Genomic DNA, 115,343 nt, shown 5'->3' with positions numbered 1-115,343 from the left:
GCCTTTCAGGGTCCCTTTCATGTGAATCGCCTGTTTGTTGTGGAATTCGCCTTCCGGAGTTTCGATCACCCAGTACAGCCAGGACTCGCCTTGAACGCCGTCCGCCATTTTTTTGTTGAACGGGATTGTGGCTTTAGCTTTCATGGCCGCGCCTTGTCCGTGCAGACCACCGCGGACGCGGATGGTTTGTCCCGGCCAGATCACGCTCGAAGTTGCGACAAGATCGACATTTTTGATGCCCAGTTCCACATTGATGCCGGATTTCAGGCTGAACTCGGAATCGTTGACGGTGAACTCGGTCGGTGCTACCTGAGTGAATTGAAGCTCTTCGGAACGTCCGTCCAGCAGCTCCAGATAAGTTTTGCTGTTGGAGTTCTCCAGCGTCATGGTCACTTGCTTGGCATTCTTTTTGGACGATGCGGTTTTCATGGGTTTGCCTCCTTGAGTGGCTGTTTTTTTTGTTTCCCCGGGGTACTTTTACTATCTCATATCCCCCGGCCGGTTACTCTGCTTTTGACCATGACCTCTTCGTCTTCTGTTGGCGTGCGTTCCGTCCGGTTCACTGTTTACTGTCCAGGCATTTCTGAATGAGGTTCCGGATCGTTTCCACACTGGTAAAATTCTCAAGTAGAATTTCCTCGTCTTCGATCACGATGTTGAAAGCTTCCTCCAGCAACACCACAAGCCGGATAAAACTCATGGAGTCGATTCCCGTTTCGAGAAGCTTGGTGGTCGGTTCAATCTCGATCTGCTGGGGCAAAATCTGTTTCACATGTTCAATAATCACAGCTTCCATGGCTGTTTGGTTCATGCTTACACCTCGACGATTCAGATTTTCATTTCAAGTGAGACAAGGTAAGAAACTCCATCAGCATGGCGGAAGCCCGTTTCTCAAGCTCATACAGGGTCTGGAAATTGTCCGCAAGCTGATGCAGGTATACGGATGCTTTCGTCCGCTGATATTTGATGCTCGTCCACTTGGCCCGGTCCATCTCCGTTTTGGCCTTGATATACACATTCTTCAACAGGTCCAGCTGACTGGAATCCGTCCCGGTCTGAAGATAAACAATCCTTTGCAGCATCAGGCTTTTGTGGAGAATCATTTTGTGAACGATAATGTTCCAGTAAATGAATTCCTTAGCCTGAAGAGGTCTTCCCTCCGCAAGCTGCCGGAAATACAGGGACAGAACCTCGTTGACGTAATGGCCCATCGCAAACGTCTCATCCTGCGAACCGTTCCCCCGCACCCTGCCTCTCTCCAGGGCAAAGTACATGTTACGGGTATCGGGACGGGACGCGAGCGCATCTTTGAGCCGGATAACCGACGCGGGAAACCCGTAGAAAGCAAACCAGCGCTGGGCATGCAAATCTTCATCGGCCAGTCTGGTCATCTCCCGGCCGAACAGGCCGTAGGGGACCTCCGAGCTTCCGTATCCTTTGCCGTTCACGTCGAAAGCGAGAAAGTGAAAAACCTTGCGCTCATCGTCGAAGCCGTACACAAGCGCTTCATGAAACATATCCTGCTTGTTGTAATAACGGGAGCAGGGGATGTTTCTCCAGTTAAAATACACGATCATATAGCGGCCTTCGCCCAGCGTCTTCCGCGCCGTCTCCACCCAGTCCTCACAGCGGACAAGGGGCGTTTCCTCGAGAACTTCCGAATAGACGTCGAGATGCTCTTCAAAGCGGACGACGGGAAACAGATCGGCCCCCGTCGATTTGAGGGTCAGGTTCATAAAGTGGCTGTGGTACCAGGGCAGCGTCCGGGCATGCGCAAGCAGAAGACTCAACCGGATGTTGTGGTAGCATTCGGTCTCGAAACCCGGCGATTCCGCGACAGGAAGCAGGTGTCTCGTATCCATCCTTACAGATGCTCCCTGATGAGCTGCGGCCAGCTTCCGGCCTCGTATCCGTGCGTTTCGGCCAAGGCCTGCACCCATCGGTCCACTCCGAAGGCGGTGCAGCCCGAATGAAGGGGCGCGCCCTTGCCCGCCTCGCCCGCTTCACCGGAGTCTCCGTATTCCTCTGCTTCTCCGGTTATGCCGAACGCTTTGCACAACACGTCTCCGCATACATTGAAAGACGTGACCGCATAATCGCTTGCGCTCCCTCCGCCGGGTGCGAACCGCAGCTCGAATTTGGACTCCGCAGCGAGCTGGAACAGCCGGCGGTCCGTGTCCTCCGGCAGGAAGAAGGGGTCCGACGCCGTCTCCACGTATCCCTCCAGCCCCAATTGCCCGAAGAGGAGCCACGTGTCCTCCAGCAGCTTTAGCCGCATATCCCTTACCTCCTGCGCTCCGCCGATGTACACGATCTCGAACATCCCGAACTCGCGCAGCCGGGAATCGTCTATCCGGCTGGTGTGCTCATGCCTGAAGCAAGGTCCGTAAGCGGAGTAAAGCGCGAGCTTCGGGCCGGACGAAACCGCCCCCGCCGCCCCGGGGCCGCTCCCGTTCCCCGCAGGGCCGCCGCTTCTTGTCCCGCTCCGTTCCTCGTACACGTGGTAGCAGACGCAGGGCTGCAGATACATGCCGCTCGGCTGCAGCAGCTCGTGCAGCGGCGCGTTGTCCTCGAGCCGGGCACGGATCTCCTGCATCGTGTCAAATTGATGCCGGAATTCCCCTACGGCATAAACATTCTGCGGGAAATTCCGGATATATCCGCTCTTCTGAAGGACGGATTCCGGCATCATCGCCGGGTATCTGCGGAGAGCCGCCCCGTACGCATGCGCCCGGCTCCGCAGAAGCTTCACAAGCGCCTGCTCCAGCAACACATGAGCCTCCTTGGCACTTTCACTGCTTTCACTGCTTTCACTGCTTTCACTGTTTTCGCTATCCCGCTCCCGTGACGGTGACGCTCCTGTTCGCGCTCGAGCGCGTCCGGCCTCCCCATACCTGCGGTTATCCTTCACCTTCCGGTAGGGAAGCTTCCGGCGTCCGGACAGAGATGCGCATAAGACATCCAGACGGCGGACGACCTCTTCTTCGTCCGAACCCCCGTACTCGATCGTCAAAGCCGCCTCATCCCGGCTGACGTTCGTAATGCGATCGGACAGATAATAAATTTTTTCCATGAGCTGAATCAGATCTCCGGCCTGCCCCACCTTATCGAGCGGTACTCGAATCAGCATCCTGTCACCTGCTTTCTCCACGCCTCTTTCTACCTCCACCCGGCAAAATAATCCGCTTCCTGAATGGAAAACACCGATTCCTGGCCTTCGGTAATTTTCGTATCCGTATTGAGCCTTCTGCGCACTCTGGCGCCCGTTTTATCCATCAGATTGTTAAAATTAAGCGCAAGCTTCTCCACGCTCACCCCGGTAAAATGAATGAGCAGCGACCTGCGGAAGCGGTGTCTGGACAAGTTGTCCGAAGAGCCGTGGACAATATTCCCGTTGAAAAAAATAACATCTCCCGGATTCGTGGCAACCTTCACCATCTCAGCCGTTTCGTAATCCTTCAGCCACTGGCCTTCATCGGAAAAATACCGGCGGACGTCGGAAGTGTCGCCTTCGGGCACCTGCAGGTCCAACGAGTGGGTACCGGGCACGAAAGTCATGCCCCCGTTTCCCTCGTCCGAACCGTCCAGCGATATCCATGCGGCATAAGTCGTTCCCGGCGACACGCCGAAAGCGTAATTATCCTGGTGCATGGGAAGACCTCTCGTCGAAGGAGACTTAAAATAATAGCTGGTCGAAATAATGAGCGCCTCTTCGCCGATGAGCTGCTCCAGATAAGCGAACAGCTGCGGTTTGAGGGATAACCGCTTAATGATTTCATTCTTCCGGTGGTAATCCCGGAGGCGGGGGTACAGACTTTCGAGCGGACGGTTCCCGTTCTGGATGATCTGCCCGGAAGCGGTGAGCTGCACCCAATGCAGATCAAACTGACGGATTAACTCGTTGACTTCCTCCGGTGTATACACGTCGCTCAGGACGAGATAGCCCTCGCCGGCGAACGTGGTAAGCTTGTCGTCCGTTAGCTTCTCATTCATCGGTCACTCCCCCTTTCTGCCCAAGTTGGCGCCCGCGTTCATCCGCTTGCGCACCCGCTGGCCTTCTTTGTTCATCAGATAATTGAAATTAAGCGTCGTCTTCTCGGCGCTCGTCCCGGCGAAATGACTGATAATCGAATGGCGGAAAAGAACCTCGCTCCCATTGTCCGCCGAATCGTGGATCAAATTCCCGTGATAAATCACGATATCGCCCGGCTCTGTCCGCAGCTCGATAAGCTCATGTTCCTCCGGAACCGCCAAAGTCTGAACATAGCCGCCGAAGGTATCCTCGGCCGTTGTGTACACTTTCTCCGGAACCTGAAGATCCGACGTATGGGTCCTCCGCACAATCCGCATGCCGCCGTTGGACACATCCGCCGGATCGAGGCCCGCCCATATCGCATAACAGGTGCCCGGAAGGACGCCGATTCCATAGTTGTCCTGATGAAACGGCATGCCCGTCGAACCCGGAGGCTTGAAATAAAAGTTGGTCGATACCAGAAGAGCTTCCTCCCCGGTCAACTCTTCCAGGGCGGCTAAAGCCTCCTCTTTAAAAACAAACTCGTGTACAAGGGCATGATCTTTATGCAGATCCTTCATGCGCGGAAACAAGCTCATTAACGGCTTCTCCGGGTCCTGTACGATTTTCTTGTCGAGAATCGAATCCAGCCAGGCCTTATGGTATTCCTCCTTCAAAGCGTTCACTTCTTCCGGCGAATACACGCCTTTCAGCACCAGATAGCCTTCCTCGGCAAAAAATTGTTTCTCCTGCACGCTTAATGAATATGCCGTCATAAACAGCCTCCTTCGGATGAATAAAATGACTAGGCTTCAGGATCGCAAAATTCCCGTTCTCCCGGCCTCGACCGGTGCAGCTGGACCTCCCGGATCAGCCGGCGGGCCTGCTTCGGATCGGTCAGATCGTAGCGCTTGATGCCGCCTCTTTCGATCCGTTCCATATAAAACTTCAGGATCTCCAGGGGAATTCGGTGAGGATTGTGCCGCAGCATCGCAGCATCTCTCTCTTCGGGACTCATCGGGCTGAATTCGATTTGTCGCGGAAAAGCGGCGTTCCCCGCCCGGGCCCGGTAGCTGCCATGGTTGACCAACTGAACGCGCCTGCCGTTGATATACGCCACTTCGATGCCCTTCACCAGAGCGAAATGCAGCGCTTCCCCGATATCCTGGATGATCGGTTCTCCTTTGCCGTTCAGGGAAGTATTGCACAGAACCGGAACGCCGGTCGCTTCCTTAAAAGCCCGGAGCAGCCTGTACAGATTCCGGGTAGGGGGAGCATCTTCCACCGTCTGAACCCTTGCCGTGCCGTCCAGATGAATAACGGCCGGGATTAGCTCCCGCTTCTCCGCCTTTACGCGGAAAGTATGGAGCATATAGGGCGACGGGCAGCCTTCCTCGAACCACTCCCCTACCTCGCCGGCAAGAATAACGGGCGCGACCGGGCGCCACCATTCTCTCTGCTTGACGGTATTCAGCGCATCCTTCGCCGCCGATGTCCTCGGGTCCCCGAGAAGAGAACGGGCGCCAAGCGCTCTGGGCCCCATTTCCGCCGGTCCGTCGAACCAGACGACAGGCGCATGGCACAGATCTTCGGCCGCCCGGCTTTCTTCCAGCGGGGTTACGCTCCCGATGCAGCCGGCGAAGGCGCCGGACTGGAGGACTTCCTCCAGCGCGGACCCTGATGCGCCATGGTAGGCGTGACCGAGCCGGAACCGGATGCGCGCCGGGGACATTTTGCGGTAAAACGCATACAGGCCCATGCCGAGCGACAGACCCGAATCGTTTACGCAGGGCGGTGCAATCATGCCTTTAAACCCGTACTTGCGCATGAGGTGGCTGTTCGTCGGGCAATTCAGCGCATAACCGCCGGCCAGAGCGAGATAGGTCTCTTCCGGCTTGACGCCGTATGAGTCGAGAATGGCTTCCACATTCCGCTCCATCAGGGCGATGGATGCCGCCTGCACCTGCTTCATCACGGCGGAAATCTTGTTCTCTCTCTCCGTGAAGCGGGGATCGAAGCCCGTATAAGCAGGGTTTTCCCGCGCATCCCTCTCGCAAAGCTTGTCCGCAGCTTCGATGAGAGGCCGTAAATAATCATGCTCCCAGATGTTGAAATTCCGGTCGTAGGCCGGTGGAAGCTCCAGAGGAACAGGATTTACGGCGCTTTCGGAAGCATAGGCAAGCGCCATCAGCGTGCCTTCTCTCAGGTTGTAATACGTGCTGGACCAATCCCACAGCGGACCGGGGGACTGCACCGGAAACAGCTCCAGCTTCCCGCTGCGCACCAGGCATCCGGCAAAAAACGGTTTGTTCCCTGTCTCCCTGTCCACCACGTCATCCGGGATGCCGTCGACGGCCAGCCCGAGCACATTTCCTTCATAGAACAGCCTGCTGTCCGCCATTACGGCCGAGAACAGATGGGAGATGCTGTGATAGGACAAGTCCGGGTAATCGTCCAGGGAGTGGTAATCCGAACACGTAGCCAGCCCGGGCGTGCCCCACACTTCCGTCATGTCTTCCAAGGACAGGCCGAGCGGGCCGAGCAATTCGTCGACGACTCCTGCGGCATGCTCAAGACTGTAGAAAGACTGCCTGTGCTGCTTGCGCCCCGTGAATCTCTCCAGCTCCCAATAGCGAATAAGCCGGATATCGCCGCCCTCCTTGCGGAACAGGGCCATATTGGGGTCGTGCCGGATACAAGTCCCCGTCAAATAATCCAGGGGGCCGATATGAAAATAGGTGGAAAGATAGTAACCGTCCTGCATGCTTTCACCTCGCCACATGAACTTATTTCCATTCTAACAACGCCGTGGAACGGACAATCTGATCTTCTTGCTCGTTAATCGGACATTCTTTCCCGTTTCGTTTTTACGGCGTCAACCGGACAAGAAAACCTGAGGCCCGGAACGGACCGGATTTTATAATAGAAAAAAAGTAAACGCGCACAAGGAGGTATTCAGTTGGAATCCGAATCCGCAAACAAAGTCCTGCCGGATTTATCGTCCGGTTACACGCTGACGCAGGAGCAGATCCGTTATTTCAGAGCCAATGGGCATATCTGTTTGAAAGAGGTTCTCACCCCTGCGGAAATTACGGCCTACCGGCCCTGCATTCTGGAAGCCATCCGCGATTACATGACCAATACGATCCCTTCCTCCGGTCCGGACGATTCCGGCACGGTCAATTTGCGTCTCCGCCACCCCGATGTCGGGCGCTTCACCGCTTCCCGCCGGCTAGCCAAGATCGCCGCCGACCTGATGGGCGTGGAAGGCGTCCGGATTTACCGGGACTCCGCCTTCTTCAAACAGCCCGGTGCGGCCGCAACGCCCATGCATCAAGATAACAACTACATGCTTCTCGACACGGACCGATCCATTACAGCCTGGATTCCTCTCCGGGAGGTTACCGCTTCCACGGGTTCGCTTCACTTTATTTCGCGGTCCCATACGCTCGATAATCGCGGAAAAACCGCCAAGCAGAACCTGAAAGCGGCGTACAGACTCGGGCTGGAAGAGATGACTTACGGCGGAATCGGACTCGGAGACGTGACCTTTCACGCGGGCTGGACGCTTCACAATGCCCCGCCCAACGATACGCGCGATACCCGTGAAGCCATGACGATGATGTATTACGAGGACGGAGCCGTGATCGTCAACCCTTTCGGGACCGATCCTACCGGACATCTCAACCAATACTTCGGGGGGCAGAAGACGGGCGAGACGGCGGACACCCCTTTTAACCCGCTCGTGTATACAAAAGACAGCTAAGGAGCCGTCCCCGAAGTCAATCTGTGATCCTTTTCAACGGATGCCTTTAACACGGATTCGAACCTAAAAGAAGCTTCCCGTCCCGCTGCGCGATGCGGGCCTGGAAGCTTCTTTGTTCTGGCTTCGGGACTTCTCCCTCAGGGCTGCCCTGCCGGGAGAAGTCCCGAGGAGAAGCCCTTTAACGAAGGAGAACGGGCGTTTCAGACGAAACCCCGGACGAGTTTTCCGTACAGCTCCTCAATCCCTTCTTTCAGCGAATACGAGGCTTTCCAGCCCAGCACCCCGCCGATCTTATCCGCATTGATCCGGTAGGACCTCGGATCGGCGGGTCCCTCCCGTCTGATCTCGACGGGAATCGGCAGTACGGCCGCAACAAGCTCCGCCAGATCCCGGATCCGGATGTTCTGCCCGCCGGAGCCGATGTTGAATATCTCGGCGGTCACCTTCTCCGCAGGAGCTTCCAGCAGACAGCAGACGGCCTCGACGGCATCCTTCAGATGGACGAACGGCCTCCACTGCCCGCCACCGCCCTGGAGAGTGATCGCACCGGTCTGCCACGCCGCCCGGACCATCGCGTTAACGGCGAGATCGAATCTCATTCTCGGAGAGTATCCGTAAAGGATGGCCGGACGCGCCACCGTAACGTCGAACCCTTCCCTGCCGAGAAGAAGAATATCCCGCTCCGACCGGCAGGCCGCTTTGGCGTAAGTCGTCAGCGGGTTCGGAACCGCCTTCTCGTCCGCACCGCGCGGATCGTCCCGGAATCCGTACACGCCGCAGGTGGACATAAACAGATACCGCCCGGCCCCCGCTTCCCTGGATCTCTTCGCAGTCCGGTAACGCGCAAACTGATTGATGTCCAGCGTCTCGTGCGGAGTGATTTCCCCCCTGCGGTCATGGGAAATGGCTGCCAGATCGACCACGGCGTCTACGCCTTCAAGCCCTTCGCCGCTCCATGTTCTCGTATCCGCATAAATCCGGGTTACGCCGGAATGACTAAAGTGCCTGTCCTGGCCCCGGGTATACTTGTCCAAAGCCCGGACTTCATACCCCCGCTTGACCAGCTCGGGCACCAGGCTGCACCCGATATACCCGCCCGCTCCGGTAACAAGGACTCTGCGTACGGCTTTGCTCATACAGGGCCCCCGCAGATGCGTTCGGCCGCTTCCCGGCTCATGCCCTGACCGGTCAGCTTTTTTATAGCTTCTTCCTTCACATGTTCGGAAGATATGCCTAGCCGTTTGATATCCCGTTCCAGCATTCTGCGGTAAACGGAGTAAGCTCTGGGCAGACGCCGTTCAAATTGGCTGACTATCGTATAGTCCAGCAGCAGGACTCTTTCATAGATTTCGTTGTATCGGGCCCGTTCTTCCCCGCTCACCACCTCATAGCCGGGATCCGCAAAAGAACGGTAATAAGAGACCGAACCGATATGCACGACTTCGTCCGACAAAGCGGTCTCGTCTTCATCCAGACATCTTACGCGATGAATGGGATATCCCCGGGAATGTGCCAGGAGCTGATACAGAACCAGCGTGTCCAGATGTCGGGTCACGACCCCGTCCTTCTTTATGATCTGCGCGGGAAATACCGGCGTCCCGTCGCCGTTTTCCGGAAGGATTCGGGCCAGTGTACGTTTATGCGCATCGTCCAGCACGTGGAACGTATCGTACCTTTTGAACGAGGAAAAGGCAGGCGGCGCATCAAGCAGAAACGGACGGGGCGACCACGGTAGACTCCCCCCGTCCAGTTCCCGCATAACCTTCCGGTTAACAAACAGGAAGAACGTCCGGAGAACCCGAAACTCAAAACGCGCCGGAGGGACCGTTCTTTTTCCGTACTCATACGACCACACGCAGTTCATGGAAGCCGAGTGCGGTACGCGGGCCATTTCGCCGAACAGCCGGTCGTTCAAAACGAAACAGTCGATATCCAGCCATCCGAAATCCTCGCTGTTTACGGCCGCCAGGTAATGCCACACCATTCCCTCGTCCACTTTTTCCACGAAACAAAAGAAAGGGCGCCGGAGCTCCTGCCGGACCCAGATTTGCTCTTCTTCGGTAAGTCCCGCCCCGATTAAGACGACCGGAACCGTGTCCGGTACGAATTGAAGCGATTTGGCCGCCCAGTGAAGAAGTCCCGTCGTGAAGAACAAATAATACACGCCGTTCTTATCGGGAATGCTTTCGTAAAAACAGCGGAAATCTTGCAGCAGCTTGTCGTCCAAATGATTCACGCCTTTGCCTCCCCTTCCGTTCTTTTCCGCCTATACAGCTTGTTTCCCATCAGGAGAACATCCAGCTCCGCTTGCAGGAAACAGCGGACGGCCTCCGCCGGAGTCTCCACCATCGGCTCCCCATCCAGATTGAACGAGGTGTTAAGGAGCAGGGAGCAGCCGGTTATGCGCTTGTAGTTTTCCAGAAGAGCGGCCATTTCCGCATTTAATCCGGGAGAGATGGGATGCAGCTGCGGCGGGACCGCCTTACCGGCATCCCCTTCCAGCAGAATGTAACCGAAGGGACGGAAAGCTTCCCGCTTTTTGGCCGAGTTCAGCCGCGAGATGTTTCCGGGAAATCGGGCATCCGCAAGGATGCTCCGGTTGCCCAGCGCCTTCGGCCCAAACTCCGCGCCTCCCCGGAAAACGGCGACCAGACTTCCTTCGGAAAGCAGCCGGGCCGCTTGCTCGTTGACATCCTCGGCCTTCACTTCCTCCAGGAAATCCCCGGCCTTGCGAGCGGCTTCTTCCATGGCTTCCGCCGGATACGGCTTCCCCAGGTATGGAGTGGCCGGGAGAAGCGCTTCTCTGCCGTGCCCGCCCAGCACATAATGGCCGTACAGCGCGCTTCCCGCGGCGGCTCCGGCATCGCCTGCAGCCGGCGGCAGATACAGCCGCTTGAAGGGCGTCTCCCGCAGCAGCCTGTTTACGGCCGCATGATTCAGAAATACGCTGCCGGCCAGGCACAGGTTGTCCGAGCCCGTCCGCTTATGCAAATACCGGCAGGCATGGATCAATATCCGCTCCAGATGAACCTGCACGGCATAAGCCGCATCCGCCTTCGCCCGGAACAGTTCGCCGCCGCTTTCCGAGCGGCCGAGCTCCGCGCGGATAAGACTCCGGAGCTCGTTCATCTGCCCGAGAGTTTGGGTGAAACCGCCCTCGTCGTCCAGAGAATAGAGGGAGTGGAACGGCTCCACCAGCCGGGCGGTTCCATAAGCGGAGACGGCCAGCGTCTTCTCGTCGTACATCGGCCCGAACCCGATTTCCTCCGTCACGGCCAAGTAGAAGAGGCCTGCGGAGTTGGATACATTGCGGAAATCGCCGCTCTCCCGGCCCGTCACCTTTCGGATTTCCCGGATTTCCGTACCTCCGGCCGCATAGTAAGTAACGGTTTCCACGATCTTGTTCTCCCGGTCCAGGTAACTGCCCCGGCCATCGGCCACGAGTACCGCCGCTTCGGTAAAGGGCGACGGATAGAACGCACTCGCCGCATGAGCGAGATGATGGTTCATCAGCCGGATTCCCGGGACATACCGGGCGTAATACCGGCTTTCGATATTGTCCGCGCCGATGATAAGATCGACTTCTTTTTCGGTCACGCCCGCGTAATCCAGACAGTACCGGGCCGCTTTGCAGCGGAAGGTCGAGGCATCGACGAAAGCCTGCTTGGAGCGGGACAGCCTCTCTTCCTCGATCGCGCATACGATTTTTCCGTTATGCAACAGACAAGCGGAAAAATCGTGGATGGAACCTCCCAATCCCAATATGAGCATCGTTATTCACGCCTTTACGCCAGTTTAGATCGTGCGGAACAATTTCTTATGCCGCTGCACGAGCCGGACCTCCCTGCACAGCCGCTCGGCATCTTCCCGGCTGCGGATGTCGTAAATACCCGCCGGTTCCTGCTCGTTGGGGTCCCGGTAATGGTAGAGCACGTCGCGGGGAACGTCCCACGGGTTCAGCTCCTTCCACGCCGCCTCCTTTTCCCGGTCGCTCAGGGCACTCATGCCGATCCGGCGGGGATACGGGCCTTCATGGGCGTAGCCGCCATGATTCCGCAGCCGGATGCGCATCCCGTTGATATAAGCCACCGATATGCCTTTGCGGAGGGCGAAATTGAGCGCCTCATGGATCGTATTGACGATCGGCTCGCCCCGGTCGTTCAGCGACGTATTGCAAATGACGGGAACGCCGGTCTGCTTCCGAAACTCACCGATGACTCCGTACAGGCGGGGATTCTCCAGACGGCCGATGCTCTGCACGCGGGCGCTTCCGTCCAGATGCAGCACCCCCGGAAGAAGAGGGGCCTTGTCCGGCCTCGCCTTGAACGTATGCAGCATAAACCGCGACGGATAATCCGTCTCGAACCATGCGGCCGTCTCCTCTTCCAGAATGATCGGCGCTACCGGCCTCCACCACTCCCGCTGCTTGACCTCGTTCACCAGGCGCTTCGATTCTTCCGTCCGCGGGTCTCCCAGAAGAGAACGGTGTCCCAGCGCGCGGGGGCCGATTTCCGACTCGCCGTCGAACCACAGGACCAGGCTCCGCTGAATATCCCGCGCCGCCTGCTGTTCGGTCATCGGTTCGGCACGCTCGATAAACGGGGCATAGGCTTCACTCGAAAGAATGTCCGGGAGGGAAGAGTCCGGTTCCCCGAAATAAGCGTGAGCCAGCTTAAAATCGAACGGTTCTCCCCCGAGCTTTTTGTGGAAAGCATAGAGCCCCATCCCAAGCGAAAGCCCGGAATCTCCGACGCATGGAGGCGCGATAAATCCGGCGAACCCGTATTTATTCATCAGATGCCTGTTCGTCGGGCAGTTCAGCGCGAAGCCGCCGGCCAGCGCCAGATAAGTTTCCGACGGATCGATGGAATACGCCTGAAGACTGCGGTCGATATTGGCGTCCATCACCTCCATGGAGACTCGCTGGACGATTTTCATAATCATGCTGATCTTGTTCTCCCGCCGGGAGAAACGGGGATCGAATCCGTTGAACAACCGGCCGGCATCCTCGTCGGTCAACTGCTCGACCCGGTTGACGAGGTCACGGATGCAGTCCGATTCCCACATGTCATGCCGGCCGTCGAGCACGGGAAAGCCGGCCGTCCTCTCCCCGTAGATCTCGCTCGTGCTTGCCGAAGCGAGCGCCATGAGCGTGCCCTCCCGCATCCGGAAATAAAACTTGGCCCAGCCCCAGAGCATACCCGGCGATTCCGCCGGAAACAGGTTAAGCCGGCCTTCGTTTATATAGCCTCCGGTGAAGAAATATTTCTCCGTCCGTTCCCTCGTATCCACGACCCCGTCGGGACCGCCGTCAACGGCAAAACCGAGAATGCGTTTGTTATAAAACAGGTCCGAATCCGCCATAACCGCAGAAAACAGATGGGAAATGCTGTGATAAGAAAGAGTCCGATACTCCTGAACGCTGTGATAATCATCCGTCGTCTGCAAGCCCGGAGTTCCCCATATTTCCACCATGTCCCGGAGCGACAGGCCAAGCGGCCGCAAAAGCTCGTTCAGAACGCGCTTCGCCTGCTCCGCACTATGGAAGGAGACATAGTGCTCCTTAATCCCCGTCACACGCTCCAGCTCCCACAGCCGGATCAGCTTCACCGTTCTGCCGCTCTTCTGAAACAAAGCCGCGTTCTGATCGTGACGGATAATCGTTCCCAGCAAATGATCCAGAGGATCGATGTGCAAATAAGCGGACAAATAATAGCCGTCTTGCATGCTATCCCTCCGTTTCCGATTCCGGTCCGAAAAACTCCTCTTCCAGCATGAGGCAGAGGGTATGGTACATCTTCACGTGGTCCTCCTGGATTTCATCCGTTACGGAAGACGGGGAGGCGAGCACCACATCGCTCCAGGCCCTTATCCGGCCCTCGCCCGCTCCCGTCAGCGCAACGGTCGCGAGTCCCAGCGTCCGGGCGACTTCCATGGCCCGCGCCACGTTGGCCGTCTGTCCGGAAGTGCTGATGCCCAGAAGCACATCGCCCGGATTCCCGTAGCCCAGAACCTGCTGGGCGAAAACGGCATCCGCCGCCAGATCGTTCAGAACGGCCGTGACGAGAGCGGTCTGGCTGACAAGCGAGATGGCGGGCAGCCCGAGCTGAAGCCGGTCCAGACAGGATGGCGCCGGCTCACCCGGAAGGCCTGCCGTATCCGGCAGCCGCCCTTTCAGCCGTCTGAGGGACGCGGCTTCCGGCGGACGCTTCAAGCGGAAGCCCTTCATCAGCTCGCCGACAATATGCTCGGCATCCGAGGCGCTGCCTCCGTTCCCGCATACGAGAAGCTTGCCCCCGCTCCGGAAGCTGCCTTCCATCACGGCAAACGCTTGCTCGAGCGCGGTCCGGCTGCCTTCAAAACGGGCATGCTTCCGAACCAGCGTGTCCAGATGGCGTTTCACCGCTTTTTTCACGGCCGGCACCTCCTTCCTTGCGCTTCTTATAAATCGTCCCGTTCAGGACCAGGTAATCCAGATCAATCCGCAGGAAACAGGAGATGGCGTCGTACGGCGTCTCGACTATCGGCTCTCCGTTGTCGTTGAACGAAGTGTTTAACAGCACGGGGGTTCCGGTCAGGCTCTCGAAATGTACGAGCAGCTCATGGAAGCGGGGATTCAGCCTGCGCGAAACGGTTTGGACCCTGCCGGTCCGGTCCTCGTGACACACCGCCGCCGTCTCCTCTCCTTTGCCCGGCAGGAAAGGAGGAACCAGCAGCATATAATAGGAAGGACAGCCGAGGTCAAAAAAATCGGCCTGTCTCTCCTCCAGAACGGCAGGCGCGAACGGGCGGAAATGCTCCCGGTGCTTGATGCGGGCATTGATCGTATCCTTCATGGCCGCCTGCCTGGGGTCCGCCAGAATACTCCGGTTGCCGAGCGCTCTCGGACCGATTTCCGAGCGGCCCTGAAACCAGCCGACAATACGGCCTTCGGCAAGCAGCTCGGCGGTTTTCCCGGAGACGTCGGCGGCTTCCACTCGTTCGATGCGGTCCTCAAATGCCCCGGCCGCCTTCGCGCACTCGTCCGGCCCGTAGCTTTTGCCCTGATAGGGCGAGAAAGGAATGTTCACTGCCGTGCGGGGCCTGCCGCCGAGTACGTGGAAGCCGTACAGCGCGCTCCCGATAGCGGTACCCGCGTCCCCGGCCGCCGGCTGGACGAAAATATGCTCGAACGGCGTCTGCCGCAATATTTCGTAGTTGGCGACACTGTTGAGAAACACCCCTCCGGCCAGGCACAGATTTCGGCTGCCCGTTACGTTGTACAGATACCGGCAGGCCTTCACAAGGATGCGCTCCATATGATGCTGGACCGCATAAGCCAAATCCGCCTTGGCCTGAAACTTTTCCGGGTCTTCCGCAGCTTCCAGCGTCCGGCGGATATACGTCCGGAGTTCTTTTACCTGATCCAGAGTCTGACGGAAATTACCCTCGTCATCCATCGAGTAGAAGCTTCCGAAAGCGTCGGTATGCCGTGCGGTTCCGTAGGGCGACAGCCCCATCGTTTTGCCTTCCTGCAGCAGCCCGAAGCCGATCTCCGTCGTGACCCGTTCATAGAACCCCCCGACCGAGTTGGACATGTCCGCATCCGTCAGACCGGATTCGGAATCGTGGGCGGCACCGAAATCCAGCGTGTCCGTTCCCGACACTTTCTTGATCTCGGTAAGCTCTGAGCCGTTTCCAAAATAGTAACTGACCGTCTCCCGCTCGGCCGGAAAACACGTGAAGCTGCCTCTTCCGTCCGCAACCAGCACAGCCGCGCTTAGATACGGAGACGGATAAAACCCGCTTGCCGCATGGGCCAAATGATGATTGATCAATTGAATCCTATCCGCGTACTTCATATAGTAGACGGGGTCGATCAGATCGTTTCCCACCACGAGATCGAGCGACCCGGCATCCAAGCCCTCCGCCTGCAGACAGTAATCGGCGGCTCTGCACCGGAACACTTTTCCCCCGAGACCCAGACAATGCTTGACCCGCGCAAGCCTTTCTTCTTCCATCATGCAGCGGACTTCCCCATCGCGGACCAGACAGGCCGAATAATCGTGAATAGAGCCGCCCAAGCCCAGTATGTTCATAAAAACCTCCTTTCGCCCCGCAAAATAGAGCGCAGCCGGGAGGAAGAAGCTTTCTTATCCTCTCCGGCAATCTTGATTTCACAGCCCATTTCGCGGGCGGCCGCCATTTCGGGAAACGTTTTGTCCTTGTAATCCCAGCCTTTGACGAAAAAATCGGGTCGGATGGCTCTCAGCGATTCGCAGCAGTCGTCCTCCCCGAAAATAAACACATGGTCCACGGCCTCAAGAGCGGCTATGATGCCCGCCCTCTGCCCCTCTTCGAAAACCGGCGGACGGCTTTTGATTCTGCGGACGGAAGCATCCGAATTGACGGCTACGACGAGAATATCGCCCATACCGCGGGCGACCTGCAAATAATCCAGATGCCCGATATGAAAAATATCAAAGCAGCCTCCGGCCATGACGACGGTCTTAGTCCTCTCTCCGGCTTTTCCGGTCCTTGCCCGAGCAAGCTCCGCTTTCAATTCCGGCAGTTCTGCCATCTTATTCCTCATCGTTCACCGGACCTTTCTGCCGGATTTATGTATCCAATACGAAACGAGCCGGTGATACGACAAGGAACGGGACGGAACGTGAACGAGGCACATGGGAGAATAGGAAAAGCCCGTAAACCGGTAGGCAAACCCGCGAATCTCGCCAAGCAGCACGACCCCTCCGACATCGAAAGGCGTCTTCCAGATCTCCTCCGCGCTCCGGTAACAAACCGAATCGGACAAAATCTCCTCATCGTCGGTTACGATCAGGACGGATTTATTTTCCGCGTTCCCTTCCGTCATCTCCGTCTCGGACAGGAGCAGAAAATCGGCCAGCCCTTCGTTACCGGAAGCTGCGGAAACGGAATAGCCGTACTCCCGGATCGTCCGGGCCAGTTCCAGACGCAGATTTTCAAGATCCGCTCCGTCCCTCGTCCGGTCCCAGATATACACGATTCTGCTCATCGCCCGCTCACCCACTCTATCCCCTGTCCTTCCAGCGTGTCCTCTACTGTATGAAGTTCCTTTCCGAGCGGGAGTCTTCCCTCCAAAATATCCGTGAGCCTGGCAAATGCCAGCTCCGCCGGGATATCCGCGATATCTGCGCTCCGGGGGACTAGGCTGTAATTGGCTCTCAGTGTCCGGAAGCTGACGTGGGACTCGTCGGACGTGAAAGGAAACTGCAGATGGGGAAAGCTTCTGCCCCAGAGCGTGATATGAGCCACGCCGAGAAAGCCCGCCATGTGCCCGCAGACGCTGTCGATTCCGACTACCGCGTCGAGTTCGCCGATTGCGGCAAACAACCGCTCCACCGGCAGCCGGCTCCAGTCGCTGCACCCTTCCGCCGGATAAGGAAGCGGCGTCAAATTGACCAGCGCGAGTCCCCGTTCCCGGCACAGGGCGATAAACCTCCCGGCTCTGGCTTCGGGCCAGGAGCGCTTCGCGTCCCCGGTGTGGAACTGGATGCCCACGACCTTGCATCCCGCCGCCCGCAGCCCCGCCAGCTCTTCAGCCTGTTCGGCAGGCAGAGGCGGGTAGAAGACGGGAACCGGTTCCGGAAGCGCGTAGGGCCGCTTAAAGCCGAGCGCCGCGCCGAACAGTCCGCTTATGTGCCGCGTAGGAGGCGAAGAAACGGAAACCGGCAGAAGAACGGCTTTGCGGTACAGGGAGGACCGCAGCACCGCCTCGTACACGGCCGGGCTTTCCGGACTCCGGTAAATGCGGCAGCCCTGCAGGAAAGTCCCGAAGAACCACGCCAGCTTCTCCTTGGCTATGAGATGCACCTCATGCCCGAGGCGGGCTTGCTTGTCTATAAATTTCCGCAGCAGGGGAAGCAGAATGACGCCGTCCCCGTATCCGAGAAACCAGTCGGCTATAACGGCCTTCGGTTTGGGCTTGCCGGGAACCGCGGTGCCGACGTCCAGCTTCTCGGCCGATTCGGCCTCCCGGAAGTAGAACGGGAAGCAGAACCGGTCCCTGTAGACGTACAGCTCCGCAGGCTCATACTGCTTGGGAATGTCCCCGATCAGGTGGGCGTAATCCGCCCCGGCCTCCGATCCGGCTCCCATTCCGGTTACGGTTCCTGTCTTGGGCGCATGAAAAACGAAGGCCGTCACAATCCCGCCGGAGTCCGCTGCTGCGGAAAGACATGCGCCGGAATCGGATTCGATCTCTGCACGGCCGCGCTCCCCTTGCAAATACCGTGCAAGAGCCTCCAGCCCGTTACGGTCACGGACGGGCAGCACCGTAAATCCTCCCGCCCGGAACAAGGCGAGATCCGGCATACGCAGACGGATGGCCGCCAGATCGGGCGTTTTCTCCGAAAGGAGCCTCATTACGTCTTCCTCCCGTTCGGCGGCTGTCCATACGAGAATTTTGCTGCGGGACGCCCGGAGGTAGTCCCTTCTATTTTTCACCTGCTGCCGAAAAGCTTCGTCCGCCATAACTCCACCTCCTCACGGGCGCCTGTCGTCCCTTTGTTTCAATTGTCCGATAAATGCGGTCAATTCCCGGGTGCTCACCGTCGAGGTATACCCCTTGGAAACCGAAACGGCAGCCGACGCATTGCTCAGCATAAAGCTCTCTTCCAGCGGCAGACCGTGAGCAATCCCGACCGCAAAAGCCGCGAGGAAAGAGTCTCCCGCACCCACCTCGCAAGCCGGCTCCTTGCAATAGGCAGGAACATGGCGGATTTCTTCTGCGGTAATCAGATAGCTGCCCGCCTCCGCCGCCTTTAGAACGAGGGCGCCGATCTCCCATTCGGCCAGCTTTCCTCGGGCGTACCGCGCCGCCTCCGCCGGATTTGCACAGCTGCACGAGGTCAGCTTGTTGAACTCGGCGAGGTTCGGGAACAGCACGGAGGCGTGCGCGTAGCGCCGTATGTTCTCCCCGGCCGGATCGACGAGAACCGGGATGCCTTTGTCCGCCGCCCGGCGAATATAACCGGCGATCAGGGAATCCGGCAGCACGCCTTTGCCCAGGTCGGACAGCACGGCGCAGTTGACGGCGGGCAAGCTGTCCGCATGCTTCAGCAAAAGCCCCGCAACCGATGCGGACAACGGCGTATTGTCCTCCCTGTCCACGCGGAGCAGCCGCCCGTTTCCGTCCGACAACCGGGTTTTCAGCGTCGTTTGTCTGCCGGTCTCCCCGATCAGGCCGCCAGAATCAATCCGGTCCCCGGCCAGGCTGCGCAGCTTGTCCGCCTCCGTATCGGTGCCGAGCGCGCCGAGAATGGCCGCGTTCCCGTCCAATGCCGCGATATTCAAGGAGACGTTCAGGGCATTCCCCGGAAAAAACAGGCTCGGTCCTTTACGCAGGACGACACAGTGTTCGTTGGCGGAATAATCCCGGGTACAAGCCGTGTATTCATCAAGCAGAATATCGCCGAGAACGATCGTGGTTCCCGGCGGCTTGCGCCCCAGGCGGTTCAGCAGCTTCTCTTTGCAGCTCGGTTCCAATCCATCACCTTCTCTTCTGTTCGGAAAAAGCCGCTTGTTGCAGCCAAAGCCAAATCAGTTCTTCTATACGTCCAGTGTAAGAAGCACGGAGTCGGAGCACTCGGCTTTTTAAGGACGATTCACCGGTAAAGTGCCGCCGGCTTCATCCAATAGCGCTCTGAATTCCTCCGAAGCGAGGGTCAGCTCCCGGAAGGTGCCCTGGGCTTCAATTTCCCCGTCCTTCATAACGATAATATGGTCGGCCCGCCGCAGCGCCTCTCTCCGGTGAGAAACGACCAGGCAGGTCGCTTCCTCGCGGGCGTTCAGACGCTCCCACAGCCTGCTTTCCGTCTCGGCGTCCAGGGCGCTCGACATGTCGTCGACGACAAGAACCTCGCTGTCGCGGACAAACATCCGGGCGGCGGCGGAGCGCTGGATTTGACCGTTCGACAATTTCACGCCGCGGACTCCGACCGCCGTATCGAGCCCGTTTTCCAGCAGACGTACATCTTCTTCCAGCACGGCGTCATAAACGGCTTGCTCCAAGCCCTCTTCAGGCAGGCCGAGCAAAATATTTTCCCTCAGCGTTCCGTTGTACAGCTTAGGCACTTGAGGCGTATAAGCGGTGCGCGGAGGGATAAAAAATTCTCCCGGGTTCGCGATCCGTCGGTTATTCCAGCGGATCTCTCCGGCCCCCGCCGGCAGCAGACCCAGTATCGTTCTGAGCAGCGTCGTTTTACCCGAGCCGACTCGTCCTACGATGACGACAAAAGAACCGCGGGAGATCTGAAGATCGATCCGCTTGATTCCTTTGGAGCTGCCGGGGTAAAAATAGGTCAGGGATTTCGTCTGAAGCTGTTTGAACTGTCTAGATTCCGAAACGGCAGGCGGCGGGGCGGCCGGGGGCGTCTCCGCCAGATCCAGGGGCTTGAAGTCGATCATCCTGTCCAGGGACGAACCCTGCAGCAGCCAGTTCAGGCGCCTTAGATATCCTTTTACCTGCTTGATCTGAGTGATGCTGGTTCCGCTGTACTCAATAAACTTGCTCATGTGCAGCAGCAGATGAACGAACAAAGCGTAATCTCCGACGGTAAACTCCCCCGGTCCAAGCAGGCGTGCACCGGCCAACAGAAGGATGCCCGATCCGATCTGGACCAGATTCGGCAGCAGCGCGTACATGAGCTGGCTCATGACTCTATCGCGGGAAACCTGCTTTCGCCGTTCATCGGAAAGACGCGAGAATTCTTCCACTACACTGTCCTCGGCTCCGGCTGCTTTGACCGCCAGCACCGATTGGAATACCTCGCTCATAAAGCCGGACAATTCCCGCCGCCCGTTGCCCTTCGGCCGGAGCCGGACGTTCATCCGGATGATGATCGTCTGCACGAGAGCAAATACGGCAATCAGCGGAAGAATGACGCCCAGCGTTACCGGTACGTTTACCGCGAGTAACACGGCCAGTGCCGTAAAGAAAAAGACCGTTTTGACAACGAGAAGGTTCACGTTCCTTATCGTATCGGCCAGTTGATCCACATCGTCCCGGAACTGGCTGACGGCCTCGCCCGGCGACCCCGGAATAGCTCTTGCTCCCGGCTGGCCGAGGATGTGATTCAGCAGATTTTGGCGGATAAGTCCCTTGATGCGGAAATTAAGCGCGGTTTCGGTGCGGGACGCAAACCGGATCGATCCCAGCGTTGCGGCCGCATTGACAGCCAGCAGGGCCACGACGAACCAGGTGACGTCGGACGATGCCGAATGACCCGTAAGCTGGTCGAAAAACACTTTCATCAGAAGGCCGGCGGCAACCGGAGCCAGGTTAAAGGGAAGCCATTGAAAGATACCCTTCCAAAACAATCCGGGATGGTAAGCGGCCATCCTCCATAAAAACTGCCTCGTGTTCATATAGTCTCCTTTCCGGATGCTTGTCTTAGTAGCCGGGAATAACGGGAACCCGGCTGTTCCGTCAATGCTTGACGGCTCCCCTGTTCCGCGATCCGGCCTCCGTCCATCACGAGAATGCGGTCCACGCCGCGCAGCGTGTTCAGCCGATGCGCGATGACGATGGCCGTTCTGCCTTGCAGGAGCCGGTTTGTGGCCTGCTGTACTTTTTCCTCGGTAGAAGGGTCCAGCCTGGAAGAAGCTTCGTCCAGAATGACCAGCGAAGGATTCCGCAGAAAAATGCGGGCAAGAGCGAGCAGTTGGGCCTCGCCTGCGGATAATCCTTCTCCCTGCGCCCAGATCTCCGTATCCAGTCCCGAGGGCAGCGCGCGATACCAGCCCCCGAGCCCCAATTGATCCAATACTTCCACAATCCGTTCGTCCGGGATGTGCGGGGCGAAGAAAGTGACGTTATCCCGGACACTTCCGCTCAAAATCCGCACCTCCTGCGTTACGAGACCGACGCGCTCGCGAAGCTGCTCCAGCCGGACCCGGCGTATATCCGTTCCCCCCAGCAGAACAGCGCCCTCTGCGGGATCATACAGCCGCAGAAGCAGGCGGATCACGGAAGTTTTGCCGCTGCCCGTCCTGCCGACGATGCCGAGCGACTGGCCCGCTTGCAGGCTGAACGTAAGGTCCGAAAGAACGCTGCCGGATTCGCCTCCGTAGCCGAATGTCACTCCCCGGAAGTCCACCGAGAGTGGACCTTCCCTGAGCGGCGCTTCCTCCCCCGGCTCAGGGTCCCGGATAACCGGAACCTCGGCCAGCAGTCCGCCGATCCTTTCCAGATGGGCCTCGGCCCGCTGTAAATTTCCGATCAGATCCCGGATCTGATCAAGCGGCCCCGCAAGAAGGCCCATATAAAACAGCATCATGTACAAAGTCCCCACGGTGATCAAATGGCCGGTCCATAAATAAGTGCCCAGCGCCAGGACCAGAACGGTTCCCAGACCCAGAATGACGGTGGAAGCCGCCCACATTAGGGAAAAACCGAATCCGGCCCGCATATGCCTCGGGAACCACTGCCGCAGCATCCGTCTGAACTTATCCATGGTGTAGGCTTCGGCTCCGCTGGAGCGTGTATCTTCGGTATGAGACAACTGGTCCCCCAGATAAGCGTAGAAATCCGCGCCCGCTTCCCCCACCCGCACCCAGAACGGAAGCGTCCATTCCCGGATCCGGCCGAACGTAAGCAAAGCGGCTGCGACAAATAACGTCATAGCGGACCCCATCCAACTGTTTTCGTAAAAAAGGACGGCCAGCACCCCGGCGATAAGACCGATATTGCCGCACAACGAAACCGTCAGCATGGCGAAAAACCCGGACAATCCTCTCACGTCGCCGTCTATGCGCTCGATCAGCTCGCCGGCCGGATGCGCCTGAAAAAAAGAACCGTCCTGCCTCAAACAGTGCTCCAGCAGGTCCGCCCTGAGCCGGTTCGCCGCCGTCCAGCCGATCCATTCCCCCGCGTAGTCTGCGGCGATCGTGGCGAGCAGTTGGACCAAAGCCAGCCCGGCAAACCATACGGCCAGCCCGGCTATGCCCGAAGCGGGAGAGGACAATCCCGTATCGATCAGCACGCGCAGCACTTGAGGATTGACCAGCTGCAGGCCGATATTCAGGGCGACCAGGGCGCAAAGGGCCAGAACGGGCCCACGCAGCGCAGCCAGATAGGTGCTAAGCAGCTTGTAATAGCGGAGCACCGGAACCTTGGGTAACGATAAAAAGGCCACTCGGCTTTTCCTCCTTGCAGGATCAGATTTCACGGCAAGTCTTACGGCTGCTCCCATAAGCGCCGCATTTCACCGGAGGATCGCAGAAGTTCATCCAGGGTGCCCTGCTCCTCAACAGCGCCGTCTTTCAAGACGACGATATGATCCGCTCTCTCGAAAGCGGCCCTGCGGTGGGACACGACCAGGAAGGTCGTATCCCGGAGCCGATCCAGCCGCTTCCACAGCTCGTTTTCCGTCCGGGCGTCCAAGGCGCTGGACAAGTCGTCCAGGACGAGGAGGCTGCTCTTCCGGGCAAACATCCGGGCCGCCGCCGTCCGCTGAATCTGCCCTCCGGACAGCTTGACCCCCTTCACGCCGACAATCGTCCGGAGACCTTTTTCCAGCTGACTGACGTCCTTTTCCAGCACAGCTTGATAGACCACCTCCCCGAGCCGTTCTTCGGCCAAGCCGAGCAGAATGTTTTCCTTCAGAGAACCGTTAAAAAGGCCCGGCACCTGCGGGGTGTAAGCGGCTCGAGGCGGCGTGAAAAACCGGTCCGGCTCTTCCACTTTCTCCAGGTTCCAGCGTATTTCTCCCGCATCCGCAGGCAGTAAGCCGAGCAGCGTCCGCAGCAGCGTCGTTTTGCCCGAGCCGTTCCGCCCCGTAACGACCACGAACGATCCCCCGGGAATATGGAGGTCTATATTCCGGATTCCCTTGCCCGTGCCGCCGTGAAGGTAAGTCAGCCCTCTGGTCTCCAGCAGCTGCAGCCGGCTTGGAGAAGCGGGAAGCCCGGGAGACGGCGTCGGAACTTCTTCCTTCAGCTCCAGCGTCCTTCGCGCGAGCAGCGTATCGGGCGATGCTTCCTGCAGAAGATGGAGGAGTCTGTTTACGGACACACATGCCTGCCTGTAGGTTTTCAAGAGATAGCCGGCGTACTGGACAAACCCCGTCAACACTCCGATATAGGCGACAAACAGGGCGAAGTTCCCCACGGTCAGCTCCCCTTTTCCCGAAAGAAAAGCGGCCGCCAGCAGAATGAAACCCGTTCCGGTCTGCGTGGTGTTCGTCAAAAAAGCGGAGACGGACCGGTCCAGCAGCCTTTCTTTCAGAACGGCCCTCATGCGCATCTCTCCGAGAGACCGGAAGCGGCGGCTTACGGACGTTTCCGCATTCTGCAGCCGGATCGCCTGGGCCGCGCCGCAGACCTCTCCGATAAAGCCCGATATCCCGCTTTCGGCTTTCCGGGAAGCTTCCCGTCTTTTTTGCAGAGAAGCCGCCGCCAGTTGGCCGAGACTTAACATAAACACAAGCGGTAAAAAAACAAGCAGCGTGATGCCGGGGGAAGCCGACCATAAAATTCCGCCCGCCGCCGCCGCAAACAGGGCTTTGACGGGCAGCAGGTTGTACAAACGCAGCAGATCGGCCAGCTCTTCCACATCGTCCCGGAACGTCGAGACGGCTTCGCCCGTTGTGTAAGGGAGGGACCTGGCTCCCGGCCGCTTGAGAATATGCTCCAGCAAATTTTGCCGGATCAGGCTCTTGACGCGGAAGTTCAGCTCCGTTTCCGTCCGGGTCCCCCACACAATGGACCCCGCCGAAGCCAGCGCGTTCACGGCCAGCAGCGCGATGACAAACCACGCCCCGCCGGCCTCTTCCCCGGTGCCTGCCAGTTTGTCGAAAACCAGCTTGACCAGCAGCCCCGCGATTAGGGGCGACAAATTGAACGGCAGCCAGATCGCGGCCCCCTTCCAGAAAAGCCGGGGATGGCAGGCGGACAATCTCCACATCAGCCGAAGCGGGCTCATACCGTCCGGTTGCGCAGGCTTTGACGCAGCAGCCGCGAATAGCGCGAATCCGGATCTTCCAACAGCGCCCCCTGCAGGCCGTTCTCCGCAATCCGTCCGCTGTCCACCACCAAAATCCGATCCACATGCCGGAGCGTACTCAGCCTGTGGGCGATAAGGATAGCCGTTCTTCCCCGGAGCAGCTTCCTTACGGCGCGGTCTAGCTTCTCCTCCGTCGCCGGGTCGAGACGGGACGAAGCTTCATCCAGGATAATCAGACCGGGGTCCTTGAGAAAAACGCGTGCGAACGCCAGCAGCTGCGCCTCGCCTGCGGACAGTCCGCCTCCGCCGGCTTCGAGCTGCGTATCCAAGCCTTGAGGAAGCGCCTGGAACCAGTTGTCCAGGCTTAATTCGGTAAGCAGGCTGACGATTTTCCCATCCGGGATGCTTTGGTTAAAGAAGGTCAAATTGTCCCGGACCGTGCCTTTAAAAATTTGCACGTCCTGCGTGACGATGCCCACTCGCTCCCTCAGCCCGGACAGCTTTACGCGGCTGATGTCGGTCCCGCCCAGAGAAACAGTGCCCGACTGGGGATCGTAAAGGCGCAAAAGCAGCCTCGCGATCGAGGTTTTGCCGCTCCCCGTGCGGCCCACTATGCCGAGCGATTCGCCCGCTTCCAGCTTGAACCCGATCCCATGCAGCACAGGCTCGCCGGGCGTATAGCCGAATGAGACGCTGCTGAATTCGACGGAAAGCGCGCCGCTCTGCAGGGTGTCTCCTCCTTCCGCGGGGTCGCCCACCGACGGCCGGATTTCGAACAGCTGCCGGATTCGTTCGATATTGGCGGAAGCCCGCTGCAGGGCACCCAGCTCCAGCCGGATGGTATCGATAGGCCCGACCAGCATAACCGTGTACATCATGATCATGTAGACGGTACCGGGACCTGCCGCACCGGCATGCCACAGCCAAGAACTGACGCCGAATGTGAGGATGGTGCTTAAACCTAGCAGCAGCATGGAACTCATCCACATGACGGAGAACGCCCGGCCTGCCTCCATATGAACAGGCAGCCACTGATTCAGAAGCGCTTTAAACTTCCGCATCACGTACCCCGAAGCTCCGCTCGAACGGGTATCTTCCGTATTCGTCAGCTGTTCGCCGATAAAACCGAAGAAAGCGGAGGACGTTTCACCGACGCGGACCCAATGCGGAAGCGCGTAATCGCGAAGGAGATAATACACAAGTGCCGCGCCGGCCACAAACAAAGTCATGACGGCTCCGATACTCCAGTGGATGTTGTAAAGAACGATGAGGGTGACGCCTAAAAGCATCAGGTTGTTCGTGAACCGGACCACAAATTTATAAAAGAACTCAGCCAGCCCGTTGACTGCTCCGTCTACACGATCCAGCAGTTCTCCCGGGCTGTACTGGTGGAAGAAAGCGATGTCCTGCCCCAGACAATGCCGCATCAGCCGGCTGCGGAGCTTGTTGGCGGCCGACCAGCCGACATGTTCTCCGACATAGTCGGAAGCCAGCGAGAGAATCTGATAACACACGCCCAGCAGAATGAAAAGAAAAATGAACTTTTCCGCGGGCTCCGGAGAATTCAGTGAATCGAAGTACTTCATTAACAGCCAGGGAATGGTAAGCTGTACGGCGATATTGGCGGCCAGCAGCAGCGTCAACAGAGCGAAGCGGCTCTTGTGCTGTTTCAGATAAGGGCCGACCAGGCGAAAATAAGGGAGGATCGGTAGCTTAGTCCACATGTCCGTCTATTTTCTTCCTTTCTTGACTGAATTTCGAACTTTGATTCTTCAGAACATCCAGAGACAGACGTACGGCTTCACCCGGGGGACAGGAGACCTCGTCCATTTCCAGGGTCAGAAAACCCGAGAAGTCATGCCCGGCCAGGTCCTGCAAGAGAGAAGAAAGATCAAGCATCCCGCTTCCCAGCTCCGTAAAAACGGTTTTCCGGCTGCCCGGCCGGGCGCTCCTTGGATCGCCCTCTGCAGGACGGGCGTCCTTCACATGCAGAGCCGTTATTCTCGGGCCGTACCGCTCAAGCAGGTCCCGCATCGCGATACCGGCTTCATGAAGATGCCCCACATCCGGGACCAGCCCGAGATCGTCGGGTGCCCGCTCCATGACGTAATCGATTTCCTCCCGCGTGTAAATGCAGTGGGAAATGTGCGGATGAATGTCCGCGGCTACTCCGTAAAAGCTGTACCGCTTGTGAATTTCGGTCACCATGGCCATCATGCGGTGCCGGTCTTCCTCGGTCCAGCTCCGTTTCAGCCGAATTCCGGGGCCCAGAATTACCCGGCCGATTCCGGCCGACTCCAGCATTCTCGCCAGCCGGTCATGGTGAAGATAGATTTCCCGGCGCCGGTTCCAGCCCGCGAAATGCCCGAATTCGAACACACCGGACACGCTGTGGCCCGTTTCGTTCAGCAGCTCCCGCCATCGGTTGATTTCCCGTTCAAAAGGCAGAAGCAGCCGGCTGCCGATTTCTACATAGGCTACATCCAGCGCGGCCAGTTCCTTCAGGCCGGTCCGGTAGGCCTCCCCCCACGGAGTGAGCTGGCAAGAAACTTTCGAACGATGGAAAATCTGTGTCATCTTCACGCACCTTCATTGTCTTTGTGAGTTTCCGCGGTATAGTTTGCCATCCAGGTTCGCCGTATAGGTTTATTGTAGGTTTCCGTCGCCCCGTCTTCTCGGGTTTCCATGCGTAATGCTGCGGGATTAAGCTGTACGGCCGTCAGAGAACGCAAAAAAACCGGCCCCTTCCGGGTACCGGTTTGCCTGTCGCGTTTTTTTAAGCCTCCTTCAATTGTAAAACGCCGATAAAATTATGGTTAATGTCGTAAAATTTCAGAAACTTGGCAAAGCCGCCGTCATCGAAGCTGACGATTCTAACCTGCTCTTCTTCCAGCCTGCGGGCAAGGAGATCGATTTCGTTGCTTTTGAAGAAGATGACCGGCATGGTCTCTCCGTCTTTGTCAAAATGTGCGGAAGAATAGTCGCTGGACTGCCACAGCATTAAATTCGGACCGTTCTCCAGTTTCAGCATCGCACATTCCCCGTAGTTATCGAGCAGCGTGCAGCCGAACATTTTCCCATACCACTCAATGGACTGCTTCAGGTTAGAGACAGGCAGTTGAACATGATCTATTCCGGTCAAAGTCTGGGTCACGGGATCAGCTCCTTGATCATTTTAGGAACACACTTCCATAATTGGATAAAGCTATTTACATCTTACCTTTGCGACTGTCCGAGCGTCAAGAAATAACGGGCGCGCTCCACGGCAAAAAAGCCTGCTGGCTGCCTCCGGCGGAGACACTTCAACAGACTGCGGAACATGGTTTAGGCCATGCAGAGCACCACCTGACCGAGCGCATACTCCCCCGAATGGGAGATGCTTATGTAGATGTGAAATCCCAGACGTTTGCGGTCCTCCTCGGCCTTCCCGTGCAGGATAAGTTCAGGTTGACCGGAGGATTTGTTAACTACTTCCAGGTCTTTAAATAAGTACTTCCCGCCCAGTCCGGAACCGGTCGCCTTCAGGAACGCTTCTTTGACGGCCCACCTTGCCGCCAGATGCTGGGCGGGGCTGGTATGCCGATCGCAGTAAGCCCGCTCGCGGTCCGTGAACACCTTCTGAAGGAAGCTCTCCCCCTGCCGCTTCACCGCCTCTTCAAGCTGGGCAATGTTCTGCAAATCCACGCCGATTCCGTAGATCATAGCTCCTCCAGGGCCAGCGCCCTCCGGTTCATAAGCGACATGCACCGCTTGTAGATCTCCCTCGCTCCACCGTAATTACGGCTCCGGATCAGCAAAGCAAGTTCCCCGGCCCGTTCTTTGTAACCGTCTTCGGCTACATACATGGCAAGCTTATACAAATGATCGGCCGTAAACGTCCCCGGCAGGATATACTCCCCCGCTCCCGTTTCCTGCACCTTGCGGGCATTGAACTCCCGCTCCGTATGCGTCGGCAGGATAAGCGACGGAATTCCCTTCATGATGGCGGACAGGCAGCTTCCGTGTCCCCCATGGTGGATAAACAAACGGCAGTTCTCCAGCATATGCGAATTGAAATACGGGATGACCGTGATGTTCCCGGGAAGCCCGGCCTTCGGACGGTCCGGCAGCCCGTCGCTGGCGGCTATAACGACCGCTTCCTCTTTCCCTCCGAATGCCTCCGCAACATGGTTCAGCAGCTGCAAACCCGTAGCGCCGGCGGTATCCTGCAGCCTGCCCGGATAGACGAGGACAAACGGCTCATCCGGAAGACGGGCGCCGGCGGGACCTGCAGCCGGGTATTCGATGGGGCCCACATAACGAACGCCGTTCGTATAGACAGGGTCCATCTCCGGAATGCCCGGGATAAAGTTGAGCGTCCCCGCATTGAGCTGTTCCATGCGCCGGATGTCCGGCAGGCCCAGCCTGTCCAGTACCCGGTTGACGACTGGCGTCACTCTTGGCAGATTACGGGGAGGCCGTCCCCAGTAATGCATGGGCTGACCGTCCGGATGGAAGCAGGCCTGGGTGATCGAGGCAACCGGGATGCCCAGATAACGGGCGGCGATTGCCGTGTGGGGACTCATGTCCGTTATGACCAGATCGGCGTTGAATTTCTCCAGCATGCGGATCCGGTGATGAATCCAGGCCTGAACGAAATCCGGGTCGAGCAGGCCCGCTCCCGCATAGTAATGGTCCAGGTTATAGAAGACCGGACCACCGGCTATCATCCTCTCGGCGGACGGAACGGTCGGATCGTCGTCAGGCAGATGCTTGAAACCTCTGCTTTCAATAAAAGCCGCGCTGCCCTCCCCGTAAATGCTGAAAGCCGCAGTGTGTCCGGAACGCCGGAAATGCTCGGCTACCGGCAAACACCGGAGCACGGGGCCAAGGCCGCCGCTTAAACCGAAAAAGATCCGTTTCGTCATTCCCCATCACTCTCCCGCTTTCTGTAGTTTCTTGTAAAATAGGCAGCCTCCTCCGGCGTTCCCAGCGGAAAGCATCTGTCCGCCTGGTCCGCAACGACGGTATATCCCCGTGCGATCAGCCGGTTGTACAGCGGTGCCACGTAGGTTTCGTCTTCCGCCGTTCCAAGGCGCACCGCTTCCTCCGCCGACTCCAGAAACAGTCCGGCTTTCCGGAAATAGTACAACCCCGTCGTCGCCCGGTTTGAGATCGCCTGCTTCTCCCTGACCTCCGCAACCCGGTCCCGACCGTCTGTCCGCACATAGCTGTAAGCCGGGCTCGTGGAAGCAAACACGGAGATAATCCCGTCGGCCTCGTTTCCTCTCGTGTGGATCGTTCTGCCTATGGAGGATTCCGTATACGTATCGCAATTGTAAATGAGAAGGGGCAGCTCCGGATCGAGGCACGCTTCCGCGCTTAACACCGTCTCCGCCTGTCCTCCCGTAACTTCGGGCAGAGAGCGGATAACGGCATTCCCGCAGCAGCTTCTGATGACCGTCTCCAATTCTCCCTGCTCCAGATGATCTTCCAGACAGACGAACACGATTTTATTCCCGGGAAAATGCGGCGTCAAACTTTCCAGCGCCCATTGCAGCATCGGCTTTCCCGCAACGGGTATGAGCATCTTCGGAACGGATAGGCCCGCATCCCGGAAGCGCTGCCCCCGGCCCGCCATCGGAATTACGATTTGAAGAGGCTTCATCCGATGTTCAGCCGTTCCAGAACCTCGTCCCAACTGCGGTAGGCCAGGGCCAGATCGTCCACGTACACGTCGCCGTAAGGCTTGCCGAAAACAATTTCGTCGTAGGGGATTTCGTAGCGTTCCAGCCAGTCCAGCGTCAGGCCGCCGACCCGGGCAAGAACCTCCCCGACATTGCCCTGGCACGTTTTCATATGACGGGCCGTGTGGATGATAATCCGGTGCCCTTCTTCTTTCAGCCTGCGCAGAGCCTCGACCGAGCCCGGTAAAGGCGTAACATCGGCATACGACTCGCCTTCTTTTTTCAAAGTGCAAATAGTCCCGTCCAAATCCAATACGATCCGCATAGTATTCCTCCATTCTTTGCCTACGGCAATCGTACCAGAGCGGGCCGGACAAGAATCAGATTCCGTTGCGGGATATTAGGCGGTTGTTGATTCATCCTTGCGGACGTCATCGGACGGCCCCGCCGTCCGCCGGTCGAGCCACTGCTGCAGAAGGGCGGTATTATCGGCTTCTTTCTGCTTCACCCGCTCCATTCGGGCCAATATCCGCTCTTCGAAGGCTTGGAATTGATTGCCCGTCGCCGCCCGCATGAGCAAATTAGCCGCCACCATCCAGCTTTGATCGGCTTCCAGATAAGATTCGGCGAGCGCGTGCTCCCCGATAGCTTTAAGAAAATGGTGATGGTGGTACCGGGAGTTGGCGATCTCCCTGAATCCTTCATATAAATAACTGGCTGCCTTAAACTTGACGGAGTCTTCTTCGATCGTCTTCAGGCTTTTTATTTTCCCGCAAATGGGCACGAAAGCGGCGAGACCGGGATAACTGCCGGACGGACAATCGTAGGTGACGGCTCCCTGCATATTCGCCAGGTTGTCTTGGATTACGCTTTTACAGAATGCCGGTGTAAGCTCCTCGGGAGCGGGCCCTTCCGTTTTTTTCAGAAACCACACATACAACCGTTTATAAAACGCGCTGTCCAGCGAAGCGTCGAATACGGCCTGCAGTTCGGACTCTTCGAGAAAGCCGTGATATTCGTAATAATGATCGCAGATTTCGAACGTGCCCTCCCGGTATCCGGTAACCTCCAATGCGTGCGGAAAATGGGTCCTTCTATAAAACCCGCTGTACGGCAAATAAAAAATATCGGATTCGATGATCGCACTCTTCCCGTTCGCAAGAGTCTCTTTCAAAGTCCGCATGTAATCGTCTCCCGCCGAGGATCCCGTCTTATGGAGCCGCGCTCCGAACAGCCCGTACACAAAATCGTCCAGCAGCCGGTAATAGGGGCTGATTTGAAACTCATCCTCATCCTCCGTATCGCGATAAAACAAACCGGCCTGGTTGAACAAATAAATCAGATGGGCATCTTCAACGGGAAGCCGCTTCAGCAGAGCCGCAATATTGACGTAGAAACAATTCAACCGGGTTTCTTTGTATAACGTAAAAGTCATCCGTCGGTCCGTCCTCCTCCGTTAAGCTGTAAATCGGGGTTTTTCCTTGGCCTCGTACCGGCCTCGTAAATGAGAGAAAGAGATAAGCCGGGTTACAGCTTATCTCTTCCGGTCATCGGAGTCTGCCGCCACGCTCACCTAGCATTTCAGGGCAAAACCTGTGAAACCCGAGCTTGTAAAGGCCGGTGCCGTGTATTCTTCGCCGTGCCGTGCAACTATCCCGGCCGCAGACGGAGATGTTTGAGCACCTGCAAGGGTACTGCCGGGAAGAAACGCACAGCCCGCCGGTTTCGCCTGCAAAGAGTCCGCAGCCGTGCCTTGTGCAGTCAGCGCCTGCACAGTCGCATTCGCGTTAAGAGCCTCACTCGCAGCCGGAGAGACAAGAATGGCGGTGGCAATGACGAATTTCGCGGCCGTTTGGTTCATCCGTTTCACCTTCCTTTCCCTGGAATGGGCGATCCTTCACATGAAAAACGGGAGACTGCCCGTACGGGCTCGTCTCACCGGAGTTTTCCAGGTATTTAGGCCACACATTTTACGCACAGCGACGATACGCCTGAAACCGTATATTCTCCCGGTTCCTGCAAACGCAGATCGGACGCTTTCTTCGCTGTCCGCAAGCTTAAATAAGTATCTTCGGACGCGGATACCGCCCGGTCCTGCTGAACGTCTGCAGACGCCGTGTGCGCCTGGACAAACGCGGGCTGACCGGCGCTGACGTCCAGGGCCGTGCCCATGACGGGAGACACCAGTACAGCAGTCGCAATGAGAAACTTAGTCGTCGTTTCCTTCATTCCATCCATCCTCCTTTCTTCTAAGAGTGCCGGCTCTCTTTTAGTATAAGAGCTATCCCGGCCGGGTCCTCGGCTGTATCCCTCCCTTTATTAGGTAAATATTACCTGCCCCCCGGTGTTGATTCGCTTTCGAGCGTCAGGCCGAACACGTGCATGCAAGGGTTGTCTTCAAACGTAATCCGGTTGATCTCGGCCGGACGGTCTAGTTCAATCCCGTCATACCAGAGCCTGGCGGATCTGTGCGTAAGAGGGCCATCCATCGTATGTAGGCAGGACGTTTCGATTACACACTCGTTACGCGGGAAAGGAACCTCCGAAATAAAATGGGACAACAGGATCTTCTGCTTCGAGACCTCCTGCCCGTCCAGCATCAAATACATATAGTCCGCCATATTGGCATCGCTCGAGGTACCGAGAAGATGAATGTTGGTCACCCGCTGCCGGGGGAACTGGATGGACTGTCCTTCCGTTACGATATTATCGAAAGATTGCCGCTTAAAGAGAACGAACGGTATTTCTTTAAATTCGAAAGGAGCGTCAAACTGAAAGGCATCCTCCGGAAAGGAAGCCCTTGCCGAGCTTAAATAGCCCTCGTGATAGTTATGGCTGCCTGTCGTTCCGCAGTTATTCAAACAAGACCTCAGATCCAGACAGGTAAACATCCGTTGATTCATGTACTCCCTCCATATCCCCATAGGTGCAAAAGAGAGAAGAGAGATAAGCCTCTTCCCCGCTTATCTCTCTTTGTCCGGCTCGCTTAGGCCAATGTCTTCTTAAACACATTGATCGTAAAAGAAGGTTCCGCCTCGGCTAATTCAACGATACCGGCGGAAGCGGACGGCTGAATCTCAGCCGTTGTTTCCGCAGCGGCAGGGTTGAATTGCGGAGAAGCCGCCACAGTGACAGGGCCACCTTCGGAAATCACCGGAGGCTGGATCTGGACAGCCGCAGCGTGCGCGCTTACGTTCAGAGCCGTGGCCGCCGCAGGGGCCGCCAGAATAGCGGTGGCGATGATAAATTTAGACGTGATCTCTTTCATTCTCTTCACCTCCTTTGCTCGGATGTGACTACTTCTTCAGTATAGAAAAATAACGCCCGGCCCTCTCGGCTTTACCGGATGACTTCAACCTGCGGAAATTTCGCAATCCACGGACCTTCCCGGTCATAGCCCTGCCTGCAAACGCAAAAGAGATAAGCGTCGGGCGCTTATCTCTTTTGACCGGTCACGCTGGAGTTTTCGTCACAACTGACGGGGAGAAATTGCCGGCTCCGCCGAACTCCCGCAAAATTTCCCGGGAATCCGTCTTCACGCCGGAAATTCCGGCTTGGGATAATGTGCCGGATGGTGCCGCCTGTACAGCCTGCACACCCTGACCGGCCGGTTGAACCGCCGGCTGGGCCTGAACCGCAGCGGTGTGAGCGCTTGCCTTCAGGGCTGTTCCTGCCGCAGGCGAAACGAGAATCGCAGTTGCCATCACAAATTTTGCTGCCGTCTGATTCATTCTTGTCACTCTCCTTTTTCTGTGGGCTCCTTTTCAGTATAAAAGAATGAGCGCCCGAATCCTCGGCTTAACAAGGGGGTTCTAATCGGCGAAAATTTCATACAGCAGACGGGTTGCCACGGCGTACAAAGCCATCTGGCGCTCCGGACTCTCCCTGTGGAGAGGCAGCATCGAAAGGAACAGCAGCGCCTCAATCTTGGCGACATCCCGGAGACGGCTGCCCAGATACCGGTCCCAGTCGTGGAGAAGCCGGAGCTGCCCATCCGTAAACGGGATTTCCAGCCGGATGTCATTGCCCGCCGTTTGCAGAGAATATCGCCCGTGGACAATATGCTCGTACCCATTCAAGCTGTGTCTGATTTTCGCCAGGTCGTACCGCCGGTCGCCGTAGATCCCCGGAATGCCGAAGCTGCCCCGGGGATCTACCAGTTTGACGGCCTGTTTGTCCGGCGCATAGAGCACATTGGAGAAACAGAGGTCGCCGTGCAGAACAGCGATAGCCGGATTATCGAGCAGGGAACGGAAATCTTCGAGATGGCTCTCGAAAATCCGGAAGGGGCAGAGCACCATCGTTCCGTTCAGCCGGTAATAGCCCTGGTTATAAAACCGTCTGGCCCGCTCGTTGCCGTTTAAAAAGGCCGCCATGCGCGTTTGGGTCTTGCCGATGTACATCTCGTGCAAACAGGCTGGATCCAGCTCGGCGGGGAAGGCGGCAAACCGGCCGAAGAGCTGATCCAGCCGGGCAAAGACGCCCGCCCAGCCTTCCTGATCCAGCCGCCCGCTCATGTACAGCTCCGATAAAGTCGGGGCCTGGATATACTCCAAACACAGATACACTTGATCTTGCAGCGAGTAGCCCAGAACACCGGGGATATACGTGTGTAATTCCTCCGGCAGATTCAGGTACCAGCTGATCTCGTCGCGGAGTTTCTTGTCGCGGCGGCTCGTTTTGCGGACGGACCGCCCGTCCGGCCCGATCGTGAGCCGGTTGAAATAACGGGAGCGAATCGGCTCCGTTTCCATAAATCCCTCCCCCTTTCCCGTTATCCGCAGGACGGCGCTTCCCGCCTTTGTCCCCGGTAAACCGAAGGGTTTATCCCGACCAGCCTTTTGAAGACCCGGCCGAAATGCGTTAAATCCCCGTAGCCGACGGCATAGCATACATCCGTAACCGGCACTCCTTTTTGCAGCATGGCCTTCGCTTTCTGAATGCGTTTGTTCATTACGTATTCCTTGAAGCCGAAGCCGAAATATTCTTTAAACATCCTGGAGTAATGACACCGGCTGACGAAAATACTCGATGCCACTTTCTCCAAGGACAGGTCGTTTTCGCATAAATTTTGTTCGATATATTCAAGAGACTGATACAGCAGGGGCGAAATTTCCGGCTTGCCCGGCAAATCGGCGGACGGCTTGGATAAAAGCCCCACCGAATCGAGAAAAGAATAAAACACGAAAAGATCGCGTTTGTTCACTTTAAGCAGCACCATAATCGGGCTTTGCAGTTGAAGCTCCTCGATTTTCCATTCCTCCGGGAGCGATTCGTCGAAAGACAGGAAAACGAATAGCTTGTGAGCTTTTTCCTGCCGGCGGAGCGATCTTGCAACAGCTTTAAAATCAGATTCGGCAATGATAGACATGTGGGAAAACAACCTCTGTACTCGTTCGAACTCGTCTTCCTTAAGCTGATGGCTGATAATAAGTAGCACGTCCACTGGCACCCATTCCCCCTACACGTAATGGTTTCGGTGCCGTCATGGTATCAAACCGCAAGAAAGAAAGATCAGGTTCTCTTGCAGGACATTAGGATTTTTTTGACTATTATAGAATTATATGAAAAATATTTCTTTTAAGCGGATTGATAGTCGCGCAAAATATCGTATATCGCATCCAGCCCGTGACGAAGAAAGCCGGCGATAGCCGGCAAAGGCCGTTCTTCCTCCCGCATGCGGCGGAAGTGGCGGAGTATCCGCTGGTTATACGGAAACGGCAAACGAGAGGCGTTTCTGCACGCCTCCGGGGCTTCCAGACGAAACCATTCGTCAAGCCCTTCCAGCTTCTCCGGCGTTAGCGTTCCCCTCAGTTCCTCCGACAAGCGATCCAACTGCCGGATCAGATTCTCGGCTGCCGTCCCCATCTCCCTCCCTCCGTTCCATCGCCATCACTTTAAGTCCGGGCTTGAACGCCTTGTCCGCAGCGGACAGGGGCAGCCTGCGGTAATAGTCCAGCTCCTCGGGCGTGAGCGTATACGTCTTGACCTGGCTGTTAACCGGTTCGGACGAATCCCGTTCCATACGGGAGACGACCGTCCTCTTCTGGATATGAATCGTTGCCATACCGGCATCCTCCTTAAGATACGAAAATTAGCCTTGCAGCTGACGGATCAGGAAAAGCGGGGTCAGGTCCTGCGAGGTGCCCGCCGCTAGCAGCTCCCGCCAGCTTGCCGAGGCTCCCGGACGGAACACTTCCTTCCGCAGATGCTGCAGCGCTTCTTTCCCGTGCCATTCCTTGAAGCGAATCTGAAGCGTGTGCTGAAACTGGGAGGCGGCCGCCTCGCCGAGCAGGTAATTGTAGTAATAGACCGGGAGCGTGGACAGATGCGCCTTGGCGGCCCAGTACGGATAATCCCACTCGGCCGGCCGGGGTATGCCCTGCACGTCTTCCACGAGATCCCACCATAAGCCGTTTAACGGCTGTTCGGGATTTGCGTATAATTGCTTCTCGAATTCCACCAGAGTCAGCGTCCAATACAGCCTGACCAGCGTTTCTTTCCGAAGCCGTTCCTGACCGGACCGGACATCGGAATCGGGCTGACCCCCGAACAGCCCCTCCCTCCACTCCGCATCCCACGCCAGTCTTTCCAGCAGCAGGGCGGCGCCCTCGCTCAAGAAGGGATGGGCCGGCTGACGCAGCAGAAACGGAAGCGAAGGATCCAGCTCCTGTTCGAAAAGGGCATGTCCCGTTTCGTGGAGCAGCACCGCAAGCCCCTTCGTGTCCGGGGACAAGTTGCAGGACATGCGGATATCCCGGCTTCGGTCCAAGTTCAGGCAGCAGTTCGCCTGGCCTTTGCCCGGACGCTCCGCCAGATCCGCCTTGCGGATAACGGCGTTCAGATCGAATCCGCGTTCCAGCAGCCACCCGGATACCTTGTCCGCCATTTCATCCGCGCCCGCCGCAAGCGGCTCCTCCATCGCATCATGCATCTGGAAAAACGGATGCGCATAATGCCAGGAGCGGACCTCGCTCCGCGCGATGTGAAACCGGTCGGCCAATTCCAGGTCGATCCCGCATTTCACCTCCCGGTAGGCGAAATCCAGACCGCCGCGGATTTGCCGGATCAGCTCCGTCAGCTTGTCGAGCCCGATCCCGGCGGTCTCCAGCTTCATCGCGAAGTAATCGTCGTAGCCGAGCCGCCGGGCAGCGCGGTTGCGGAGCTTGACCAGCTCCAGAAGTTTGGGCGCGGTGAGCTCGCCCAGCCGCATTCCCGCCTGCCAGATCTGCTTGCGCTGCCGGCCGTCCTTGAGCCTGCGCATCAAGACCCGCACCGCCTGCTCCGACAACAGAGTGCCGCCCGCTTCCGCGCGGAACGTGCCGATCGTGTAATGCAGATCGTTCCACAAGGAAGCGGCGGCTTGCCGTTCGTCCGCCTCCATCCGGTGTTCCGCCATTTCAGCCTGCAATACTTGCAGTTGGCGCTCTTGGTCTGCGGGCAGGCCCGGACGGTTCAGCCAATATTCGGCCCGCTCGCGCAGGACCGGAGAGGCTAGCGCCTCCTGATAAGCCTGCTCATCTTGTTCGCACTGCTTGACGTAACGGAATTCGCCCGTCGTGATTACTTTCCAGAGCGAATTCATCATCGGGACGTATAAACCGGCCAGCTCGCGGTTCGCTTTTCTCAGAAAAGAGTCGGCGTTGGTCTGCAAACGTTGTTGTGACAATCGTCCTTCCCCCGTTTCGGTTTGGTTCATGACTTGAAATTGAGAATCCGGACGTATTCGTCGGGGGTATTTCTCCCCGCGCTGCCGAGCATGCCCGTAGAGGCCAGGTTCTCAAGCTGGATCCGGCTGATTCTGCCCATCATAAAATCATAGAAAGCCCCTACAACCGGATGAGGGTGCTTACGGAAAAACGTGTCGTGGCTCTTCCGGATAAAATCCGCATAAGAGGCGCCCTGCCGCGGATGCGCCAGATGCACATTCACCGCTTCCCGGCAGTAAGCGAAGGGAATCTGCCGGCGGTGGGCCCGGTAGCCCAGCTCCAGGTGCTCGAAGCCCCACTCGCGGAACGAGTCGTCGAAGCCCCCCAGATCCCGGAACAGCTCCAGAGGGAGGGACATATTCCCGCTCAAGGCGGCTATCCACGGAACGGGCGAAGCCGTCGATCCGCTTTCGTTAAACATCCGGTAAACGAGCCGGCAATACTGCGGAATGCGGTCATATTTCTGCTCCGCGTAGCGGGCCAGCACCAAATCCCGGTTATGCTCCGCATCCGGGACGTAGAGTTCCCGGACCTGCCCTACCACAAAGTGGCTGCCGTGCTTCCGGCCGGCTTGTTCATGCGCTTCGATGAATCCCGGCCTCGGTATCCGGTCGGCATCGCAGAACAGGACGCAGCCTTCGTCCAGAAGCCTCGCTCCGGCATTACGGGCGGCCGCCCTGCCGCTGCGGGGGATCCGTACGTAAGTGAGATTCAGCCGCCCCCTGTAAGCTTCCGCAACCGCGTGGACCGGCTCTTCGGACCCGTCGTCTACGACGATAACCGGACAGCGGTTATAAGGGGCCGCCTGCCTGGTTAACCCGTGCAAAGTCAGGGATAAGGCGTAGGCTTGATTGTAAACCGGGATAACCACATTCATTTTTGTCATAAAACACCACCTCCGGACCTGGCGGCCCAACTGAAACATACGCTTTGCCGCATTATAAAACGCTTTCCTTATCGGCCGCTCGGCTTTTTATTCCGCCTGAATGCCGATAAAAACCGATCGTTTGTTCGCACAAAAAGATAGAATAAAGGTATCTGTAACACGCGGAGGAGGACTGCTTTCGGGATGAATGCGGACAGAGGAAGAACGGTCAATTCGGTTTATATCGACGCTTCCGCGGACGAGATCTGGTGGTATGTGGCGACAGCGGAGGGCTGGAAACATTTTTTGAGCGACATTGCGACTTATTCGGGGGCACAGCCTGATATCGCCCAAGGGGACGAACTCACTCTCGTAATCGGAGAATTAACGAATCGCGCCGTCTGCACCGAATGCGTTAAACCTGAGCTCATCCGGTTCGACGAGCGCTACACGTCCATTTTGCCGGACGGCTCCCTTTGGGAATACCACTTAAGGACCTCGTTCGCTTTCGAACAAATCGGCGGCGGCACTTGTACCCAGGTGACCGTCACCGTTGAAGGCTATACGGAGGATGAAAGGATGCAGTGGGTCAGGGAATGCGGAGAAACGGGCTGGAGACAATCTCTTTTTCATCTGAAAAATACAATCGAGCTCGGCCTGGATCTGCGCAACTCGATTTTTAATTATCCCCGACTGGGGGTCATGAATTATACGGCAACCGCCGCACAACTGGAAGAGCAGGGGCTTGCCGACGCGGGCATACGGGGGAACTTCATCGCGACCGTGTACCCGAACAGTCCGGCCCACCGGGCCGGTTTGCGCGGCGGGATTATCGTGACGAGCCTCGGAGGAATACCGGTTCCGACGTATCACGATTTTGTAAAAGCTCTCTCCCGCTTTTACGGAACGAACGCGCCCGCCGACATTGTTTTCTACGAACGGGGAGAACGGCACGCCGTAACGGCGGATTTAACCTACGACGACCAGTTTACCGGCATGATCGATCCGAACGAAGTTTCATTGGATGAAATCAGCGTAAGGCGGCGCAAGCTTTCTGCCGTAAAGGAACAGGAATAAGCAAAGGGCAGCATACGGCGAGGCCGTGTACTGCCTTTTTTTGCGGATGTTCCCATTATGGCTCTACACAGAGGCTTCAAGTGGGCGGCAAATTCTTCCGTGCGTATACACTCCCCTAACATTCGGCTCGTACAATGGAAAGAGACCGGCCGCTTTTCCACCAAACGAGTAAGGAGTTCCTGCACGATGCCGTTCAACAAAACCAGACCGACCTCCCTGTTCCTCACGACGCTGATCAGTTTTCTCGTCATTATAGGATTGTTTGCCGCATTCGACCTGGCGGCCTTCGCTTATTTCAAGACCAAATATCACGGCGAAATTATCGCTCACAACCAGTCCATGCTTAAAAATACCGCCGAAAAATACAGCACGCATTTTTCCCGGATCAACACACTTCTTTTCAATACGTACAACGATCCCGGCGTGATCGCTTTCAACCGGCATCTGCAGGGCGCGACGGATGAAGAGCTCCGTTATCTGGAGGCGAAAAGCATCGTTACCCGGCTCCGATCGGATACCTCGAACCCACACCTGTTTCTCGACAACCTCGTGGTGTATTTCCTGCCGCACGGTGTCACGCTCGACAAGGACGGCAGCAGCGGTGCGGAAGACCAGTACAACCGACTGTACAAAAGCGCCGCTTATCCGCTCCCCTTCTGGGAAAACCGCCTGAAATCGGCGGATGCGTTCTCCCTGCTGCCCGCAGCGGATTTCAAGACGGTCTGGAATTCGCCCGCCGAGAAGAAGCTGCTGCCCGTCAGTTTTCATCTGAGCGGCAGCAGCTACCTCGTTACGGCTTATCTGGACGTGGACAAGACGCAGCGCGATTTTCTTGGGGAAGGCGGAAACGGGCGCCTCTTTTACGTGCTGAACGGCGATGGAAGCGTTCTTTTCGGAACGGGTGAAGGCGGAGATCCGGCAGGACCTCCCGTATTCGAAGAAAAAAGCGGAACCGCCGCTGCGGGCGGAATGGTTTATTTCCGCTATACAGGCGACGACGGTCTGACGTACATCACCGGCGTTCCCAATGCCAGCGTGGCCTCCCAGCTCCGGAAGCTGAACTGGACGCTGCTCGCGATTTTCGTCCTGTCGCTCGGCATCGCCCTTGCCGTCTCCCTGCTGAGCAGCCGCCGGATCAACCGGCCCGTCAAACAGCTGGTTTCGGCATTTATGAGCGGCAGCGGCAGCGGCGAGCCCAGCGCGATCCGGGAATTCGCGTTCATTCAGGAGAAAATTGCCGATCTGTTCAAGGAAAAGGCCGAAATCCGCAGTGAGCTGCGCAGCCGGCAGTCGCTTCTTACGAAGTACAGCTACATTAACAAGCTGAGAAGCATTCATACGGATATTCACGAATGGCAGGATTTTATCGCGAGCGATCAAAGCTTCCAGATTATCGTCTATGAACTCCGGTTCCGGCAGGCGAAACCGGGCGAGGAACCTGTCCCGCACGAGCGGCTTGCCTCCTATTACCGTGAGCATCTCGACGTGCTTCTGAGGGAACACAGTCCCGGTTCGCATACGTTCCAGATGGAGAAGAACCAGATATTAACGGTCATCAGCGGCGCAGTCGCTGCCGACACGCTTCAGGCCATGCTCGGGGACATCCGGCACCTGTTCGATTCCGACAAGGAGCAGTGCCTGGCGGCCGTGGCGGTGAGCTCGCGGTTCGAGCACGCTTCCCAGTTCAACGACGCCTACCGGCAGGCGCTGGAAAGAGCGGGCCAGGCCACCCTGGCGGAGGAGACGCAGCTCCTCCTTGAGACGCGGTCCGGCCTGCAAGCTTGCGCGCTGAGCCCCGCCCGGGAGCAGGAGCTGAACGCCTGCCTGCAGGCCGGGGACGACAAGGGCGCCCTGGAGCTGATCGGCCGCCAGCTTGCCGACATGCGCGAGTCCGGGGCCGGCGTCGTCCAGTTCAGGCAGCTTGCGGAGTCCATGGCGGGCAAGGTATGGAAGCTCATGGACATCCACAAAATCGCGCAGGATGCTGCCTGGCCCGTCAAACCGCTTATGCGGAGGCTCAGGGAATGCTGCACCTTCGAAGACTATATCGAAGGCTACCGGGAGCTGTTCTTTTCCGCGGCCGCGCTTATCTACGAGAAGAAAGACACGGAAGATCCCGTGATCCGCTTCGTCATGGACGCTCTCCGGGACGGCTACGGGGAAGAGCTTTCCCTCGAAAATCTTGCGGACCGCCTCCAGATGTCGAGCGCCTATTTATCGGTCTATATCAAAGAGAAAACGGGAGCGAATTTCAGCGACCACCTGAATGCCCTCCGGGTTTCCAAAGCGCAAGAACTGCTGACGGGGACTCAGCTCAATATTGTGGAAGTCGGTCTGCGCATCGGCTACCGGAACATCACGTCGTTCAACCGCATGTTCAAAAAGTGGACGGGGCAGACGCCCGGCGAATACCGCAGAGCCGCCAAGTTGACGGCCGAGGAATAAAAAAAGCGCCCCTCAAGGGCGCTTTTTGCGTATGCGATTGCTATTGTGATTGCGTTCGTGACTTGCGTTCGCTTACGTCAATATCCCTCAACCTGGAGAGCTTCCGTCAATTTCTCCGCCGCTTCACGCGTGCGTTCAAAAGCTTCGGTCGCTTCATGATCCGCCGCATTGGCTGCTTTGATAGCTTCCAAAGCCTTCAACGTAGCTTCCGCGGCTCTCGATGCGGCTTCGCGGCTGGCATGAATCAGCTTGGATAAGGAGCCCGATTCCGTGTTTTCCCTCACGATTTCCGCCATCAGAGCGGCATGTTCAGCCGCGGCCGTAGCTTCGAAACCTATCCGAACCGCTGTTTGCCGGAGTTCGTAGGCCCGGCTGTTTGCCCTGTTCGAAATTTCACGAGCTTCATTCATCAATTCGACATAAGCGGCAATCTTTTCATTTAAGGTCATCCGGTCCCACTCCTATAGGGCGAAATACGAGCTTATACTCCTTCTATAATAAGCTATTTAGGGGCAGGTTCAAACTCCGGCCCGCATTGCCGGTCCCCTCTGGGTTATTCCGCTGTCCCCGGGTGCGGCATTGTCTCCAAATAAGAAAAAGGACAAGCCCGGGCTTGTCCTTTTTCTTATTCTTTCCCGTCGCGCTCCGGCCGACCGGCTTCGTCTGAAGCGGGTTCCCGGGACTCTTTCGGAATCAGCTCGAAGATCTTGCCGGTTTCCATCGCCTCGATCAGCCTCAGCAGCCACTTGTAGTAGTCTATGGCATGCGCGATTTTCGCTTCGTCCGCTTCCAGCACGGCCTGGAGCTCCGGACTCTCTTCGTATTCCTTCTTCATATGCCGCAGTTCGACGAGCGATTTGTTGAGGGCATTCATATTCCCTTCCACCGCTTTACGCCATTTAATGGAGAAAAAATCGCTGAAATTCTGGTACCAGTCCGGTTCCACCTCGTACAGGTCTTTGCGTGTGCCTTTTCCCCATACCTTATCGATCATTTTCAAATCCATCAGCGTCCGGACGCCGGTGCTCATGGATGTCTTGCTCATCCCCATCGTTTTGCTCAGTTCATCCAGTGTGACGGGGCCGTTATTGAAATACATATAACCATATAAGTGCCCGATCGACAAGGTAATGCCGTATAAATCCATATTTTTGCCGATGGAATCAATGACCCGTTCACGGTTTTTTTGAATTTTCTGGCTCTGCTCTGTCGTAAAGCCGCTGAGATCGTTCATGGTTTCCCTCCTGAGGAACAAGCTGCTGCTTCTCAACCTCTAAATTGTATTGTAATCAAAGACCCCTCGATAAGTAAAGAAAACACGAAAGAAGGAATACGGCGTTATACGGAGCATACTTAACGTATTGTACGTAAAGTTAAAACTGTACAAACATTTATAAGCTTATATGGACTTTGACGGTCAAAAAAGAATGCCGTTACACTGAAACAAGTCAGCAAGCCAGTCAAAAGACCCAGGAAAGGAGGTCCACATGCCTATCATTGAGGTAAAACAACTTACCAAAGTATTCGGATCGGACCCCAAGAGAGCTTTGACCCTGCTGGATCAAGGCCGCACCAAAGAACAGATTTTGAAAGAACACAGACTGACCGTGGGGGTCAATAAAGCGGAGTTTTCAATTGAGCAAGGAGAAATCTTCGTCATTATGGGACTGTCGGGAAGCGGCAAATCGACGCTCGTCCGTCTGTTAAACCGGCTCATCGAGCCGACGGGAGGCCAGGTTCTTTTTAACGGAACCGATGTGCTTAAAATGAACCCCGAGCAGCTCCGTCAATTCAGACGGAAAAATATCGGGATGGTTTTTCAGAAATTCGCTCTTTTCCCGCACCGGACCGTACTTGAAAATGCGGAATACGGACTTGAAATTCAGGGTGTCGAACGTAAAAAAAGAACGGAAATGGCAACCGCCTCTTTGAAGTCGGTCGGCCTGGAAGGCTGGGAAAACAGCCTGCCCGACCAGCTCAGCGGCGGTATGCAGCAGCGCGTCGGCCTTGCCCGCGTGCTGGCCAACGATCCTGAAATCCTGCTTATGGATGAAGCGTTCAGCGCACTGGACCCGCTCATCCGCAAGGATATGCAGCTCGAGCTGCTGGAACTCCAGTCCAAGCTCAAGAAAACGATTGTCTTCATTACACATGACCTGGATGAAGCGCTGCGCATCGGAGACCGGATCGCCCTCATGAAAGACGGCTCCATCGTCCAGATCGGCACGCCGGAGGAAATTCTGATTCAGCCGGCCAACAAGTACGTGGAACGTTTCGTCGAAGACGTGGATTTGTCCAAAGTTCTTACGGCGGCCCATGTCATGAAAAAACCGGAAACGATCTCCCTCGAAAGGGGACCGCGGGTAGCCCTTCAGCTTATGCGCGACAGCGGCGTGTCCAGCTTGTACCTGACGAGCAAAGGGATGAAGCTGCTCGGTATCGTGACCGCGGAAGATGCCCTTCAGGCTCTCAAAGAAGGCAAGTCGCTGGAGCAGGTTATGCAGCGCTCTATTCCGACTGTTTCACCCGGAACACTGCTGAACGACCTGTTCGAAATGATGGCCGAAACCCGGCTTCCCGTTGCCGTCGTCGACGAGGAGGACCGGCTGAAAGGCATCGTCATTAAAGGAGCGGTACTTTCGGCCCTGGCCGGAAATGCGGAACCGGAAGCGGGTGCTGTGCGATGAATCTGCCTAAACTTCCGCTCGGCCGCTGGATCGAATTCCTCGAAAGCTGGCTCACCGATCATTTCGGGCCGCTTTTCGGCGCTATCAAAGCGGTCATCGCCGCCATGGTCGGCTCCATCGAGACCGCTCTGACCGCGCTCCCCGCGCTCGTTCTGATCGTTCTGATCACGGCGCTTGCCTACTGGATCGGCCGCTGGCGGATCGCGCTTTTCGCGTTTATCGGCCTGCTGCTGATCGACAACCTGGGCTTCTGGGAGCTGTCCATGCAGTCGCTTGCGCTCGTTCTGACGGCGTCCATCCTGTCCATCGTGATCGGGGTGCCGATCGGTATTCTCTGCGCGCGGCATACGCTGCTGCAAAATATCGTGACGCCGGTGCTCGACTTCATGCAGACGATGCCCGCCTTCGTCTACCTGCTTCCCGCCGTGTCGTTCTTCTCCCTCGGCGTCGTGCCGGGCGTCATCGCTTCGATTATTTTCGCGATTCCGCCTACGATCCGCCTGACCAACCTCGGCATCCGGCAGGTCCCGGAAGAGCTGGTAGAGGCGGCCGACGCCTTCGGCTCGACACCGGCGCAGAAGCTGGTCAAGCTGCAGCTGCCTATCGCGATGCCGACCATCATGGCCGGCGTGAACCAGACCATCATGCTGTCCCTGTCCATGGTCGTCATCTCCTCGATGATCGGCGCGCAGGGGGTCGGCGCTTACGTGTACCGGGCCGTCACGCAGGCCAAGACGGGCGTCGGCTTCGAAGCCGGTATCGCCATCGTCATTATGGCTATCCTGCTGGACCGTTTGACCCAGAATGTATTTAAAAAGAAAAAATTGAACTAAGGGGTGTCATCGTTATTTTTAAAAAATGGAGTTTGTTGTTGTCCGTCGTTCTCGCCGTTGCACTGGTCGCCGGTTGTTCCACCGGCGGCGGAGCGAAAGGCAAATCCGTCAAGCTGGCGTATGTAGCCTGGGATTCGGAGATTGCCAGCACGAACGTTGCCAAATACGTCCTGGAGAGCAAGCTGGGCTATAAAGTCGAAATGCTCCAGGTTGACGCCGGGCCGATGTGGGCCGGTATCGCCGACGGAAGCGCGGACGCCATGGTTGCCGCCTGGCTTCCCGGCACTCACGCCTCCTACCTGGAGAAGTATAAATCCAGCGTGGAGGATCTCGGCGCGAACCTGAAAGGCACCAAGACGGGACTGGCTGTTCCCGCTTACATGAAGATCGACTCGATTGAGGATCTCAAGAAAGCCGATGTCAGCGCGTCGCTGAACAACCAGATCATCGGGATCGAACCCGGAGCGGGCATTATGATGTCCACGGAAAAAGCGGTCGCCGACTACAGCCTCTCCGGCTACAAGCTGGTCGAAAGCTCTTCGGCCGCCATGGCTCAGGAGCTGCAAAAAGCTTATAAAGAACAGAAGCCGATCGTCATCACCGGCTGGACACCGCACTGGATGTTCGCCAAGATGGACCTGAAATATCTGGCCGATCCCAAAGGCGTCTACGGCGGCGAAGAAGAAATTCACACGCTCACCCGCAAAGGGTTGAAAGAAGACCAGCCGAACGCCTACAAGTTCCTGGACCAGTTCGAATGGACCCCGGACGACATGGCTAAGGTGATGGTCGCGATCCAGGAAGGCAAATCGCCGGAAGATGCGGCCAAAGAATGGGCCGACGCGAACGCCGACAAGGTGAACGCCTGGATCAAGGGCATCGAATAAAACCCTGGTTCCAAGGAGGCGAACGATGTGCTGTCCCCGGCAAAATCGTATAAAACCAGCCTGTATCTGAGCTGTGCCTGGAACGACAGGTCAGCCTTCCGCGAGTTGGTTGCGCTTCTGCAAACCTACCGGGGCCGGGGCTTCCGCTTCGAAACGTTTCTGCTGCCGGAAGATCATCCGGCGGCCGACGCGGATAATGAGCGGTCCCTTTACGAGGCCGTGCGCGGCAAGATGAAATACTGCCAAGCCGTGCTCATTCCGGCCGATGACCGTCCTGCCTACAGCAGGTGGATCAACAAAGAAATCATCGCGGGCACAAGCGAAATGAACAAGCCGCTTATAGCCGTCCGGCCCCCGTATTCGGGAGAACCTTCCCTGATCGTGAAGCAGAATGCCGACCGGATTGTCGGCTGGGACGCGGAAGCGATCGTGCAGGCGATCCTGGAGCTGTCCGCAAAATAAGCGCGCACGCCGAACACCACTGTCCTCCGGGACAGTGGTGTTTTTTTATGTGTAACTTTTTCGGGTGCGATGCGTGTATACAGTAAGGAGGGAGAATATGGACGGGTATTCGTTAGACCGTATTTATCAAGCTTATTTTAAGGATGTGTATCGTTATTTGTTCTCCCTCTGCCTTCATCATCACACCATTCCGCTCACGATTTCAGTTTCAAGTTGGATAGAAAACAGCATATCAGGGGTATTCACCTATCCGGTACGGGAATAACTACTCTAGTCGACCGAAGAGATGGACGGACCCCTTTAATGGGGTTGCAACAAGCTATTTGGACCAATACTTGGCATGATTTCGCTGCCTTGATAGCAAGGAGCACGAAAATACAACGTCGAATAAAAAGAGAACGAGAAATGGAAGAGGAGTGTTCCTTAATGACAACTAGTAGAACGAATCCTAAGGTTGATGAATTTTTAAGTAAGGCAAAAAAATGGAAGGAAGAATATGAGAAGCTGAGAACGATCGTTCTAGACTGCGGGCTGACCGAAGAATTTAAGTGGATGCATCCTTGCTACACGTTTCAGAATAAAAACATCGTTTTAATACACGGATTCAAAGAATACTGTGCGCTTCTGTTTCACAAAGGCGCCTTGTTAAAAGATGCCCATGGCATCCTAATCCGACAAACGGAAAATGTACAGGCGGCGCGCCAGATTCGGTTCACTACTGTTCAAGAAATCGTTGAGATGGAAACCATCTTGAAAGCCTATATTCATGAGGCTATTGAAGTGGAAAAAGCCGGTTTGGAAGTGAATTTTAAAAAGAATACAGACGTCGTCATTCCTGAAGAACTTCAAACTAAATTCGATGAAATCCCGGCCTTGAAAACCGCTTTTGAAGCATTGACGCCCGGACGACAAAGAGCATACATTCTTTATTTTTCCGAACCCAAACAATCCAAAACCCGCGTGTCGAGGATTGAAAAATATGAGCAGCAAATTCTCGACGGAAAGGGATTAAATGATTAGTATCGATTTAACGCAGCCAAAATAAAAAAGCGGCCCTCCAAACCGGATGAGGCCGCCTTTTGGCGATAAGCGCTTGCTCGTTTTTTATTCGTATTGGCTAAAAAATAGCGTGCTTGCTCTCTCAAACTCCTTACCTTGAACCGGCAGGAGGCCCCACGGGCACAGGGTTCGATTTCACGGTATAACGTACGGGCTCGCTCAGGCGGCCCAGCTTGTTCTTCGCCGTGATCTCGATCGGATTGTCGCCCGGAACGAGCTGAACCTGCTGGGAAACGCTGCCCGTCCCGGCAAGCTGCCCGTTAATATAAATTTCCGGGCTCGGATCGTTGCCGTCCTCCGCTTTAGCCGTCACGGTGACTTTAGCGGTTTTCACCGTCAATGGCGGCTGTTCCGCTTTCACCAGGGGCCGCGGCACCAGGGTCACCTTCTTGCTCACGGTTTCGGAGGCTTTGCCCGATTTGCTCACCGCTTTGAACACAAGGGGATTCTCCCCTTCGTTCAGTTTCAGCTCGATGCTCCCGTTCTCGATAACCTTGTCGTTGACGTACAGCTTTGTATTTTTATCGGGTTCCTTCAGAGAAGCTTTGACCGTCACCGTCTCGCTGCCGGTTTTCTCCTGGAGGTCTCCCACGATAACGACCGGAGTCGGAGCCATCCACCCCGATACCGGCTTCCAAAGTACGGCGATAATGGCGATAAACAGGATCAGAAAAATGGAGCCCCTGAGCACGATTTTCCGTTTGTTTTTGGCCCAAATCCGGGCCCATTTGCCGGACTGCCGCAGTCTGACGGTTTCGAACAGAGCCGCGAATGAAGGATTGCCGGTCTCCAGCAGCTTCCGGGACACCGCCTTATTGCGGAAAACCTGCGGAGCGTGCACATCGAACGCGCGGCTGAGCGCCGCTTTGTAATACGGATGAACGGCGCCCTTCTCGTCCCGGAAACGGATATCTTCCGCCGACCAGGCGGCGAAATCCGTAAACGTATCCGTTCCCTGCCCGGCCGAGGCCACAAAATTCAGCAGCCGTTCGTAATCGTAGCCGGGCTGCCGATCCGCACTTCCTCCGGTTCCCGGTTTATGGAAAGCCGTCACCAGCTGCCCGAAACGGGCCGGGGTAACCTCGTTTTGCATCAACTTCTGCAAAAGAAGCTGCGCCCGGTCCAAATCGACAGGGTCCAGACGGGCCATCACATCTTCCGCTTCGGACTGTTTCTTCCCGTCCAGCGTCAGCACTTTGTACGCCGCTTGTAAGACGTGAAGAACTCCTTCCTGATCCCGCGACGCCTGACCGTATAGATCCGGATTGACCGGATCGAGCAGAAACCCCAGGCTCTCGATATCTTCGATGCCGAGGCCGCTCGGCTTCAAGTCATCCGCCAGCTCCAGAAGCACCGCGAGCTTCATCCACCGGCTGAACTGCCTGATGCCGCGGTTCTTCTCTCCGGGTGAATTTTTCCCCAGCTGGTCAAAATACGCGGATAATGTCTGAGCCAGGGAAATTTTCTTCCTGACATCCGTCCGCATCAGCCTGCGCAGCGGATCGTAGGACTCCCGGGAGAACAATTCTTCTCCCATCAGCTCTTCGCTGTGCGACTGCCAGAAGCCGATCTCGCCGGTAAAAGCCTGCACCGACTTGACCCGCTTCATCCGATAGCGGATGTAGCCCTCGCCTAAGGCAGGGCTGTTCTTCATCAGCCCGCCGAATACTCCGGTGAAAACAGCCGGGTAAGCGGCCAGCAGGTCCAGCAGCGGAGCAGCGCCCTCGATACCGTCCCCCGCTGCCGCATCGGCGGCCCGCGAGACGAAGATGCCGAGGCAGCGGACGATCAGGGCCTTTACCTGCGGATCGGCAAATTTCTCGTAGCGGATAACGGCTTCCACGTAATCCGCCCCCGCTATGCGGTCCCGATCCGACGCCTCGCGGGTGAGAAGACCGACGAACAGCTCCTTCAGGCGCGGTTTACGCGGGTAAGATTCGGTCGTGAAGAACGACAGAATCCCGTTCATAACAGCGGCCCGGTCCTGTTCGTACAGCTCCGTGCGGCCGCGTTCGACCTCATACAGGACGCACAGCCGGGAATAGGCTGCGGCGCTCAGCACGGTCTGGGTATCCAGCCCGGAGACCGCTTCGTCGCAGAAGTCGAAGTACTTCTGCAGCTCAGCCGGATTGTTCCGGTTAGACCACACGTAATCCAAGTACGCGTGGTCCTGGGCAGGCAGCTCCGTGTTCAGGAAGCGGCCGCCGGCGAAATCGAAAATGAAATCTTTTTCGATTTTGCGGTCGGGCAGCCGGATGCTCCCCTTTTCCGTGAACACGACGTGCAGATGCTGCTTCGCTTCCGGTTCGCTGTTGAAGGTCATGAAGCCGAGCTGCCGGCGCACCGCGTAAGGAAGGCAGCGGTACACGAGTTCCAGCAGGCGCTTGGCGTAGATGGCGCTCTCGGAGATGTCCGTGTTCAGGGAAATGAACACTTTCTTCTTGTTCGCCACCGAGGCAAGCACCGCGAAGACGAGCTGACGGAACAGCTCCCGGTCGATCCCAAGCGTCTCCAGCAGCTTGTCCCCTTCGCCCGCCCGGATTTCCGGCTCGAACGGGATATCCTCCAGCTCGGGGATTTCCTTGCCGCTCCGGATGTCGTAGCGGCTCTGGAAGCCGCGGATGCCGAAGATGCGGCGGGGATCGCGGATGAACGCTTCTTTGCGCTCCTTCGGAATCACGTACTGGTGCGTGAAGGAAGCGCTGCGCTGCCCCGTAAAGTCCGTCGCCACGTAGACGCTGCGCCCGATTACGAAATCCCCGTTCTCCGCGTGGTAAGCGACGACCGACTCCGGATACAGCCCGGAGTTTTCTTCCCCGCGCTCCAGAAGCTCCTGAGGCGCCTTATAGACGCAGTAGGGATGCAGCGCCGTTTTGATAAAAGAAGGGTCCAGCCCGGGCGACTTGGCGACCGTATCGAACCCTTCGCTTGTGCGGAAGACCCCCTCGCGGTCCCGGGTAAACAGCTGCTGTTGAATGTTTTTCTGCATCACGTCGCATCTCTCCTCGCGATATAGCCCAGCTTATGCAGCAGCCAGATGAACGGCTCGTCGACCCGGGTCGGATTAATGACGCCCGAAATCTGCTTGTTCACGGGATTGGTACCGAGCGCGGAAACCGCGAAGTAAGCCGTATTCGAAAAATACACGTCCACCGCGTCTTTGAACGGACGGTCTACTTTTTCAATAAAACGGCCGATTTCGCCGTTAATGTTCTCGAACTCCGATGCATCGAGATAGCCCTGGTGGACGACATTGCGGAATACGTTGCTGTTCGGCTGGATGTACTCGCTGTCTTCTTCCTTCAAATACTGGAGCATGTCGCTCTTCGTCAGGACGATCGCCGTCGGGATGTCCGTCTTGGAATTGCTCTGGTGGGCGATAAAATTCTCGAACAGCGAAATAACCACCTCGCGCGGCTCGTCGTACCGGTTGGCGAATTCGCCCTGCTCCCCGCCGACATTAATCTGGATTTTATCGCGTATGCTCCGGATTTGCAGAGGGTCGACGAGAAACAGAATGCCGGAGGAATTTTTGATATGAGACGCATAAATATCGAGGTATTCTCTCTGAACCATGCCCTCGCCCGCCACGTCGAAAAAGACGATCGTCAGCGGAGCCTCGCGCTCATCTTTAAAAACAAACTGGAAAATAAACGGCTCCTGCTGTTCGTTCGGGTTCGTCGATTGCAGCATACTGCCCCGTTCGAAGATCGGCTCGTGGTAGTGCTGCCGAAATTTGCGGGAAATTTCCGCGCTCAGCGGCATACAGGCGGCGTTAAAATTCGAAGCCGTCGTATGCTGGAGCGTATGGATCAGCGAGGTCATATAGACGGACTTGCCGACCTGCGAAGCGCCCACGATCGAAATAATATTGCTCGGCACTTTACCGGCCGAAATCGGCAGCTCGTTATGGCAGTACGGGCACAGGCGCCGTCTGGTCGTTTCCCCGTAACGGTCCGTTACGGCGACGAGCACATTCTGTATATACGTCTTGTACGAGTCGGGAATCGTCGAAGGCAGAATAACGGCCTCCATGTCCACCTCGGACAAATTGAACTTGCGCCTCCAGCTGTTCAGACGCTCATCCTCCTGGAGCATAAAATCATCGTCGTTGTCCTTGATATGACTGGCCCGGAACACGACATCATCCGGCTCGAATTTATTAAAACAATACGGGCAGACGATGCTGTAATAAGGCGGCCGCTCTTTCTCGGGCGGCTTTTTTTCGAAAAGACTTTTCAGATACCCTAGCATGTGCGCCTCTCCTCATTCCTGGATTAGTTCATAAACATCCCCGTAACGGGAATCGGTGAAAAAAAGCCGCAGAAAATCGTGTTTGCCGATTTCGATCTCCGGCAGGGTCTGCGTGCCCGCCTCGAAATCCCGGCGGAAAGGATAGGCGGTGCCGTCCTGCCGTCCCGCCGGATGGCCGCCTTCTTTCTTCACGTAACAGAGCGCTTCCTGCGGCACCGGAATCTCGCAAAACAATTGAATTTTCGCGGACTTGTATTTGCCGAACAACCGGCCTCCGTATTTAATCGAATACCGGATCCGGGCTTTGCCCGCGCTGACGCGGATGGTGTTGTCCGTGCCGGTCTGGCGGTACGGAGTCACGCGGCCGTCCTTCATGACGCACGGGAAAATGCGGTAACCCCGCATTCCGATGTACTCCATGCGCTCGCGGTAACCGCCGGCCGCCTTGTACTCTTCCCGCGTAAACAGCTTGAGCTGATGCGGGGCAAGCTGCTCGGGCGGCTGCTCGCTTCCGCTCTCGAAGCTGTACACATATACCGCGCCGACTTCCTTCGGCCACTGCCATGTCAGCAGACACTCCCCTTCACGCGCCGGCTGCGAAGCCAGCCTCGTGATCCGGTTCTCTTCGTTGATTTCTTCCCATAGCATGCGAATCGCCTCACTTGATCACTAGCCTACTTGTTAAATGCCGTGCGCCGACGCTGCGGCCCCTCTGTGCCGCTAAGTTCCGGAGGGGCTGATCTCTGCGGCGTCCATGTACCGCCGGTCGTTCAGCGGAACTTCTTGCCGACCGGCGAGCTGTCTTTTCTGCCGTAACGCCCCTCTTCGAGCCGAGCCCGCTGATAATTTTTACGCAGACCCGAATGGGAATCGCTCGTGCCGACCGGAATGATCAGAGCCCCCAGCGATAAGACGAAGGCAAGCACGATGTCCGCCACCGCCCGGTAGAAGAACGGAATGTTCGTTCCAGGCATTCCGGTTTCCAGCACAAGTCCGGCCAGAAGGCCCGCAAGCGTGCCGCCGATGGCAAAGCTGAGCGCAAGATGGCGGTTGTCGAAAATAATGCCCAGCGAAAGACCGATCAGCGTACCGATCAGCAGAATAAACGCCACCCGCAGGAATGCGTGGAACCCGTCCGAAGCGGCGGCTCCGAGGCGTTCGCCCGCAAGATGCCAAGGCTGCTGGGCCGTGTAGATCTGCTCGAACGCATCCGTGATGCGGTCCGCGCTCTTCACGTCGTGGAAGGAGCCGCCCGTCTGCTCGGCGATGCGCTGAAGCAGTTGGATGCCTTCCACTTGTGAATCGTCGATGCCGACCGTATGGACGCTGATCCCCGCCTTAACGAACGGAGACAGCACCTCGGTCGTATTCACATCGCTGTATCCGTCCGAGATCAGGATAACGGAAGAAGAGCTGTCCGCCGCCCCGTCCTTCTTCAGCTGATCCATGACCGTCGTCAAAGCCCGGCCGATATCCGTCTGGCCCGTCGGCTCGCCGATCTTGTCCAGCTTGCCGCGGATCTCTTCCCGGCCGGAGCCGGCAAGCTTCGTCAGCGGGGCGATAAGCTGCGTTTCCTCATTAAACGTAAACACCGCCGCACTGTTTTTGCCGTCCATCCGGCCGATCAGAGACTTGGCCGCCTGGAGGCTCTGTTTCTGCGGATCGTTCTGTGACATGCTGTCCGATTTGTCGATGACCAGCACATAGTTTTGCGGCGCCTTCTTCGTGCCGAGCACCTGGAAGCCGTACAGGACTTGAAATAGCGCCCCTGCTGCAAACAACATCACGAGCGTGGCCGGAACGAGAAACTTCCAGCCGTCGCCCGCGTAACGCAGACGCCAGTTTTTTCCGTTCAGCTGCGGCGAAATCATTTCCGCCACAAGGCAGAACAGGCCGACAAACAAGGCCAGCTGCCCGAAATAGACCCCCATCAGCACCGTTTCATGCCAGCTTCCTTCCCAGCGGCTCAAAATAAACTCGCCGACGATAAACCCGACGAATCCCCCGATTACGCTGAATAAGGTCAGCAGCGGATTCCATTTTCTCTGTTTCACAGGTCTCCCCCTCTTTTCTTTATTGCCCTACGAGCAGAGTGCTGTCAACTAGCCGTCCTTATGAAAGCTTCGTGCTGTCCGTTCCTGTTTCGGGCAGTTCCATGCTGTGAAAGCGATAGCCGTTCTCCGTGTACGTCTCGTAATAGCGCCTGCTGTTCCGGTACACCATCAAATCCTCCAGCCTGAAGCCGCCCATGAGCCGGAGCTTTTCGATCCCGCCCGGTTTCTTCTCGTGCACGCAGCCGAGCTTGTACGTCCGGCTTCCGCCGTCAACCGCAAACGCATATTGGATAAATTCACTCCGCGAATCGCCGAAAAAGTACTTTTCTTCATGACGGTTGCGGTGGGTGGAATGATACACATCGATCCGGATCGCGGCTTCGTTTTCAAGCGTCGTATAAAGATCTCGGAAAAGGTCTTCCTTCGAAAGCACGTCCCGGTTGTCGTAGCTCGCGGCGACATTGGCCCGCTCCAGCAGCTCCGCCTCGAACGTCTGATGGAAAAGGGGATGAACGAGCACGTCCCGGCGGGCCGCAGCCATCAGTTTCCGAAGCCACTGCCCGGCATCCCGGTCGATTTCCACGGAAACGTTCCCCAGGAACCGTTCGTCGAAATAAAACCGGCTCTCTCTGCGCCCTTCCATCTCCGTCAAAATCTGCTTCACCACGTGTTCGTAATACTCGTTGATGTTGCGGCCCAGATAGTCGCTCGCCGCCGTAATTCCGCTGCGGCTCGTATCGCGCAGAAGCTTCTCCAGGTTGTCCATCTGCCGGACGGCCGCGGCCGCCCGCTCCCTCAGCTCCTCGAGCTTGTCGAGGTAGGCCGTCATCAGCTTCTGCTTCAGTTCCAGAACGAGCAGGTCGCGTCTTAGGCCGTAGGCTTCATCCAGCAGGTAGCGGATCAGATTCTTGACCGAGGCCTTGTCGGATTTCCAGCCGAACAGCGAGCCTTTGCCTATCGGCTGCCGGTCCACGCGTTCGCCGTAAAAATTGTCCAGCTCGCCCCGGAGCTGCTCGGCCCGGTTTGCCGCGTCCTTCAGCTGCTGCCTCAGTTCGCCCGGCAGACTCCGGCTTCCGGCGCCGCCTTCCTCCGCCAGCCAGCCGTTCAGAGCGTAGTACCCGTAAGCCGGGTCCTCTACAATGCGCTCCTTCACGATGCGCTCCAGCCTCTTGGCGAAGCCGCGTTCCGCGAAGGCCGCCTCCGCTCTCTGCCGGACGTTCATGTCGAAAAACCGGCGGGCGCTGTCCTGAAACAACGCAAGCTCCGCCTCCTTCAAGGACATCGACTTCAGCTCCCCGTAAGAAACCGGGTCGTGCATAAGCCCGTACATCTCCTCCACGGCCTGCTCGCGTCCCGGCACGACCGATTCGACCTCACGGTCCCACAACTGGGGCTCCATGGAGATCAGATCGGGCAGGAGCCGGGCGCCGCCCTGGACGTTCTCTTCCATCTTCTCCCGCACATGGCGGTACAGATGATACAGGACGGTCAGGGCGATCGCCTGATTCGGACGACTCACTCTGGAATAGCCGGCCGATACGTAGCCGACGCCTTCTTCTCCGGGCGGCGCTATGTTTTGTTTGAAATGCTGGTGATTGTATGTGCCCGCCTTGGACGAATCGCCTTCGTTCTCGGCTTTGATATGCCGGTATTTCAGCAAATTCAGCGAGCTGATCGTTTCGTAGCCGCCTTTCATTCCGTTCTCGGTAAAAATGCCCCGCTCATCCTTGTCGCTCAAGAGATAGACCGTGTCGAAAAGCGGGGAAGGGCCGTGCTGAGCGGGAAGGGTAATGCCTTCGCCCGTCACTTGAAGCGGGCTCGAGAAGGTATAGTCCCTGCTCTGCAGCACGTCCAGCTCCCTGAGGAAGCTGAAACTCATGGAAGCGCGGAGAGCGAATTCCTCCCCGACCTGCTTCTCTTCAAGCAGCCCGTACAGGTCCACGATCACGGAGCGGAAATGCTCGCCGAAGATCGTCTCCATGAGCGCGGTCAGCTCCGGCAGCAGCACGTTGCAGGGGTCGTCGAGCCTGGTGACGACCGCAATGTTCAGCCTTTGGAGATTCGAGTACAGCCTGCCGAATTCGGAAATCCGGCTGTTCATTCTGCGCAGCAGAACGTTCAGCTCCAGCAGCTTTTCCCGGTTGGAACGGAAGCTGTCGTGGAGGTCCGGCCTTGCCGAGCGCGGATTATTTCCCGGGACAGGCAGCGTCCAGGTGTAGATATTACCGGCATGCAGGCCGCCGGGATCACTTCCGTCCGGTCGGCTTCTCTCGCTGCCGGGCTGGCCTCTATAGTCAGAGGCGGCGGCATGTCCGGAACGCTCCTCCGCACTCTGCGGATCGGCCTGCCGCCAATCCCGCGGCGTCCCGCTCTCCTGCTCCGTATGCTGCTTGCCGGACTCTTCGCCGGACCGTTCCGTTCCGACATGGAGATAAACCACCCCCGTGCTGTTGTTCCACCTGCGGTTGTTGATTTCCGCCATCGTCTGCAGGGCTTCCGCCGATTTATCGCCCAGGAACAGAAAAACGAGCGGATGGTGAATGCTGCGCTGCTCATCTCCGTCCAAACCCGTGCTGTCCGTTTCCGCGGCATATTCGTTTGCGAACGCCACCAATTTCTCCCGCATGGTTTCCTCACTCCTATCCTTAGGCGTTATGGCAGAGAAGGACGGTTCGTGTGAACACGCCGTCCCGCCTGCATCCTTTTATCCGCGGAATAACCGCGAAACTTCCGCGTATTTCTCACAGTATTTCTCACAGTATTCCTTACGGTAATTCTTACAGATTTTTCTTTATGGCACTTCGCCGCACTTCACGGTCTTCACGGCACTTCTTAGGGAAAATCGCGGTACTTCCGCAATCATGGCAGTGTATTTCCCGCTAATTTCCCTGCTGCCTTCACGTGATGTTTCCGGCTAAATTTCCGCTGATTTGTCTCTGCTTGATACTAACCTTCACTGCGCTACTTCAAGCTTTTCACCATGTCGTTTACTTTGCCCGCCACCAGCTTGTAGAACTGGTACATGTCTTCCCCGGCCGCATATTCAGAACGGTCGTAATCGAGCGCCGATTTGGCCTCCTGATAAGAGGCCGCCATGCCGCGCAGCGTCTCCACCAGTCCCGAGATATCTTCGGAAGCGATCATCTCCTGGCTGCGTCTGGATGATTTGCGCTGCAGCAGGCTGAGCCGCTTGGCGTCGAGGGCGCGCATTTTGCTGTAAATCTCGTATTCGACGAATTTGTTCGTCTGCATGAGATTCACGAACGGTTCCCAAGGATCTTCGTCCGCATCGTGGTCGTAGACATACAGAGCGCCCTTCTTGGCGATCGCCGACGTGTACATCGCTTCGATATAATGCGCGACGAATTTTTCCTCGTCCTGGTGGGCGCTGAGGGCCTGCTCCAGCTCACCGATTTTGCGGACGATGCTGTCGTACTTGCGCACCTCTTCCCTTACCTGCTTGAGCAGTTCGGGAGAGCGGATGAGATTTTCCTTCGCCAGCTCTTCGTTGACACTGCCGAAGATATCTTTGCTGCGGTCCGCCTCCAACCCCGTCTGAAGAAGGGCCTTCAGATCGTTGACGCAGCGCTGCAGCTCGCCGAAGTTCGGACGCTGAGAATTCAGCTGGAGATTGTAAGCCGAGAGGAACGCTTCGACATCGAACGGCTTCGTCAGCACGCATTCGTAACGGTTGATCGTTCCGCTGTCTTCACCCTTCAGGCGGACGGAGCGGTAATCCGCGGCGCGGTCGAACAAGCTGCGGACACTCGCGTTGTAGGTCTTGACGCGTCCGTTCTCATACGTCTCGCCCCAGGATTTCTCGGGAATCGGAGACGGCAGATACGTCCAGTTCATGCGGTCCGTCTGCACGAGGTGACGTCCGATACCTTCCGGCTCGAGAATGGTTCTCTCGTAGCTTTCTTCATATACTTTAAGCGGCGTATACAGGAAGAGCGGAATTCCGTTCTGGGTATTGAGCCAGAAAATCCGGTTCTTCACTTCGCTTTCTTTAATCGTAAAGCGCGAGTTCGCAATCGCGTTGTCCTGGAAGTTGCGGATGCCCTTGAAAATGTTCGGGGCCTGGACCGGAACCGAGACGAATCCCCAGGACGGGAAGTTGAAATGACCCGAGCTGTTCGTCAGATGGAACACTGGCTTCGCTTCCTCGTACAAGCGGCTTGCGATGCGGCCTTCCACCAGCTTCTCGATGGAATCTTCGTGGCCGTACTTGATGACGAGATACTCTTCCATCGATTTCGTGATCAGCTCGCCGAAGTGATCCGTCAGGAACTCGGAAACGGAGCCGATGACATCGACCTCCTGTTCCTTGATCCACTGGTTGGACTTCTCCAGCAGCTCGTTCGTGAAATCGCGGATCAGTTCGTCCGCATTGCGGTCCTCCGTCACCTGGCCGATCAGCTTCGCGATGTCGGGAACGCTGACCACGTTCCAGTAGTACGTGCGGTTGCCTTTGTGGTCGATTTCCTCGTCGCCTCTTGTGAGGATATCGCCGTTTTTCTCGAAAATTTTGTTGAGTTCGGAAAGAAGCTCCGTAAATACAAGATAAATACGGGAGTTTTCCTGGTTGATCAGATTGTACAGATCTTCGTAAAACTCGATCATCTGCTCCATCCGTTCACGGTCGGCGTGCAGAAGATACTCCTGAATTTTCGCTTCGATGTAAGCGTCTTTCTTCCGGTCCTTGGAAATGAACGCGCTGCGCGCTTCGGTCATTTTCTGCTCGGAATTTTCCTCGGCCGCCTGGATGTCCCGCGGAATGCGGTACAAGCTTTCCTTAAGCGATTCGATATAGGAAGAAATGAGCTTCAGCAGACAGAAACCTTTGTCCTGCAAAATAATCCGGGACACGTAAAACGGCCCCTGCTCCGGATTGCGGAATATTTTCGTCACCTGCTCGGAGAAGCCTTCCTTCACCTGCCCCGGCAGCTGCTTGCGGGATTTGATGTATTCTTCGCGCGCCCGGGACAAGAAGCTCTGCTCCAGCTCGGTGTCGATGTTCACGACCTGCTGCTTGATCACGTTCGAATAGCTGAGCCGCTCGCTGTTCTGGTAGCCCGGGATCGGCTCCGGCACCCGTTTGTCGAACTCGCGGTGCAGCGAATCGGGATCAAGGCCCAGCTTGTGCGCGAGCTTCTCGACCTCTTCCTGCGAAGGGCCGGCGTCGAACATTTTTTCCATCCGCTTGAAGACTTTGTACGCCAGATAGGTGGTCATTTCCTCGATCGGCAGCACCGCCGAAGAAGCCCCCAGAATGTTGTACTGGTAGTTGGCGGCGTACGCCTTCGGCATCTGGTTGATGTTCGTGCGGATGTTGCTGATATAGTCGTGAATGGCAAATTCTTCGCCGGACTGCTTGTCCTCGCTTGCCATGAAGTTGGTGATATTCTCCGCCGTTACGTTCATGCAGTAGTCGTACGCGTTTTCCAGCAGCTTGCCTTCCAGATTGGTCGCCGAAATGAGGTGCGCCAGGTTGAAAGGCGGCATCGGCGAATTGACCGTCAGGATATTCGCGTACTGCTGCTTGAAGCGTTCCGTACGCTCGTCGACGTTCATCCAGTAGTCGAGTTCTTTGAGCGCCGCGTAGCCGTTCTTCTTGATATACTCGCGCGAATGCTCGGTCAGGCTCTTGTTCGCCAGGTTCACGTCCGGCGTGAACAAATAGCCGAGCAGGCTGACCTTGTCCACGCCCGCGGAGCCGTAATCGCGCTCCAGAATGCCCCGGACAATGTACGAAATGTCGAGGAAGCAGCCGCTTCCCGTACCGCCGGACAGGCCGGTCAGAATGAACACCATCAGCTTTTTGTTCGTGCCGATGGACAAGGTTTTGATCTTGCGCTCCAGCGTCTGCACCACCTGCACGATCTTCGTGAACAGTAGCAGACGGCCCGCTTGGCGGACGCCCGAAGCGCCGTTGATGCCGTCGGTGATCGTCAGCTCCGGCGACAGCCATTCCTTGATGTACGGCTCCAGGATGCTGCGGTTCTGCAGCACGCTGCCGATCTCGGCATTGGACAGGAGCACGAATTCCGTCAGCGGATCGAGCCCGATGCCCTTGTATTTCTTGTTGCGGTCGTGCTCGTTCGTTTCAATCGCAAGAAATTCGACGTTGTTCGGCTTTTCTTTCTTTTTCTTCGTAAAAGGATCTTCCGGCAGCTTGAATCGCCGGTTGATCTGGTATTTCAGGCGCAGCAGCGCATCGATGCCCGTACCGCCGAGGCCGATGACGAGCATCGGGTTGTCGATCGTGTCGACGCGGATTTTATCGCTGATAATCCCGCCGCCGAGAGAGACGTCGAGCTGCTGGATATGTTCCCTGACTGTTGCTTTCATATCTAAAGGCCCCCCATGTGGTGCATATTTTTATTGGATTTCAAGCATTGGCTTATTTAGCTTCTTATTTCAGATATTCCAGCGAAACGGACTTCTGGATATTCGGAACCGTCACGCGGATGCGGTCGTTTTTCTTGACCTCTTTGCCTTTCGCGGCATCGAACACCCGGCCGCCTTTCTCGATGGTGCAAGCGGACTCGTTAAACAGAAGAAGCGTGTCGTTCGGGCCCGGCTTGAAGACGATGCCTTTCGTTTCCGCAAATTCCGGCGCAAGAGAAAGCAGTTGGTGGAGCTGAACCTTGCCCTTGAAGCCGCTGAGCTTCTTGTACTGCGGGTTCGTCCGCTCCCCGGTCTCTTCGTCCTTGATCTCCACGACCAGCTGCCCGAAAAAGCCCTTGTTCGCTTTCTTCCAAAAAGCGAGTCCGAACAAGGCGGCCGCCAGCAGGACAACCACTCCGGCGATCCACGAGCCGGTTTTCACCCAATTGACGCCTTTATCGCCGGACGCCTCTCCCGAAGAGGAGGCGCCGCCGCTTTTGGCGGAAACGGAGGCGGGTGCGGATTCACGCGTGAAGTTGGCGCTTTCCACCTTCACCTTCACTTCGTAAGCGTGGGAATCCGCAACCTTCCAGCTGCCTTCGATGCCTTTGTCGGTAAGCGTCAAAGGCGCTTCGGACGTCTGCTTCGTGTCCAGATCGGTGACGACCAGCGAAGCCTTGGCATTCTTGTACAGCTCGGCGTCGGCCGCCTTCTGGCCTCCCGATTCCAAGTGAGCCTTGACGGCGATGCTGTCGCCGGCTTTAGCCGTTTTGGGGAGCTGCGCGTCCAGCACGACCTGCACATCGTAGTTGTACACAAGGTTGATATCGATTTTTTCCTGCGGAACCCCTTTTATCTTAAGCGTCCAGTCGCCCTGCGCGGGATTCAATATTTTGATCAGCGAATAGGCGTTTGACGAAGTATAGACGATTTTGTCGGACGGAATGTTTTGCTCCTTGCCTTTGGGATCGAGCAGCTTGGCTTCCACCGGTTTGCCCGACATAATGGAGATGTTCGCTTCCAGGACGCTTCCGTTCGGGATAGTTACTTTCACGTCCTGAAACTGGCCGTTTGCCGTAAAGCCGTTCAGCGGAACGACTTTCAGCTTCAGATGACTCGCATAAATTTCGCTCAAAATTTTCGGCAGATCTTCCGCCGAGCTGGTGACGAACAGTTTGCCGCCCGTTTCCTTGGAAACCGACTCCAGCTTGTCCTTGTTCAGCTTACCGTCCGCGTTCAGCCCGATGGTGTAAACCGGGATGCCCTTGTCTTTGGCTTTCTGCACGGCTTCGCCGAGCACTTTGTCCGAATCCGCCTGCGATTTGCCGGGATTCAGAGAGTTGTTGCCGTCCGTCAGCAGCACAATCAGGGGCACATGGCCCTGTTCCGCGCCGGATTCCAGCACCTTCACCGCTTCGCTCAGTCCCACCGCCACGTCCGTATACGGCCCGCGCGTCAGCTGGTCGATAAAGGTCTTCAAATCTTTCTTGTCGCCGGCATTATTGATCTTAAGCAGCGCCTTCTCTCTCAAAATCTGGTCCGTATAAGCGACCACGCCGATCTTGTCTCCCTGTACGGAAGCCATGTCCACAAACATTTTCATCGCTTCGTAGCTAACTTTATTGACGTCGCTTTCGTTCATAGAAGTGCTGACGTCCGCAGCGAGAACGGCATCGATCTTCGTATCGGTAGCGGCATCCGCCGCGAAGACTCCGCCCGGCACCGCCATGACAAGCAGCAGCAATGCCAGAGCCATATAAGCGTATCGTTGTAATTTCATCACGGGATCGTTTCCTCCAAAGCTTGTAAGTTTACGCACGGCGGCAGGCGTTGAGAGCCGTCCGCGCTTCTTTTGTAGTAAAATGTAAAAGGTGGTAGAATGTTTGAACATCTCATTCACATCTTAACTTTTTCAAGAAGCTAATTCCACTTTTACGGGGGTCCGGAACCTAAAAATCCGGCAAATTTATGAAATTGTCCGATAGGAGAAAGCTATGCTGACGATAATTGTTCTTGCCCTTCTGGTCCTCTTCGTCCTGATCCGCTGGCTGACGTGGGCCTCCGCGAAACGCGCGGCCCTGACTTCCGAGAGCATCGACCGGGAATTTATGAACGAGCTGAACGAAGGTGATCCCTCATGAGCGGCAAAATTCCGATAGAGCTCCGCAAAGCCCGTCAAACCGTACATACTTATGAACGATTAAAACAGTGTACGCGTTGCGGCGCTTATTCCGTGCTCTGGCACGATAACTGCCTTTCATGCGGAGCCGAGCGGAAATTCCTGTCCATCGGGGACATCGTCTCTTCCGTGCTCAGACGCAATATCCAGAGGGATGCTCTCATTCTGGCCGCGATCGCCTGCGCCGCCTTCTATCTCGCCCGCACTTTCCAGGAGATGGCTCTGGCGGCCGGAGCGGGAGTTCTGCTCATCGCCGTCTACGCGCTCCTGCGCAGAAGATACGCCGAGGCGCTGATGAACGCCACGCTGCGCAAGCTTCTGCTCGGCGAAAACCGGGCGATCCGCAAAGGCATCCTGCTGGACGTCGACGACGCCGCTTCCGATATGGAGGACGGGGATTTCAAGTCCGCCTACGAGAAGCTGAGGGAAATCGGCACCCTCATTACCGGCAGCCATATCCGCAACCTCAAGGTGTACTGCCTGAACCGGTTTATTCTGCGCAGCGATATGGAGCTGGAACTGGGCACGCTCATCCCCGATGAGTTCGAGCCCGGCTTCATCGCTTACCTGTACGAAGCGGCCAAAGTCAATCCGGGCCTGGTGCAGCGCGACACCCTCGATTATGTGCAGAAATACCGCGTCCAGATCGGCGGGATGCTGGAAGGGCGGGCGACGCTCGCCCTTGTTGCCGCAGCCGCGCTGCGCGTGAAGGAGTACGCATTCGAGTATGCTTCCCTCCTTTACGATTTCGTGGACGAGCTGCCCCGCGAACGGTTCCTGCGGCTGTGCCGGCTGATGAAGGAGAGCCCGGACCGGGCTCCCGAGCTGCGGCAGAAAGTACTTGAAACGGCCGCCCGTAAATACGGGGACGATCCCGAATTCGAGGGCTTCCTATGAAAGGACTGCACGTTATGCTAGGTTCTACGTACCACCGGTCCATCCGTTACAGAAACGGAGCCATTCTCTTGCTGGTCCTCATGCTGGGCCTGGCGGGATACAAAGGTTACAGCGTCTGGCACAAGACCGACCTGTACGCCCGGGCCGCCGCCGAACAAGCCGCAGGCCGCGATGTCGAAGCGGAGAACCTCTACATGCTGGCCCGGGATATTTCAACCTTCGATTATAAAAATGACGAAATCGGCGCCGCCCTGTCCGCCCTGCGTCCCGTTACCGAATTGAAGCGCCTGTTCGCCTCGCTGGCTTCCGAAATCGCCGTGACCAACGGGGGCTCGCAGGAACAGGCCCGGCTGCTGCAGGCTTATGCGGCCTATCAGGCCAAGAAAACGGAAGTCGCCACCGCAGACGAATCCGCCAAAAAACGCTTCGGCGAGCTGACGGACGCCTACAAGCTGGACGAGCAGTTTGCCGCCGCCTTGGCGGGAGCGAAGAAGTCGCTTACGGCCTTGCTCCAGCAGGGAAACGGCGCCTCGGCGCAGGAAGGCGAATCCGCCATGTCTCTGCTGCTTCAGCTTCCGGCTTCCGTCTATAAAGACGAGAAAACCAAACGAAAAGATTTGAACGCCCTTTTCCAAAAATACGATACGGCTCGGCTCCAGACGATTTTCAATCAGAAATCTTTCGAAGAGGCGCTCGGAGAAATCGTCCGGATCCGCCAGTTCTACTCGGAACGCAAAGTGGAGGCAGTCTGGGTGCTCCCTAAAGCGGAAACCTATGTGCAGAGCACGCTGACCCGGCTGCTGGATGCCAACGACGTACCCGGCTTTCTGACTCATGCGAAAACGTTCCAAAATCTGAAAGAGCTCTCCGGCTCTTCCTCTAAAGTGAATGCCTTTATTCAATCGTCCTTGCGCAAGCAGACGGCCAAAGCGGAGCAGCTTGCTTCCGCAGGCAAGTTTGCGGACGCGATCGCGCTGTACAAAGTGCTCGGGGACTACAAGGATACGGGCAAAGAAATCCGCCAGACCGAGATCCGGTGGATGGCGGCCGAGCCCGGCGTCCTTCTGGCGAAGGCGAAGGACAACGTCCGGTTCGTGCAGACCGCCGGAGCCAAGGGACTCTGGGGCTCCGAAGCGATCGCCGCCGGCGTAACCGACCGCGGGACGCTGGTGACGGCGCGCCTGCAAGCCGACGGCTCGGTCGTCTCGACGGAAGGCGAGATCGGCGGCGGGCTGGCCGTCAAGGCCGTCTCCTTCGCCGACGGGCTCGGCGCGGGCAAGCTCCCGGTCGTGATGCTGGAGAGCCAGTCCCGCACACGCAATGCCCGCTATACCGCTTACGAAGTGGACGCCTCCGGCCTGAACGTGCTGCTCGACGTGGAAGCCGACGGCTACAAGCTGCAGAGCGCGGGCGTGCTGCTCGTCCGCAATCCCGCCGGGGCGGGTGGCGGCGCCGAAGCGGTCTACAAGCTTCAGGGAAAGCAGTACGCGCTGGCGGAAGTCCCGCAGCAGTTGCCGGACCCTTCCCTCGAAGCGAAGGACATCCAGCCGTCCGAGCTCCCGCAGCAGCAGGCGGAAACGGTTGTCCGCCTGCCTCTGGCGATTACCCGGACCGGCAGCGGAACGGCCGTGGCGGAGATGGACGGCCTGTACGTCCTGCTGACCGGCAAGTTCTCCTGGAAGCCCGGCAATGCGGTCGTTACGGGCACCTATACCGGCGAGACGAAGATTCTTCAGGGCGACCGCTCCGTGCAAGCGTACAAAATCAATGTGAGCCATATCGAACAGTGATTCCGGGCGTACGCTGAAAAAGTGGCGGCTCGGAACCGACCGGATTTATATCATTTGAACTTCTTTATCCATGTTAAAACAACGGCAAAGGACATTCCCCCGTCTAAAGACGGGGAAATGTCCTTTTGTTTGTTTATTGAGCTGAAAGCTGTCCGTATAAAGTCAGCCTTGTAGGACTCATCAGAGCCTTGCCCCTGCCCTACTTCCATTGAAAGGTCGGTTTCAAGCTCTTGATCCCGTCGGACAGATCGTGATACTCCGCGCTCGTCTTGGTATCTTCCAGACTGTACTGCACATCGGACGGGTAGCAGATATAGACGTGCCGATCCCCTTTCGCGCCCAGATAGACGGTGCGGATCAATTCGTTGGTCTGCTCGTAATCCTCTTTGAGGCCCACGTTTATCGTAAAGAGAAGACCGCCGGCGTCTTTACTCGCGCGATGAATGAACCGGACGGACGTGCCGTCTTCTTCGATGTCGATTTTGCCTTCCCACTCCGCCGGAAGTTTGAACGAATATCCGTACGTCTTGTTGGCGTAAGCCACCGTATTCAGCTTGCTCAAATCATAAACCTCCAAACTGCCGGGGCTGGGCCGCAGACGGCTCTCGTTTACCTTCAGCCGCTGCACGAACGTAACGGCCTCGGCCCGGCTCAGCGTATCGTCTTTGCCGAAGCCTTCCGGGGTACGCGCTTCTTTGCCTTCGGCCAGCCCCACATCCAGCAGATAGCGGATGGAATCGTCTACGCTGTAATGTCTGCCCGATGCGCTTGCGAGAAGCTGGGCCGCCCTGCCTCTCGTCAGCGCTTTCCGCGCGGAAGCGTTCCGGTCGATGACGGACGTTTGAACGACCGGCCACCCCAGCCGGCTCGCATAGTCCACGTAAGGCGAGGCCCAGTCGGAACCGCCCGGATCCGGTTTGAAATCCGCCGGCCGGTAAGCGCGGATCAGCATGGCCAGAAACTCGTTTTGCACCACAGCCTGGGCAGGCTTAAAAGTCCCGTCCGGGTAACCGTCGACGAGTTTATCGCTCACCGCCCATTCGATTACGTCTCTGCCCCAGAAATCGCCGGGAACGTCTTTGAACACGCTCCCTTCACCGTAAGACGCGGAAGCGTAGACACCCGATAAACTGAAAGCCAACAGTGCGGCCGTGGCCGCTTTAGCCCCTTTTTTCATAGCACCGGTCACTCTCCAATCCCGTTAACGTGTAAAAGAACTAAAAAAGACCGGACTCCCTTCCAGAAGTCCGGCCGCGCACGCCTGATTTGGATGAAATGGAAGACTATTCCATGCTACCAAATTCAGGCGTTCTTTTAAAGTTACAACATTCTCCGCTTTCGTAACCATTCCACGGACGTCCGTTCCGGCACGAGTCAAGCGGTAAGCCGTTATTACGGATACATCCGGCTGACGGAAGAAGACTTCCGGGACGACAGCGATTGGATCAGCACCGCGATCAGGTAGGCGGCAAAAATCGTAAAGATGAACATGATCGGATACATGTATCTTGAGAACTGGACGAACGGAATGTGTACCCCGATCACATACACGACCGTTAACGCCGCAACGAGAATATCCCATCTTCGTCTGATCAAGGCCGCTATAAAACCCGCGACTCCCAGCACGCACAAAATAATATGGAGAGCAAGAACGAAATGGTAAGACATGCCCCAGAAGTCCAGCCAGTAGAACGTCTGCTCGAAAGCCAGAATCGTTTTGTCGAACAAATACCATTTGATCGTTTCGAACGGTTTCGTTTTCAAGCTGTACAAAATAATGTGGCCGACTTTCTCCGTAGAGTCGTCGTAGACGTCAGGCGAATATTGCGGATATTCTTTAAAAAATCCCGGAGAAGGCTCGCCCGGAAGCACCCCCATCAGCATCGGATTGCCTGACGAGTCCGTAAACGGGATAAACTTGCCGAAATGGGCATAGTTCCGGACCCACCAGGGGCTTAACAGCAGGCAGGCGGTCAGAACGATTGTCGCCGTGTACAGAACCATTTTCTTGAACGGGACCCGCCGGATCAGCCAAGTGACGCCGATGAGAAGCGGAAATAAAATAAATTGAGGCTTAAAATAAGCGCAAAGGGCCAGAAGAGCCCCGATTGCTATGTATTTGCCGACGGACGGCTTCTTGAGCGCGTACAAGGTCATGCACACCATCAGCAGGAAGATGATCTGGAAAATCCCTTCCGACAAGATTACACCGCTGGTGTAGTAGTTCGGCGGATAAAGAGCGGCGATGATACAAGCGACGAGCGCAACCCGGGAATTGAACATGTGCCGGGTGATAACGAACAGCAGATAAACGGAAGCCGCCTGCAGGACACATTGAAAGAGCCTGACGGCGATCGCCGTATTCTCGTAATCCCCGAATAGCCACATAAAAAAAGCCAGCATCACGGGAAAGCCCGGCATAATGAACAGGGTCGGGTTCGGATAGCTTTTGTAAACGAGCGTCCCTTCCTCCAGAAGCACCTTGGCCGCATACATATATTTGACGTCGTCATTGTCCATTTTCTCGTAGGTACCCAGTAAAAAAGCGTCTCCGTAATATAGCGCCGTAAATGCGGAAACGGCCAATACAATTGCCATGAGCGCATATAAAATCCGTTTTGTTCTCAGGCTTTCTTCCTTTAAAGTAAACATTTTCCTATTCTCCCTTCCTCACCGGATCATCATACACTATCTTGGAGGAAGGGTTCAATACTTTGCCTTTATTTCCAAACGGGCCCATCTAAAGGACGTCGGACGTTTCTATTTTACGGATGGACCAGAACGCGCTCAGCACACCGGCAGCCGCAAAAACAAGCGGAAGGATATATCCGGCATTCAGCGAGAACCCCATGTTGTTCGAATCGGTGATGGTCACCAGGATAACGGCGGAAACAATCGTCGCGGGAACCGATTTCTTCATCATCCCGAACAGAAGCGGAATCAGGCAAATCCCTGCCGCCGACACGGCGTTCAGCAGAATACGCAGAACGTGATCCACGATCATTGGGGCGGTTAACGTTTCGGGCACCATATTCAGCCAAGCGTCCGCCAGCAGGAAAACGCCGGTTACAAACAAGCCGGAGAGGAAAACCGTGGCGAAGGTCCAGAGACTGACCAGCAGCAGCTTGGCTGCCATGATCTTTTTCCGGCGGACCGGGTAGGTGAACAGAATGTTGACCGTTTTGGCATTATACTCCCCGATCACAAGCCTGGCCAGAATGGCGGAGGCAAAAATAACGAAGGTGATCTTGACGAACCCGATGATGACACCGAACGCCATCGCATAGTCCTGATAAGCATCAATGACGTTGTCTATCTGTTCCGCCACATGAACACCGCCGATAAGCAGCAGAATCACGGCGTTGGCGATCAGAATGCCCGGGAAGTATCCGCCGATTTTATATTTTTTAAGCTCGAGTTTCATCAATTTAAGCATGGACGCCGCCTCCGTGAATGGATTGCAGGAAATAGTCTTCAAGCGAGCTCGCCTTCTTGTTCAAGGCCTCGATTTCCACTCCGTTCAGAAGCAAAACTTTGGAAATTTCCGCCTGCGAGACTCCCCGTTCGTAAATGCGCATCATTGTATCGCCGACGACTTTGTAATTGCTCATACCGAGCTTGCTTTCCAGCACATAGACCGCTTTGTTGAGGTCCGGCGTAACCACTTCGATATATTCGGTATGTCTGCCTCTTACCTCGTCCATCGGCACCTGTTCAATCAGCTTGCCTTCGCTGATGACGCCGACCGTATCGGCGATTTGTTCGATCTCGCCCAGAATGTGACTGGAGATCAGCAGGGTGATACCGTATTCCTTGCTCAGCATCTTGAAAAGATTTCTCAATTCCTTGATGCCGACGGGATCCAGTCCGTTAATCGGCTCATCGAGCAGCAGCAGTTCCGGACGGGTCGTGATGGCCCGCGCGATACCGAGCCGCTGCCTCATGCCGAGCGAGAAGTCTTTGACCGGCTTGCGGTCGATATTTTTCAGCTGAACCAGGTCCAGAGCCTCCCCGATGGCGGCTTTATTATAGAAGCCCATATATTCGCAGTGGAGCTCCAGATTTTCCAGCGCGGTCAGCCTGTCGTAGAACACCGGATACTCGATAATGCTGCCCATCCGTTTCAGAATCTCGTAAGAGTTCTCCGTCAGTTTTTCACCGAAAATTTCAATTTCGCCGCCGGTCGGTTTAATCAGATTCGCCATCATTTTCATCACGGTCGTTTTGCCCGCTCCGTTCAATCCGAGAAACCCGTAGATTTCCCCCTGCCGGATCGTCATATCGACGTTCGAAATCACTTCTTTGCCGTCAAACACTTTCGTCAGCCGCGTCGTTTTTAGCAATGTGCCCATTGGATTGACCCCTTTCGTATCTCCTCTTTCTGATTCTTAGTTTAGCTTCCGATTTTCTCTTTTTTATTACTCGATTCTTACAAAAATCTTACGTCCTACCGTAAGCTATTTTTTTGAGTTTTACGGTGAACGACGTTTTCATGTAAGGCTTGCTGGTCAGCGTAATGACGCCGCCGAGCTTCTCCACCAGCCGTTTCGTGATCGTAAGCCCGAGGCCGCTTCCCTGATAAAGAGGGTTGCGGGAATCCTCCAGCGTATACATGCGCTCGAAAACCCGGTCCTGATGAAACTCGCTGATCCCCTTGCCCCGGTCCCACACCTCGACATAGGCATGCTCCTCGTCCTCGCGCAGAGTAAGGCCCAGCATATTCCCGTCGCTGCCGTATTGGGAGGCGTTGGAGATAAGGTTGTTCAAAATGCGCACAAGCGCCTCTTCGTTCCCCAACACGTAAACAGGGGTCTCCGGCATCGCGATCACAACCTCCACACCCTTGGAAGTCAGCGGTTCATAGAAAGCGAGTATCGTCTGCGAGCACACTTCGTTCAGATGGATACGGTTCAGGGGGATGTCCCGGTCACCGGACTCCAGGCGGGCGAGATCGAAAAATTGATTGATCAGAGCAAGAACTTCCCGGGCCTTCGCATGGACTTTGTCCAGCAGCCGTTCCCGTTCTTCGGCCGGTGTGGACGGATTTTGAATGAGCGTTTCCATATAGCCGAGCACAACCGTGAGGGGCGTTTTGAGATCGTGAGAAATGTTCGCGAGCATTTTGCGCATCGAATCTTCGGTTTTATTGTACGTGGCCGTCATCCGCTGATTGACCTCCACAAGCCCGTTCAGCCCGTTCAGCAGAGCGATCAACTGCTTGTCGTCCGTCAGATGAAGCAGTTTTCCCTGGGGGACGCCTCCCCTTAAAATCCCGTCTAACCGGGTCGTTATGTAAACGAGGCTTTCGTCCCGCTTTTTTTTGCTTCTGTACTGAACGAAGTGAAGAACGAGAGAAACGGCAAGCAGGGCGAGCAGCAATCCCGTCCACCCGGTCATTCGCCGAATTCCCCCAGCTTGTAGCCGATTCCCCACAGCGTTTTGATATAAACCGGATTCGACGGATCGTCTTCGATCTTTTCCCTCAGCCTGCGCATATGGACGTTGATGACATTTTCATCCCCGTAATACTCGTCTTCCCATACCGAGCTGTAAATTTGTGCTTTCGTAAAAACCCGTTTGGGATGACCGGCAAACAGTTTCAATATATGAAACTCCTTGGACGTCAGCTTCAGCTCCGACCCGTTTTTGCTTACCGAAAAGTTTTCGAGGTCGATAACCAGCTCGCGAACGCGCAGCACTTCGGGCGGGGCCGGTGTCCGTTCCACGGGCGCGGCCGCCGCATACTGCGTCGCCCTGCGGATCGCCGCTTTGATCCGGGCGGCCAGCTCGATCATGGAGAACGGCTTGGCGATATAATCGTCCGCGCCGAAACCGAGACCGAGCGCCTTATCGACGTCGCCGTCCTTGGCGGACGTAATCAGGACGGGGACGAGGCTCGTCTGCCGCACCTTCTGCAGGAAGTCCATGCCGCCCAGTTTCGGCAGCATCAGATCCAGCAGAATCAGATCGAACGGCTGACCGCGAAACTTGCGGACCGCTTCTTCCCCGTCATAGGCGCGCACGACTACGAATCCTTCCTTCGTCAAATAATCGCTTACCATATCGCTGATTTCCGCGTCGTCTTCCACAAGCAGCAGTGTATTTTGCATGTTCATCCCGTCCATTCCTGCAATCTGTTTCGGTTGAATCATATCATGTTTCGGAAAAGCCCGGTAGAAAGTTCCAGAAGTTTTACGGCAAAATAAAACCTGCCTCGTCGTCCTGAGACGCCGGGCAGGTGGTTAAAACAAGGCTGTGTTCGGGAGGAGCTGTCCTCTCTCCGGCACTCGCCGGAATGCGGAACATGAAAGCATATACTAAATCCGCAGCGTGATCGGCGCTTCTCCCATTATCTCAGTACCGCACCTTATAAAATTTCCCGAGGCAGGAGGGATTCCCCGTGTTACTCGGGTTACTCGGGTTACTCGTGTTATCCCGTCTATTTACACACCGCATGCTCTACCGACGCATGTGTGGCGACGCATGGCGGTGGCCACCCCCGTTAGCGGATGACGCCTCCCAGCTTATTCAGCAGGTTAGCGGTCACCTGCGCACTTTCGGCGCGAGTGGCGGTGCCTTCCGGCTCGAATCCGTCGGCCGTGCGCCCGTTCACGAGCCCCAGGCGCGAGGCGGCGTCGACGGCTTCCCGCACCCATGCGGGAGAAGCCTCCACGTCGGCGAAACGGACGGGCTCGCCTCCGGCTGCCTTCTTCCCGGCCGCAGCCTCGTACGCCCGTACGATCATCGCCGCCATTTCCTGGCGCTTGATGACCGCTTCCGGCGCAAATTCGGAGGCGCTGACGCCGTTTACGAGTCCGGCCTTGGAAGCTGCGGCAACGGCGCCCGCGTACCAATCCTGTCCGGACACGTCGGAGAAAGTAGGCGCTCCCTCCGCCTTCAAATTCAGCAGACGGACGAGCATGGCGGTGAACTCCGCCCGCGTCACTTTCCGCTCGGGAGCAAACGTGTTCTCGGTCATCCCCTCAATCAGGTGCCGGGCCGTCAGCTCCTTGATGACTCCGGCGGCCCAGTGATCTGCGGGCACATCGGCATAGGCTTTGCCGTATTCCAGCACGGCATACGTGCCCAAATGATTCACATCGGCCGAAAGCTTGCCCAGGTGCCAAGTACCGCCGGCATATTCGAGGGCGCCGCTTCCGGCGATTTGATAAATGCCGGCAAGCCTTGCGTCCACGCTCGCGCCGACCGGAAGCTCAATCGTGACCGGCTTCGCAAACTTCGTCAGCTCGCTCGTTTTGCCGTCCTTCGTCGTGACGGTCAGACGGAACTCCAGCAGGTCGCTTCCCGCCGCAAGCCGCGCCCCGGATGCGGCCGATGCGCTGCCGAGCAGCCTGCGGGCGTCTTCGCCGGCGATCCGTGCCGCGCTCAGCTTCAGCGTGCTGCCTTCCCGCTCGGCGGCCGGCACCAGCTCGCCCAGCTCGCGCAGGACGGCTGCGGGAAGCGTCACCGCCACGTTGCCCGCTTGGACGCGGACGGCGGTGTCGCCCAAGAGCGCGCCGGCATTCCCCGGCAGCGCCAGCTCTTCAAACGGCGCGGACGCCACGAACGTGACCGCGCCTGCGGCTTTCATCGCCGTCAGCTCTGCGGCGGTGGCGGCAAGCTTGCCGGCGGAGCCGGGCTGCGGCTTCACGGGCGGCTCTACCGGCGGTACTGGCGGAGTTCCGCCGCCGTTATCGCCGCCGGAGTCTCCTCCGCTGCCGCCGTCGCTGCCTCCGCTGCCGGAAGCCTTCACCGTCAGCTCGTACTGCGCGTTGAATCCGCCGTAGACGGCGGACAGGACGGTCGTTCCTTCCGTCAAGGCTTTCACCGCTCCGTGCGGGTCGATCTGCGCCACGGACGGCCGGCTGCTGCTGTATGTCACGCCGTCCAGCAGGTCGAACCGGCTGTTATCCGTGTAAACCGCGCGGGTAACCGTCTGATCGGTTTCCCCGACTTTAAGCGAACCCTTGCCGGACAGCTCGATGGAAGCAAGCTGACCCGACGGCAGCCGGTCCACCGTCACGGTCGTCTCTCCGTAAACATCGGGCGCCGTGACGCTCGTCGCCCGGATCACCGCGGTACCGAGACCCGCCGCCTGGACCACTCCATCGGCCGTTACAGTTACGGCGCCTGCCGGGGTCGAGCTGTACACGGACCATGTCACGCTCTGGTCCGTCGCGTTAGCCGGTTTGACGGCGGCGGTCAGTTTCACGCTTTCTCCTACGGCCAGCTTGAGATTCTGCTGTTCAATTTCAACGGATGCCGGAGGAACCAGCTTCTTATATAAGCTGAATTCGTCCACGACCCGGCCGCCGACCGTTTTCGTCACAAATTTCAGCTCGTCGCCGGTAATGTCGATGGAAGCGTACATTTGCGTCTGCTCCTCGTCGATCACCCGCTGCCAGTCCCGTTTGGTGACCGGATAAAATTTCGGACCGCTGGAACCGGCAACCACATAGGTCGTTCCTTGTCCGTCCGCCACGATATGGTTATTTTTCATCGGGTACGTTCTCAAATAAATGTGATCGTGCCCGTTCAGCACGAGATCCACCTTGTTCTCCTCAAGTACAGGAGCCCACAAACTCCGGAGTTCGGCGGTATCGTAGATGCTTCCGTACGGACCCCGGTGGAAAATGGCGACCTTCCACTTCTTATTCGTTTTGGCCAGATCCTTCTTCAGCCATTCTTTCTGCTCTTCATACTGATATTCGCTGTTCAGCACCACAAAGTGAACGTCCTTATAGTCATAGGAAAAGCTGCTGCCCTTCAAGCTGTCCAGTCCGGTGCCCGGCTGGTTGAAATGCGCCAGGAAGTCGCTGTTTTCTCTCGTTCCCATGACTTCATGGTTGCCGATCGTTCCCACGAGCGTCGTGTTCAAAAACGCATCCTGGGCCGCACCGAACCACATGTTCCATTCTTTTTCGTTAAAGCCTTTGTCGACCATATCCCCGGCATGAACCATGAATTCCGCGTCCGGGTTGTCGGCGACCGCTTTTTTCACCGTGTTGCCCCACAAATTAAAACCTGCCTGATCCCCAGCCTGGGAATCCGCAAAATACAGAAATTTCGTATGGTCTCCCGCAAGTTCCGCCGTCTTGAACGTACCCTGCTTGCTCGTATGGCCTTTACCGTCTCCTACGCGGTACACGTAAGAGGTTCCCGGCTCCAGGCCGTCCGCGACCGCTTTATGAATGCGGATCGTCCCGATATCCAGCGTGCTGTACAAGCTGCTGTCTCCCGTAATCCGTTTCACGCCGCTGCCTTGAAAATCCGTAAATTCCGACTGCTTGACGAGTTCGACCACAGTCGGTTCGGTTCCGGGATTCGTATGCCAGATAAACGCGCGCGATGCGGCCGGGTCCGGACCCATGTTCACGCCAATGTTATAAGGCGTCTCGCTCCCTCCGAGGGGGGATACCGCAAAGACGGAAACCGCGCTGTAGGCGTTCCCTTTCGCCACCTGCAGCTTGTAGCTTTTGACGGCGGCCGTCAGCGCCTGCGTACGGAGCTTGCCCTGAGCGTCCGTCGTTCCGATGGAAGAACCGTCCGCGAGCACCGTGGCCCCTTCGACAGCGGCACCCTGCTCGTCTTTCACGACAAGCTCGGTTTCGTATCCCTGCACGTGACCGTAGTCGTTCCATTCCAGCTTCAACTGGTTGCTGATCTCCGAAGAGAGCGGCAGGCCGAAGAAGGAGAAGCTCGTATCCCCCGTATTCGCAAACGAAACGGAGCCGGACTTAAAGGCGATAAGATTCGTGCCGGCCGCATCCTTCCGGATATCGTACTGAATTTGGCCGATGATATCCTGATCCGTCAGGGAGGCCGTCTGAAGCTCTTTCATCTTCAGGCTTACAAGACCCGCTGCGCCGTCAATGTCAGCTATCAGCTGTATATCGCTGAGCTTCGGACCGCGGACAAGCCGGATGTTTTCGACTTTACCCGGATCGAAAGCGAAGTCGATGCGGCCGTTTCTGATGCTTGCGGCTTTGATGCCTTTAACATCGAGGGAATACGTTCCGCCCGCATACACATCTTTGGGCGTGTCGTACACGATTTTGGCCGAGCCCGTGTCGACGTTGAACGTCCATTCTTTGGTCGTCTGGTTGCCCGACAGGTCACGGACCGAAACCTTCGCCTGATGGATTCCGTCCGCCAGAGGCGTACCCGGCGTGTAGTAAATCCGGCCTTCCGGCGGATACAGCGTATGCTGGACCAAGGCCCCGTCGAGATAGAATCGGATTTTGTCCGGATCGATCAGAGTCGTGCCGGGATGCTTGGCGGGATCGTAGCCGTAGTCCTCCCCGTACACTTTGATCGTCGGCAGGTTCGATTTAATCGTCTCGCCTTCGGCCGGCGAGAAATTTTTCAGGACAGGCGGGTCCATATCGTCCTGCGCAGGCCCGTAAAGAGCCCGGATCTGATCGACGTAGATCGCTCCGGCGTCTTTCTTGGCCGACGAGGTCTCCATATAGCGGACCGGCATATCCATCGTCAGCGGGAGGGTTCTTCCTTTAGGCACGACGGCCTCCAGGTACTTCCACCCTTTGAAATCGACCCCTACCGTCTGGTCGACAAAATCAAGCGCCACGGCACCTTTGCCGTCGCGCATTTGCGCGCGAAGCCAGTGCTTGTTCCCGTCCCCGTATACCCACATGCTGATTTTCTCGGGGTAGCCCGGAATCTGGATGGGCTGGGCGCCGCTTTTTACTTGCAGATAAGCACCCGAGGTTCCCGGCATCCCGGTAAAATCGTAGGCCAGCTTCAGCGAGTTTTTGCCGAAACGCACGAATTCTTCATCCGTTTCGATGCTCACGCCGGTGCTCTTGAACTGGGCGCCCGCACTCGGATTGTAGCGGTCCAGCCCGTTCTCGAAGTCTTCCAGAATAACCGGAGGAACACCGACATGCACATCCAGAGATGTCTCTACGTTCTTGTATTTGGCATAAATCTTTCCGGTTTTCTCGGTTTCGGCCGTGGCGGTAAAAACCCCGGCGGCGTCAATCGAGCCGATCGGCCCCTCGGTGCGCCACTGAATCCGGCTGTTGTCCGCTTGAACGACCTGCCCGTCACGCAAAGCCGTTATTTTCAGCGTTTCCGAGCTGCCGGACGTGAAGGTTCTGACGGCATCGGCAAATTTAAGTTCGGTCAAATCTTCCACGACTTCCACCTTCCCGGTTCCCGTCAACCCGCCCGAGGCAGCCGTGATGACAGCTTCGCCCGCCTTGGAGCCGGCAGTAAACGTGCCGTCCGGGGCAAACGTCCCGACCGCCGGATCGATGCTCCACTGCGGAGTCCCGTTAAAAGGCGCGGGATGCAGATTGGCGTCTACGGCAGCCGCTTTGAACGCAGCGGACGAGCCGGTCAGCACACGCTCCGTTTGCGGCTGAACGACCAGTTTATCCGCAGCGCCCTCCGGCGCTTTGTTGACGAGCAGCAGACCGTTTGCGGTTTTGCGTTCTCCGCCGTCGGACGGCGTGTTCAGAATTTTCCGCGTTTTCTCGCCAGGCATACGCGCCACGAAGGTGGAAGATCCGCCCCCGTCGAGGTTCAGCGCATTGACGGCGCCGAGGTCTTTCATCAGTCGGCCCAGCTCCGTCAAGTCCACGCCTTCGCTGAAGCCCGGCTGACGGCCGTCGATTTCCAGCAGGATGACGGAACCGTCCGCTTTCGTCCCGATGGCCGTTCTCGGATGCGCCGCCGGATCGCTGTGCGGCTGGGCGGCCCCGTCCTTGACGAGCAGCCCCGAGCCGCCGATGGCCACCCGGACGTCTTTCCATTCGCCTTCCAGCGTAAAGCTGGCGGTGACGTCATCCCCCGGCTTCAGCGGGGCCAGCGTATCCCGGAACTTGCCCGAGGCCGACAAAACCACCTGATTTTGGGCTAGCGGGGTATTTCCCTTGTTTTTATGTACTTCGGATACTTTCATCGCAAGCGTCTGGCCGCTCTGCACGGCTCCGCCCGTCACATCGAGCACCACCTCGTCCCCAAGGTCGTTGGTCATCGTTGAAGTGTGAAACTCGGGTGTGTAAAGAACGAGCGACTCCGTTCCCCGCAGCCGGTTGATGTCCGTAAGGGGACTGCTCTGCCCGCCGAACGCAAGGGTCCGGGTCAGCTTCGGGCTCGGCCCGTAAAGACTCGTCCCGTCGGTTTTTATGCCGAAGGCGTACCAATCCGCCGGGGGACTCGCAAGAATTTGGCCTTCTCCCATAAACAGCCCCATCGGAATTCCCGTGGACATATCGTAAAAATCTCCGTTAACGGCCGCAATGACCCGGTTGCCCGTCCGGTCCGCATCCGCAGCCATTTGGCTGACGCCCTGCATCCCGTAAACCTTGCCCCCGGTTTTGCCCGCCTGCAGCTCCAAAGCCGCGTTTTTGGGATCGAACTCTACAAAATGGAGCTTTTCCGGTCCCCGGTCCAGCTTCATATTCATCCATTGGTACGTGGCACCGGGCCCTATTTCCACCACCCGTTTGTCCACGATTTGCCCTGCCGACGCTGTCGTGCCGGGCACTGCCGCTAATCCCTGTCCTGCCGGCAGCAGGATGGAACACAGCATCATTCCGCTGAGAAAAGATGCCAGTCTCCGTCTGTTTTTCACCATTATCGTCACATACCTCCCAAGCTGGTTCAAAGTTTGTCGTCATTTCCGCATTCCGGCTGTTGAGCAGTGGGCCATGCCAGGAAAGTATACGGTTGTCTTGTAAACTCCACCCCCTATCTTTATAAAGATTTTATGAACCGGGAGCACTTTCATTCATGATTTAGAAATACCCCCACCTTTTCTATTATCAGGGAAAGAAAGCGCTTTTTGAAGTATTATTTTATTATTTAATTTAAATATGGCAAAAAATTTTGTTAATTTTCTCTTTTTGAAACTAGAAAAAGACACCGGAACCGCCCCGAGAGACAAAGTTCCGATGTCTTTTGCTTTTGGAAAAGATTTTGGCGATTCCGGCCGCTTAAGCGGGCCCGCCCACAAGTTCCAGTCTGACGCCGCCGGGATGACAGCCCTCTTCGTCATAGAAAAGGACTTCGTTGCGCTTCTTCAGCAGGCTGACCGGAATCTTGTAGGATTCCTGGGGACCGATCTGCCAGTAACGGCCCAGGCAAAATCCGTTCACCCACAAAATCCCTTTGCTGAGCCCGTCGAGCGTGATTTTCAGCTTGGCTCCGTCCGGCTCGCCCGCTTGCTCCGCATGGACGCTGTCCGTACGCTTCAAGCTGTCATCGCCGCTATGTTCCGGCCAGTCGAAAGCAGCTTTAAACCAGCGGGGAAGCCTGTCCCGGTCCGGGACCGCCTCCTGCGACGGCGCTGCCGCCGCATTTGGCCCAGACTCCGGCTCCGATTCCAGTGCCGACCAGTTCGCCGCACCGAGCGGATCGGCCGCGCCCGCCGTAACCCAGCCGGAAATACGGGAAGCCGAAGCATACAGGTAAAGCTTCATTTTCGGAATATGGCTGATTCCTTCGGCGTCGAATTCCAGTTCGTTGCAGCCCTCCCTGAGCAGCTCGCCGATGTCCGCCACCCCATACGGGGCTTCGCCTCGGTTCCACGCCGTCTCGTTCCAGAGCTGAGGAACGACCTTACGGCCGTTTACGCGCAGCCTGGATAAACCGTACCCGACGATGACGCCGCTGTCGTACTCTTTGCCGGTATGCAGCGTCCGGTACAGGCCGATCCGGCCTTCGATTTCCGGCAGCGCCCGCAAGGAATGGACACGCCCGGCGCCGTCAACCTGCCAGCCCTCCGTCAAATCGGCGCTTGCTCCGCCCAGGCTCGGCATCGCGCTCAGCCCCTTCGGCTCGGCAAGCGTCTGGGTGAAATTGTAGCGGCCCATATTCTGCACGAGAATCCGCAGGCGGTTGGCTCCCTGCCGAAGCGGGATATCGAACGCCGCCGCTCCGATTTCCGTTGTTTGCCCGGCGTACCGGCCGTTTACGTAGACCCGTGCCGGGTCCTCGATGCGCGGAAGCGTGAGCGTACGAAGCGCTTCCTCTGCGGAATCGACCTCGGCCTCGTAAGCCAGGTACCCGCTGAACCGGCCGAAAGACGTGAAATCGAGCGGACCTTCGGCTTCACGGGCAAATTCCTTCTCGGCATCCGGTTCCTCATCGGCCCGCTGCCAGTCCGTCAGAACCGGGGCCGTTCCCCGGGCCTCCGGAATAGAAGCCGCTTCCGCTTCGACGGCCGCACGGTCCGTCACGGTGATGCGGGCGATTTCCTCGCCGGCGTGTCTCACCGTGATCGTCTGCGGACGTTTCCCGTGGAACAGCGTGAAGACGAGGCGGCCTTCTTCGTCCGTGCGAACGCGCTGCGGCAGCGGACAGTCCGCTTCCAGGCCGGTGAGTCCGGCCGCGGAGAGAACCAGTGCGGACTGCTGGCCCGCCTCGTGGTACACGGCGCCTCTGCCGCGGTCGAAGCCCGTCGTAAAGCCGGTCATCGCCTCCAGGGTGACCGGCTGGCCGGCCCCGGTGCGACCGATTTCCACGCCGCATACGACCGGCAGGATAGCTCCCGCTTCCACCGTGTAAGGGAGCGGGGAGATCGGCTTCGCGGCTTGGCCGGAAGCGGGGGCTGCGTGGTCGTGCCGACCGGCCGCCTGCAGTGCCCTGGCTTGCATGGAATCGTTGTCTCCTGGAAGAGGACAACCGATTCCGAACTTTTGCAGATCGAGCATCCCGTTCAGGCGCTCCGTATCGTCGTTATGAATAAACAGAATCGTGCCCTGCGGGCCGGATTTCTTTTTGGCGGACGAGTGTTTGCCCAGTGGGATAAAGGCCGTGCTGCCGGTCGTTTCCGTCAGAAGCGGCTCCATCCAGCGCACGAAATCATGGACAAGCTTCAGCGCTTTGTATTTGGCCGTGGGTCTCAAATATTCGTCGAGCGCAGCGTCGTAATCGTAGGAGGTCGTCATAAACGTATGCTCCCCGATCGTTCTGCCGCCCCAATGCCCGAAATTCGTGCCGCCGAAAAACATATAATAGTTAATCGCCGTAAACCCCTCGCGAATCAACTCGTACGTCTTGCGTTCCACCTGGGACGCGGTTTTCTGATTGGCCCGCGGTCCGCCCCACTGTTCGAACCAGCCGATCCAGAACTCCAGGACGCCTTTGGGTTGGTCGGCGAAACGCTCTTCCAGCGTGCGGGCATGCTCCTCGGCATGAGACCAGAAATTGCGGAACTCGACCGCTCCGTCTACAGCGCCGTAGCAGGTAACCAGGGGAACGTCGATCCCCCGCTCTATCAGCCCGTCCCGCAAATATTCCATATACGCTTTATCCGGCTTGCCGAGCGCCTGGAATTCGTTTTCCACCTGAACCATAATAACGGTGCCCGAATTCGAAAGAAGACGGGGCAGAACGACCGGTACGAGACGATCCCAGTAGAGATCCACGTAATGCAGGAATTCCCGGTGGAATTTCCGGTACTGCATATCCGGCTTCCGCTCCAGCCAGTAGGGCAGACCGCCCATATCCCATTCGGCGCAAATATACGGTCCCGGCCGCACGATCACGTACAGGCCGCGCTCGGCGCAGAGGTCCAGGAACGCTCCCAGATCTTTGTCTCCGCTGAAATCCCACTGCCCTTCCTCTTCTTCGTGCCAGTTCCAGGGAACGTAGGTTTCGATGCAGTTGCATCCGGCCTCCTTGGACTTGTCCAGCACCTCCGCCCATTCCGCTCTCGGCAGACGGAAATAATGGACGGCGGCGGATAAAATAAATACCCGTCTGCCGTCGATGATCCAGCTGTTGCGGTCGTATTGTACACGGGTCATGCGCATGTAACCTCCTTATGAGAAAATGTCTCCTTCCAGGAGACATTTTCAATTCGTTATTAAGATTTTTTCATCTATATACAACATTAAAGGAAAAATATTCCGCCGTTTGTTTTATGCTATCTTACGTTGATTGTTTCGATGCCTTCCGGCGTTTTTTTAATGAGCACAACTTCGCCGAAAATTTGAACGCCCTCCACGACGTAAGACATAATGCTCGTCGATGGCGTCTGGTGGCAGACCACCACAATATGCTGCTCCCCCGTACTCGTCCAAGTCAGGCGGCAGGCTTCTGCGACAGAGTCGGGCACTTTGGCTCCGTTGTAAGTGAAGACGGCCGCCTGCTCTACGACCGGAACCTCCGTCTTTCCGGGACGGACCGGGTAAAGCACCTGCATCATGGAAGCCGGGCCCGTCGAGCCGCAGGAGAAGGTTACGGCCGGAGCGGGCGTCATCTCGTTATACCGGTAGGACACGTAGGCGTCCTCCGTCCGGACGAGCAGCGGGCCGCGTCCGGCTGCGCCGATGCCCGCGGGAACCGCTCCCTCGCCGGGAGTGGGCACGGTGAGGGAGGCCGGGCCGCCCTCATCCGTTTCCGCCCGCGGCGATGTGCCGGCGGCCGCATGTGGCTGTGCGCCTGCCCCGCTGACGTCTGTACCCGCCTGTGCCGGAGCTCCTGCCGTCGTTTGGCCGGCCGTTATCCCCGCTTGATCGCTGCACCCGATGCTCCGCTCGTACGCCGCCTTCTCTGCCGGAGCTCCGGCGCTGTTTCCACCGATCCCCGGCGCCGTTTCCGTCAGAAGCGGCGTCCGCGTAACCGGCAGCAAGTGCAGCCCCGCCGCTCCGTCCTCCGTCGTAAAGCTGACTCCCCGCTCTTCGACGCGCACCTGGCCGGGCGCAAAGTGGAACCGCTGCTCGAAGCGGTGCGCGTCCCCGCAGCGGAAGCTGTCGGCCAGCAGCCAGTAGTCCGGCTTGACGAAGATGAGGCGGCGCTTGGGGATAACGGGATCGGCCAGATGAAGATAGCCGTCGTGGCTGCCTTCCGCATAGTCGGCCGCAGGTCCCGATGACCACCGGGTTCCCAGCGGAGCCGCAATACGGCCGTAGTCCCACGTGTCGAGGTACTCCGTAAATTCTTTGCCGTCCACGAGGGTCGTGTTGTGGGCGGCTCCCAGCTTGAAATACCGGCGGAACTCATCCCCGCCGTAATACGTGTAGCGGCCGGGGTCCATCAGCAAATCCCGGCCGTATGCGCAGAGATCCACATGCAGCATATCCGCATGGCCGTGACCGCCGCCCATCGGCCCGCAGTTCATGCTGGCGAACCGGGCGTCCGGCTCCCAATCCGAGCGCATGACATACTGCCCGGCTTCCTCGAACGCGCGGGATGCCGCTTCCGGCCGTACCGGCGTCAGGCGCTCGTAAGCTTCCGCCTTATGCAGGCCGTACAGCCACAGATTCGCCAGATCCACGCGGGCGTGGCCGGCGTATTTCAGCTCCGCATCCCCGAACTGGATCGCGCCCGCGGTCAAAGCGTCGCGCATATCGTTGTCGTCGCTGTCGCCTTTCATCAGCTGTCTGCCGCTCGGCTTCACGGAATACAGATTCGCCTTCGCCATACGCCTCACGGCCGAGATCCACTCGGGATACAATCCGATGCCGTTATTTTCAGCGAGGTGCAGCACATGCATATATTGGAAAAAAACTTCATTATGGTAGAGCGGGGACTGCTCCCAGTGCAAGCCGTCGCGGCCGATCTGGAGTGCGGCCGTCTGCCGCAGCCGGTCGGCGCTTACTTCCAGCCAGAACGCCGCATTTCGGAACTCGGGCATAAATACGCCGAGCGCAAAGAGGCCCGCGTTTTCGAGCACGCCCCAGTTGCTGAGGCGCCTCCAGGGATCGAAAGCCCCGGCAATATACTCGCCGTGTTCATGCAGCGAAACCAGCATCCGGCCGAACAGCTCCGCCGTGAATCCCGGATAGTCCCGGAAGCACTCGTACGCCCGGATCCAGTTGATGCAGCGGAGCCCCGCCTCGATTGTCCGCCACGCCAGAGTGGCGGACGCTTCCGCCGGACCGGCGGGCACGGGATTGCGGCGCAGCCAGTCGTCCAGCTGCACGCAGAACGCTTCCGCGTACTTGCCGTCGCCCGTGACCAGGTACGCCTGCCCCAGATCGACCCAGTACGCATGCCGATTCAACATGTAAGCCCACTCCACATCGCCTGCAGGCACATGCTGCCAGTCGATGTTCTCCGCGAAGGTGACCGGAACGCAAGTCGGCTCCATGTCCCATTCCCCGCGGAAGAGGAACGTGTTCGCGGCAACGCGTTCGGCGGAGGCCAACACTTCCCGCATGTCTTCCCCGTAATGATTACGGACATGACTCACAAGCCGCTCTCGTTCTTCTCGGCGGATAAACAGCACCGGAGAGGTGCGTGTTTCGTAATGCCTTTTCAGCGTATCATTGGCTTCGTTCCGTCTCTCTCCGCCCGGCTCCAAAAGCGAGGCGGCAGCGGCGGCAAGCTCCGGCTGTCCGGCATTCGACCCTTCCCATATCCGGCCGCTCTTCATCCTAAGGTCCGCTCCTTGCGGTCATACCAGTAACCTGGAATGTTCCGTTCCATGCGCATCAAGGCTTCCAGATAATAGTAGTCGCCCCACACCATATAGTCATCGAGGCCGAGATTTCCCCGTACATGATAGGACCCGTGCTTAAGCAGCCCTTCCGCTTCGGGTTCGCCGGTCGTCGAATAGTTTTTCACGAGAGAAGCAAGCGAACGTTCCAGCAGATCCGCAAACTCGGCCCGGTCCGGGTCATCCGGCTCCAGGAGTCCGATCAGCTCATGCAAACCCGCGGCAACGATAGCTGAAGCCGAGCTGTCCCGAGGTGTCTCCGGCGTTACTTCCGCATAGAAATCCCAATACGCCACGGAGTCCTCCGGCAGTTGGGACGCGAAGTAGCGCGCCATCCGCTTGGACGTTTCCAGGTACGCCGCATTGCCGGTATACCGATACGACAGGGCAAAACCGTATACGCCCCATGCCTGGCCGCGGCTCCATGTGGAACCGTTCGTAAAGCCCTGATGAGTCGCGCCTCCGATCGGTTCCCCCGTAACCGGCTCGAAAAAGAACGTATGGTAAGAGCTGTCGTCCCCGCGCACGAGGAACCGTCTGCTTTTATCCGCCTGAATAACGGCGGTATTGCGGTATTTTTCGTCCCCCGTTTGCTCGTAAGCCCAATAAAGCAGCGGCAGGTTAAGCAGACAATCGATAATGATGCGGCCGCCCTCTGTTTCGTCACCCATGGGGCCCCAAGCCTGAATAAACTGCCCCTTGTCGTTCCAGCGTTCGAGCAGCTTGTCGGCCGCCTCCAGCGTCAAATTTTTGGCGTCCTCGTCCCCGAGTATGATCCATTCCGCTTTGGAGGAAAGCGAGTACAGAAATCCGATATCGTGATGGGCCAGCACCTTGTTCTCTTCCATCCGTTTTTTCATGCCGCTTACGGTGCTCCGCGCCGCTTCCAGAAACACTTCGTCCTTTGTATATTCGTAACAGAGCCAGAGCATGCCCGGCCAAAATCCGCATGTCCATTCGTCGTTATCCCGGAGTTCGTAACTGCCACCGTCGCTCACGTGCGGGAACTTGTCGCCGAACTTCCCGATATTCCGGCGCGTTTTGAGCACCGCATCTTCAATTGCCGCCTTCCACATGGCCATTCCCCTTTCCCGTCTGAAAACCTGTCCTTTAACAATCTGAGTGTGATGCGTCCATTGTAACGGGAGCCGCACCTCCGACACAGGTGTGATTTTGGCAGGGATGTGCACTATTTTGACCTGGGGTTCCGCAACATGCCCGCGGGTCTCTCACAAGCCGACGGACGGCCTTTTTTTACACAAAAAAAGAGCACCGGGTTATCTCTCCCGATACTCTCGCGGCGTCCGGCCGGTGTACTTTTTAAACACTTTGGAAAAATAAGTCCGGTCCGAATAGCCGAGCTTGGCGGCAATCAGCTCCACCGGGTCTTCCGACATCTGAAGCGCCTTGCAGGCGATTTTCACCTTGTACCGATGCGCGTAATCGGTGAAGCTCTCACCCGTCAGGCGTTTGAAGTACCGGGAGAAATAGCTCGGATTCATGAACAGGTGCTCCGCCACGTCGATCGAGCTTACGTTCTCTCCCAGGTGCCGGTAAATGTAATCGTCGATCACCTGCAGCTTCGGCTCTTTCACGGCAGGAGCGGCCCCCGTATCGACTCCGATCATGAGCCGCTGAATCATCCAGCCGAAGACGGCGAGCGCATCATCGACGTGCAGAGCCGTCTGCAGATACGGAATCCATTCGTCTTCCTCCGTGTCCGCGCCGGGCCGGGCCTGCTGAATAAACAGCTGGCGGGCCTTCCGGACGCACAGCCGGTTCAGCTCCTCGGGATCGGCCAGCTTGCCGCACGCCGTCCGGCGGATGCGTTCGATCGCCCCCTCCAGCAGCGCATGGTCGCGATGGGCCGCGGCCGCCCCGATGTCTTCGAGCTCCTGCCCGAACAGCCCTTCCGCGGGCAAATAGTACACCTCCGACCCGTCGTCGAACTTCGGCGCGACATATCCCGAGTCCGCGTAGTAGAAGCGGTACCGGTTCTTGACCATGCTCCGGAAGGTCGGGCCGGCCGAAGACAGTTCCAGCCTCGCCGGGCTGGTTAAAAACCGCAAGCCCACATGCAGAAACCGGTCGCACTTGTCCCGCAGATCGGCCGTGTAATCGTAGAGGTACTGCTTTTCGTTAAACGTCAGCCCGGGCCGGTAATTGAGCAGAATGACGAGAAAATCGCCCGTGTTGAAAACCGTGACGCCTTCGTACGTCTGGGCCACCTCGCACGCGATGTTGTAAACGCCGTAGCGCAAAAGCGGCATGTCCCGGCTCGCGTATTTTTCGGGAAGACCGGCAAGAGACAAGTGCCCAAGCAGCAGTGCGTAAGCCGGATGCTTCCATTCCACTCCGAGACGCTCGGCGTATCCGAGCAGGCCGTCCGCCTCCGTTCCCTTGATCAGCCGCTGAAACAGAGATTCCTTCAGCAGATCCCGGTTGCGGTTTACGTCCTCCCGGTAAGACACCTGCTCCAGACTGACGACGGACTGCTGAATCCGTCCCACGGACTGCTTCAGGCTTCGGAGAAGCTGGTCTTCCGTCAGCTCGTCCTTGATGAGATAATCGTCGGCGTTAAGCAGCAGCGCTTGTTTGGCATAATGAAAATCCTCGTGGCAGGTCAGAAAAATAATCCGGACTCCCGGCTTGATACTCGAGAACTGGGCGGCAAGCTCCAGCCCGTTCATCTGCGGCAGACCGATATCGGTCACGACAATGTCGGGCAGCAGCTCCTTGAACATCTGCAGCGCCCGCACGCTGGAGTAAGTTTCTCCGGCTACGTGAAGACCGCACGTTTCCCAGTCAATCAGTTTGTGCAAATATTTCAGCATCGGCACATCGTCGTCGATCAGCATGACGTTATACATGGCTCTCCCCCTCTGAAGGTTGAATCGGGAATGACAGCCGCACTGTCACGCCCCCGCTTTCGCTGCGCTCCATTCCCATCTCCGCCGACATGCCGTAGGTCAGCCGCATACGCTGCAGCACGTTAAGCAGGCCGACACGGCGGTACGAGGACTGCTGGTCCGGGTCTTGGTTCAGCACGGCCTGCAGCTCCCTGAGCTGCCCGTCCGACATTCCTCTGCCGTTATCGGAGATGCGGATCATGATCCGATCCTGCGCGCGTTCTGCCGTGAGCGCAATGGAACCGCCCTCCTCCTTGTCGACGAAGCCGTGCACCACCGCGTTCTCGACGATCGGCTGGAGCAGCAGCATCGGCATCGGCTGTCTCTCAAGCTCGGCCGGAATCCGGACGGAAAGCTCCAGCGCTAGATCATTGCGCATGTTCATGATCTCCAGGTAATGCTTCAAAAGTACGCTCTCGCTTAGCAGCGTGGACGGCTCGTTCACTCTCATATAAGCGCGGAGCAAGCTGCTCAGCGAATCGATCATCCGCCCGTGCAGCCTGTCGTCCGACACGTACAGACTGCATTTGATCGAATTCAGCGTATTGAGAAGAAAATGCGGCCGGATCTGGGCGAACAAGGCCTGCAGCTCCAGCACGCGCTTCTGCTCCTGCTCGGTTTCGATGCCGGCGATAAGCCCGTTGATCTCGTCGAGCATCGAGTTAAAGGAGCGGCCGAGATCGCTGATTTCGTCTCTGCCTTTATCCGGGAAGCGGATGCTGCGGTTCCCTTCCCCGAATTGGTGCGCAATCCGCTGAAGCTTGCGGATCGGGCGGTGAAGGCTGCGCGCTAGGAAGAAGGACAGCATCAGGAACATGATAATAAACACCGCTACGGCCATGGCGCTGACAAAGAACGTTTGCGTAATTTGTCCCGTGGCCGTTTTCTCCGGCGTCTCGTACACCAGCTTCCAGTTGCCCTGGGCGATGACCGCCTCGCTGCGGATATTCCGCTCTCCCTGTTTTCTCGGAAGCTCCTGCTCCGAATAAGCGATGGAGGCATTGCCCGCGATGCGCTGCCCGTTCTTCTCGAAAAGCGTAAACTGGCCGGAAGTCGACGACGAAAAGTACGGATCGAAGTACGTGCTGGAAATGCCGATCATCAGCGTTCCGAGCAGGCTTCCGGTTTCCGAGTCCCGGATAACCCTCGACAAGTAGTAGTACGTGTCCTTATCCGGACCCGATCCCGCGACCGTTCCGAGCCATTGGATGCTGGTCGGGTTGTCCAGCACAATCCGCGGCTTGACCGTCTTCCAGTCGCTCTCCATCTGCGGCAGCGTCTGCCCGCTCCCCACGTCCATATACGGTACGATAAAGCCCGTATCGTTAACCAGGAACAGCCGCACATACTTGTTCAAGGCGTTAATCGACACCTGATCGTAGCTGTTGCGGATTTTGGTATACTTATTGAAATCGTCAAAGGTATGAATACCGGTCATGCCTTGAATTTCGCGGAGGTTGTCCCGAATCTCCACATTTTGCACGTAAAAATGCGAAGCGAAGGAGATATCGTCCAGCAATTTCTCGATGTCCTTGGTCATCAGCTGCAGAATCGACTGGTTGGCCGCTTCCATTTTATCCATGGTGGTCCGTTTGATCGTGATGTAAGCGAGCGAGGATACGGTCACGATCGGCAGCAGGATGAAGATCAGGAACGAGAATTGTATTTTGCGGTAAAACGAGCTCTGCAGCATGGCGCTCCTCCTCTGTCCGGACCTTCGCAAGCGCTTTCGTACCGGGTGTTTTTCTCACTATACCAAGAACGCCCGAAAACGGGCTACGGCAAAAACCCCCAGTTCAGGAGGTCTTTGCCGCAGAATCGTCCTTGAATTACTTTTTATTTTTCTCGATGACCTTGTTCGCTTCGTCTACCATCCATTTCTGAACGTCTTCCACTTTCTTGTTGTCCAGAATGAACATGCTGAATCCGTCTGTCAGGATTTTGTCCAGAGCAGCCGCGTAAGAAATGCTGTTCTTGGATGGCGGCAGGGCCTTAATGCCTGCACCGAATAGCGTGTACATCAGGGAATCCACATCGTACAGGTCCTTGTTCTGGCCGATCATACGTTCCGCAAGCGGCTTGGCATCGCCTTTCTTCCAGCCCGGAAGCTCGGCGCGCGCGTCCGTCAGGTTCGTGGACATGAAGCGCATGAACTGGTAGGCTTCCTGTTTATGCTCGGAGCTTGCGCCTACGGACATGTAGTTGCCCCCCATGAACATATCGGTCGAATCGCCTTTCTTTTGAACCGGTACCGGCGCGACGGCCGTTTTGAACGTATGCGGGAATTTTTGCGTATCCCCGATTTCGCTGATCATCCAGGAACCGGACAGCAGCATAGCCGCTTTCTGGTTAAAGAATTCCGCGCGGTAGTTCAGTTTCGCGCCGATCACGTCCGCGTAAGGCTTCGCCGTCTTGTCTTCCTTCTCCATCGCGCGGCGGAGATTGAAGAAATACGTGTAGGTCGGGCTGTCGAAGTTCGTTTTGCCTTCTTCCGTCAGGAACGGATGCTGCATGTAAATTTGCGCGTCCGGGTTGGCGTACATCGGCCAGTTGTGGAAGTAAGCGCCGTAGCGTTTTTCCGTGCCTTCGCCTTTGTTCAGCTTCTTGGCGTATTCGCGGAATTCGTCCCACGTCCAGCCCAGTTTCGGAACCGGCAGGCCCGCTTCGTCCAGAGCGTCTTTATTCAGAAGCACGAAGTTGGTCGTGATGTTGTTTTGGATGCCGTAATACTTGCCTTCAAACTTCGGATTGACAAAGTACTCTTCTTCCGGCTTCACGTTGTCTTTAGCGTAAAATTCATCCAGCGGAGCCAGCACTTTGTTGGCTACACGCGTATCCAGCTCGCTGATGCTCGGGAACATGACGACATCGACTTTCTCGCCGGATGTCAGCAGGACGTCGAGCTTTTTGAGAGACTCCAGGGAGTTCCCCGGTACCAGAGAAATATGCTGAACTTTGATGTTCGGATATTTTTCCTGGAATTGATCGATATATTTCTTGGTCGATTGCGCCTGGGTTTCGTTATCCCAGTTGTAATACTTGATGGTGACCGGTTTGCCGGAGCTGTCTTTGCCTGCGGAGCCTTCTTCGGACTTGCCGCAGCCGCTGAGAACCGTGATGGCCAACATGACGCAGATAAGTACCCATGCCGTCGCCTTTTTCATTGTGTTGTTCCCCCTCAACCTGTATGTGTTTTCCTTTACAATCGGTATTATAGCCCCCGCGCCGGGCAAACGTTGTGCAACAATTTGACTACTTCCGTGAACAATTTTGACTCTGTGCACGATTTTGCGCGTTCGGCACTATCCTTTCACACCGCCGAGGGCAATACCCTTGATCACGTGTTTTTGCAGGGCGATAAAAATAACCAGAAGCGGGATAATGGCGGATAAAGAAGCCATCATGAGCACCGCGAAGTTGTCCGCATAATCGTCCTTGAAGAGCTGAATACCGAGCGTAATCGGATAAAGCTCTTTGTCCAGCAGGAAAATAAGCGGCATCTGGTAGTCGTTCCACGTCCAGATGAATTTGATGATCGCGACTGTCGCAAGAATCGGCTTGCAGAGCGGCAGCATAATCTGCCAGTAAATGCGGAAGTAACCCGCGCCGTCGATTTTGGCGGCTTCGATGAAGTCGCTGTGTATGCTCATCATAAACTGCCGCAGCAAGAATGTGAAATAGATCGAGAACATCATCATCAGGATCAGCGCCAGATGCGTATCGTACAGGCCAAGCCAGCGGATCAGCAGGAAGCGGGGAATCAGCGTTGCCTGTTCCGGCACGATCATAAAGGTCAGAAGCAGCGTAAACGCGATATTGCGTCCCCGGAAGTTCAGCTTCGTGAACGAGAACGCGGCCATCGAGGAGATGATCAGCGTCAGAGCCGTAACGATTACGGACAGTTTGATAGAGTTAAAATAAAACAGGTGAAACGGGACATTGCCGGCCCAGACGGCCTTGAAGTTCCCTAACGCGTTCCATGCCTGCGGAATCCACTGGATCGGGAAGACCATGACGTCCTTCTCGTATTTCATGGCCGCCGAGGTCATCCACAGGAGCGGAATGAGAAAGCACAGGGAGAACAGGCCGATAATCACGGTGTTAAACAATTTCCAGAAGTCGAATTTGCGCAGACTCATACGTGCTTCCTCCTATCCGTAGTGAACCTGGCGCTTCTGAATCTGCCAGGAAATCAGAGTGATAATGCCGACAATGGCGAACAGCAGCCACGAAATCGAAGAAGCGTAGCCCATCCGGAAGTTGCGGAAGCCTTCTTCGTAAATCCGGTACACCAGCACCGTGGAAGCGTTATTGGGTCCGCCGCTCGTCAGGAAGGCGATCAGATCGAATACCTTGAACGAACCCATCAGCAGCGTGATAAACAGAAACGTATTCGTCGGGCCGAGCATCGGCATCGTGATTTTATAAAACTTCTGCAGGGAGCTCGCGCCGTCGATGCTGGCGGCTTCGTACATATCGTCCGGGATTCCGGACAGGCCCGCCATATAAATAATGATCTGATAGCCCAGTCCCGCCCAAATGGCGATAATCGCGATGGACAGCAGGGCATACTTCGGATCGGCCAGCCACATCGGCGGATTGTCGATTCCCATGCTTTTCAGAAAGCCGTTAATCGGTCCCAGCGAAGGGTGGTACAAAGCGCTCCAGACCGCACCGACCGCGATGATCGACGAAATGTACGGAATAAAAAACGCCACTTTAAAATAGCTCTGCGCGTACACTTTCGTGTGAATCAGCACCGCGAGCACCAGTGACAGCGCCATGCCGACCGGTACCGTAAGAACGGTGTAGATCAAGTTGTTTTTGATCGCGGCAAGAACCTTATCGTCCTGAAACATTTCCACATAGTTTTGCAGACCGACGAATTTGACGGAAGACATCCCGCCCAGCAGGTTCCAGTCGCATAAGCTCATATAAAGGGAAAATAAGACCGGGAATAAATACAGCAGCACAATGCCGATCAGCTCCGGGGACAGAAACAGCCAGCCTATCGTCGCTTCTTTCCTCCGGTGATTCCAAAACGGCTTCTTGGGAGCCGACGCGGCCGCCCTGCTCACATTCGAGCTGTCCAGTTTCATACTCAAGCACCTCTCTACCTTGATGGTACCTTCACTATACGATGGCCGGACGGACGGGACCGATTCGGATTCTGACCTAAATGTGCATTATTTTGACTTTGCTTTCGGGGGACGCCTGAAGGAACTCAAGGAGAAAAACGATTGCCGGACGGTTGCCGGAAGGAGATTGAGAAGAAGGGCTAGAAGAGGACGACCGGCTCAGATCCGAGTGTGTTTGAAAAAAACGGCGGCAAGATCAGTCTCGTTACCCTGACGGGGTAGCCTCAAATCCGCAGCAAATAACCACGGTCTCGGCGACCGTGGTTATTCCGGTTTATTACCAGTACTTGAGACAACTGCTCTGTCACACGGATGTTTTCTCGTCCGCCGGGAACACAAGCCCGATTTGCCTGCGGGCTTCGTCCATAATTTCCATCGCGGTCAGCGAAACCTCGTGGGAATTGACGGCGGATTCCGTCTTGCCGTCCCGGATCAGGTCTATAAATTCCTGAACCTCGTAATACATGTTTCGCGCGATCTGAGGCTGCGTAAGATCCTCCACGGAGCCGTCCCTGTAGCGGATTTCGACTTTTTCCGGCTGGCTGATCTTGTCGATTACCATCGTGCCGTTCTCGCCCTGAATCTCCGAGGACTGATAGGAATGCGTAATTTTCGAATGCATGATAACGGCGTCCATCTCCCCGTACTTGAGCAGCACGCTGCCCTCTCCGTCCACACCCGACTCCAGCAGCATGCCGCCCGCCTTGACGGCATCCGGTTTGCCGAACAGCTGAACGGCCGGATGCACGCAGTATACTCCGAGATCCATCATGGACCCGTTGGAAAAAACGGGATTGAACGCGTTCAGAACGGTGCCCTGCTTGTACGCGTCATAGCGCGAAGAATACTGGCAGTAGCTGCCGAAATACCGGCGTACCGGACCGATTTTGTGAAGATTGTCCCGGATGGCCTTGAAGTTCGGAAGCAGCGTGGATTTCAAAGCTTCCATCAGCAGCACCTTGTTCTCCTTCGCCGCCTCGATCATCGCGCGGAGTTCCCGTGTATTGGAAGCGATAGGTTTCTCGCACAGCACATGCTTGCCGCCCTTCATCAACGCAATGGCCTGCTCGGCGTGAAAAGAATTGGGGCTGGCGATATAGACCGCGTCGAATTCGCCGCTTTGCGCCATGGTTTCCAGGTCCGTATATATATGCGGGATATCGAATTTGTCCGCAAATTGCCGCGCGCGCTCCGCCGTGCGGGAATAAACCCCGGTAAGCCGGAAGTCTTCCGATTCCCGGCCGGCATGAATGAGCTCTTCCGTAATCCAGTTCGTTCCTACGACTGCAAATCTGATCATCCTCGTCTCCCTTTCTGTTGAAGCGGTATGTACGTGTTCTAGTTTATCATGGCTGGTACTATCGGCAAAATAGCGCTGGCGCTCGGCAACAAGATTTAGCGGAGTATTTTGTTATATTTATGTTAGTTTAATTAACATAAAATATATATTTTTATAAACATGTACTCCAAACTCTTATTTCGTGTTAGTATAACTAACATAAAATCAGGAAGGAGCTGCCCTCATGTTTGTTGGTTTGCGTGTCGTCAAGACCGTGATTGCGATTGCCGTCAGCATAACGATCGCCCGGCTCCTCCATCTGGAACCGGATCATTTCGCAGGCATCGTATCGATGCTGGCCGTTCAGCCGTCCGTCTACCGTTCGCTCCATCATACCTTATCCCATATGGCCAGCGCCCTGCTGGCCTCGGCACTGGGTATTACGGCGGTCCTGACGCTGGGCAGCGGCCCGCTCGTTATCGCGGCCGCCGCTCTGGTCGTCATGGCGCTTCACGTCAAGCTCGGCCGCACGGCATCCCTGGCGCTCGCCGTCATCGTAACCGTGAACACGATGGGTACAGCCGACGAGCTGACCGGAGGGATGGCCGCCTACAACCAGTTCCTGCTTGTCCTTGTAGGGATGACCGTCGGGACCGCCGTCAACGCGATCCGCAAACCCGTGCACCGGGAACGGGAAGACGTGCTTCTGGCGAAGTCCGAGACGATGCTGCGCGTTCTGTTTTATTACATCCAGATCGACCTGCGGGCAGGCAAAATGACGCCTTACAAGCCGGACATGCGGCTGCAGATCGAAGAAGTCCGCTCGTATATCGAGAGCGGCAAAGCCGTCTCCCAGCTCGTCCGCGAAGACCGCTGGCTGAGCCGCGGGGAAGATCCCGGCGCCGGGGAGCTTTTCCAAACCTACGAGACGATGATTGAGCGCATCCGCGATCTCGTCAAAGCACTCCAGAAAGCGGATCTGTCCCATCCCGAAGCGGTCCGTCTCATCCGAGTGCTCGGACTTCTCATCCGCGCTCAGGAGAGAACAACGGAGCGGGGACGGTCCATCCCCCTCCGTTATCTGCTTCCCGTCCTGAAGCCCGCCGCCGTCCAGGACGGCCGGACCGGAGCCGAAGACATCGCGCGCCTGTTCCCGTACTACCAGGCGTACGAAGCGATGGCGGACTACGCGCGGGAGCTGGAAGCGAGCCGCCGTGCCGTCGATGCGCGGCCCGCTTTCAGACACGCGCCCGTCAAACGGCTCGGAACCGCTCTGCGCAGCAAGCTGTTCGATCATCCGGCGGGCTGAAGCCGCAGCGGCAGTCCCGTCACGGGCACCGGCACAATGCTCGCGGAAGCAGGTTCTGCCGGCGCCTCCCGTGCTGCCCGCCCATGAGCGAAAAAGCGCCTGCCCGTCGGCTACCGGCGGGAGGCGCTTTTTATGTTTGCGGTCCGTGCGTTATGCGACCGGGCTGTATGCGACCGGAGCCGTTGTGAGGCTTCACTCCCGAATAATCAACCGGCTCAGCCGCCCCTTTTCAAAGAAGAAACGTTTCCGGACGACTTCGCATTTACCGAAGCCGGAAGCAGAAACCCGAAGCAGCGGAGAGGACGGAACTACCCCCTACAGCTTTTTCGCGTCCGGCACCCTCAGCCGCCCGTCTCCCGTAAACCACAGCGGCGCGCTCAGCAATCCGAGCAGCATGGCGGTCAGCGCCGCGGCCGAAGACAGCACGAACATGATCAGAATCTGATAGCGCACCGCCTCCACCGGGTCGGCTCCGGCCGCAATCATACCGGTCATCATGCCGGGAAGCTGGACGAGTCCCGTCGTCTTCATGCCGTCGATCGTCGGAATCATGCCGGAGCGGACCGACCGCTTGATCGACGCGTGAATCGCCTGCTTCGCGGTGGCGCCTAAGGCAAGCAGAGCTTCGATCTCTCCGCGGGCCGCTTCCATTTCCCTTTTCATCGCATTCAGAAAAAGACCCGCCACGATCATCGAACTGCCGATGGTAATCCCGCTGATCGGGATAATAAACTGCGGAATCGCTTCGATGATGCCAAAACCGAGGAGCAGAGACATCGTCACGGCTTCCGTGCAGGCCAAAGCCAGGGCGATCCTGGTTTTGATGCCGGGAATCTCCTTGGCCCGCTTGCTCACGTTCCAGGTAGCGACCGCGATCATCGCCGCCACGATCAAGACCATAAACAGCGGGTTCTTGGCATCGAACACCATATGCAGCACATACCCGACAAACAACAGCTGCACGGCGGAACGTATCGTGCCGACGATAATTTCTTTCTCCAGCCCCAGCTTCTGCCTCATGGACAGCAAAATCGTCACGGCCACAAACACCAATGTGCTGGCCAGCGCAAGATTGGACATCAGTCTGCCTCCCTTTCCCGGTCCAGACGCGAGATAAAGCGGCGCGCCTGCTCGGTCGAAGGCCCCCCGAAGAATTCTCCGGTCCGCGCCGACTCCATTAGCCGCCCTTCGTCCATAAACCATACGAAATCGCTCGTTTGAGCCGCCTGTTCCAGATCGTGCGTAATCCAGACAAGCGACGTGCCGCCGCTTTGCGACCAATCGACGAGCAGGCGTTCAGCCGCCCTCTTGCTGCCGGGATCGAGCGACGCCGTTACCTCGTCGAGGAGCATCACGTCCGGCTGAAGGAGCATAGCCCGGACGAGAGCCGTCCGCTGCTTTTCGCCGCCGGACAAATCCCCGCCCTGCTTCGCCCAGTCCAGACCTTCCAGACCGAGCGCAGCCATGTACCGCTCTGCGAGCGCGCGGTCGAACGGGGTTCCGTGCAGCCTGCTCACCGTCTGTAAATTCTCCTCCACGCTGCCCGGCAGCATAACCGGCTGCTGGGCGACGTAGCATATTTTTTTACGCCACTCCTGCGGCTTCCAGCCGTCCGAGTTTTTGCCATGAAGCTGGAGTTCCCCTTCGTCCGGCCGGTCGAGACGGGCCAGTATGCGGAGCAGCGTCGTTTTCCCCTGCCCCGACGTCCCGATCACCGCAACCCGTTCCCCTTCTCCCACTTCCCCCGAGATATCCCGGAACAAATAATCGGAGGGGCGGTCGTGCCGTTTTTTTGAAATACCGTGCAAAATCAGCCTCGTACCCACTATGTAACACTCCCTGTCGCAAACGCCTCAAGCATCCGCTAGTCGTTATCCCCCATTATAGCCCGGGACGGACCGGACGAAAATACACGGTGGGAAAGCAATCGTTCCGGTGAAATCGCCGGCGGCGAATTGAACTTGATTATCCGCCTCAATAAACATAGGCTGTTAATGATGAGGCTCATCAACTGTGGTTCCTTTCCGGTTTTTCCGGTAAAGACCACAGCTTTTTTTGATTCGGTTATCTGCGCTTTCTCCACTCGACCGGATGAAAATAAAAAAGAGCGCAGATTCAAAGAAATATTCAACAGGGCTCTCTCCTCATGGACCACATATAAATAAAAGCCCCATCCAATTGGACGGGGCTTTTATTTATTCCCTAATGCATGGAGTGTTGACCTAATCCTCTTTAGCTCCTCCAGCCGCCCAATAACCAGCCGGGAAAGCTACCAGGAATGCAGCAATAAAGCGAATAGTCATGTTTGAGTCATAGTAAAAATCAAGTCTTGTTGCAATCGTAATGACTGCAAGGACAAAAGGAATGGCCAGAAGTGTTCTTTGGGTGCGAGTTTTCACAGCATCACCACCGTTTTACTTACTTATTTTAAATCGTAGTAATCTTTAGTAGTCATTACTGTTAAATATTACTAATAATTAACATGGAAATCAAAGGTAAAAATGCAGGAGCGTTCGCACAAAAGAACTGTAAACAACGCGTTAGCCATTTTCATGAGTTACTTGGTGAAAACATGACAATGGCCTTTCACCCCGAAGTAAATCCCTCGCAAAACAAAAGCTGCGGACCTTTCCGGTATTCCCGGCAAAGACCGCAGCTTTTTATCTTTCCTATCACTGTCTCTCCGGCTGAGCGGAAGTCAATCTTTCATCTACAGGATTTCGTCCGGCGAATGTCCCTGCTGCGCTCTATTTCAAAAGAGCGTATATCCGCCAGAGCTTTCCGCCAAAGACTTACCCGCTCTAACTTCTCACCACGTACCCTTCCCAGCGTGCTTGCAGCGGGGCGTCGCAGCCAACGGAGGTATTTCCTCCGGTCGTCTAAAGCGGCCCGCGGCGACTTGGCTGTTACCCGCCGCCTGTCACCGCCAGCTGTCGCCCCTAGCCGTTACCGCCGTCCGTCTGCCGTCACCACCCGCGCTCACTCCGGCCGCTCCAGCGAGAAGATCTCGCCGAGCTTGCTGTAGCTGCTGCCGGCGAGCCGGCTGACCGGACGGAGCGCGCCCGGGTCGATGCGCCCTTCGCTGTACAGCTCGTCGGCGATGTGGAAGCGGACCACGCGACCGATCAGCAAATCGCACGCCGGCGCGGATTCGATGCCGCCGAGCGGGATGGACCGCTCCAGCACGCACTCCATGCGGATCTTCGCTTCGGATACGCCGGGCACGGCGATTTTGCCGCTCTCGACGAGCGTAAGTCCCGCAAGCTCGATCTCGCTCTCATCCGGCGGCAGCCCGGCCGCGGTCGCATTGATCGCGTCGATGTACGATTCATCGCTGATGTGAACGACGAACGCGCCCAGATCGTGTGCGTTACGCGCCGTATCCTTCGGCTCTCCGTTCTTCCGCTGGACGGAGACGGAAATCAACGGCGGGTTCGCCGCCACGATGTTGAAGTAACTGAACGGCGCCGCGTTGACGACGCCTTCTTTGGACAGCGTCGTCACGAACGCGACCGGCCGGGGAATAATGCTCCCGATCAGCAGCTTATACGTCTCGCGTTCGCTCTGGCTTTCTGGATCGATCTCAATCATATTCGCTCTCTCCTTTCCCGCCCGCCTCTGCTTCTGGGGCTGGGTACTGTGACTCCGGCGAGGCAGTTCCATTAGGCGGCGCTTCCCGCCCTGCAGGATTCTTCGGTTACGCCGCGACCCTGATCCGTTGGATACCCGTGCCTCGCACGCAGCCTCAGCCCTTAAAATGATCCGCAAACCACTGTGCTGCGGCATTGACTTCCGATCCCGTCAGCTGGTGCCCGTAATTCTCCCAGTGAATGTCCACTTCGGCGCCCGCCGATTCCAGCAGATTCTTGAGCTCTTCCGTCTCGCCCGGCGTGCAGAGCGGATCGTTCTTGCCCGCCCCGATAAAAACGGGCAGATCCTCGGAATCCGGCAGCTCAATTCCTCTGCGGGGCACCATCGGGTGATGAAGGATCGCCCCTTTCAAAACCTGCTTGTAATGGAAAAGCAAGCTGCCCGCAATGTTCGCCCCGTTGGAGTAGCCGACGGCAACGAGATTGCCCCGGTCGAATCCGTACTGCTCAGCCGCTTCGTTCAGAAACGCGTAGAGCTCCTCCGTGCGGAATATGAGATCTTCTTCGTCGAATATGCCCTCTGCCAGCCTGCGGAAAAAGCGCGGCATCCCGTTTTCGAGCACGTTGCCCCTGACACTCAGCACGGAAGATTCCGGCGAGATGCGCTCTGCCAGCGGAAGCAGATCATGCTCGGTTCCTCCCGTCCCGTGGAAAAGGACCAGGACAGGCGCCGCCGGATTGCTTCCTTCGCGGTATACATGTTTCATCGTCATTGTTTATCCGCCTCCAATACACGGACTTCGATAGGAGGAAGTCCCTTCTGAATAGTCGCCCGGTGAGGTTCATACCATTCAGGCAGCACAAGCTCTTCGCCCAGTGCCTCGAACGGTTCGTCGCGCGTGAAACCCGGAGGATCCGTCGCGATTTCGAACAAGATTCCGCCCGCCTCACGGAAGTAAATCGCGTTAAAATACTGGCGGTCGATTACCGGCGTAGGCTCGAATCCGTTCGTCTGGACATGATCTCTCCAGTCCTCGTGGTCTTCGAAGTCTTTGGCCCGCCATGCGATATGATGGACCGTGCCTGCTCCGCCGGCGCCTTGAGGCACCACGTCCTTTTTGATATCCACCACGTTGCCGATGTCGCCTTCCGATACGAAACGGACCAGGCCCTCTTCCTCGGCGGTTCTTGTCAGCCCCATGACATGCTCAACGGTGTGCATCGTACTTTCCGGGTTCAGGCTGTACAGCACTGCGCCGCCGAAGCCCTTGATCGCTTTGTCGGCAAGCACGCCCCCGAACGACCATTTGCTTTCCGTCCCTTCCGCCCGTTCCACCAGCTCAAGCTCCAGGCCGTCTTTATCCTGGAATTGGATATACGTTTCCGAGAAACGCTTCGTCTCCCGGTAAGGAATATCCAGCTTCTGCAGCCGCTCTTTCCAGAAAGGCAGCGCTCCCTGCGGAACCGCAAAGGTCACGATGCCGACCTGACCGCCCCCGATGCGGCCTTTGCGCGACGTTGCCCAAGGGAAGAATGTAATAGCCGTGCCCGGGCTTCCCGATTCATTTCCAAAATACAGATGATACACTTCCGGCGCGTCGAAGTTGATCGTTTTTTTCACGAGTCTAAGACCGAGCACACCCGCGTAAAAATCAACGTTCGCCTGCGCGTCTTTTACAAAAGCGGTTATATGATGAATGCCTGCTGTTTTTTTCGTCATGATTCAGCACCTCTTCGGTTTTAATATAGGTTGGCTTTACAGGAGAAAATTAGTCGGGAGCTTCTCAGAATGAGTCCCTGCTTACGAATTCGCCGACCGGCTTGCGGTAGCCGCGCGGCCTTTGGCCGGAAACGTCTTCCTTGCCTATCGTAATGAGCAGGGCCGGTACATACCGGTCCGGGATGTTCAGCGCCTCGCGCATCGCGTCCGGATCGAAACCGATCATCGGGCAGGTGTCCCACCCTCTGTCTTTGGCGGCCAGCATGAAGGTCATCGCCGACAAGCTCGCGTTGCGGATCGCTTCGTCGTGTTTGAACGCTTCGCCTCTATCCTCGTAGAACGCCGTGACCGCTTGGATCGTCTGATCATATTCCTGCTTGGTGATCACGCCCAGATTCAGCAGCCCTTCGTTGATCTTACCGGCCTCGTGATGGGCGTCCCTATGACCGAGCACCAGAATCGCCGCCGACGCCATTTTTACCTTGTATTGCTTGTTAGCGGCCTCATACACCCGCTCCTTTACCGCGGGATCTTTCACGACCACGTAATGCGCGTGCTGCAAATTAAAAGCCGACGGCGTATATTTGACCAGGCTGAAAATCGCATCCAGTTCCTGATCCGGCAGCTCGACACCTTGAACGAATTTGGTGGCCGATCTGCGTTCTTTTAATACCGTTTCGAAATCATTCATGAAAATCTCTCCTCTATTTCGGCAGGGGTAGGTTTGCGTCTATATCAACCGTCAAGCGGATGCTTGCGGGAAATGTATGTCGGTCGCGCCGGGACTTATTTTGCGGGTATCGTGTCGGACAAAAAATCCTTACGGCAGGTCGATCAGCATGAGACGGGCTCCCGTCTCCGTATGCAGGTCGAGCCCCTCCTGCTCCGTAATGCGCGCCGCGTCCCTGCGGGAGAGCTTGTAAGCGCCGTCCGCCGCGGCGGAGCCTTCGATGACGAAGACGTACATCCGTCTTCCCGGCTTCTGGCTGAAAGTCAGCGTATGTCCCGGCTCCAGCTCGGCCAGGTAGAGCGTCAGATCCTGATGAATGCGGGCCGGCTTCACCCCGCCACCGTCAGCACCTTCGGCGGTTTCCCGCTGCCTCCCCGTTACGACGGGGACCCATTCGTTGCGCCGGGTGCCCAGGTCGTAGGAAGCCTGCTCATAGGAAGGGGCCAGCCCTTCCTCAGCCGGGGTAAACCAGAGCTGGAGCAGCTCCACTTCTTCCGAAGCCGAAGGATTCGTCTCGGAATGCTCGATGCCGGTCCCTGCGGTCATCCGTTGGACCTCTCCCGCACGCATGACGGTTTTGTTGCCCAGCGTGTCTTCGTGCTGAAGCTCTCCCCGGAGCACCACCGTCACAATCTCCATTTCCTCGTGCTTATGGAAACCGAAGCCCGTCAACGGCTGCACCCGGTCATCATTGAACACCCTCAGCGGCCCGAATTCCGTATTGCCCGGATCGAAATATCCGCCGAATGAAAAACTGTGGCTCGTATACAGCCAGCCGTGATTTCTCGTAATGCGCGCCAGCGCTCCATGTACTTTGATCATGAGAACCGCTCCCCCTCATCCAAATTATCTCCACATGAAATCTTAAATTTGATTATCTTAATTTTAAGATAGTTGCCAAAAAATTTTTCAGCTCTGCTTTTGAGCCGCCGTGCCCAGCTTTTTGATCAATCCGATCGCCAGCTTCTTCTCTTCGGCCGTCAATCCGCCCATGCTCGCTTTTACAACCTCGGCATGCTCGGGAAAAATATCGTTAAACAGCGCCGTACCCTGCTCCGTAATCTCCGCATAAGTCACCCGGCGGTCACTCGGACACGAGACGCGTCTCAGAAGTTCTTTCTTCTCCAGCTTGTCGATATTGTAGGTGATGCTTCCGCTGGTCACCAAAATTTTGTCTCCGATCTGCTGAAGCGGAAATTTTCCTTTATGGTACAAAAGCTCCAGTATGGCGAACTCCGAAGGAGACAAGCCGTGTCTTTTCATATCTTTGACCGAGCGATCCATAATGACCTTCTGAGCTTTCGAAAGGACGACAAACAATTTAAGCGCCAAGTCGGTTTCTTCATTTACCAAAGTGCTGTCCTGTTCTTGCATGCGGTTCACCGCCGTTCCGTTGATATCTCAAATTTAAATATCTTTAATTTAAGATAAATATACACCTCTTCGAAAGAGGTGTCAAGCACATTCGGAATATGGGTCCGGAACTTTTTTGCCTGCATAAATAACACAGGCGCCTACTCCGGCGAAGGCCCCAGCGGGATGCGGTACTGCGAGCATTCTTCCACGATATGCTCCCCTTGCGAATAAATCCAGCGGAAGCGGAATTGACTGCCGCCATAGCCCGTTTTTTCGCGGATATCGGGCACGACCACCGTCTCCATATTGTCCAGCAGCGTCCGCTGCATATCCGTCAGCCTCTGCTCGTTTGCCTTCCGGCGCTCCTCCGCTTCCTCTTCGGACGACGAAGTCTGGAGGTAATACTCGCGGCCGACCTCTTCGGCACTCCAATCCTGCGGCAGAGGCGCTCCCGAACCGCGGAATATTTCCTTCACCGTTTCAATCCAATCGTTGTAAAGATCCATTTCTACTTTCAAAATCGGGTCCCCCGTTCTTCCGGCTTTACCGGTTGTCTCTCTGATTTTACCCTATTCCGGGGCGTTTTGGACAGAGAGCGGGACGCGTACTCCAAATAGCACCGAATTGTGCCGCCCCGGCGGCAAGCTGAAGAATTCTTAACCAGATATTCGTTTGCGAGCGATTTCGTGCACTAATTCGCATTTACCGTAAGACCGGCTCGTATCCAATAAAAAAGAACCCTTCCCGGCGGAAAGGTTCCACTTCATCAGCGCTCGCAGGCAATCTGGTCTTTGTCCCGGTCGAGCTTCTTGTTCGCGTCGTAGAGTTCTTTTGAAGCGTAAGGCTTGTACTTGGTTTTGCCGCCTTTATTCTTGGTTGAATCCGAACGGGCGACACCGCCTTTATAGTCTTTGTTGAGTTCGGTGCAATTTTTGTAAGTCTTGGCCGCTTTCGCCGCCGCGTGATCGCTCAAACCGAGAGGCAGGGCCACAAACAAAGCTGCCGCAAGTACCGCCGCTAATTTTTTCTTCATCCTCGTTATCCCCTTATGAACGAAATTTTCACGTTACAAACCTATCATAAAGGGTTAGGTTACCGTTTCCAATACGTTTTGAGCCTTGTTAGCTAAAAGTTTCATAAAGTTTATACGGCGGTGTCCAGCAAAGCCGCGAGCCCTCTCTTCTTATCCCGACTGATCCCGCGGACTATGGCCGCAAACAAACGGTAACATCCGTACCCGACCATAACGCCGATAAAATTCAGCAGCACATCGTTCACATCTACAGTCCGGTATCCGGCACGGATAAGCAGGGAAAGAACCAACTGGGCGCCCTCGATTGCCAAGCCGAACATGACTCCAGCCAGAAGCATACGTTTAAAACTCACCTTCCGGAGAAAAGGCAGCCCGAACCCGAACGGAACCGAAAGCAAAATATTGTTGTAAATTTGCGCGTCGTCCCAGCGGATGAAGCCGGTCGGATTAAGGTCGTAAGAGAGCCGGAACATGCTATCCTCTTGAATAAACAAGGGCACCGGAAAAAGGGTGTAGCGGATTACATTCACGATATAAAGATAAAAAATAGCATAAAGAAGCAAATATAAATAGCTCCGGTTATGCTTGGTTTTCAGCCGAACGAGTAAAACGATCAGCACAAGGAGAGCCAGCACTGCAGTCGAAGCGTCAAAATCCCATTGCATACAAACTTCCTCCAAACTATTCCCGATCTTGGACAACAACCTCGATATCCTTAAATAAGATATTGTCATACAAAGTCACATGCCAAACTTTCTTTTCGTTGTCCAGAGAGATCTTCTTCACAGTCGGGATACGGGTCTCTTCCTGATGAAATGCCCTTCGCAGCACCTCCTCAGGCTCCAGAACCGCGCCTTCAGGCTTCCCCGGTTTTTCCTTAGAGAGGAAGGTTCCGCTTGTTTGTCCCGGATAGGACGTCATGATAACTCCTATAGTTTCAACCGTAACTTTCTCACCTACGTTAACCTGATCCGCAATTCCCGCTATCCAATCCGCATCATAAACTTTTTCGTTACCTAATAAGCCACTTTCCGTATCGCTCACAAGCAGCGCCCGATTCGCCTTCGTGTCCTTTTGCACCACATATCCGATAAAAGTCCCTTTTGACTGTTCCGGACTTTCTATACATCCCGGCAAGCAGCCAAGCAAGAAAATAACTAGAAGGATGTTTCGGAGCATACACGGCCCTCCTTATTTGTTCACTTATTTCCACATCCTTACAGACTTCGTTTTCTCACAAAAAGTTTCTTTTCCGTCGGATATTCTCCCCTACTGAAAAAACGGATAAAAAAAAAAGATGCCCGGAAACGGGCATCTTACTTCGATCGTTTAAGGCGTCCACCAGTTGCCGGATACCATAATCATGCTGAGGACGCGGATGCTGTTGTCGTAATAATAGCTGTCGGAGGTCGGCGAGTTCACGATGTCGCTCCACACCTTGTTCAGCCACGCCTGGTTGGACGAATCCACCATCGCACTGACGGCAAAAGGCGCGGTGAACGCGATCGCGTGATCCGCTTCGATCACCTTGCCGCTGAGCTCGTAGCCCGAAGCGATCTTGGCCGGGTTGCCTCCGGTTGCGGACTGGATCCAGCTGTTCATTTTGCGGACCTGGCTTAGCGCCCGGGTATCCCCGCTTATGAGGTAGTCCGTCGCGATCCGCCAAGGCGTCCGGCAGGAGTTCCAGCTGTAGTCGTTATCGGTCGGCTCCTCCAGATAACCTTCCGGCGCCGGCGCGTAAGTGCCGTCCGATTTGCGTACGATGAAGTCAGGAAGCAGCCCCGTATTCGGGGAGTTATTTTTGAACACCGTATTGATCACGTTGTAAGTCGTGTCCGACACTTTATCCCAGTTGGCATTGCCCGTGGCGGCCTTAAACGCCTTAAGATGATTCATCATAAAATCGGACGCGCGTGTGCCCGGACCGTATTCGGGATCGCTGTCGGAGGCCCAATCGCCCATCTTGAGATGGAAATACTTCGCGTGCACTTCACGCTTCATGATGGCATTGATAATTTTCACGGCTTCGCTCTTGTAGTTGACCGTTCCCGAGCTGCCCCACTGCTTGTCGGCAAGCAGCAGCGCGTACGCGATATCCATATCGCCGTCCGTAGCCGCGTCGCTGCCCGAGGTGTCCACGATGTTGCCCGACGAATCCTTCGCCTGCTGCCACGCCATCAGAGCCGGATCGATCGAACTCGGGTGAGCTTTATAGAAGCGGTAAAGCCCGTCGAAATACGTCTGGGCGTCGGCATCGTGACCCGCCATATAGGCGGTGATCAGCATGCCGTATCCGTGGCCTTCCGAGCAGGAAACAACGTCCTTCGGTTTCGTTACGATTTTTTCTTTATTATAAAATACGTAGTACTGGTTTGAAATCTTCGGATGCTTGACGAGGTATCTCGATTTCCATTCGTCATATTTCGTTTTGACCTGCTGATCGAGCTGGGCCTGGGTATAATTGTTCGGTTTGATCGTGCCGGACGTATACGAGACATGCTGAGGGAACGGTTTTAGGGCGGCTGCCGCGACTGCGTTAACAGCCTGACTTTGTACCAGGGTATCTTCCGAAGCGGATGCGGCCGGTATACCTTGAGCTCCCGCCATAACCGGAGCGGCCACCAGACTGCATAACAAACAAGCGGATGCGGTGAATCCCAGTAATGTTTTCTTCATCGTTCATTCTCCTCTCTGATTTGCACTGCGTATGAATCGGACCAGCAACATCCCCGCCCTTTCGCGCGGGCCACCACCTCCCGGCACGCATCGGCCAGACCACACTCCACAGTCCGGTACATAAAAGTTAAAGCGCTTTAACTTTTGGCCGTAAAAAAACAGCTGTCCTTACCTGACCCAACAAATTCGTGAACGAAATTGCGATTTTCAGAGTAATGCGGCAGCTGCGGCGTTTTGATCTTAAGTAAAACTATAAGCGCTTTCAATTTCCTTGTCAACCATATTTTAGAAATCGTTATATGATTCTTTTGTAAATATTTGTTATGTTTTTAACTTTCCTTATTTTCCGGGCAAGCTTCGGCGGCAGATACGGCTTCGATCACATCCGTAAAGGAGATCCCTAAACAACTCCGGACGATATAAGCCGATTCATTAAACGCTTCCGCTTTATGAGCGTACCTTTTGGCTTGTCCTTTATATCCCAGGGAATCGTAGAGTTTTGCCGTTAGCTGATATTCATTAGCTTGATTAAAAAGCAGGACACACACTTGAAACGCTTTCTCCAATTCTTTCAAGCCTCCAGTTTTCAAATCTATTTTGGTAAAGTTGAGGTTGAGGGGCCAAGCCGTTTGACCCTTCATAAAAATGCCGGTTGAGATGAAGCCTTAATTCACCGATACTTTACAATAAATGGGATTCATAACACTCTGATCATACACGATTTGTATAGTTATGTCTATACAAAATAACCGGAGAAGAGCCGACATAGGCTCATCCTTCATGGAATTCGTAAAGCTCCTCCATATGGCAGTCAAGAGTGAAAGCGACTGTGGCGGCCGCATCGAAAGACATCTTCTCCCGATCGTTGACCCAGTTGGAGATTTGATGCCTCGAATAGCCCGTCCTCCGTGCCAATTCAGCCTGTTTCATCCCGGCCCTTTGAAGCAGCAGCCTAAGTCGGCAGTTCCCGCGGGTGTATGCCAACCTGTATTTCTCCCCTCAGTAATTCATGATGTTGGGTTCATTGTATCATTCACGTCATTAATAAGTAAGCGTGCCGACGGCATTTCGGCAAAGATAACAGGTAACGAATCGCAGTAGAAAAAAAAGAAAAACCCTTCTTTACAAGCGAAGGGTTTAAAAATTGCAGACGGCCTTACCTGTCCCCGAGCAGCCGCTCATGGAGAAAATCAACGACATGCATGACCTTCATGCTGCCGTCCCCGTGACGCTCGTTGCCCAGCTTCATTTGAAGCAGGCAGCCGGGATTACTCGTCAGCAGATAGCGGGCATCCGTGGCGTTGGCATGGACCATTTTGTGATCCAATATCTGATTGGCCATTTCCGGCTGGGTCAGATTATAGATGCCCGCTGATCCGCAGCAGCGGTCGGCTTCGAACATCTCCACGTACTCGACGCCCGCCACCTGCCGCATAAGCTTGCGCGGAGCGTCGGAAGAGCGCATCACATTGCGCAGATGGCAGGAGTCCTGGTACGTGATGCGCACGGAAGGCGCTGCCGTGGCAAGTCCCGCAGGCGGCTGCGCCTGTGCAAGCGCGTCCGCGCTGCCCGTGCAGGCCGCCGCCGTTTCCGCCTGCGCGGACGCGTCGTCGATGGCCGCGAGCTCGGCGCCGATGTCCGCCGGAGCGGCGGTCGTGCCGCCTCCGGCGGATGCCGGACCGCCCGGCTCAGCTCCAGCGGCGCCTGGTGCGTCGGCTTCGGCCGCTGCCTTTGCAGGCGTGCCCGCAAAGGCGGCAGAGGCTCCCGCCTGCCTCGCCGTGGTTGCAGCCTGCGCCGCACTCGCTCCGGCGGCGCAGGCTCCCGCCGCGGCAGCACCCAGGCCGCCCGCCGCGATAGCCCAGCCCTGCTCGGCGAATTTCGGCACCCGGCCGAAATTGACGAGCAGGTCGCTGACATCCTTAACGCGGGCGGCAAACCACGCCGCGTCGTCCTTCCACTGGGCGTCCTCATGCAGCAGATGGTCGTACTCCGTCAGGATGGCTCCGCAGCCGCCCGCGTTGGAGACGATATAATCCACGCCGGCTTCCCGGAAGGCGCGGATGTTGCCGCGGGCCAGCGAGCGTGCCCCGTCCGCCTCGCCGCTGTGCGCGTGAAGCGCGCCGCAGCAGTTCTGCGTGTCGGGGATGACCACTTCGAAGCCCGCTTGCGTCAGCAGCTCAACCGTATGGACGTTCGTTTCCGTGAACATCACGTCCATCAGGCAGCCGCGGAAAAGCCCGACGGTCGCGATCTTGGCCCCGACAGCCGCATGACGGCCGCCGATCCGCTCGATCACGCCCCGCGAGGACGACTCCGGCAAAATCTGTTCCATTTCTCTCATGTGGTCAGGGAACAGCTTCATGATGCCGCTGCCCCGCGTAATTTTCTGCAGCCCCGAACGCTGATAGAATCCCAGCGCGCCGCCCAGCAGCTTCATCCGGTTCTGCTTCGGGAATACCGCCTTAAACGCCGTGCGGCGGGCAAGCTTCACCCAGCCGCGGTGACTGTCCGTGTGATCCTCGATCGCATCGCGCGCCTGCTCGATAAGCTGCCCGTACTTCACGTCAGCGGGGCAGGCCGGCTCACAGGCCCGGCAGCCGAGGCAGTGGTTCATCTGCTCTTCGAAGGCGGCGTCCGGCGCCATAATCCCGTCCGCGACCGCCTTCATGAGCGCGATGCGGCCGCGCGGGGACTCCGCCTCGATGCCCGTTTCGCGGAACGTCGGGCAGGCCGGCAGGCAGAAGCCGCAGCGCATGCAGTTCGTCAACTGGTCCTCGTCCAGGCGGAGCTTCAGCTTTTGTGCCAGCGGATTGCTCGTGGTGCATGCTGCTTTCTCAGCCACGGTCGATCACCACCCTTTTACGTGATTCTTTGGCGAAAACTTTGCCGGGATTGAGCAGATTAAGCGGATCGAACGCCTGCTTGATCCCCTTCATGACCTCAATGCCCGCCGCGCCTACCTTCCACTCCAGGAAAGGGGCTTTGACGAGACCGACTCCGTGTTCCCCGGTAATCGTTCCCCCGAGCCGGATTGCCGCTTCAAAGATTTCCTCGAAAGCGGCCTCCACCCGGTGAACCTCCTCCGGATCGCGCGCGTCCGTCGTCGCCGTCGGGTGAAGGTTTCCGTCGCCCGCATGGCCGAACGTGCAGATGGTTACGTCATGCTTCTTGGCGATCCGGTTAATCTCCATCACCATGTCGGCGATTTTGGAGCGGGGCACGGTCGCATCCTCCAAGATCGTCGTCGGACGCAGCCTTGCAAGCGCGGTAAAGGCGCTGCGCCTTGCCGTCAGCAGCTTCAGCGCTTCCTCTTCGTCCGCCGCGACGGCGATGCGGTCCGCGTTTTCGCCGCGGCAGATGTTCTCGATCATCTCGATATCCCGCTCCACCGTGGCGGGATCGCCATCCTGCTCGATCAGCAGAATCGCTTCCATATCGAGAGGCAGCCCCAGCTTGGCGAAATCATCGACCACCCGGATGGTCGGATTGTCGAGAAATTCAAGCGTGGCCGGGATGATCCGGTTCTCGATAATTTTCGAAACGGTGCGCGCCGCGCCGTACAAATCTTTGTACATCGCCAGCATCGTCTTTTTCGCCTTCGGCGGCGGAATGAGCTTCAAGGTCGCTTCCGTAATGACGGCCAGCGTTCCTTCCGATCCGACGAGCAGCTTCGTAAGGTCATACCCGGCCACGTCTTTCATCAGCTTACCGCCGGTGCGGATAATTTCCCCGCTCGGAAGCACAGCCTCCAGACCGATAACGTAATCCTTCGTTGTCCCGTATTTCAGCCCGCGCAGCCCGCCCGAGCACTCGGCAATGTTGCCGCCGATCGTGGAGATCGACATGGAACTCGGGTCCGGCGGGTAAAAAAGTCCCAAAGACTCCACATGAGTGATAAACTGTTTCGTATTCAAGCCCGGCTGTACGACCGCCGTTAAATTTTCCAGATCGACCTCCAGAATGCGGTTCATCCGGTGCATCACCATCACAACCCCGCCCTGCACAGGCACGGTTCCCCCGCACAAATTCGTACCCGATCCGCGGCTGATAATCGGTACCCGGTGTTCGCTCAGCACCTTCATAATGGCCGACACCTGCGCGGTATCTGCCGGATAAATGACGCCGTCGGGCAGCGACTGGAGCATCGGCGTCCCATCGTAGGAATGGGTCACGAGCGACTGGGGATCGTCTTTGAACCCTTCCGCGCCCGCAATGGCGATCAATTTTTGTCTGACTTGTTCGTTCAGCAAATTCAGCACCCCTTTTATAAAATCGGTCTGCTCCTGAAAACGTCTTCATTTCCATACGACTGCTTTTAATGAAGCCATTTAAAAGTTGAAGTAAATTTCATTAATAGATCAGGTCATCTGATGACTTTCTTTACAATTAAGTATACACTAAAATAAATCAACCGGAAGCCGGAAAATAAAATTTTTAATACGGGGGCTTAACAGATGGATGTAAATACGAACGGACGGCCGCTTAAAAGTCATGAATGGGTGTTGAACGATCTCCGGAAGCAGTTGGAGGAAGGACGGCTCGCCGTCGGCGACCGCCTCTCTTCCGTCGTGGACCTTGCCGCACAGTACGGCGTGGGCCGTTCCACGATTCGCGAAGCGCTGAGCGTCCTCAAGGCCATGGGCCTGCTCGATATCCGGCAGGGCGGCGGCACCTTCGTCAAGGCGCTTCCCTCCGAGCCCCCGCACCCGGGCCTGCTGCGCCCGGAATGGGTCGGCCGGGCCGAATCGCTGCGGCACATCCTCGAGGTCCGGCGGGTGCTGGAGACCGGCTGCGCCTCTCTTGCCGCCGGCAGCCGGACGGAGGCCGATCTCGCCGCGCTCTCGGGCACCCTCCGCAGCATGGAGGAGCATCTCGGCGACGAAGCGCTGAGCGAGCAGGCGGATGTTCGCTTCCATGAACAGATCGCCGCCGCCACGCACAATCCCGTGCTGGCCGATCTGATGGCGTCGCTTTCGCAGAAGCTGCACGACAGCATGAAAGACACGCGAGCGCTCTGGTTTTACGCCGAGCGTTCATCGGCGGAGCGCCTGCTGCGCGAGCATCAGGCCATTTTCGACGCCATCCGCTCCCGGCAGCCGCAAGAAGCCTCGGCGCGAATGGAGCAGCACATCACCAAAGTGGAGCAGGTGCTCGGGGAGAAAGGCGCCGATGTTACGTCCCGGTAACGTCACGGCTGGACGGCGCCCTTGCGCCGCTTTCTTGTTGAGCATGCAGTTACTCGCTTGCAAGGCAAACCCTCTTCGCGATCGTCACGCGACTACGGTGCAGGCAGGTTGCCGGCTCGTGTCGTCCAGCCTTTTAGCTGCCCGACGACCTTGCCCGCAATTCACGATTTTTCATCGGATTATGTACGTCACGGCCGGCAGCTCGTCACGCTCCTAACCCGAAAGCCACAGGTTCAAGTCCCGTCCGCAGCCTGTCACGGCTCACTTCGCACCCGCGGGTTCTCTCCGCCCGGCGGCAGCGCGTGCCCCGGCAGGCGGACAGCCCGTCACACCCTTCCGCAAGCTGAATAGGATGCTACAAGCAACCTTCGGGAGGGATTGTCGTGCCTACCATCAGCCTTTGCATGATCGTGAAGAACGAAGAAGACCATATCGGGCGCTGTCTTGCGTCCGTGGCGGATCTCGTGGACGAGATCGTCATCGTGGATACGGGCTCCACGGACCGGACGGTCCCCATCGTGCGGGAGTATACGGACCGGGTCCATCATTTCCGGTGGATCGACGATTTTGCCGCCGCCCGCAATTATTCGTTCAGCCTGGCCGAAAAAGAGTACATCCTCTGGCTGGACGCGGACGACGTATTCGAGGAACCGGACCGGATCAAACTCGCCGCGCTCAAGAAAACCCTGGAACCTTCCGTTGACGCGGTTAATATGGTTTACAACCTCGCTTTTGACGAATTCGGCCAAGTATCCGCCAGCATCCGGCGCAACCGCCTCGTCAAGAGAAGCTGCGGCTTTCTCTGGCACGGGCCCGTGCACGAATATCTGGAAGTCCGCGGGAGTGTCCGGACGACGGATATCGCCGTCACCCACCGGGCTCTGCACCACGACAGCGGCCGCAATTTGCGCATTTACGAAAACCGGCTGGCCCAGGGAGAAACGTTCTCGCCGAGGGACTTGTTTTATTTCGCCAATGAATTGAAAGACCACCGGATGTATAACCGGGCCATCCATTATTACCAGGAGTTTCTCGGGACGGGGAACGGCTGGATCGAGGACAACATCTCCGCATGCGGCAGGCTCGCGGACTGTTTCCATGCGCTCGGGGACGAGAAGCGGGAGCTGGACAGCGTGTTCCGCTCATTCCTCTACGCAAGCCCCCGCGCTGAATTTTGCTGCCGGCTGGGTTACGTCTTTTTACGAAAAAAGGACTGCCGCACTGCCGCCTACTGGTACGAGGCCGCTTTGCAGGCGGGCAAGCATACCGATTCGTGGGCGCTGACTCATGTCGCTTGCTCGACCTGGCTCCCGCATCTGCAGCTGTGCGTCTGCTACGACCGGCTCGGCGAGCACGAGCTGGCGCACCGGCACAACGAGACGGTGCTGGAGTACCGTCCCGGCGACCGCCAAGCTCTAGCCAACAAGATTTATCTCGAAGGCGTGCTGGCCGGAAAAGAAGGAACCCCCGCGGATTAACCCGCGGGGGTTTTGTTTGCATTATTCGCCGAGTACCGCGCTGGGAGCTTCGCGCGGCCGGAAGCCCGGCAGTTTATTGGGCTCAGCGGGGTCTTTTCATACCCGCGATGAGTTCCCGGCGCGGTACGGCACCGCCTGAAGGCGATCAGCCCTCCGGTTTTTTGATAACATGAACCGCCCGAACCGGTCGGCCGGGCTCCGGCGGTCTCCTCCTCCGCTGACGCTAACCCAGCACCGGCGGCTTCCTGCGCGGGCGAAGCTGCTCGAAGGCGTAAGCCAGCTTGATGAGCACGGGCTCCGCGAAAGCTCCCCCCGTGAACATCACGCCGAAAGGCATCCCGCTCCGCAAGTACCCGCCCGGCACCGCGATCGAAGGATAACCGGCTTTGGCCGCGATCTCGTCGCCCGCCGTGTTCGGGAACAGCAGCGCATCGAGCTGATGCCTCTGCATCGCGCAGTCGATCCCTTCCGTCCGGGACAAGCGCAGATCGGCCAGCCGGTGAAGCAGATACTCGGGTTCGGTCAGCTTGCCCGAAGTGGCTTCCGACCGGATCAGCACCTGCTGCCCGTACTTCAGCGCTTCGTCCGCGTGAGCCTCGTTAAAGGCGATCAGCTCCTCCAGCGTATGCACCGGCAGTCCGTCAGGAAGCCTGCCCAGATACGCGTTGATACCCGCCTTAAACTCGTAGTAGAACACCTTCGAACAGTGACCGGACAGCTCTTCCAGCGAAGGAATTTCCACCGGATCGACGATGACCGCGCCCGCCCCCCGGATTTCATCCAGCAGGCTTTCGAAAAGCTCCCGCTCTTCGTCCGTGAGCGGGTCCAGGTGCTCGCTGCGCGGAACGCCGATCCGCGCGCCCTTCAAGCCGTTCTTGTCCAGATGGACGGTAAAATCGGGCTCTTCCAAGCCGGCCGCGCTGCCTGTCGCCGCATCCTGCGGGTCGTACCCGCAGAGCACGCCAAGCAGCGCGGCGGCGTCCGCCACCGTCCGGGCCATCGGTCCGGCGGTGTCCTGGCTGTGCGCGAGCGGAATGATCCCGCTTCGCGAAATGCGGCCCAGCGTCGGCTTGATGCCGACGACGGAGTTGTGGATCGCCGGGCTGAGAATGGAGCCCGACGTCTCGGTTCCGACGGCAACCGTCGTGACGTCGATAGCGACGGAGGCGCCGCTTCCCGTGCTCGATCCGCCGGCGTACAGATCCGCTCCGTACGGGTTCAGCACCTGGCCTCCGCGGGAGCTGTAACCGGAAATCATATCATCGGCCATGAAATTGGCCCACTCCGTCATGTTCGCTTTGCCGAGGATGATCGCACCGGCTTCCCTCAGCTTTTTGACAAGGAAGGCGTCTTCCCCGGCATAATGATCCTTGAGCGCAATGGAACCCGCGCTAGTATGCATGTTATCCGCCGTCTGAATGTTGTCCTTGAGCAAGACGGGAATGCCGTGGAGCGGTCCGCGGACTTGTCCGAGCCGCCTTTGGGCGTCTGCCGCCTCCGCCAGATGCAGGGCGTCCGGATTCAGCTCCAGGACTGAATTAATGCCGGGCCCCTGCTGATCGAACGCCGCGATCCGTTCCATATAATACCGGACCAGTTGGAACGATGTGCATTCTCCCTGCTCCATGGCATGCTGCAGCCCGGCAATGGTTGCTTCCGCAAATATAACCATCATGCGGTTCCCCTCTCTTTTTCATCGTAAGATAAGCTCCGTCTGTTTCCCGGTACTCCTCATAATTCCATTATCCCAGAGGGGGGAGCCTACCTACAAGAGTAAGATTCGTTATAGAAAAAAAGGCCTCCGTGCCGGCAGCTTGACCTCGGCGCAGAACCCTTTTTTATACGGCTGTTCGTATCATCCTTCCAAAAATGCGGCTATCTCCTCCTGAAGGCCGCCCAGCCTCTCCCGGAGGTCTTGGAGGATTCTTTCGTCGGAGATCAGGGAGTAGAGATGGAACGCCCGCTTGTACTGCCCGGCCGCCATAAATATCTCCCCGATCAGCCGCGTGACATGATCGCTTCTGGGATGCAGCAGGGAATACGGATGCTCCAGTTGTTTCAACTGGTTCAGCCCCGATTCGGCCCGGGTCACCAGATTCCCCGTTCCATCCGTATACTCATGCAGAAGCAGATAGTACAGCCCGTCGGTGCAATCGGGATAAAGTGCGTTGATTTCCTCCGCCAGGGCATTCAGCGGCTCGTTATATTGAGGCTGTCTGTCCAGTATACCGGCCAGTAGCAGCAGGCTGCGCAGATGAAAATGGTCCGGCTCGGTACGCGTTCCTCTGAGCCGGAGTCCTTTGCGGATTCCCTCCACGACTTCATGGTCGGGATATCCCGCTTCCTGCTTCTCTCGCGCCAGAAAATAATGCCACCGGATGTTATCCGGCTCTCTCGCCACCATCTGCTCTTCCAGCCGGATATTCCGCTCGTGCTTGTTCTTCGCCTGGATCACCTTCGGCTCGTACCCGTCGTGGGATAGCGTGAAACTCGTCATAAGATGCCGCAGATCCCCGCCTCTTTCGT

98 protein-coding genes (2 of these 98 running past the window's edge) are annotated in these 115,343 nt (G+C 56.9%); 14 read left to right on the top strand and 84 right to left on the bottom strand.

Annotated elements, in window-relative coordinates; all coding sequences use genetic code 11:
- The 7 genes from HMPREF1207_RS17495 to HMPREF1207_RS17465 form a co-directional block, all read right to left on the bottom strand.
- Positions 1-429 carry the 5' portion of a hypothetical protein gene (locus HMPREF1207_RS17495; protein ID WP_009673049.1) on the bottom strand. Its footprint begins 105 nt before the window's first position, so 429 of the gene's 534 nt are visible here — the first part of the coding sequence; the start codon lies at positions 427-429; its stop codon lies beyond the left edge, outside the window.
- A 130-nt stretch (positions 430-559) separates the two neighbouring features.
- Positions 560-811 (bottom strand): acyl carrier protein, encoded by a 252-nt coding sequence (locus HMPREF1207_RS17490; RefSeq protein ID WP_009673053.1) that lies wholly within the window; start codon positions 809-811, stop codon positions 560-562.
- A 25-nt stretch (positions 812-836) separates the two neighbouring features.
- Positions 837-1,862 (bottom strand): hypothetical protein, encoded by a 1,026-nt coding sequence (locus tag HMPREF1207_RS17485; RefSeq protein ID WP_009673048.1) that lies wholly within the window; start codon positions 1,860-1,862, stop codon positions 837-839.
- A gap of 2 nt (positions 1,863-1,864) precedes the next feature.
- Positions 1,865-3,130, bottom strand: coding sequence for a tRNA ligase class II core domain (G, H, P, S and T) (locus HMPREF1207_RS17480; RefSeq protein WP_009673051.1), 1,266 nt, complete (start codon positions 3,128-3,130; stop codon positions 1,865-1,867).
- Positions 3,131-3,159: 29 nt separating this feature from the next.
- Positions 3,160-3,993 carry a phytanoyl-CoA dioxygenase family protein gene (locus HMPREF1207_RS17475; protein ID WP_009673055.1) on the bottom strand — a complete coding sequence of 278 codons (834 nt, stop codon included), beginning with the start codon at positions 3,991-3,993 and terminating at the stop codon, positions 3,160-3,162.
- 3 nt (positions 3,994-3,996) lie between these two features.
- Positions 3,997-4,788, bottom strand: a complete 792-nt coding sequence (locus HMPREF1207_RS17470; protein WP_009673066.1) for a phytanoyl-CoA dioxygenase family protein — start codon at positions 4,786-4,788, stop codon at positions 3,997-3,999.
- 29 nt (positions 4,789-4,817) lie between these two features.
- Positions 4,818-6,794 (bottom strand): carbamoyltransferase C-terminal domain-containing protein, encoded by a 1,977-nt coding sequence (locus HMPREF1207_RS17465; RefSeq protein WP_231392111.1) that lies wholly within the window; start codon positions 6,792-6,794, stop codon positions 4,818-4,820.
- 177 nt (positions 6,795-6,971) lie between these two features.
- On the opposite strand from HMPREF1207_RS17465, the gene HMPREF1207_RS17460 reads away from it, so the two are divergent.
- Complete coding sequence (locus tag HMPREF1207_RS17460) at positions 6,972-7,778, top strand: phytanoyl-CoA dioxygenase family protein (protein ID WP_016423847.1); 807 nt, start codon at positions 6,972-6,974, stop codon at positions 7,776-7,778.
- A 200-nt stretch (positions 7,779-7,978) separates the two neighbouring features.
- Here the strand turns inward: HMPREF1207_RS17460 and HMPREF1207_RS17455 are convergent, their stop codons facing one another.
- The 31 genes from HMPREF1207_RS17455 to HMPREF1207_RS17305 form a co-directional block, all read right to left on the bottom strand.
- A complete protein-coding gene (locus HMPREF1207_RS17455) occupies positions 7,979-8,914 on the bottom strand; it encodes an NAD-dependent epimerase/dehydratase family protein (RefSeq protein WP_009672258.1) in 936 nt (311 codons plus the stop codon).
- Positions 8,911-10,014: a hypothetical protein gene (locus HMPREF1207_RS17450; protein WP_009672220.1), complete on the bottom strand. Its 1,104-nt coding sequence runs from the start codon at positions 10,012-10,014 to the stop codon at positions 8,911-8,913. The genes HMPREF1207_RS17455 and HMPREF1207_RS17450 overlap by 4 nt, the downstream gene beginning before the upstream one ends.
- Complete coding sequence (locus HMPREF1207_RS17445; RefSeq protein WP_009672034.1) at positions 10,011-11,549, bottom strand: carbamoyltransferase N-terminal domain-containing protein; 1,539 nt, start codon at positions 11,547-11,549, stop codon at positions 10,011-10,013. Before HMPREF1207_RS17445 ends, HMPREF1207_RS17450 begins: the two co-directional genes overlap by 4 nt.
- 24 nt (positions 11,550-11,573) lie before the next feature.
- Positions 11,574-13,505 (bottom strand): carbamoyltransferase C-terminal domain-containing protein, encoded by a 1,932-nt coding sequence (locus HMPREF1207_RS17440; protein ID WP_009672038.1) that lies wholly within the window; start codon positions 13,503-13,505, stop codon positions 11,574-11,576.
- Position 13,506: 1 nt separating this feature from the next.
- A complete protein-coding gene (locus tag HMPREF1207_RS17435; RefSeq protein ID WP_016423846.1) occupies positions 13,507-14,193 on the bottom strand; it encodes a D-sedoheptulose-7-phosphate isomerase in 687 nt (228 codons plus the stop codon).
- Positions 14,135-15,856 (bottom strand): carbamoyltransferase family protein, encoded by a 1,722-nt coding sequence (locus HMPREF1207_RS17430; protein WP_009672232.1) that lies wholly within the window; start codon positions 15,854-15,856, stop codon positions 14,135-14,137. Before HMPREF1207_RS17430 ends, HMPREF1207_RS17435 begins: the two co-directional genes overlap by 59 nt.
- Positions 15,853-16,338, bottom strand: coding sequence for an adenylyltransferase/cytidyltransferase family protein (locus tag HMPREF1207_RS17425; RefSeq protein ID WP_009672188.1), 486 nt, complete (start codon positions 16,336-16,338; stop codon positions 15,853-15,855). The genes HMPREF1207_RS17430 and HMPREF1207_RS17425 overlap by 4 nt, the downstream gene beginning before the upstream one ends.
- A 15-nt stretch (positions 16,339-16,353) precedes the next feature.
- Complete coding sequence (locus HMPREF1207_RS17420; RefSeq protein WP_016423845.1) at positions 16,354-16,794, bottom strand: hypothetical protein; 441 nt, start codon at positions 16,792-16,794, stop codon at positions 16,354-16,356.
- On the bottom strand, positions 16,791-18,272 hold the full coding sequence (locus HMPREF1207_RS17415; RefSeq protein WP_009672114.1) for a glycosyltransferase family 9 protein: 1,482 nt from the start codon (positions 18,270-18,272) through the stop codon (positions 16,791-16,793). Before HMPREF1207_RS17415 ends, HMPREF1207_RS17420 begins: the two co-directional genes overlap by 4 nt.
- 12 nt (positions 18,273-18,284) lie before the next feature.
- On the bottom strand, positions 18,285-19,286 hold the full coding sequence (locus HMPREF1207_RS17410; RefSeq protein WP_009672130.1) for a bifunctional heptose 7-phosphate kinase/heptose 1-phosphate adenyltransferase: 1,002 nt from the start codon (positions 19,284-19,286) through the stop codon (positions 18,285-18,287).
- A gap of 108 nt (positions 19,287-19,394) precedes the next feature.
- Positions 19,395-21,167, bottom strand: a complete 1,773-nt coding sequence (locus HMPREF1207_RS17405; protein WP_009672069.1) for an ATP-binding cassette domain-containing protein — start codon at positions 21,165-21,167, stop codon at positions 19,395-19,397.
- Positions 21,164-22,936, bottom strand: coding sequence for an ABC transporter ATP-binding protein (locus tag HMPREF1207_RS17400; protein WP_009672073.1), 1,773 nt, complete (start codon positions 22,934-22,936; stop codon positions 21,164-21,166). The genes HMPREF1207_RS17405 and HMPREF1207_RS17400 overlap by 4 nt, the downstream gene beginning before the upstream one ends.
- 41 nt (positions 22,937-22,977) lie before the next feature.
- Entirely contained in the window at positions 22,978-24,705 is a 1,728-nt protein-coding gene (locus HMPREF1207_RS17395) for an ATP-binding cassette domain-containing protein (RefSeq protein WP_009672259.1), read from the bottom strand.
- Positions 24,706-24,719: 14 nt separating this feature from the next.
- Complete coding sequence (locus HMPREF1207_RS17390; RefSeq protein WP_009672152.1) at positions 24,720-26,468, bottom strand: ABC transporter ATP-binding protein; 1,749 nt, start codon at positions 26,466-26,468, stop codon at positions 24,720-24,722.
- Positions 26,458-27,321 (bottom strand): sugar phosphate isomerase/epimerase family protein, encoded by an 864-nt coding sequence (locus HMPREF1207_RS17385; RefSeq protein ID WP_009672044.1) that lies wholly within the window; start codon positions 27,319-27,321, stop codon positions 26,458-26,460. The genes HMPREF1207_RS17390 and HMPREF1207_RS17385 overlap by 11 nt, the downstream gene beginning before the upstream one ends.
- 199 nt (positions 27,322-27,520) lie before the next feature.
- Complete coding sequence (locus tag HMPREF1207_RS17380) at positions 27,521-27,898, bottom strand: VOC family protein (protein ID WP_009672264.1); 378 nt, start codon at positions 27,896-27,898, stop codon at positions 27,521-27,523.
- A 170-nt stretch (positions 27,899-28,068) separates the two neighbouring features.
- Entirely contained in the window at positions 28,069-28,446 is a 378-nt protein-coding gene (gene acpS, locus HMPREF1207_RS17375) for a holo-ACP synthase (protein ID WP_009672201.1), read from the bottom strand.
- Positions 28,443-29,651 (bottom strand): glycosyltransferase, encoded by a 1,209-nt coding sequence (locus tag HMPREF1207_RS17370; RefSeq protein ID WP_009672099.1) that lies wholly within the window; start codon positions 29,649-29,651, stop codon positions 28,443-28,445. The genes acpS and HMPREF1207_RS17370 overlap by 4 nt, the downstream gene beginning before the upstream one ends.
- Entirely contained in the window at positions 29,648-30,391 is a 744-nt protein-coding gene (locus tag HMPREF1207_RS17365; RefSeq protein ID WP_009672253.1) for a glycosyltransferase family 2 protein, read from the bottom strand. Before HMPREF1207_RS17365 ends, HMPREF1207_RS17370 begins: the two co-directional genes overlap by 4 nt.
- Positions 30,388-30,735 (bottom strand): 5' nucleotidase, NT5C type, encoded by a 348-nt coding sequence (locus tag HMPREF1207_RS17360; RefSeq protein WP_009672212.1) that lies wholly within the window; start codon positions 30,733-30,735, stop codon positions 30,388-30,390. The genes HMPREF1207_RS17365 and HMPREF1207_RS17360 overlap by 4 nt, the downstream gene beginning before the upstream one ends.
- Before the next feature lie 75 nt (positions 30,736-30,810).
- Positions 30,811-31,845, bottom strand: a complete 1,035-nt coding sequence (locus HMPREF1207_RS17355; RefSeq protein WP_009672026.1) for a BtrH N-terminal domain-containing protein — start codon at positions 31,843-31,845, stop codon at positions 30,811-30,813.
- Positions 31,846-31,983: 138 nt separating this feature from the next.
- Positions 31,984-32,271, bottom strand: a complete 288-nt coding sequence (locus tag HMPREF1207_RS17350; RefSeq protein ID WP_009672263.1) for a hypothetical protein — start codon at positions 32,269-32,271, stop codon at positions 31,984-31,986.
- A gap of 95 nt (positions 32,272-32,366) precedes the next feature.
- On the bottom strand, positions 32,367-32,639 hold the full coding sequence (locus HMPREF1207_RS17345) for a hypothetical protein (RefSeq protein ID WP_009672072.1): 273 nt from the start codon (positions 32,637-32,639) through the stop codon (positions 32,367-32,369).
- A 101-nt stretch (positions 32,640-32,740) separates the two neighbouring features.
- Positions 32,741-33,313 carry a hypothetical protein gene (locus tag HMPREF1207_RS17340; protein WP_009672087.1) on the bottom strand — a complete coding sequence of 191 codons (573 nt, stop codon included), beginning with the start codon at positions 33,311-33,313 and terminating at the stop codon, positions 32,741-32,743.
- Between the two features lie 83 nt (positions 33,314-33,396).
- A complete protein-coding gene (locus tag HMPREF1207_RS17335; protein WP_009672068.1) occupies positions 33,397-33,678 on the bottom strand; it encodes a hypothetical protein in 282 nt (93 codons plus the stop codon).
- A 184-nt stretch (positions 33,679-33,862) separates the two neighbouring features.
- Positions 33,863-34,141, bottom strand: a complete 279-nt coding sequence (locus HMPREF1207_RS17330) for a hypothetical protein (protein ID WP_009672257.1) — start codon at positions 34,139-34,141, stop codon at positions 33,863-33,865.
- Positions 34,142-34,222: 81 nt separating this feature from the next.
- On the bottom strand, positions 34,223-35,164 hold the full coding sequence (locus HMPREF1207_RS17325) for a hypothetical protein (RefSeq protein WP_009672177.1): 942 nt from the start codon (positions 35,162-35,164) through the stop codon (positions 34,223-34,225).
- Between the two features lie 20 nt (positions 35,165-35,184).
- On the bottom strand, positions 35,185-35,856 hold the full coding sequence (locus tag HMPREF1207_RS17320; protein ID WP_009672127.1) for a helix-turn-helix transcriptional regulator: 672 nt from the start codon (positions 35,854-35,856) through the stop codon (positions 35,185-35,187).
- A 327-nt stretch (positions 35,857-36,183) separates the two neighbouring features.
- Positions 36,184-36,477, bottom strand: a complete 294-nt coding sequence (locus HMPREF1207_RS17315) for a hypothetical protein (RefSeq protein WP_009672090.1) — start codon at positions 36,475-36,477, stop codon at positions 36,184-36,186.
- Between the two features lie 27 nt (positions 36,478-36,504).
- Positions 36,505-38,079, bottom strand: a complete 1,575-nt coding sequence (locus HMPREF1207_RS17310; RefSeq protein ID WP_231392110.1) for a M2 family metallopeptidase — start codon at positions 38,077-38,079, stop codon at positions 36,505-36,507.
- A 26-nt stretch (positions 38,080-38,105) separates the two neighbouring features.
- Positions 38,106-39,005, bottom strand: coding sequence for a glycosyltransferase family 2 protein (locus HMPREF1207_RS17305; RefSeq protein ID WP_009672187.1), 900 nt, complete (start codon positions 39,003-39,005; stop codon positions 38,106-38,108).
- A 183-nt stretch (positions 39,006-39,188) separates the two neighbouring features.
- Between HMPREF1207_RS17305 and HMPREF1207_RS17300 the strand changes: the two genes are divergently transcribed.
- The gene (locus HMPREF1207_RS17300; RefSeq protein ID WP_009672031.1) at positions 39,189-40,061 is read left to right on the top strand and encodes a PDZ domain-containing protein; all 873 of its coding nucleotides are present in this window, start codon (positions 39,189-39,191) and stop codon (positions 40,059-40,061) included.
- A gap of 186 nt (positions 40,062-40,247) precedes the next feature.
- Positions 40,248-42,506: a helix-turn-helix domain-containing protein gene (locus tag HMPREF1207_RS17295; RefSeq protein WP_009672208.1), complete on the top strand. Its 2,259-nt coding sequence runs from the start codon at positions 40,248-40,250 to the stop codon at positions 42,504-42,506.
- A 77-nt stretch (positions 42,507-42,583) separates the two neighbouring features.
- Here the strand turns inward: HMPREF1207_RS17295 and HMPREF1207_RS17290 are convergent, their stop codons facing one another.
- Positions 42,584-42,955 carry a hypothetical protein gene (locus tag HMPREF1207_RS17290; RefSeq protein WP_009672134.1) on the bottom strand — a complete coding sequence of 124 codons (372 nt, stop codon included), beginning with the start codon at positions 42,953-42,955 and terminating at the stop codon, positions 42,584-42,586.
- A gap of 176 nt (positions 42,956-43,131) precedes the next feature.
- Complete coding sequence (locus tag HMPREF1207_RS17285) at positions 43,132-43,740, bottom strand: GbsR/MarR family transcriptional regulator (RefSeq protein WP_009672085.1); 609 nt, start codon at positions 43,738-43,740, stop codon at positions 43,132-43,134.
- A gap of 253 nt (positions 43,741-43,993) precedes the next feature.
- Here HMPREF1207_RS17285 and HMPREF1207_RS17280 point away from each other — a divergent pair, with 253 nt between their 5' ends.
- The 5 genes from HMPREF1207_RS17280 (at position 43,994) to HMPREF1207_RS17260 (ending at position 48,395) form a co-directional block, all read left to right on the top strand.
- Positions 43,994-45,193 (top strand): quaternary amine ABC transporter ATP-binding protein, encoded by a 1,200-nt coding sequence (locus HMPREF1207_RS17280; protein ID WP_009672078.1) that lies wholly within the window; start codon positions 43,994-43,996, stop codon positions 45,191-45,193.
- Positions 45,190-46,026, top strand: a complete 837-nt coding sequence (locus HMPREF1207_RS17275; protein ID WP_009672128.1) for an ABC transporter permease — start codon at positions 45,190-45,192, stop codon at positions 46,024-46,026. Before HMPREF1207_RS17280 ends, HMPREF1207_RS17275 begins: the two co-directional genes overlap by 4 nt.
- 38 nt (positions 46,027-46,064) lie before the next feature.
- Positions 46,065-46,913, top strand: coding sequence for a glycine betaine ABC transporter substrate-binding protein (locus HMPREF1207_RS17270; RefSeq protein WP_016423842.1), 849 nt, complete (start codon positions 46,065-46,067; stop codon positions 46,911-46,913).
- Positions 46,914-46,940: 27 nt separating this feature from the next.
- Positions 46,941-47,375: a TIR domain-containing protein gene (locus HMPREF1207_RS17265; protein ID WP_009672079.1), complete on the top strand. Its 435-nt coding sequence runs from the start codon at positions 46,941-46,943 to the stop codon at positions 47,373-47,375.
- Positions 47,376-47,801: 426 nt separating this feature from the next.
- The gene (locus HMPREF1207_RS17260; RefSeq protein ID WP_009672070.1) at positions 47,802-48,395 is read left to right on the top strand and encodes a YdeI/OmpD-associated family protein; all 594 of its coding nucleotides are present in this window, start codon (positions 47,802-47,804) and stop codon (positions 48,393-48,395) included.
- A gap of 130 nt (positions 48,396-48,525) precedes the next feature.
- On the opposite strand, the gene HMPREF1207_RS17255 is transcribed toward HMPREF1207_RS17260, so the two are convergent.
- The 7 genes from HMPREF1207_RS17255 to HMPREF1207_RS17225 all read right to left on the bottom strand — a co-directional run bounded on the left by HMPREF1207_RS17255 (position 48,526) and on the right by HMPREF1207_RS17225 (position 62,912).
- Positions 48,526-51,423 carry a GAP1-N2 domain-containing protein gene (locus HMPREF1207_RS17255; RefSeq protein WP_009672117.1) on the bottom strand — a complete coding sequence of 966 codons (2,898 nt, stop codon included), beginning with the start codon at positions 51,421-51,423 and terminating at the stop codon, positions 48,526-48,528.
- Positions 51,423-52,688 carry a TRAFAC clade GTPase domain-containing protein gene (locus HMPREF1207_RS17250; protein WP_009672161.1) on the bottom strand — a complete coding sequence of 422 codons (1,266 nt, stop codon included), beginning with the start codon at positions 52,686-52,688 and terminating at the stop codon, positions 51,423-51,425. Before HMPREF1207_RS17250 ends, HMPREF1207_RS17255 begins: the two co-directional genes overlap by 1 nt.
- Before the next feature lie 12 nt (positions 52,689-52,700).
- Positions 52,701-53,336 (bottom strand): hypothetical protein, encoded by a 636-nt coding sequence (locus HMPREF1207_RS17245; RefSeq protein WP_009672266.1) that lies wholly within the window; start codon positions 53,334-53,336, stop codon positions 52,701-52,703.
- Positions 53,337-53,458: 122 nt separating this feature from the next.
- Entirely contained in the window at positions 53,459-54,742 is a 1,284-nt protein-coding gene (locus HMPREF1207_RS17240) for a vWA domain-containing protein (RefSeq protein ID WP_009672202.1), read from the bottom strand.
- A 58-nt stretch (positions 54,743-54,800) separates the two neighbouring features.
- The gene (locus tag HMPREF1207_RS17235; protein ID WP_009672270.1) at positions 54,801-57,368 is read right to left on the bottom strand and encodes a hypothetical protein; all 2,568 of its coding nucleotides are present in this window, start codon (positions 57,366-57,368) and stop codon (positions 54,801-54,803) included.
- A 335-nt stretch (positions 57,369-57,703) separates the two neighbouring features.
- On the bottom strand, positions 57,704-61,093 hold the full coding sequence (locus HMPREF1207_RS17230; protein ID WP_009672056.1) for a tubulin-like doman-containing protein: 3,390 nt from the start codon (positions 61,091-61,093) through the stop codon (positions 57,704-57,706).
- A 64-nt stretch (positions 61,094-61,157) separates the two neighbouring features.
- Positions 61,158-62,912, bottom strand: coding sequence for a vWA domain-containing protein (locus HMPREF1207_RS17225; RefSeq protein ID WP_036740175.1), 1,755 nt, complete (start codon positions 62,910-62,912; stop codon positions 61,158-61,160).
- 214 nt (positions 62,913-63,126) lie between these two features.
- On the opposite strand from HMPREF1207_RS17225, the gene HMPREF1207_RS29875 reads away from it, so the two are divergent.
- Genes HMPREF1207_RS29875 through HMPREF1207_RS17215 form a run of 3 tightly spaced genes read left to right on the top strand, consistent with a single transcriptional unit; the run spans position 63,127 to position 65,998 of the window.
- Positions 63,127-63,273, top strand: coding sequence for a hypothetical protein (locus HMPREF1207_RS29875; RefSeq protein WP_009672229.1), 147 nt, complete (start codon positions 63,127-63,129; stop codon positions 63,271-63,273).
- The gene (locus HMPREF1207_RS17220) at positions 63,270-64,208 is read left to right on the top strand and encodes a hypothetical protein (protein WP_009672051.1); all 939 of its coding nucleotides are present in this window, start codon (positions 63,270-63,272) and stop codon (positions 64,206-64,208) included. Before HMPREF1207_RS29875 ends, HMPREF1207_RS17220 begins: the two co-directional genes overlap by 4 nt.
- The gene (locus tag HMPREF1207_RS17215; protein ID WP_016423841.1) at positions 64,205-65,998 is read left to right on the top strand and encodes a hypothetical protein; all 1,794 of its coding nucleotides are present in this window, start codon (positions 64,205-64,207) and stop codon (positions 65,996-65,998) included. The genes HMPREF1207_RS17220 and HMPREF1207_RS17215 overlap by 4 nt, the downstream gene beginning before the upstream one ends.
- 199 nt (positions 65,999-66,197) lie before the next feature.
- Here HMPREF1207_RS17215 and HMPREF1207_RS17210 read toward each other — a convergent pair whose 3' ends face one another.
- From HMPREF1207_RS17210 to HMPREF1207_RS17135, 16 genes are all read right to left on the bottom strand, one after another.
- A complete protein-coding gene (locus HMPREF1207_RS17210) occupies positions 66,198-67,175 on the bottom strand; it encodes an S-layer homology domain-containing protein (RefSeq protein ID WP_009672042.1) in 978 nt (325 codons plus the stop codon).
- Positions 67,176-67,390: 215 nt separating this feature from the next.
- The gene (locus HMPREF1207_RS17205; protein ID WP_009672175.1) at positions 67,391-68,650 is read right to left on the bottom strand and encodes an ArnT family glycosyltransferase; all 1,260 of its coding nucleotides are present in this window, start codon (positions 68,648-68,650) and stop codon (positions 67,391-67,393) included.
- Between the two features lie 88 nt (positions 68,651-68,738).
- On the bottom strand, positions 68,739-69,434 hold the full coding sequence (locus HMPREF1207_RS17200) for an ABC transporter permease (RefSeq protein WP_009672071.1): 696 nt from the start codon (positions 69,432-69,434) through the stop codon (positions 68,739-68,741).
- Positions 69,427-70,350, bottom strand: coding sequence for an ABC transporter ATP-binding protein (locus HMPREF1207_RS17195; RefSeq protein WP_009672021.1), 924 nt, complete (start codon positions 70,348-70,350; stop codon positions 69,427-69,429). Before HMPREF1207_RS17195 ends, HMPREF1207_RS17200 begins: the two co-directional genes overlap by 8 nt.
- A gap of 88 nt (positions 70,351-70,438) precedes the next feature.
- Positions 70,439-71,395, bottom strand: a complete 957-nt coding sequence (locus HMPREF1207_RS17190) for a sensor histidine kinase (protein WP_009672210.1) — start codon at positions 71,393-71,395, stop codon at positions 70,439-70,441.
- Positions 71,392-72,114 carry a response regulator transcription factor gene (locus HMPREF1207_RS17185; protein WP_016423840.1) on the bottom strand — a complete coding sequence of 241 codons (723 nt, stop codon included), beginning with the start codon at positions 72,112-72,114 and terminating at the stop codon, positions 71,392-71,394. The genes HMPREF1207_RS17190 and HMPREF1207_RS17185 overlap by 4 nt, the downstream gene beginning before the upstream one ends.
- A gap of 386 nt (positions 72,115-72,500) precedes the next feature.
- The gene (locus tag HMPREF1207_RS17180; RefSeq protein WP_009672173.1) at positions 72,501-78,602 is read right to left on the bottom strand and encodes a phosphodiester glycosidase family protein; all 6,102 of its coding nucleotides are present in this window, start codon (positions 78,600-78,602) and stop codon (positions 72,501-72,503) included.
- Positions 78,603-78,960: 358 nt separating this feature from the next.
- Positions 78,961-81,777 carry a beta-galactosidase gene (locus HMPREF1207_RS17175; RefSeq protein ID WP_016423839.1) on the bottom strand — a complete coding sequence of 939 codons (2,817 nt, stop codon included), beginning with the start codon at positions 81,775-81,777 and terminating at the stop codon, positions 78,961-78,963.
- 119 nt (positions 81,778-81,896) lie between these two features.
- Entirely contained in the window at positions 81,897-84,350 is a 2,454-nt protein-coding gene (locus tag HMPREF1207_RS17170) for an alginate lyase family protein (protein WP_009672227.1), read from the bottom strand.
- A complete protein-coding gene (locus tag HMPREF1207_RS17165; protein ID WP_009672149.1) occupies positions 84,347-85,489 on the bottom strand; it encodes a glycoside hydrolase family 88 protein in 1,143 nt (380 codons plus the stop codon). Before HMPREF1207_RS17165 ends, HMPREF1207_RS17170 begins: the two co-directional genes overlap by 4 nt.
- A 201-nt stretch (positions 85,490-85,690) precedes the next feature.
- On the bottom strand, positions 85,691-87,283 hold the full coding sequence (locus HMPREF1207_RS17160; protein WP_009672091.1) for a response regulator transcription factor: 1,593 nt from the start codon (positions 87,281-87,283) through the stop codon (positions 85,691-85,693).
- Positions 87,276-89,015, bottom strand: coding sequence for a sensor histidine kinase (locus tag HMPREF1207_RS17155; RefSeq protein ID WP_009672037.1), 1,740 nt, complete (start codon positions 89,013-89,015; stop codon positions 87,276-87,278). The genes HMPREF1207_RS17160 and HMPREF1207_RS17155 overlap by 8 nt, the downstream gene beginning before the upstream one ends.
- Before the next feature lie 136 nt (positions 89,016-89,151).
- Positions 89,152-90,486, bottom strand: a complete 1,335-nt coding sequence (locus tag HMPREF1207_RS17150; RefSeq protein ID WP_009672123.1) for an ABC transporter substrate-binding protein — start codon at positions 90,484-90,486, stop codon at positions 89,152-89,154.
- A 138-nt stretch (positions 90,487-90,624) separates the two neighbouring features.
- On the bottom strand, positions 90,625-91,461 hold the full coding sequence (locus tag HMPREF1207_RS17145) for a carbohydrate ABC transporter permease (protein ID WP_009672256.1): 837 nt from the start codon (positions 91,459-91,461) through the stop codon (positions 90,625-90,627).
- A 12-nt stretch (positions 91,462-91,473) separates the two neighbouring features.
- Positions 91,474-92,421, bottom strand: a complete 948-nt coding sequence (locus HMPREF1207_RS17140; protein WP_009672143.1) for a carbohydrate ABC transporter permease — start codon at positions 92,419-92,421, stop codon at positions 91,474-91,476.
- Between the two features lie 343 nt (positions 92,422-92,764).
- Positions 92,765-93,760, bottom strand: coding sequence for a Gfo/Idh/MocA family protein (locus HMPREF1207_RS17135; RefSeq protein ID WP_009672064.1), 996 nt, complete (start codon positions 93,758-93,760; stop codon positions 92,765-92,767).
- A 223-nt stretch (positions 93,761-93,983) separates the two neighbouring features.
- On the opposite strand from HMPREF1207_RS17135, the gene HMPREF1207_RS17130 reads away from it, so the two are divergent.
- On the top strand, positions 93,984-95,048 hold the full coding sequence (locus HMPREF1207_RS17130) for an FUSC family protein (RefSeq protein WP_009672247.1): 1,065 nt from the start codon (positions 93,984-93,986) through the stop codon (positions 95,046-95,048).
- Positions 95,049-95,363: 315 nt separating this feature from the next.
- Here the strand turns inward: HMPREF1207_RS17130 and HMPREF1207_RS17125 are convergent, their stop codons facing one another.
- The 19 genes from HMPREF1207_RS17125 to HMPREF1207_RS17040 all read right to left on the bottom strand — a co-directional run bounded on the left by HMPREF1207_RS17125 (position 95,364) and on the right by HMPREF1207_RS17040 (position 110,403).
- Complete coding sequence (locus HMPREF1207_RS17125; RefSeq protein ID WP_009672192.1) at positions 95,364-96,128, bottom strand: ABC transporter permease; 765 nt, start codon at positions 96,126-96,128, stop codon at positions 95,364-95,366.
- Complete coding sequence (locus HMPREF1207_RS17120) at positions 96,128-96,874, bottom strand: ABC transporter ATP-binding protein (RefSeq protein ID WP_009672189.1); 747 nt, start codon at positions 96,872-96,874, stop codon at positions 96,128-96,130. The genes HMPREF1207_RS17125 and HMPREF1207_RS17120 overlap by 1 nt, the downstream gene beginning before the upstream one ends.
- 38 nt (positions 96,875-96,912) lie before the next feature.
- Complete coding sequence (locus HMPREF1207_RS17115; protein ID WP_036740170.1) at positions 96,913-97,179, bottom strand: hypothetical protein; 267 nt, start codon at positions 97,177-97,179, stop codon at positions 96,913-96,915.
- 91 nt (positions 97,180-97,270) lie between these two features.
- On the bottom strand, positions 97,271-97,447 hold the full coding sequence (locus tag HMPREF1207_RS29870) for a hypothetical protein (protein ID WP_170318607.1): 177 nt from the start codon (positions 97,445-97,447) through the stop codon (positions 97,271-97,273).
- Positions 97,448-98,027: 580 nt separating this feature from the next.
- Positions 98,028-98,639: a flavin reductase family protein gene (locus HMPREF1207_RS17110; protein ID WP_009672124.1), complete on the bottom strand. Its 612-nt coding sequence runs from the start codon at positions 98,637-98,639 to the stop codon at positions 98,028-98,030.
- A 154-nt stretch (positions 98,640-98,793) separates the two neighbouring features.
- A complete protein-coding gene (locus HMPREF1207_RS17105; RefSeq protein ID WP_170318609.1) occupies positions 98,794-99,405 on the bottom strand; it encodes an alpha/beta hydrolase in 612 nt (203 codons plus the stop codon).
- Between the two features lie 2 nt (positions 99,406-99,407).
- Positions 99,408-100,358: a ring-cleaving dioxygenase gene (locus HMPREF1207_RS17100; protein WP_009672242.1), complete on the bottom strand. Its 951-nt coding sequence runs from the start codon at positions 100,356-100,358 to the stop codon at positions 99,408-99,410.
- 64 nt (positions 100,359-100,422) lie between these two features.
- Positions 100,423-101,049: a nitroreductase family protein gene (locus HMPREF1207_RS17095; RefSeq protein WP_009672049.1), complete on the bottom strand. Its 627-nt coding sequence runs from the start codon at positions 101,047-101,049 to the stop codon at positions 100,423-100,425.
- A 129-nt stretch (positions 101,050-101,178) separates the two neighbouring features.
- The gene (locus HMPREF1207_RS17090) at positions 101,179-101,910 is read right to left on the bottom strand and encodes a pirin family protein (RefSeq protein ID WP_009672250.1); all 732 of its coding nucleotides are present in this window, start codon (positions 101,908-101,910) and stop codon (positions 101,179-101,181) included.
- Positions 101,911-101,997: 87 nt separating this feature from the next.
- Complete coding sequence (locus HMPREF1207_RS17085; RefSeq protein ID WP_009672080.1) at positions 101,998-102,462, bottom strand: MarR family winged helix-turn-helix transcriptional regulator; 465 nt, start codon at positions 102,460-102,462, stop codon at positions 101,998-102,000.
- Between the two features lie 140 nt (positions 102,463-102,602).
- A complete protein-coding gene (locus HMPREF1207_RS17080; protein ID WP_009672190.1) occupies positions 102,603-102,962 on the bottom strand; it encodes a hypothetical protein in 360 nt (119 codons plus the stop codon).
- Between the two features lie 248 nt (positions 102,963-103,210).
- Positions 103,211-103,477: an excalibur calcium-binding domain-containing protein gene (locus HMPREF1207_RS17075; RefSeq protein ID WP_009672248.1), complete on the bottom strand. Its 267-nt coding sequence runs from the start codon at positions 103,475-103,477 to the stop codon at positions 103,211-103,213.
- A 110-nt stretch (positions 103,478-103,587) separates the two neighbouring features.
- The gene (locus tag HMPREF1207_RS17070; protein ID WP_009672171.1) at positions 103,588-104,142 is read right to left on the bottom strand and encodes a VanZ family protein; all 555 of its coding nucleotides are present in this window, start codon (positions 104,140-104,142) and stop codon (positions 103,588-103,590) included.
- A gap of 16 nt (positions 104,143-104,158) precedes the next feature.
- Positions 104,159-104,656 carry a DUF3221 domain-containing protein gene (locus HMPREF1207_RS17065; protein ID WP_009672065.1) on the bottom strand — a complete coding sequence of 166 codons (498 nt, stop codon included), beginning with the start codon at positions 104,654-104,656 and terminating at the stop codon, positions 104,159-104,161.
- Between the two features lie 150 nt (positions 104,657-104,806).
- The gene (locus HMPREF1207_RS17060; RefSeq protein WP_009672033.1) at positions 104,807-106,153 is read right to left on the bottom strand and encodes a glycosyl hydrolase family 8; all 1,347 of its coding nucleotides are present in this window, start codon (positions 106,151-106,153) and stop codon (positions 104,807-104,809) included.
- A gap of 329 nt (positions 106,154-106,482) precedes the next feature.
- Positions 106,483-106,719, bottom strand: coding sequence for a hypothetical protein (locus HMPREF1207_RS17055; protein WP_009672204.1), 237 nt, complete (start codon positions 106,717-106,719; stop codon positions 106,483-106,485).
- Positions 106,720-106,924: 205 nt separating this feature from the next.
- Positions 106,925-107,137, bottom strand: a complete 213-nt coding sequence (locus HMPREF1207_RS17050) for a helix-turn-helix domain-containing protein (RefSeq protein ID WP_016423834.1) — start codon at positions 107,135-107,137, stop codon at positions 106,925-106,927.
- A gap of 172 nt (positions 107,138-107,309) precedes the next feature.
- Positions 107,310-108,995: a (Fe-S)-binding protein gene (locus tag HMPREF1207_RS17045; protein ID WP_009672058.1), complete on the bottom strand. Its 1,686-nt coding sequence runs from the start codon at positions 108,993-108,995 to the stop codon at positions 107,310-107,312.
- A complete protein-coding gene (locus HMPREF1207_RS17040; RefSeq protein ID WP_009672147.1) occupies positions 108,988-110,403 on the bottom strand; it encodes an FAD-linked oxidase C-terminal domain-containing protein in 1,416 nt (471 codons plus the stop codon). The genes HMPREF1207_RS17045 and HMPREF1207_RS17040 overlap by 8 nt, the downstream gene beginning before the upstream one ends.
- A gap of 204 nt (positions 110,404-110,607) precedes the next feature.
- On the opposite strand from HMPREF1207_RS17040, the gene HMPREF1207_RS17035 reads away from it, so the two are divergent.
- Positions 110,608-111,339: a FadR/GntR family transcriptional regulator gene (locus HMPREF1207_RS17035; protein ID WP_009672214.1), complete on the top strand. Its 732-nt coding sequence runs from the start codon at positions 110,608-110,610 to the stop codon at positions 111,337-111,339.
- A 383-nt stretch (positions 111,340-111,722) separates the two neighbouring features.
- Complete coding sequence (locus tag HMPREF1207_RS17030; RefSeq protein WP_009672269.1) at positions 111,723-112,817, top strand: tetratricopeptide repeat-containing glycosyltransferase family 2 protein; 1,095 nt, start codon at positions 111,723-111,725, stop codon at positions 112,815-112,817.
- Between the two features lie 223 nt (positions 112,818-113,040).
- On the opposite strand, the gene HMPREF1207_RS17025 is transcribed toward HMPREF1207_RS17030, so the two are convergent.
- Positions 113,041-114,492 (bottom strand): amidase family protein, encoded by a 1,452-nt coding sequence (locus tag HMPREF1207_RS17025; protein ID WP_009672181.1) that lies wholly within the window; start codon positions 114,490-114,492, stop codon positions 113,041-113,043.
- Positions 114,493-114,672: 180 nt separating this feature from the next.
- A protein-coding gene (locus HMPREF1207_RS17020; RefSeq protein ID WP_009672235.1) for a glycosyltransferase family 2 protein crosses the window boundary here: on the bottom strand, positions 114,673-115,343 show its 3' end. 850 nt of this gene lie beyond the right edge of the window; 671 of the gene's 1,521 nt are visible here — the last part of the coding sequence; its start codon lies off the right edge, out of view; its stop codon occupies positions 114,673-114,675.

Origin of the sequence: Paenibacillus sp. HGH0039 (assembly GCF_000411255.1) — a bacterium.
Taxonomy (GTDB): Bacteria; Bacillota; Bacilli; order Paenibacillales; family NBRC-103111; genus Paenibacillus_F.
Note: the sequence above shows the minus strand (reverse complement) of the source record. Positions and strands in the feature narration are given on the sequence as shown.

What these genes read in the sequence shown, in the direction of transcription:
- HMPREF1207_RS17295 (WP_009672208.1), top strand. Translation starts at nt 40,248, where the DNA reads ATGCCGTTCAACAAAACCAGACCGACCTCCCTGTTCCTCACGACGCTG.
- HMPREF1207_RS17140 (WP_009672143.1), bottom strand. Translation starts at nt 92,421, where the DNA reads ATGAAACTGGACAGCTCGAATGTGAGCAGGGCGGCCGCGTCGGCTCCC.
- HMPREF1207_RS17190 (WP_009672210.1), bottom strand. Translation starts at nt 71,395, where the DNA reads ATGACCGGGTGGACGGGATTGCTGCTCGCCCTGCTTGCCGTTTCTCTC.
- HMPREF1207_RS17395 (WP_009672259.1), bottom strand. Translation starts at nt 24,705, where the DNA reads ATGTGGAGATTGTCCGCCTGCCATCCCCGGCTTTTCTGGAAGGGGGCC.
- HMPREF1207_RS17345 (WP_009672072.1), bottom strand. Translation starts at nt 32,639, where the DNA reads ATGAAGGAAACGACGACTAAGTTTCTCATTGCGACTGCTGTACTGGTG.
- HMPREF1207_RS17105 (WP_170318609.1), bottom strand. Translation starts at nt 99,405, where the DNA reads ATGAAACATGTATACCGCGAAGGAAGCAATCCGGCGGCGCCTGTCCTG.
- HMPREF1207_RS17425 (WP_009672188.1), bottom strand. Translation starts at nt 16,338, where the DNA reads ATGGCAGAACTGCCGGAATTGAAAGCGGAGCTTGCTCGGGCAAGGACC.
- HMPREF1207_RS17035 (WP_009672214.1), top strand. Translation starts at nt 110,608, where the DNA reads ATGGATGTAAATACGAACGGACGGCCGCTTAAAAGTCATGAATGGGTG.
- HMPREF1207_RS17180 (WP_009672173.1), bottom strand. Translation starts at nt 78,602, where the DNA reads ATGGTGAAAAACAGACGGAGACTGGCATCTTTTCTCAGCGGAATGATG.
- HMPREF1207_RS17255 (WP_009672117.1), bottom strand. Translation starts at nt 51,423, where the DNA reads ATGCAGAAAAACATTCAACAGCAGCTGTTTACCCGGGACCGCGAGGGG.
- HMPREF1207_RS17305 (WP_009672187.1), bottom strand. Translation starts at nt 39,005, where the DNA reads ATGACAAAAATGAATGTGGTTATCCCGGTTTACAATCAAGCCTACGCC.
- HMPREF1207_RS17370 (WP_009672099.1), bottom strand. Translation starts at nt 29,651, where the DNA reads ATGACGAAACGGATCTTTTTCGGTTTAAGCGGCGGCCTTGGCCCCGTG.
- HMPREF1207_RS17200 (WP_009672071.1), bottom strand. Translation starts at nt 69,434, where the DNA reads ATGCTTAAATTGATGAAACTCGAGCTTAAAAAATATAAAATCGGCGGA.
- HMPREF1207_RS17230 (WP_009672056.1), bottom strand. Translation starts at nt 61,093, where the DNA reads ATGAAAGCAACAGTCAGGGAACATATCCAGCAGCTCGACGTCTCTCTC.
- acpS (WP_009672201.1), bottom strand. Translation starts at nt 28,446, where the DNA reads ATGATCTACGGAATCGGCGTGGATTTGCAGAACATTGCCCAGCTTGAA.
- HMPREF1207_RS17415 (WP_009672114.1), bottom strand. Translation starts at nt 18,272, where the DNA reads ATGGCGGACGAAGCTTTTCGGCAGCAGGTGAAAAATAGAAGGGACTAC.
- HMPREF1207_RS29875 (WP_009672229.1), top strand. Translation starts at nt 63,127, where the DNA reads ATGCTGACGATAATTGTTCTTGCCCTTCTGGTCCTCTTCGTCCTGATC.
- HMPREF1207_RS17455 (WP_009672258.1), bottom strand. Translation starts at nt 8,914, where the DNA reads ATGAGCAAAGCCGTACGCAGAGTCCTTGTTACCGGAGCGGGCGGGTAT.
- HMPREF1207_RS17060 (WP_009672033.1), bottom strand. Translation starts at nt 106,153, where the DNA reads ATGAAGAAAACATTACTGGGATTCACCGCATCCGCTTGTTTGTTATGC.
- HMPREF1207_RS17245 (WP_009672266.1), bottom strand. Translation starts at nt 53,336, where the DNA reads ATGCTATGGGAAGAAATCAACGAAGAGAACCGGATCACGAGGCTGGCT.
- HMPREF1207_RS17095 (WP_009672049.1), bottom strand. Translation starts at nt 101,049, where the DNA reads ATGAATGATTTCGAAACGGTATTAAAAGAACGCAGATCGGCCACCAAA.
- HMPREF1207_RS17195 (WP_009672021.1), bottom strand. Translation starts at nt 70,350, where the DNA reads ATGGGCACATTGCTAAAAACGACGCGGCTGACGAAAGTGTTTGACGGC.
- HMPREF1207_RS17350 (WP_009672263.1), bottom strand. Translation starts at nt 32,271, where the DNA reads ATGAACCAAACGGCCGCGAAATTCGTCATTGCCACCGCCATTCTTGTC.
- HMPREF1207_RS17225 (WP_036740175.1), bottom strand. Translation starts at nt 62,912, where the DNA reads ATGAAATTACAACGATACGCTTATATGGCTCTGGCATTGCTGCTGCTT.
- HMPREF1207_RS17205 (WP_009672175.1), bottom strand. Translation starts at nt 68,650, where the DNA reads ATGTTTACTTTAAAGGAAGAAAGCCTGAGAACAAAACGGATTTTATAT.
- HMPREF1207_RS17085 (WP_009672080.1), bottom strand. Translation starts at nt 102,462, where the DNA reads ATGCAAGAACAGGACAGCACTTTGGTAAATGAAGAAACCGACTTGGCG.
- HMPREF1207_RS17185 (WP_016423840.1), bottom strand. Translation starts at nt 72,114, where the DNA reads ATGAACATGCAAAATACACTGCTGCTTGTGGAAGACGACGCGGAAATC.
- HMPREF1207_RS17430 (WP_009672232.1), bottom strand. Translation starts at nt 15,856, where the DNA reads ATGAACATACTGGGCTTGGGCGGCTCTATTCACGATTATTCGGCCTGT.
- HMPREF1207_RS17340 (WP_009672087.1), bottom strand. Translation starts at nt 33,313, where the DNA reads ATGAATCAACGGATGTTTACCTGTCTGGATCTGAGGTCTTGTTTGAAT.
- HMPREF1207_RS17290 (WP_009672134.1), bottom strand. Translation starts at nt 42,955, where the DNA reads ATGACCTTAAATGAAAAGATTGCCGCTTATGTCGAATTGATGAATGAA.
- HMPREF1207_RS17130 (WP_009672247.1), top strand. Translation starts at nt 93,984, where the DNA reads ATGTTTGTTGGTTTGCGTGTCGTCAAGACCGTGATTGCGATTGCCGTC.
- HMPREF1207_RS17260 (WP_009672070.1), top strand. Translation starts at nt 47,802, where the DNA reads ATGACAACTAGTAGAACGAATCCTAAGGTTGATGAATTTTTAAGTAAG.
- HMPREF1207_RS17390 (WP_009672152.1), bottom strand. Translation starts at nt 26,468, where the DNA reads ATGTGGACTAAGCTACCGATCCTCCCTTATTTTCGCCTGGTCGGCCCT.
- HMPREF1207_RS17025 (WP_009672181.1), bottom strand. Translation starts at nt 114,492, where the DNA reads ATGATGGTTATATTTGCGGAAGCAACCATTGCCGGGCTGCAGCATGCC.
- HMPREF1207_RS17145 (WP_009672256.1), bottom strand. Translation starts at nt 91,461, where the DNA reads ATGAGTCTGCGCAAATTCGACTTCTGGAAATTGTTTAACACCGTGATT.
- HMPREF1207_RS17445 (WP_009672034.1), bottom strand. Translation starts at nt 11,549, where the DNA reads ATGCTCATATTGGGATTGGGAGGTTCCATCCACGATTTTTCCGCTTGT.
- HMPREF1207_RS17280 (WP_009672078.1), top strand. Translation starts at nt 43,994, where the DNA reads ATGCCTATCATTGAGGTAAAACAACTTACCAAAGTATTCGGATCGGAC.
- HMPREF1207_RS17480 (WP_009673051.1), bottom strand. Translation starts at nt 3,130, where the DNA reads ATGCTGATTCGAGTACCGCTCGATAAGGTGGGGCAGGCCGGAGATCTG.
- HMPREF1207_RS17065 (WP_009672065.1), bottom strand. Translation starts at nt 104,656, where the DNA reads ATGCTCCGAAACATCCTTCTAGTTATTTTCTTGCTTGGCTGCTTGCCG.
- HMPREF1207_RS17365 (WP_009672253.1), bottom strand. Translation starts at nt 30,391, where the DNA reads ATGAAGCCTCTTCAAATCGTAATTCCGATGGCGGGCCGGGGGCAGCGC.
- HMPREF1207_RS17215 (WP_016423841.1), top strand. Translation starts at nt 64,205, where the DNA reads ATGAAAGGACTGCACGTTATGCTAGGTTCTACGTACCACCGGTCCATC.
- HMPREF1207_RS17075 (WP_009672248.1), bottom strand. Translation starts at nt 103,477, where the DNA reads ATGAAGAAAAAATTAGCGGCGGTACTTGCGGCAGCTTTGTTTGTGGCC.
- HMPREF1207_RS17355 (WP_009672026.1), bottom strand. Translation starts at nt 31,845, where the DNA reads ATGACTTTTACGTTATACAAAGAAACCCGGTTGAATTGTTTCTACGTC.
- HMPREF1207_RS17220 (WP_009672051.1), top strand. Translation starts at nt 63,270, where the DNA reads ATGAGCGGCAAAATTCCGATAGAGCTCCGCAAAGCCCGTCAAACCGTA.
- HMPREF1207_RS17315 (WP_009672090.1), bottom strand. Translation starts at nt 36,477, where the DNA reads ATGGCAACGATTCATATCCAGAAGAGGACGGTCGTCTCCCGTATGGAA.
- HMPREF1207_RS17125 (WP_009672192.1), bottom strand. Translation starts at nt 96,128, where the DNA reads ATGTCCAATCTTGCGCTGGCCAGCACATTGGTGTTTGTGGCCGTGACG.
- HMPREF1207_RS17100 (WP_009672242.1), bottom strand. Translation starts at nt 100,358, where the DNA reads ATGACGAAAAAAACAGCAGGCATTCATCATATAACCGCTTTTGTAAAA.
- HMPREF1207_RS17165 (WP_009672149.1), bottom strand. Translation starts at nt 85,489, where the DNA reads ATGTGGAAGGCGGCAATTGAAGATGCGGTGCTCAAAACGCGCCGGAAT.
- HMPREF1207_RS17285 (WP_009672085.1), bottom strand. Translation starts at nt 43,740, where the DNA reads ATGAACGATCTCAGCGGCTTTACGACAGAGCAGAGCCAGAAAATTCAA.
- HMPREF1207_RS17440 (WP_009672038.1), bottom strand. Translation starts at nt 13,505, where the DNA reads ATGCAAGACGGCTATTATTTGTCCGCTTATTTGCACATCGATCCTCTG.
- HMPREF1207_RS17170 (WP_009672227.1), bottom strand. Translation starts at nt 84,350, where the DNA reads ATGAAGAGCGGCCGGATATGGGAAGGGTCGAATGCCGGACAGCCGGAG.
- HMPREF1207_RS17385 (WP_009672044.1), bottom strand. Translation starts at nt 27,321, where the DNA reads ATGACACAGATTTTCCATCGTTCGAAAGTTTCTTGCCAGCTCACTCCG.
- HMPREF1207_RS17405 (WP_009672069.1), bottom strand. Translation starts at nt 21,167, where the DNA reads ATGAACACGAGGCAGTTTTTATGGAGGATGGCCGCTTACCATCCCGGA.
- HMPREF1207_RS17250 (WP_009672161.1), bottom strand. Translation starts at nt 52,688, where the DNA reads ATGCTAGGGTATCTGAAAAGTCTTTTCGAAAAAAAGCCGCCCGAGAAA.
- HMPREF1207_RS17475 (WP_009673055.1), bottom strand. Translation starts at nt 3,993, where the DNA reads ATGAATGAGAAGCTAACGGACGACAAGCTTACCACGTTCGCCGGCGAG.
- HMPREF1207_RS17150 (WP_009672123.1), bottom strand. Translation starts at nt 90,486, where the DNA reads ATGAAAAAGGCGACGGCATGGGTACTTATCTGCGTCATGTTGGCCATC.
- HMPREF1207_RS17210 (WP_009672042.1), bottom strand. Translation starts at nt 67,175, where the DNA reads ATGAAAAAAGGGGCTAAAGCGGCCACGGCCGCACTGTTGGCTTTCAGT.
- HMPREF1207_RS17155 (WP_009672037.1), bottom strand. Translation starts at nt 89,015, where the DNA reads ATGCTGCAGAGCTCGTTTTACCGCAAAATACAATTCTCGTTCCTGATC.
- HMPREF1207_RS17235 (WP_009672270.1), bottom strand. Translation starts at nt 57,368, where the DNA reads ATGCGGGAGAAATTGGTGGCGTTCGCAAACGAATATGCCGCGGAAACG.
- HMPREF1207_RS17090 (WP_009672250.1), bottom strand. Translation starts at nt 101,910, where the DNA reads ATGATCAAAGTACATGGAGCGCTGGCGCGCATTACGAGAAATCACGGC.
- HMPREF1207_RS17465 (WP_231392111.1), bottom strand. Translation starts at nt 6,794, where the DNA reads ATGTGGCGAGGTGAAAGCATGCAGGACGGTTACTATCTTTCCACCTAT.
- HMPREF1207_RS17420 (WP_016423845.1), bottom strand. Translation starts at nt 16,794, where the DNA reads ATGAGCAGAATCGTGTATATCTGGGACCGGACGAGGGACGGAGCGGAT.
- HMPREF1207_RS17485 (WP_009673048.1), bottom strand. Translation starts at nt 1,862, where the DNA reads ATGGATACGAGACACCTGCTTCCTGTCGCGGAATCGCCGGGTTTCGAG.
- HMPREF1207_RS17070 (WP_009672171.1), bottom strand. Translation starts at nt 104,142, where the DNA reads ATGCAATGGGATTTTGACGCTTCGACTGCAGTGCTGGCTCTCCTTGTG.
- HMPREF1207_RS17160 (WP_009672091.1), bottom strand. Translation starts at nt 87,283, where the DNA reads ATGTATAACGTCATGCTGATCGACGACGATGTGCCGATGCTGAAATAT.
- HMPREF1207_RS17330 (WP_009672257.1), bottom strand. Translation starts at nt 34,141, where the DNA reads ATGAATCAGACGGCAGCAAAATTTGTGATGGCAACTGCGATTCTCGTT.
- HMPREF1207_RS17335 (WP_009672068.1), bottom strand. Translation starts at nt 33,678, where the DNA reads ATGAAAGAGATCACGTCTAAATTTATCATCGCCACCGCTATTCTGGCG.
- HMPREF1207_RS17275 (WP_009672128.1), top strand. Translation starts at nt 45,190, where the DNA reads ATGAATCTGCCTAAACTTCCGCTCGGCCGCTGGATCGAATTCCTCGAA.
- HMPREF1207_RS17110 (WP_009672124.1), bottom strand. Translation starts at nt 98,639, where the DNA reads ATGATTGAGATCGATCCAGAAAGCCAGAGCGAACGCGAGACGTATAAG.
- HMPREF1207_RS17470 (WP_009673066.1), bottom strand. Translation starts at nt 4,788, where the DNA reads ATGACGGCATATTCATTAAGCGTGCAGGAGAAACAATTTTTTGCCGAG.
- HMPREF1207_RS17360 (WP_009672212.1), bottom strand. Translation starts at nt 30,735, where the DNA reads ATGCGGATCGTATTGGATTTGGACGGGACTATTTGCACTTTGAAAAAA.
- HMPREF1207_RS17300 (WP_009672031.1), top strand. Translation starts at nt 39,189, where the DNA reads ATGAATGCGGACAGAGGAAGAACGGTCAATTCGGTTTATATCGACGCT.
- HMPREF1207_RS17490 (WP_009673053.1), bottom strand. Translation starts at nt 811, where the DNA reads ATGAACCAAACAGCCATGGAAGCTGTGATTATTGAACATGTGAAACAG.
- HMPREF1207_RS17325 (WP_009672177.1), bottom strand. Translation starts at nt 35,164, where the DNA reads ATGGAAACGGAGCCGATTCGCTCCCGTTATTTCAACCGGCTCACGATC.
- HMPREF1207_RS17135 (WP_009672064.1), bottom strand. Translation starts at nt 93,760, where the DNA reads ATGATCAGATTTGCAGTCGTAGGAACGAACTGGATTACGGAAGAGCTC.
- HMPREF1207_RS17175 (WP_016423839.1), bottom strand. Translation starts at nt 81,777, where the DNA reads ATGACCCGTGTACAATACGACCGCAACAGCTGGATCATCGACGGCAGA.